This is a genomic window from Kribbella sp. NPDC054772, assembly GCF_053611945.1.
In genome coordinates this window covers 1-112,771 of the sequence record NZ_JBSHBJ010000027.1, presented here as the reverse complement: position 1 = coordinate 112,771, position 112,771 = coordinate 1, and the positions used below count along the sequence as shown (strand labels likewise).

The window sequence follows — 112,771 nt, the reverse complement described above, 5'->3', positions numbered from 1 at the left end:
GCCCGCATCAGGGCAGGCGGCCGTTGCGCTTTCTCAGGCCTGCAGGCCGAGGGCGGTCATCCGGGCCGTGTGGGCCTCGGTCAAGCGCGTGAACATCCGGCCGATCGCGGCCAGGTCGAGGCCCGGCCGATCCACGCTGCCGGCGAGGAGTGCGGTCAGCGAGTCGCGGTCGGCGGCGATCCGCTGCGCCTGGCTGAGGGCCTCGCCGACCAGCCGGCGGCCCCACAGTGCGAGCCGGCCGCCGAGTTTCGGGTCCTCGTCGATGGCGGCCCGGACCCGGTCGACGACGAACTCGGCCTGACCGGAGTCCGCGAACACCTCGAGCACGAGCGCCCGGGTCTCCGCGTCGACGAACGAGGCGATCTCCCGGTAGAAGTCGTTGGCCAGCCCGTCGCCGACGTACGCCTTGACCAGACCCTCGAGCCAGTCCGACGGGGCGGTGTGGTCGTGGAACGCGTCCAGCGGCGTGACGAACGGGCGCATGGCCTCCATCGGGTCCACGCCGAGCTGGACGAGCCGGTCCCGGAGTCGCTGGAAGTGCCCGAACTCGGTGGTCGCGAGCGCCGCCAGCTCCGCCTTGTCGTCCAGCGTCGGCGCCAGTTTGGCGTCTTCTGCCATCCGCTCGAAGGCGGTCAGCTCGCCGTACGCGAGCACACCCAGCAGATCCACCGCCGCGGCCCGGTAGGCGGGATCATCAAAGGCCGTCTGCTCCATGCCCGGCACCCTATCTGCCCCCGAGCGCGCGTGCGGCGTGCCACACTTCGTCCCTCTCCGCTTCCGCGTCATCTGTCCCGCGAGTGGCGCACACCACACGAAGCGGCGTTGACAGCTGCTGCGGTTACACTGGTGGGCGATTCGCCGGTGACGCGCCCAGATGGGCAAGCTGGTGCGAGGTGCTTGCACAGTGTCCCCGCGCCTCACGATCGGGGTCTCAAGACCCCAGGCGCCCGGCCACTGAGCATCTGTCCGTACAAGCATGTGAGAGGCGATCAGCCTGACCACCTTCCGAGAGCTCGGGGTGCTCCCCGAGATCTGCGACGCGCTCGACCGCGTCGGTATCGTCGAACCCTTCCCGATCCAAGAGATGACGCTTCCGGTCGCCCTGATGGGCACCGACCTGATCGGCCAGGCCCGGACCGGTACCGGCAAGACGCTCGGCTTCGGTATCCCGTTGCTGCAGCGCACCATCTCCCCCGGTGAGCCCGACTACGACGAACTCGCCGCCCCCGGCAAGCCGCAGGCGCTGGTCGTCACCCCGACCCGTGAGCTGACCATCCAGGTCGCCAAGGACCTGACGACGGCCTCCACGGTGCGCACCGTGCGGGTCCTGACCATCTACGGCGGTGTCGCCTACGAGCCGCAACTCGACGCGCTGAAGAGCGGCGTCGACGTCGTCGTCGGTACGCCGGGACGCCTGCTGGACCTGGCGAACCGCGGCGTACTCGATCTCGGCCACATCAAGGTGCTGGTCCTGGACGAGGCCGACGAGATGCTCGACCTGGGCTTCCTGCCCGACGTCGAGCGGATCCTCCGCAAGACGCCCGAGCTGCGCCAGACGATGTTGTTCTCGGCAACGATGCCGGCGGCCGTGATCGGGCTGGCCCGCACTCACATGCGGCACCCGCTGAACATCCGGGCCGAGTCGCACGAGGACACCGAGATGGTGCCGACCACGGCACAGTTCGTCTACCGCGCGCACGACCTGGACAAGCCCGAGGTGGTGGCCAGGATCCTGCAGGCCGACGACCGCGGCCGGGTGATGATCTTCTGCCGGACCAAGCGCGAGGCGTCCCGGCTGACCGACGACCTGCAGGACCGCGGGTTCAAGGCCGCCGCGATCCACGGTGACCTGAACCAGCAGGCCCGGGAGCGGGCGCTGACCCGGTTCCGCGGCGACAAGATCGACGTACTGATCTGCACCGACGTCGCTGCCCGCGGGATCGACGTCGAGGGCGTCACGCACGTCATCAACAACACCTGTCCCGAGGACGAGAAGGCCTACATCCACCGGATCGGCCGGACCGGGCGCGCGGGGGCCAGCGGCATCGCCGTCACCTTCGTCGACTGGCCGGACCTGACCCGGTGGAAGGTGATCAACAAGGCGCTCGACCTGCCGTACGACGAGCCGCAGGAGATCTACTCCACCTCGCCGGAGCTGTACCACGACCTCGGTATCCCGACCGACGCGAAGGGCCGGATCCGTCCGGCGCGCGCGCCGCAGGAGGTCACCGAGGCGCGGGACGAGCGCGGTGGTCGTGCTGGTCGCGGCGGTCGTGGTGATCGTGGTGATCGTGGTGATCGTGGCGACCGTGGCGACCGTGGTGGTCGGCCCGAGCGTGAGAACGAGCGGCCGGGGCGCAAGCGGAACCGGACGCGGAAGCGCACCCGGGCCGGGCAGCCGCTCGAGGAGCTCGCCGACGTCACCACCAAGACCGAGGTACCGGCCGTCACCGACGGCGGCGTCACGGGTGGGGCGGCCGTTGGGGAGGCGCCGGCGCGGAAGCCGCGCAAGCGGAACCGCAACCGGAAGTCCACGAACTCGCAGGTGACCACGACGGACACCGTCGCGACCGAGACCGGCGCGAGCCCGGCTGCCCCGACCGGGGTCGCCGAGGCTGAGGTCGTCGAGGCCCGGAGCCTCGAGACCGGCAGCGTCGAGGGCGGGAGCGTCGAGGCGCCGGCGGAGAAGCCTGCCAAGCGGACGCGGACGCGTAAGAGCGCGACGGCTGAATCTGCTGCTGCGGTCGAGTCTGCGCCCGAGGCTGAGGTCGCCGAGTCGGCGGAGAAGCCGGTCAAGCGGACCCGGACGCGTAAGGCTGCGGCGAGCACCGTGGCGGAGCCTGGCGCGGAGGCGGCTACGGCCGATGCCGTGGCCGAGGCGGGCGTCGAGGCGCCGGTGGAGAAGCCGGTGAAGCGGGCCCGGACGCGCAAGGCTGCGGCGGCTGAACCTGCCGCGGCGGTCGAGTCTGCACCTGAGGCTGAGGCGGCGGAGAAGCCGGCCAAGCGCACGCGGACCCGCAAGGCCGCGGCGAGTACGGCGGCTGAGGCGACGACGGCTGAAGCCATGGCCGAGGCGGACGTTGCGCCGGCGGGGAAGCCGGTCAAGCGGGCCCGGACGCGCAAGGCTGCGGTGAGTACGACGGCTGAGCCCGCTGCGACGGTCGAGTCTGCACCCGAGGCTGAGGCGGCTGAGAAGCCGGTCAAGCGCACTCGCGCCCGGAAGACGGCGGCGGCTGAGGCCCCGGCGGCCGAGGTCGACGCCGGCGAGGCGGCTGAGAAGCCGGTGAAGCGGGCGGCGAAGAAGGCTGCTCCGGCCAAGAAGGCGGCGGCGGCGAAGAAGGCGGCGGCGAAGAAGGCGGCGGCGAAGAAGACCGCGAAGAAGGCGCCGGCGGCGCCGATCTTCAGTGCGCCGGAGTGACCGTTTCCCAATGGTGATCTGAGGCTGCAACACCCAGCCCCGCGTGGGCCGTCCTAGGGCGGTAACCACGAGAGAGGGGCTGGGTGATGGGGCGGATCAGAGCCGTGACGGCCGTGCTGGCTGCGGTGGGGGTCGTGTTGCTGGCCGGGTGCGGTGCCGGCGGCGACGAGAGCGCGACCAGCGACAGCGCGCCGGCATCCAAGCAGGACTCCGGTGGGACGAGCGGCAAAGCTCAGCCGCAAGCCGGGCAATCAAAAGCAGGGCAGTCAGAGGCAGGGCAGTCACAGGCCGGCAAGCCCCAGGCCTCGGGCTCGGCCGGTGGCCAGAACGACCCGGAGATTACCCGCGCGATCATCAAGACCGGTTCGCTGACGGTCGAGGGCGACGACGTGTCCGGGATGCGGCAGAAGGCGGTCACGGCGATCGCCGCGCTGGACGGTCAGGTGGCGTCGGAGGACACCGGCAGCGACCCGGACGGCAAGGTCACCCGGGCGAACCTCGTCCTCAAGGTCCCTACCAAGTCGTTCGAGACCGCGATCCAGCGGCTCTCCGACCTGGGCAAACGCCTGCAGATCCACCAGGAGTCGACCGACGTCACCGAGCAGGTCGTCGATGTCGCGAGCCGGATCGAGTCGCAGCGCGCCAGCCTGGACCGGATGCGCGCCCTGATGGCGAAGGCGAACACGATCGGCGAGATCGTCTCGGTCGAGAGCGAGCTGACCCGTCGCGAGTCCGACCTGGAAGCCCTGCTGGCGAAGCAGAAGAACCTGGCTCTGCAGACCGATCTGGCCACGCTCACGCTGACGCTGACCGAGAAGAGCGAGCCGGTGATGGCCGACAAGGTGCCGGACAAGGGCTTCCTGGCCGGTCTGAAGAGCGGTTGGCACGCGTTCTCGGCTGCCTTCTCCGCGCTGGCGACGGCGGTCGGGGCGATGCTCCCGTTCCTGGTGCTGATCGCGATCATCGCCGTACCGCTGTGGCGGTTCCGGCATCGGTTGCGGCGGCCGACGAACCAGGCCGCACCGCAGGCTCCGAACAACCAGTAGCGGCTCAGTCGAGCAGCGCGCCGGCCAACGCCCGGTAAGCCTCCGCACCGGGCGAGGCCGGCGCCGTGCTCAGGATCGTCTCGCCGATCGCCGGCGCCTCCGCGAACCGGATCGACTTCGGGATCGCCGGCTGCAGGACGTCCAGCGAGTACGTGTCCGCGATCGTCTCCAGGACGGTCCGGGCATGCGTGGTGCGGCCGTCGTACAGGGTCGGGAGGACGCCGAGCACGTGCAGACCCGGGTTGGCCAGCCGCTGGACGTCGTACACCGTGTCGAGTAGTTGCCCTACGCCACGATGTGCCAACGTCTCGCACTGCAAGGGAATCAGTACGTCGGACGCCGCGGACAACCCGTTGACGGTGAGCAGCCCGAGCGTCGGCGGACAGTCCACGATGATCCAGTCGTACGACGATCGCAGCGGGCGCAACACGTTACGGAGTACCTGCTCCGGACTGCTCTCCGCGGCCAGCCGTACCTCGGCGGTCGCGAGCGCGATCGTCGACGGCAGCAGATCGGGCGCGTCCTCGAACTCGATCAGGACGTCGCGCGTGCGGACGCCGCCGAGCAGCACCTGATGGATGGACTTGTCCAGGTCCTCGGGATCGATGCCGACCGAGAAGGTCAGACAGGCCTGCGGATCCAGGTCGACCAGCAGCACCCGTTGGCCGAGCTCGACCAGGGCTGCGCCGAGGGTGGCGACGGTGGTCGTCTTGGCCACGCCGCCCTTCTGATTGGCGACGGCGAGAGTGCGAGGCACCCGGCCATTGTGCCGCACCTCGGACATCGCTGCTCCGAGGCGGCGGCACCCGGCGACCGGTACCCTTTCTACTTGTGAGTACGCCGCGTACGTTGACGCTGCCCGACGGGGTGCACCCCCAGATCCTCGAGACCGACCGTGGCGCGTTCGCCACGCTGACCGCCGTACCCGACATCGGTACGCCGCTCGGCACGGTCCTGCTCGTACCGGGGTGGACGGGGAGCAAGGAGGACTTCGCTCCGCTGGTGGACCACCTGTGCCGGTACGGCTGGCGGACCGTGGCGGTCGACCAGCGCGGCCAGTACGAGACTGCGGGTCCGGCCGACACATCGGCGTACTCGCTCGCTGAGCTCGGTGCGGACGTGGTGGCGATGAGCAAGGCGCTGGGCGGATACAGCCAGCTGGTCGGGCACTCGTTCGGCGGACTGGTCGCGCGGGAGGCGGTGCTGACCGACCCGTCGGTGTTCTCGACGATCAGCCTGCTCTGCTCGGGCCCGGCCGCGTTCACCGACGAGGCGACGGTGCAGGGCCTGCAGATGCTCGCGTTCGGGCTGGAGAACCTGCCGATCGAGCAGGTGTACGACATGAAAATCGGCCACGACAGCGAGGCCCCCGGGTACGTCGCTCCGCCGAGCGACATCGCCGCCTTTCTGCGCAAACGTTTCACCAGCAACGTGCCGGCCAGCCTGGCCCAGATCACTCGCCGGCTGACCGACGCCGAGGACAAGACCGAGCAGCTCGCCAAGACCGGCGTCCGCGCTCAGGTACTGCACGGCGCGACGGACGACGGCTGGCCGATCGCTGTGCAGGAGAAGATGGCCTCCGGCCTCGGTGTGGAGGCCGAGGTCATTCCGGACGCCGGCCACTCACCTGCTATCGACCAGCCCGCGAAGACCGCTCGCATGCTCGTCGACTTCTTCCACGACTACCCGAGCCTGCTGACCAACTGAGGCTTACTTGGCTGGGGTGACGGCCGGCATCACTTGCAGGGTGTCCAGCCCGATCGGGGTCAGCGCCGTCTTCACCTGCTGCGTGTAGGCGATCATCGAGACCTTCGCGCGACCGCCGTCCGGGTCCGAACCAGCGGCGCCCTGGACGCCGAGGTTCTTGTCCTGCATCAGCGGGGTCACGGCGTTGACGATCCGCTCGTTGTCGGAGCGGCTCAGCAGGACGGGCGCGACGCAGAGGTTCCCGCTGTACACCTTCTCGAGGGCCGCGCGGAGCACGGTGAGATCGCCGTGCGCGACCCCGACCATGGAAACGACCGGGGCGTTGCGCGCGTGACCGTTCGGGTAGTGGATGACCGGCCCGAAGATCTGATCCGCGTGCGCGGCCAGGAACGCGGTCACCGCGGGCGAGCTGACGTTGCTGGGCTTCGACACCCAGCCGCCGGCCGGCGCCGCGCACGGCAGCGGCGGGAAGGTCCACGCCGCGGGGGTGGTCGGCGCGGCCTGCTGCTGGACGTCGATCGAGCGGTCGCCCCAGATCCCGACGAGCTTGGCCCGGCCGGAGCGCACGCCGTCCGTCGTTCGCGGCTCGGTCAGGCGGTCGAGATCGACGCCCTTCAGCGTGACGGTGAACTCCGGCGCGCAGGACGGCGCCGGCTGCTTCCCCGGCTGATAGCCGATGTCGGGACCGCCCTCGGCCGAGCAGTAGACCGGCGCCTTCCCCGGCGCGGCGATCACCAGACCACTCGCCTGCACCGTGTCGCCCGGCTTCACCAGGAGCTGGTCGTTGCTCTGAGCAACCGCTCGCGAGGAGCTCTGCGCGCTGAAGCCTTCGGTGCTACCCGCGGCCCGGCTGCTCGCGGGCTGAGTCGTGTCGTGTCCCGGCAGCACCGCGACCACGCCGGCGGCGATCACCGCCACGCTGGCCGCGGCGAGCGCCGGCACCCACCGGCGGCGCTTGCGGCCACCCCTCAGCATGTACTCGAGATCGGGCTCGGGCGGCGGCGCTTGGTCGGCCCGCCACCGATGACCCGCGCGGGTCAGCAGATCGTCGACTTCGTCAACCGGGTTCATGCGCTGTCCTCCGGCCCGCCGTTCGGGCTCATTCGGTGACCTCCAGCAGCGTGCGCAGTCGGGCGCGGGCGTCGGAGAGAGTGGATTTGACGGTGCCTTCGGAGCAGCCCATGACGGCCGCGGTCTCGGCGATCGACAGGTCGGCGAAGTAGTAGCAGTCCACGGCGAGCCGCTGCCGGGCCGCGAGCGACTGGATCGCCTGGTCGACATCCATCCGGGCGTCGAGATCGGGGCGCGCGACCGGTTGGGTGTCGAACTCGTCGGCCGCCAGTTCGAGGTGCAGTCCACCCGGGCGCATCCGGCGTACCGCCTTGCGGGCCTGGTCGGCGGTGATCGCGAGCAGCCAGGCCGAGGGGGTACCGCGCTCGGCGTCGTACTGCGATCGCTTGGCCCAGGCGCGCGCGAGCGCCTCCTGGACGATGTCGTCGCGGTCCGCACCCACCGCGAGCCGCCCCGCCAACCGGGCCATCGCCGCCAGGTGTGGCCGCACCCAGGCGACGAACCCGGGCCCGTCCCGCGGAGGTCCGACCGCCTCCACCACCGGCTCACCCGTCATCGTCGGCATACCTTCTCTACCCCCGATCCACCCCGTTCGGTTGGGTCCCTACCCGGATTTCAACGACCGCCCCACGCCAAGGTCACCCACCCACCTATTCCGTAACGCAGTTGTCGACGGGCTAGGTGGTGGCGGGGGTGTAGAGCTGGGTGATGACCGATTCGATGGTGGGTTCGGCGATGGAGACGTCCATCAGGGGGTAGTTGGCGGCGATCTCGGCCAGCAACGGGGCCGCGCTGCTGGTAGCGGGGAAAGTGAGGTGCTGGCGGGGGCCGTCGACCTTGGTGACGGTGGTGCCGGGGATCTCGATCGGCGGGAGGGACGTCGCCAGGTCGACGATCAGGGTGCGGGGTGCGGACTGGCTGGACTTCAGCTGCGGCAGGGTTCCGTCGAAGATCTGGCGGCCGTGGTCGATGATCATCACGCGCGTGCAGAGCGCCTCGATGTCGTCCAGGTCGTGGGTGGTGAGGATGACCGTGGTACGGCGTTCCGCGTTGACCTCGGCGAGGAACTCGCGCAGCCGCGCCTTGCTGATCACGTCCAGCCCGATCGTCGGCTCGTCGAGGTAGACGATCTCCGGGTCGTGCAGCAACGCGGCCGCGATGTCGCCGCGCATCCGCTGCCCGAGGGACAGCTGACGGACCGGAACGTCCAGCAGGTCGCCGAGGTCGAGGAGTTCGACGAACGTCGCCAGGTTCTCCCGGTGCCGGGCGAGCGGGACGTCGTACATCTTCTGCAGGACGGCGAACGAGTCCTTCAACGGCAGGTCCCACCACAGGGTGGTGCGTTGGCCGAAGACGACACCGATCCGTTTCGCCAGCTTCAACCGGTGCCGCGACGGGTCGACGCCGGCCACCCGGATCGTTCCTCCCGAAGGAACCAGGATGCCGGTCAGCATCTTGATCGTGGTGGACTTCCCGGCACCGTTCGGCCCGATGTAGCCCACCACCTCCCCCGGCTCGACGGTGAACGACAGCCCGTCGACCGCGCGCACCTCCCGCCGGGTACGGCGTAACCCGCTCCGCGACGTCACCGTGAACGCGCGGGACACATCCGACAACTCGATAACAGGCATGAAATCTCAGCTCCCTGTACTGCGATAGCGACGAAGACCGGCCCGCCACGCGAGCGACGCCAGGGCGACCATCGCGACGGCGACCAGCGGCGACAGCAGCCCGAACCAGGACGGCAGGCCGAGCGGGGCCGGTTTCCCCAGGACGAACAGCACCGGGTAGTAGTTGACGAAGGCAAGCGGTACGACGAACGTCACGGCCCGCACGATCTCCTTGCCGAAGATCGTCAGCGGGAACTGCGTCAGCGCCTGCCCGCCGTACGTGACCGAGTTGGCCAGCTCGGCGGAGTCGACCGAGACGAACTGGAACGCGCCGCCGAGCACGAACAGCGCGCCGAAGATCACCGATCCGGCGACCAGTGAGACGCCCAGCATGATGCCGCGGGCAACTGTCCAGTCGACCTCGAGGTTGATCAGCGCGAGCACCAGCACGGTCGCGGCCTGCAGCGGGCGGCCGAGCCGGCGCAGCGCGAACCCGTCCGCCGCGGTCTGCAGGAACGCGGGCACCGGCCGGATCAGGTACGCGTCGAACGAGCCGGTCCGGATCCGTTCGCCGACCCGCTCGATCGACCCGGTGACCAGATCGGCTACCCCGAGCGCCATCGAGGCCGTTGCGTAGAGCAACGCCATCTCCGGCAGCGTGAACCCGCCGAACGACCTGATGTGACTGAACATGAACAGCACCGCGATGAAGTCCGTCACCGTGACCAGCATCGAGCTCACCAGCATCAGCACGAACGACGCCGGGTACGCCAGTGCGGACCGGATCCACAACACGATCAGCATCCAGTACTGCGCGGGCGCCCGGAGGACACGCTCAACCACCTTGGATCACCACCTTCCGGGTCGCCAGCGTGGTGGCGAACTGTCCGATCAGCAGCAGCACCAGGAGCCAGCCCACCTGGAACATCAGCGCCGCGCCCGTCCCACCCGGGTTCTGGCCGAGCCAGATGTCGATCGGCACCTGCATGGTCGCGGCCCACGGCGTCCCGCGCGCGAACGTACCGATCCAACCGGGGAAAGCGACCAGCGGCAGGATCGTCCCGGCGAAGAACAGTGACAGCACCAGCGCGAGATGCTCCATCCCGCGCGAGTCGGTGATCCAGAACCCGGACAACGCCACCAGGTACCGGATCGTGAAGCTGACCAGGATCCCGAGCACCAGCCCGAGCGCGATCACCGGCCACAGGCTCACACTCGAAGGAAACTTCAGGTCGAACACCAGCGCGCCGACCAGCAACGGGGCACCGCCGCGGACCAGCAGCTGGAACATCGCCCGCCCGAGATCGACGGACATCCACCACAGCAACAGCTGCGTCGGCCGGTACAGGTCGACGGCGATCTCGCCGCTGCGGACCCGCTCCCCCAGCTCGTTCGTGGTGGTCGCGCCGAAGATCCCGACCGGCATCAGCAAACCCTGCTGCAACCACACGAACGTCAGCGCGTCCGGAACGTCGTACCCGCCGAGCCCGGGGCGTTCGCGCCATAGGGTCAGATAGACGCCGCACAGGATGAACCCGAAGATCGTGTTGGTGAAGATGCCGGACACGCTGGCGATCCGGTACGTCGAGAATCGCCGGAAGGACCGGACGGCGATCGCCCAGTAGACACCCACTACTACCTCCTCTCGCACTCCTGGTGGTGTCCGAGAGGCACAGCGGCACGCGGAACTGCCCCGGTTCCATCAGGACCCGGGGGTTCGGACACCACTGTGAAGGCGTGGTTGGACCACGCCGATTGTCAAGGGCAGAAGAGGGACGGTACGCCGGAGCTCGGCGTACCGTCAACACGAATAACCGATCCGGGCGCGGGACCCCTCAGAACCGCGCCCGGACCGGTGTCTACAGGGTGTCGGTCTTGAGCAGGTGCGCGAGATGGGTCGCGAACGCCGCCGGGTGGCTGGAGTATCCGCCGTGTCCGCCGGGGAACATCACCACCGGCCAGCCGAGGTGGTCCGCGACGACCTCGATCGGGCGCCCCGGCAGATGCAGGTACGACTCGAGGCCGGCCGCCGGCACCACCCGGTCCGCCGCCCGCCGCAGAGCGTCCAGGTCCGGCACGTAGCGGGTGAAGGGCAGCAGTTTGTGCTCGTAGAAGTTCGCCGCGTTGGCCTGCATCCGTTCGGCGAGCTCGCGGTACTCCGGCAGCAGGTCCTCGAGCGGCGGCATCGCGTCGTCGTCCATCCCGGTGCCCATCATGAACACCACGTCGGCGGCGGTCAGCCCGTCGTCGCGGTACGTCGCGTACACGTCGTCGAAGAACGCCCGCGCGTCGGTAGCGTCCGGCAGCACCTCGGTGCACGGCGGCTCGTGCGCGACGAGCATCCGGACCCGGTCGGGGTACCGCGTGATCAGCTCGAGGCCGGTGATCGCGCCGGAACTGGTGCCGAACACGTACGCCGGTTCCGCGCCGCCGACCGCGTCGATCAACGCGAGCGCATCGGCGGCCGACTGCTCGACGCACTCGTCGGCCGCGTCACCGTCGTACCGGCTGCGGGAGTTGCCCCGCGGGTCGTAGGTCACCACCGTGTACTCGGCCGCGAGCTGCCCGACGATCCCGGAGAACACCGCGGCGTCGGTCCCACCACCGGCGATCAGCAGCAGCACCGGCCCGGACCCGGCGACCTCGTAATGCAGCGTCGCCCCCGGCACCGCCAGCTTGTTCACAGTCTTCGCACCCATCAGGCGAACCCCTTTCGTTCACCCTCACACTCCCCCGCCCCGCTGGCACCGGACGCACACGGCACTGGCACGGACAGGTCAGCGGGGAAGCTGCGTGTCCAGCATCTGCCGGATCTCCTCCTGGCCACGCGACACAACATCGACAACATCTGCTACCGAGGCGGTCGATGGCAGCGAAAGGTCTGCCAGCAGGTCCCGAACTGTGAATCTGCGCGCGACCCAGAGCCGGAGATCTTGCACATGCTGCGACTTGCTCGGCTTGCTCATGACGGCCGCCAAGCTACTGCGATAAGGAGTTGGGTCGGCCCCCAGCGCAGCCTGCATGCCGGAGCGCCTGATGAGACACGGATAGCAGTATCCACAGTTGCCGAATCCGCGTTGAACTGTGTGACTCCCGCAACTGACGGTGGCGGCAAGCGCGCCCGGAGTCAGACCTGCCTCCAATCCGGCACGACAGACTTCACCCTTCGTGTACACCTGGAAGGGATTCATCAAGGCAACATTCCCACCAATGAGAACAATCAGGTCGTTAATAAGTGATAGCACTCTCGGGTGGACCGACCGAGTTGAGCAAGCGCCTCGACGCGCTGGACTGATGGGCGGATTGATCGCGAGTTGCCCGTTCTCTGGGACAACCACCTGCCTAACGCCGTGTGCTGCCGCCGCGAAGATCGCACTCGCAATATAGCTCAATCCTCGACTTCGAGTACTACTTTCCAATCGCGCACCTTTGGTCCGAACTTCGCTTGACATCGGTCTACGACAAATTCTTTCCGATGCTCCCGCAAGCTTCCGGAGATGCCCAAGAAGACGTTCTTGAGGTACGTGCGCATTTGCCTGGCCATGTGAGACCAACAGCAGGTTCCCAGAAGATTGCGCAAGGTGAGCGGCGGCGTACGCCGACGAGTCAAGGCCTCCCGAGAACAACGCAACGCCGTCCGCCTTCCAGCTGCCGAACAGCCGAGGCTGAGCGTCGATCGGAGCAGCGCCTGAAACGGTCGACAAGTGCCAGCTGTCACCCGTGAGCGCGGACAGCACGGCCTCCAGGGCCGGCAACGCCTCGCTCCAGCGCGCCGAGTCCGAGACCTGGACCCTCAATTCGAGATGACGAGACCATCTGTCTGCCACGCTCATGCGAGGGACTAGCCGATCGACCAGATGCGCCGCCCTGAAGACCCGCAGTACATCCTCAGCCCATACCGGCGTCGCTGTCGCCAGCGCCGCATTCTCCTTGATCCGCTCTAACGACGCCTTGTAATCCGAGTCGGAGATGACTTCCCAATCTCCACGCCCGTTCCTCGCCCCCGAAGATCGAGCCGCTTGCTCGACGAAGCAGAAGCGCCGAACGGAAGTCATAGCAGCCTCAACTCGCTTCCAACCATCGATCGAAGGTATCGCTCACCATGTCCTGCGCGATCGAGGTCAGCGGATCGTGGGTACCACCTTCGTTCTTTTCCTCGCAGGGCGTCGGAATCGCCTCGACGATCTTGCTCGCCAGATACTGGGAGATCTGACCGGTCGGATCGATCACGAGCAGAAGCGGAACCGCAACATTCAGCTTTGCGGCAATCACGCTCGTGAGAAACTCGGTAATCGCGTCTGCGAAGAATTCGCGGTACAAGAAGCACAACAACTCGTCGTCGATTAGTGCCTGACCGGATCGCGCACGTCGCCTACTTGCAGGAGAATGCGTCAGCTTGCTGATCGTCAGGACGACGCCCGGCCGGATCGCCGCGTTGACATACCCTGGCTCGTCGAGACAGATCGACGCGGTCAACAACTCCAGCAATCGATCTGGCCCGCTGGGCTGATCGAGGTCAAGGTGATCGGGATGTTGTCCCCAAGACGTCTCGCGAAGCGAGGTAAGCACCTCGACGAATCTCGTCGCATGTGCATTCACCGCCTGCCGTAGCCCGTAACTGTCCTGGTCGGTCCGAAGCTGCTGTATCAGCGCAGAGCGATACAGCTCCGCGAGTTCGGCCGCGCGTTCTGGCGATAGCACCTCGGAGGAGGCGATGCCATCCAGCCGGCCGTTGACCGGGCCGACGCCATTGCCGGCCGCCCCAGCTGCGGCTTGGCCTGACGGGGCACTTGACGACCCATCGTCAGGTGGTGACGCCTGCCCGATGACCTTCTTGACTGTCTGCGTCGTCTGACGCGATGCATTGCTCCAAGGCCCGCGCGATGGCCCCGGCCATTTCGTCGATGTGCCCATGCCCGTCGCCCCCAGCCAAGGACCGATAAGAACCCTGAGTAACTCAGAGTAGGCCAGTCTGAGCAGACTGCTGCGAGTATCGCGCGTCGCGGATCACGCGCTCCCGTTGCGCAAAGCCTCAGCTCACGTCGGCGGTTGGGACTTGGGCGGGTTCGTCGAGGCCGGCCCAGGGGTCGCGGGTCGGGGACTCGCGGCGGCCCTGGGGGCAGATCTTGGCGAAGTCGCACCAGCCGCAGAGGGCCGACGGCTCCGGTGGGAACGCCTCGTCGGCCTCCGCCGGGGTCAGGCCTTCCGCCCAGCGAGCCTCGGCGGCCGCGGCGTCGTCGGCCATCGACTCGGCGCGCTTCTGGTGCCGAGCGAGCGACGCGTCGTCGTGGTCGGCGGCCGCGACGGTGTTCGTGGGGAGGTGGTGGAGCTCGACCCGCGTGCACGGCTTGTGCAGCACCCGCCGCGCGCCGAGCACGTACAGCGCCATCGCCAGCGACGACCTCGCATCCGTCGACGTCAACGGCCGCCGCCCGGTCTTGTAGTCGACGATCACCAGCGCAGTGCCGCCGCTGCCGTCGCGGGCCGGCCGCTCGTCGATCCGGTCGATCCGCCCGCGCAGCGACGCCCGCTCGGTGGTGAACCCGACCGTGCGCTCCACTCCACGCGGCTCGTAGTACGGATCGGAGTCACCGAGGTAGCCGAGCACCATTTCCGTCGACCGGTCCCGCCAGTCAAGCGACTGCTGCTCGTCGCGGAACCCCTCGCTGCGCCAGCTCGACCGCATCTTGGCGACCACCTCGTCCGGGGTACGCCGGGACGCGGGCCAGCGACCGAAGAAGTCGGCGAGCACCTCGTGCACGATCGCGCCGACCGTGTTGTGTGCCCACGGCGGGCCCTTCGGCGGCCGCGGCGACTCGAGATAGGTGTAGCGGTACTTGCGCTTGCAGTCCGCGAACGTCAGCAACTTCGTCGGCGTCGCGGTGAACAACCGGGTCGGCATTCCGGGAAGCATGTCACTCATGGCCTCAGCCCGCCTTGATGAAGTCGGCGACCGCGTCCGCGACCAGCTGGACGGCGATCGCGCTCAGCAGCAGACCCGCGATCCGGGTGACGAGCAGGACGCCGTTCTCCCCCAGCAGCCGCATGATCAGCCCGGAGAACCGCAGCGTCAGCCACATCACCAGGTGGATCAGGATGATCCCGACCGAGATCGCGACCACGTCCGGGAGCGATCCGTTCGCGCGCTGCACGAACACCATCGTCGCGACGATCGCACCTGGCCCGGCGAGCAGCGGCGTACCGAGCGGGACGAAGGCGATGTTCACGTTCTTGGTCTGGACCGGGTCCTCGGCGGTGTCGGTCAGCAACTGCAGGGCGATCAGCAGGAGCAGCAGGCCGCCGGCGCACTGCAGCGCGGGCAGCGTGATGCCGAGATGGTGCAGGATCTGCTGGCCGAAGGCCGCGAACACCACGATGACGCCGAACGCGACCAGCACCGCCTGCCACGCGGCCTTCTTCCGCACCGCGCGGGACTGCCCGGCGGTGAGCGAGATGAAAACCGGCACGGTGCCCGGCGGGTCCATGATCACGAAGAGCGTGACGACCACCTCACTGAGCAGCCCGAGGTTGATGACACTGTTCACGGAAGATAGGCCTCGGGAACCTGTGCGTCGGCGGAGGCGGCGGCGTTGGTCTTGGCGACCTCGAGCAGGCGCTCGAACTGCTCCGGCTCAGTGGTGTTCACGCCGAGGTCGTGGTCGATCTTGCCGGCCCCGTGGTGGTCGCTGGAGCCGGTGTAGATGATGCCCAGGTTGTTCGCGATCGCGCGCAGCGCGTCCCGGGACTCCGGCGAGTGGTCCTGGTGGTCGACCTCGATGCCGGCCAGGCCGTGGTCCTGGACCAACCGGGCGACGGTGTCCTCGGTCATCACCTTGTAGCTGGAGCGGCCCCACGGGTGCGCGATCACCGGGACCCCGCCGGCCTCGCGGACCAGGTCGATCGCCCGCCCGGGCTCGATGGCGTAGTGCGGGACGTGGCCGGCGCGGCCGTCGGCCAGGTACTTGTCGAAGGCCTCGCTGCGGTTCGCGACCGTCCCGTTCGCGACCAGGGCGTCGGCGACGTGCGGCCGTCCGACCGACGGCGTACCGGTCGCTTGGGCGAGCACCTCGTCGACGGTGAGCGGTACGCCGATGCTGTTCAGGCGGGCCACGATCGTCGGGATCCGGTCGGTGCGGCCCTCGCGGACCACCTGCAGGTCGGCGGCCAACGGCGGATACGCCGGGTCGGGCAGGTAACCGAGCAGGTGCACGCTGATCCCGTCGAGCTTGCAGGAGATCTCCAGGCCGGGCAGGAACCCGATCCCGAGCTCCTCCGCGGCCCGCCGGCCGTCCACCCAGCCGTCGGCGGTGTCGTGGTCGGTGAGCGCGATCACGTCCAGCCCCGCCTGCCGCGCGTGCGTCATCAGGACGTCCACCGGATCGGTGCCGTCCGAACGGTTCGAGTGGGTGTGCAGATCGATGCGCACGAGCGGTCCGAATCCCTTCGCCTGGTCAGCTTGCACCGCTGATGCTATCCGCGTTCACCCACGAGCCCTGGCACTTGTGCACAAGTCACCTATCCTTCGGGGGCATGGAGCGCGTCGACTGTGTGGGGGCCCTCGTGTACGACGAGGAGCGCCGGCTGCTCGTGGTGCGGAGAGCCCACGAGCCGGACCGCGGGCTGTGGTCGATTCCGGGTGGGCGGGTCGAGCCCGGTGAGGACGATCCCACCGCGGTCGCCCGCGAGGTGGCGGAGGAGACCGGATTGACGGTCGAGGTCGGGGAACTGGTCGGCGAGGTCGAGCGACAGGGCCCGCGCGGACAGCTGTACGTGATCCGTGACTACGAGGCGACCGCTGTCGGCGGCACTCTCACAGCGGGTGACGACGCGGCCGACGCTCGGTTCGTGACGCGGTCGGAGTTCCTGAAGCTGTCGACGACGACCCTGCTCGTTTCCACACTGGACCAGTGGAACGCGCTGCCCGGCTGACTCAGCACGTACTGAGCGGAACCCGACCGGTCGCGAACGCCTGAGGTGTGACGTGCATCAGCGCGCGGAAGTCGGCGATCAGGTGCGACTGGTCGGCGTACCCGGCGGACGCCGCGGTGTCGGACCAGGAACGGCCGGCTTGACCGATCACACTGCGTACGCGGGAGATGCGGGCGAAATGCTTGGGTGACACGCCCACCGCCTGCCGGAAGACGCGGCGCAGGTACCGCTCGCTGACCCCGAGCCGGGCAGCGGTCTCGTCCACTCTGCGTGCTGTCGAGGCCAGGTCGGCAACTGCGCTGCCGACGAGGTCGAAGCGGTTCGGCAGGCGGCGTGGCAGTTGTCCGAGGAGGAAATCGCCGAGCACCTCGACCGCCTGCTCCGGCTGAGTCCGGTACGCCGTGAGGCGATCGGCGAGGTCGCTCGGGCCGCACACGTCCTCCAGCGGGACGGTCCGGTCGACCAACTCGTCCGCGGCCGTGCCGAGCAGCGGCGTCACGCGCCCCGGCCGGATCCGGAGCCGCACGCAGACCGGCAGATCCTTCGTGACGTGGTACGCCGCCTTGGTGCGCGGTCCCGCGATCAGTACGTCACTCGCGCCCGCGGTCGTCATTCGCCAGACGACCGTCGTCGCCGGGTCCGGCGGCAGCACGGTGATCGGTGTCGTCGCGGGGCGGAGGGTGACGTCTTCTACCCACGGGTCGAGGGTGCGCACCTTTCGAGAATAGCGAGTCGGTGTGCGCGTTCCGTAGTACCGAAAGTTCCTATCTCTGGGCGGGGCGATCGGTCAGGGTGGCGAGATGATTCTGGTTACGGGTGCGACCGGCACCATCGGCAGTGAGCTCGTCCGGCAATTGGTTGCCCGCGGCATCCCGGTGCGTGGGATGACGCGGCGCGAGCCGCAGGGAGCGTTTGTCCGGGGTGACTTCGATGATCCGGATTCGTTGCGCAAGGCAATCGACGGGGTGGATGCCGTGTTCCTGCTGACCGCGCCGGGTCCGTGGGTGCCGGATCACGATCAGGCACTGGTAGCGGCCGCGGTCGATGGTGGGGTGCGGAAGATCGTGAAGCTGTCGGCGATCGGGAGCACCGGCGACGGGATGCCGGCGAACTGGCACGCGCCCGGCGAGCGCGCGGTGCGGGACAGCGGGATCGCGTGGACGATTCTGCGACCGGCCGGGTTCGCGTCGAACGCGCTGCGCTGGGCGCCGGCGGTCCGGGCGGGGCAGCCGATTCCCAATCAGACCGGGGACGGCGGGCATGCGTTCGTCGATCCCTCTGATGTCGCCGCGGTGGCTGTCGAGGCGTTGATTTCGGATGACCACGGTGCGCGGACCTACACGCTGACGGGTCCGGAGACGCTCAGTGTTCCGGAGCAGGTGGAGGTCATGTCGGAGGTGCTCGGGTTGGCGTTGCGCGTGGTCGACGTACCGCTGGAGGTGTATGCGGGGCAGTTGCGCGCGGCGGGTCTTGATGAGGCGGTGGTGTCGGTGGCAATGCGTGGTGCGGAGCTGATCCGGAGCGGTGGTGGGGAAACGGTGACCGATGACGTCGAGCGGGTGCTCGGGAGGCCGGCTGGATCGTTCCGTGGTTGGGTGGAAAGGTGTCGCGCCGCGTTCGAGTGATCGGCACACTGGGGCGGGTGGACGACGCTGAGCTGGTACGGGCGATCGAGGACAACGCGGCCGAGTTGCTGATGGCGATGGGCGCCGCGGGTGGTGGCACGCAGCGGTCCGACGAGCGGGCGGAGTGGACGATCGGTGGGTCGCCGCTCGACTACCACAACGCTGTCGTGCGCGCCTCGGACGACGCCGTGGTCGCGGAATCCCTGGTGGAGTTGAAGAAATACGGCGTACCGGGAAGCTGGCATGTCGGGCCGTCGCTGCGGATCGATCGGTCGGCGTTGACGGCGGCGGGGTTCGTGCACGGGGGCGGCGAGCCGGGGATGGCGGTGCGGATCTCGGAGTTGGTGGCCCCGCGCGTCGTCCCTGGGCTGGAGCTTCAGCGGGTGAGGGACGATGCGGGGCTCGCGGCCTGGGAGGAGACGCTCGGCCGTGGTTTCGGCGAGGGCGAGAAGGAGGCCCGGTGGGTCGCGTCGGTCTATCGCAAACTCGGGTACGGCGATCCGTGGCGGCACTACGTGGGCTGGCTGGACGGCTCGCCGGTCGGGACCGCCACGGTGTTCCTCGGCGCCGGCGTGGCCGGGGTGTACTTCGTGATGACGGTCCCCGAAGCGCGGCGGCGCGGGATCGGGGCCGCCATCACGGACGGCGCGGTGCGTGCGGCGGGTGATGTTGCGGAGTACGGCGTACTCGGATCCTCGGCGGCCGGGCGGCCGGTGTACGAGCGGCTCGGGTTCCGGAAGTACTGCACGATCGAGCTCTACGAGTGGGCCGGCTGAAGGGTCTTGCTCTCGGGGACCGTGGTGCGCTCGCGGAGCAGCAGGAACGCGTCGACGAGCATGACGGCCGCGGTGAGGCCGTGGATACCGAGCGCGGTCGCGGCCGTGCCGCCGTGACTGAGCACCATGATCATGTCCGTGACCGGGATGATCGCCGAGATCGCCATCAGGACGCCGGTCGCGCGGCGCTGACCCATCGCGAACAGAGCGAGCAGGTTCAGTCCGAGGGCGATGTCGCGGATCCCCTTCACGCCGAAGTACCCGGCCGCGACGCCGGTGGGCCATTCGGCGATGCCGAAGTTCGGAGCGGCAGTGTGTCCGGCGAGCAGGAACTGTGTGCCGAAGGTGAGCGGGAAGACGGCGAGCAGGACGGTCAGGACGGTGGTGAAGCGGCGCATGCGATTCTCCTATGAACTAGCAGTGCTAACTTTCCTAGCGACGCTAACACTGTCGTTGCTAGATTGTCTAGCAGTGCTAAGATCTGGTCCATGCCGATCCCGTCACGCCGGGAGCGGGCCCGCGAGGAGCGCCGCGACCTGATCCTTCGCACCGCCCGCGACCTCGCCGAGTCCGAGGGCTGGGAGGCCGTCACCACCCGCCGCCTCGCCGACGCCGTCGACTACAGCCAGCCGGTGCTCTACGGCCACTTCAAGAACATGGACGCGATCGCCGACGCGGTCGCCCTCGAAGGGGCCGCCGAACTGGCCGAGGTACTCCGCGACGCCCGCTCGGCCGACGGACTGAGCGGACTCGCGCACGCCTACCTCGACTACGCCGAGTCCCACCCTGCGGTCTACGAAGCGCTGTTCGTCCGCCCGACCACGCTGCGCTTCGGCGGACCGGACAGCCCGCAATCACTCATCGCGGCCTTCGAGGAGATCCAGGCCGGAGTAGCGCCGTACGCCGGCGACGACCCCGAAACCCTCACCGAGGTCTTCTGGAGCGCCCTCCACGGCCAAGCCACCCTCAACCACCGCACCCGCCTCCGCCCCACCCACCGCAACCCCCGCATCGACCTCCTGGTCGCAGCAATCACCCGACCGTGATCTGTGGAACTAAATGGCCGTGGAGCGGACATTTAGTTCCACAAACCGAGCTGGCGCCCGTCGTCCACAGGGGGTCCGGCGCGGGGCGGGGAGATGCGGCAGGCTTGGGCGGATGGACTGGTGGTGGCGAGGGCAGCTCGAGGCCGAAGGGATTGACGCCCTCATCCATGACCAGCTCCGGATCGTGTCGCGCGGGCAACTCCAGGCCGCCGGGTGGCCGGGCTCGCGGATCAAACGTGGGTTGCGCGGGCGGCGGTGGCAGGTGGTGCATCCCGGCGTCTACGCCACGCACACAGGACCTATCGGGTACTACGAACGCCTGCTCGCCGCCCTGCTGTACGCCGGTCCCGACGCGGCGTGGAGCCACTACACGGCCGCCGAACAGCTCGGTCTGCTGAAGCGCGACGCCGATCGCCCCGTCCACGTCACGATCCCGAAGCAGCGGAAGGTGCGACCGCAGCCGCAGCTCGTGATTCACCGCGACGAACACTGGGCCGCGCGGCTCGCGCGGGTGGTGCCGCCGCGGCGGACGCCCGCGGACGCCGTACTGGACATCGTGGGGATCTCTCCCACGCTGGACCGCGCGGCAGCCGTGATCGCCGAGGCTTGCCAGAGCGGGCGGGTCGATCCGTCCGCGATCCTGCGTGCCCTGGAGACACGTCCGCGGCTGCGGCATCGCGGGGAGTTGCGGCCGATCATCGCGGACGTCGCGGGTGGGACGCACTCGCTGCTAGAGCTTCGGTACTTGCGTGACGTGGAGCGACGGCACGGGTTGCCGCGTGGGACTCGGCAGCGGGCGGTGGGTGGTGAGTTCACCGACGTGTACTACGACGGGTTCGGACTGCTCGTGGAGCTCGACGGGCGGCTGCATCTTGTGCCGCGGCAGCGGTGGCGGGATCTCGATCGGGACAATCGCGCCACGCTGCGGGCCGAGGCGACCTTGCGGTACGGGTGGTTCGACGTGACGAATCGGGCGTGCGAGGCCGCCGTACAGGTGCTCGAGGTGCTGCGGCGTACCCAACCCTCCCTGCAAGCGAAACCGTGCTCGCCGGGGTGCCCGGTCGCCGGTTTGTGGAACGTTTTGGCCGTCTAGCGCGCAAAAGGTTCCACAAAGCGTCAGCTGTTCCAGTGGAGGATTGCCGGGGAGCCTCGTTCCCAACCCAGGACCGAGATGGTGGCGGTGTTGAGGACGAAGTGGCGGCCTTGGGTGACGTCTAGTTCTAGCCAGCGGGCGGTCAGGGCGCGGAGTGCGTGGGAGTGGCCGAAGACCAGTGCGTCGCCGGGGACCGCGGCGAGGCGGGCGGTGACGCGGTCGAGGCGGGTGGAGATCTCGGCGGGGGTTTCGCCGTGCGGTACCGGGTCGTCCCACACGGTCCAGCCGGGGACGGTCTCGCGGATCTCGGCGGTCGTGACGCCCTCGTAGTCGCCGTAGTTCCACTCGACCAGGTCGTCGTCGACCTGCGCGTCGGGGAAGCCCGCGAGTTCCGCCGTACGCCGGGCGCGCTGCCGGGGTGACGTGAGCACCAGGTCGAACGACTCCGCCGCCAGCCGATCCCGCAAACTCGCGGCGACCCGCTCGCCCTCAGGCGTCAGCGGCAGGTCGGTGACGGACGTGTGCCGGCCCGACTTGCTCCACTCGGTCTCCCCGTGACGGACCAGGAAGACCCGGTCCTCGCGTTCCTGTGTGGTCACGCTGTCATCCTCGCAGACCTCGCGCGGAGGGGCTCGAACCCTTGACCGTTTGAACGATCCAGGGCAGGGTATCCAAAACTGTAAGCGCTTCCACTTCCACCACCCCCGACCGCCCGAGGTGACCACGTGGCTTCCGGACCCACCGGCAGGCCGGCGACGATCTACGACGTCGCCGCCCGCGCGAAGCTGTCGATCGCGACGGTTTCCCGTGTCCTGCAAGGGACCGGGCCGGTGTCGGCGAAGGCGCGGGCGCGGGTCGACCAGGCGGCGCAGGAACTGAACTACGTACCGCTACGCGCCGCCCGGAGTCTCGCCGTCCAGCGGCACGAGGCGCACGGGCTGGTACTGCCCGATCTCGCCGGTCCGTTCTACGGCGACCTGCTCATGGGGTACGAGCGCTGGGCCGGCGAGCACGGTCAGAGCGTCGTCATCACCGTCACGCACGGCAACCCGCACCCGCGCCGCAGCGTGATGGACCTGGCCGGGCGCGTCGACGGGATCGTTGTCCACGGCAACGCTCTCGACCTTCCGACGGTGCAGGGGCTGCGGAAGGCCGGCGTACCTGTGGTGCTGATCGCGCATCCGCCGGCGACCGGGTGCGACTCGGTCCGCAGCGAGAGCGCCGCGAGTGCCGAGCAGCTCACGACGCGACTGCTCGACCACGGCCGGACCAGCCTGCATTTCGTGGGTGACCCCGCCAGTTCGTACGACGTCTCCGAGCGGTACGCCGGATTCGCGAAGGCGCACGAGCTGCGCAAGCTCGCGGTACCGAAGCCGGAACAGGTGCCGTTGACGGAGGACGCCGGACGGCAGGCGGCGGAGAAGGTGCTCAAGGCAAAGAAACGTCCCGACGGCCTGGTCTGTGCGAACGACGAACTCGCGCTCGCCGCGTTGACCACGTTCACCGCGAACGGGGTCGACGTACCGGGCGAGATCGTGGTGACGGGGTGGGACGACGTGATGGCGGCGCGGTACGTGTCGCCGGGGTTGACGACTGTGCGGCAGCCGATGGCCGAGTTGGGGCGGGTGGCCGCCGAACGGCTGCACGAACGCGTGACCGGGGCCCGGACCCGCGCGCGCAACGACGTACTGGCAACACAACTCGTGCTGCGGGACAGCTGTGGCACGTCGGGGGATGCAGCAGTAATCCAGTGAGGAGACAACACATGTTCACCCACAGCATCCGCCGCCGGCTGGTGATCGGCAGCGCTGCACTCACCGCGACAGCGCTGGCGTTGGCCGGGTGTGGACGGTCCGCGGACACGCCGAGTGGCGAGTCCAAGGCGACCACCACCGTCAGCGAGGGACCGGCCACCGGGAACCTGACCGTCTGGGCGATGGGCACCGAGGGCGAGAACCTGCCCAAGTTGATGGAGCAGTTCAAACAGGCCAACCCGGGGGTCAACGTGACCGTCACCCCGATCCCGTGGGACGCGGCGCACAACAAGTTCACCACCGCGATCACCGCCAACACGCTGCCCGACGCGGCGATGGTCGGCACCACCTGGATGGGTGAGTTCGCCGACCTCGGCGCGCTCGACCCGACGCCGCAGGGGTTCGACAACTCGGGCTTCTACGAGGGCGCGCTGGACACCACGAAGGCGGGCGGGACGCAGTACGGCGTTCCCTGGTACGTCGAGACGCGGCTCGTGTTCTACCGCAAGGACCTCGCCGCGAAGGCCGGCTTCAGCACTCCCCCGACCGACTGGGACGGGCTGAAGGCGATGGCCAAGGCGATGAAGGAGAAGGCCGGCGCGAAGTACGGGATCAACCTGCAGCCGGGTGGCGACGGGTCCTGGCAGACCGTGATGCCGTTCGCGTGGTCGGCCGGGGCGAACATCACCGGGGACGACCAGAAGGAGTTCACCTTCGACACCCCGGAGATGCAGGAGGGGCTGAAGTACTACCAGAGCTTCTTCACCGAGAAGCTGGCCGGGACCGACCTGCCGCCGAACCAGACCGAGGCGCAGTTCGTGAACGGGCAGGTGCCGATGTTCATCTCCGGGCCGTGGATGGCCGGGTCGGTCGCCAAGGCCGGCGGGGACGCGATCAAGCCGAACATCGGCGTGTTCCGGATGCCGAAGAACAAGACCTCGACGTCGTTCGTCGGTGGGTCGGACTTCGTGGTGTTCAAGTCGTCCAAGAACAAGGACAGCGCGTGGAAGCTGGTCAAGTACCTGTCCGACGCGAAGACGCAGGCGTCGTGGTTCAAGATGTCGTCGGACCTGCCGGCGGTGAAGAGCGCGTGGCAGGACCCGAGCATCTCCGCCGACCCGTTGCTGCCGGTCTTCGGTCAGCAGCTCGAGGACGCCAAGGCACCGCCGGCGATCGTGAACTGGGAGCAGGTCGCGAAGGCCTTCGACACCGAGATCGAGAAGATGGCGAAGACCGGCCAGTCCCCGGCCGACACGAGCAAAGCCATCCAAACCAAGGCCAGCCAGATCGGCACCGGCGGTAGCTGAACAGATGACTGTCGTCACTGAGAGGGAGTCCCAGGCGGTACGGCGTTCCGCGCCGCCTGGGCGTCCGCGACGGAGGATCGGCCGCGAAACGTGGGCCGCGTGGGTGTTGGTGTTGCCGTTCGTGTTGTTGTTTCTCGCGTTTACGGCGGGGCCGGTGCTCGGGTCGTTGGGGATGAGTTTCACCGACATCAAGCAGCGGGATCTGCGGGCGCCGTTCGCGGTGAACGGGGTCGGGTTCGACAACTACCTGAAGGCGCTCGGCGACGAGACGTTCCGCAAGGCGGCGTTCAACACGGCGTACTTCGTGGTGCTCGGGGTGCCGTTGACGCTGGTCGCGGCGCTGGCCGCGGCGGTGCTGCTGGATCGTGGCGTGAAGCGGTTCCAGGCGCTGTTCAAGGTCGGCTACTACCTGCCGGTGGTGACGTCGATCGTGGCCATCGCGGTGATCTGGCGGTTCGTGCTGTCGCCCGACAACGGCCTGGTGAACACCGTGCTCGGCTGGGTCGGCATCGAGGGGCCGAACTGGCTCGCCTCGAAGACCTGGGCGATGCCGTCGCTGATCGCGATGGCGGTCTGGCGGAACTTCGGCTCCGCGATGATCATCTTCCTGGCCGGTCTGCAGGGCATCCCGCAGTCCGTCGAGGAAGCCGGCCAGATCGACGGTGCGGGCGCGTGGCAACGGTTCCGGTACCTGATCCTGCCGCTGCTGCGGCCGACCGTGCTGTTCACCAGCGTGACCACCGGCATCGGGTACCTGCAGTTCTTCGAGGAGCCGTTCGTGATGACCCAGGGCGGTCCGCTGGACAGCACGATCTCGGTGTCGATGTACACCTACGACCAGTTCGGCTTCGGCAACTACGGTCTCGCGACGTCGATGGCGTACATCCTGTTCGTCGTCATCGCGGTGATCACGTTCATCCAGTTCCGGCTGCTGAGGGAGAAGTGATGCGCCGTACCTGGTGGATCTACCTGATCGGGGTGCTTGGCCTGGTCGCGGTCGCGGCGCCGTTCCTGTGGATGGTGCTCGGCAGCTTCAAGACCCAGGGCGAGCTGCTCCGGGTGCCGCCGACCTGGTGGCCGAACGAGCCGACCGGCCAGAACTACTCCGACCTGTTCAGCAAGGCGAACTTCCCGCGGTACTTCGTCAACTCGACCCTCGTCGCGCTGGCCGTGACCGCCGGGAACCTGACCTTCTGCTCGATGATCGGCTACGCGCTCGCCAAGCTCCGGTTCAAGGGCCGCAACGCCCTGTTCGTGCTGGTGATGGCGACGCTGATGATCCCGGGGATGGTCACGTTCGTCCCGCTGTTCATCCTGGTCACCAACGCCGGGCTGGCGAACAGCTACCCGGGCCTGATCCTGCCGTTCCTGGTCTCGCCGTTCGGGGTGTTCCTGATGCGGCAGTTCTTCCTCGGGCTGCCGGACGACCTGATCGACGCCGGCCGCGTCGACGGGACCGGCGAGCTGGGCATCTTCGTGCGGATCATGCTGCCGCTGACCCGGCCGGCCCTGGCCACGCTCGGGATCTTGACCTTCCTGGGTTCCTGGAACAACTTCCTCTGGCCGCTGGTGATCGCCCAGACCGAGGACAAGTACACCCTGCCCGTCGCCCTCGCCCTGTACTCGACCGGACAGAACGCGCAGAACTTCGGCCTGTTGATGGCCGGCGCGGTCGTGGTCGTCGTACCGGTGCTCGTCATGTTCCTCGCGTTCCAGCGGCACGTGACCAAGGGCATCGCCATTACCGGACTCAAATAGGAGCGTTCGATGACCGCCATCATCAGTCGCCGTACCCTGTTAGCCGCCGGAACCGCCGCCAGTGTCGTGGGGGGTGCCGTCGGGAGTGCCGCTCCCGCTTTCGGTGGAACCTCCACACCAGCAGACCTTCTGAAGGCCGGCTGGACGCCGAGCCGCGCGGACAAGGCGCTCGTGGGCCGGTGGGCTCGCGACACCTGGCGCAGCCTGGTCGCGATGACCGGCGAGAAGACCGGCCTGCCCGCCGACAACATCGGCGAGTCCGTGACGAACCCGGTTCGCAGCAACTACACCTCCCCCACCAACATCGGCGGCTACCTGTGGAGCACGGTGGTCGCCAAGCACCTCGGCATCATCTCGCCGCAGGAGTCGCTGCGCCGCGTCACGCAGACGCTGACGACGATGCAGAACGTCGTCCACCACGAGCCGAGCGGCATGTACTTCAACTGGTACGACGAGGCGACCGGCGAGGTCCGGCGCGTCGACCCCGACGGCACCCGGCCGATCACGCCGTTCGTGTCGAGCGTCGACAACGCCTGGTTCGCCTGCGCGCTGATGGTGGTGCGGAACGCCGAGCCGCGCGCCCGCGCCCTCGCGGACGCCCTGCTGAACAAGATGAACTTCGCGTTCTACTACAACCCGGCCGCCCGTCCCGGCGGACTGATGCGCGGCGGTTTCTTCGAGACCCCGCCGCCGGACGAGGAGACCGACAAGGGCAACCACGCCGGCGTCGGCCCGGACGTGTACTACCGCAAGTTCCACTACGACACCTGCAACACCGAGGCCCGGATCGCCGGGTACGTCGGCTTCGCGCTCGGTCAGGTCCCGCACACGCAGTACTTCGCGACGTACCGGACCTTCCCGGACAGCTGTGACTGGTCGTGGGTCGAGCAGAAGCCGAAGGGCGTGCACCGGACGTACCTCGGTCTGGATGTCTTCGAGGGGACGTACGAGTACCGCAGGATGCGGCTGGTCCCGTCGTGGGGCGGCGACATGTTCGAGTCGCTGATGCCGGACCTGTTCGTCCCCGAGGCGACCTGGGCGCCGCGCAGCTGGGGCCTCAACCACCCGCTCACGGTCCGCGCGCACATCGAGCACGGCCTGGACGACGCGAAGTACGGCTACTGGGGCTTCTCCCCCGCCTCGAACCCCAAGGGCGGGTACTCCGTCTACGGCGTCGAGGCGATCGGGATGGACCCGGGTGGCTACCCGTCCGACTTCGAGGGCACGAACTACGACGCCGGCTTCGAGGGTTGCCGCGAGGGCACCAACCCGAACCCGACGTACGGCGACGGTGTGGTCACCCCGCACGCGGCGTTCCTGGCGATGTCCTACGCGCCGCGGCAGGCGATCGACAACCTGGCCAAGATCGAGAACACGCTGCACGCGTACGGCGCCGGCGGGTTCTACGACTCGGTCGCGGTGAAGTCCGGCCTGATCTCCAAGCGGTACCTGTCCCTCGACCAGGCGATGGTGATGGGTGCCATCGGCAACGTGTTCGGCAACGACCTGGTCCGGCGCAACTTCGCGAGCCGCACGGTCGAGGAACGGATCCGGCCGCTGATCGCGATGGAGCAGTTCGGGTCCGGCCTCGAGTAACGGAGACATCTACATGCAACAGGACGCCAAGACCGACTGGGACGCCCGCATCGCCCGGCGCAGCGACGAGGAGCGCGAGTTCGCGTTCCCCGACCTCGATCCGCCGAAGCAGGTGACGGCGGTGGGCGGCACCGGTCAGGTCACGATCGACTGGTCACCGGTGGACGGCGCGGCCGGCTACCTGATCCTGCGCGGCGCCGGCGAGCACGGCCCGCTGGAACCGGTCGATCATCACAGCGGGGACATCCTCTCGATCCCGGCACCGCCGTACGTCGACACCACGGGCACCCCCGGCACGCCGTACCGCTATGCGGTGGTGAGCGTGCCGGAGGTGACGGTGCTGGACGGGCGGCCGAGCAGCACCGTCGGCGCCGTACCGCTGGTTGCCGACGGCACGGTTCCGCGGGTCGAGGTGACCGTCGACGTGGTCGCCGAGGGCACCGAACTGGCTACGCCCTGGGTCCCGATGGTGGGCAGCGAGCGGCTCAGTCAGCTGCTCTGCAAGGACCGCACCGGCGGCCACGAGATCGGTCCCGAGCTCGAGGACGCGCTACGCCGGATGCACGACGAGCTCGGCGTCCGGACGGTGCGGGCGCACGCGATCTTCCACGACGACACGCACGTGATCGCGGGTGACTCCTACGATTTCAGCGTCGTGGACGCGATCTACGACAAGCTGCTCGGGATCGGGCTCCGACCGGTCGTGGAGCTCGGCTTCATGCCGCGCGAGCTGGCCAGCGATCCGTCCAAGACGGTCTTCGAGTACGGCGCGATCATCTCACCGCCCGCGTCGTACCAGGCCTGGCACGACCTGGTGCAGGCGCTGGTGCTGCACCTGGTCGACCGGTACGGGCTGGACGAGGTGCTGACCTGGGACTTCGAGGTCTGGAACGAGGCGAACCTCGAGGTCTTCTGGTCCGGCACCAAGGAGGAATGGTTCCAGCTGTACGACGCGTCCGCGGCGGCCGTGAAGTCGGTCGACCCGCGGCTCGCGGTCGGCGGCCCGTCGTCGGCCGCGGCCGGCTGGGTCGACGACCTGCTCGTCCACGCCAAACGGTCCGGTACGCCGGTGGACTTCGTCTCCACGCACACCTACGGATCACCGCCACTCGACGTCCGCGCATCGCTGGAACGGCACGGGTACGGCGACGCGCGGATCCTGTGGACCGAATGGGGCGTGACGCCGACGCACTTCAACCCGATCAACGACTCGGTGTTCGCGGGGGTGTTCCTGCTCCGCGGGATGCGGTCCGCGGCCGGGCGGATCGACGCGCTCTCGTACTGGGTCGCGTCGGACCACTTCGAGGAGCTCGGCCGGCCGCCGCGGTTCCTGCACGGTGGGTTCGGGCTGCAGACGGTCGGCGGGTTGCCGAAACCGCGGTACCACGCGTTGACGCTGCTGAGCCGGCTCGGGCCGGTGGAGCTGCCGGTGACGCTCACCGGCGACGGTGGCGGCAGCCTGGTCGAGGCCTGGGCGTCACGGGATCGCGATCGCGTCGCCGTACTGGTGTGGAATCTGACGCTCGATCAGACCAAGGCCGCGGGGGAACCGGACCTGACCAGAACGGTTCAGGTCCGGCTTCCCGGCATCGATCCGTCCTGGCAGGCCACCGCGACCACCCTCGCCATCGGCACCGGTGACATCGCCGAGGCCGCGGCAGGACTCGGCGACTGGCCGACGGACGAACAACTGGCCGAGTTGCGCGAGCGTAGTCAGCTCGTCAGTACCCCACTCGAGTGGAACGGTTCAGCGGTCGAACTGACGCTGCCGATGCCGTCCGCGGTGCTAGTGGAGCTACTTCCCCATCGAGGTTGATCGCCTCGTTGATCCAGCGTTCGACGCCCGCAATGTGCACGGTCGCCCAGGCCTGGGCGACCTCGGGTTCGCGGGCGGCGATCGCGTCCATGATGGCGCGGTGTTCCGCCACCGAGCGGTTCACCGCGCCCGTCTGGGTCAGACCGCGCCAGATCCGGGCCCGGTAGGTCGGCTGCCGCAGGCTCTCGATGATCGAGGCCAGCGTCCGGTTGCCACTGCCGATCGCGAGCAACCGGTGGAACTCCACATCGCTGGCGAGCTGCTCGTCGGCTGACGGGTCCGGCCCGAGGTCGTCGAGCAGCGCCCGCATCGCGGTGATCTCCGCGTCCGGCATCCGCATGGCCGCCCGGGCCGCGGCGGCCGGCTCGAGAATCCGCCGTACCTCGAAGAACTCCAGGACCGACGCGTCCTGATGCAGGTCGAGGACGAACCCCATCGTCTCCATCAGCAGCGCCGGGTCCAGGCTGGTCACGTACGTGCCGTCACCCTGCCGGACCTCGAGCACCCGGATCAGCGCCAGCGCCTTGACCGCCTCGCGCAGCGAGTTGCGGGACAGCCCGAGCCGCGCGGCCAGGTCGGCCTCGCGCGGCAGCCGGTCGCCGGGCCGCAGTTCCCCGGCCACGATCATCTGCTTGATCCGGTCGATCGCCTCGTCGGTGACCGCCATCCGGCCCCTCCCTCCTCCGCCCCGAAACCTCCGATGTCTTTGGACCATACATCGGAGGTCTGGGTACTGCGCTAGGGCTCAGCGACTGATTTTCTCTCCTAAAATAAGGCCACGAGCTGTTGACTCTCGTCAAGATCACGGCATATTGATCGGATGAATCAGAGCTCTCCTTGGAGGTCAGGATGAGAGGAACACCAGCGAGGGCGCGCCGCTGGATCACCGCAACCTGCGCGGTGCTCGCGCTCACGGCCGTCGCCGCTTGTGGCGGCGGCAACGGCGGCAGTAGCAGCGGCGGGTCCGGTTCGGCCGACAAGGCCGATCTGACCTGGCAGTTCTGGATCGGTGGGACCGAGGACCAGGCAGCCTGGCAGAAAGTCGCCGACCAGGCGCACACCGACCACTCCGGCATCACGGTCAAACTCCAGGGCACCGACTGGAACAACTACTGGTCCAAGATCGGCACCCTGCTGGCCAGCGGCAAGGCCCCCTGCATCATCGGCATGCAGTCGCTGCGACTCGCGTCGTACGCGAACGCGCTGCTGCCGCTCGACGATCTGATGAAGAAGTACGGGCTGAAGTCGGAGGACTTCGACAAACCGATCATGGACGGCCTGAAATCGGACGGGAAACAGATCGCGATCCCGTACGACTCCGGTCCGATGGTGGTCTTCTACAACAAGGACATGTTCAAGGCCGCCGGGATCGCCGACCCGAAGCCGGGCTGGACGATGGACGAGTTCAAGGCCGCCGCGAAGAAACTCACCGCGGCCGGCAAGACCGGACTGGTGACCTCTCCTGGTGACCTCGGTGTGGCGTCCTGGGTCCGGACCCAGACCGGGGCGGAGCCGCTGGCCGACGGCAAGCTGAACCTCACCGACCCGAAGTTCGAGGAGGGGTTCAAGGGCTACACGGACTTCGTCCGCACCGACAAGATCGCGCCGCAGGTGCCGGCCGGCAACGGCGACTTCGAGACCACCCAGTTCGTCTCCGGCAAGTCGGCGATGCAGCTGAACGGTCCCTGGTCGCTGATCGACACCATGGGCAAGGTCAAGTTCAACCTCGGCATCGCGCCGATCCCGGCGGGTGCGGACGGTTCCAAGACCTTCACCGCCGGTTCGGGCTTCGGGATCTCCCGGTCCTGCAAGACGCCGGACGCCGCGTTCCAGGCGATCCAGTCGATGACGGGTGAGAAGCCGCTGACCACGCTGGCCGCCGCCGGTCGCGCGTACCCGGCCCGGACCGCCGCGCACCCGGCCTGGTTCACCGCCGCGAAGATCCCGGAGGCCAAGGAGGTCATCGACTACGCGTCGCAGAACTCGGTCGCCCTGACCACCTCGAAGAACTGGGTGCAGGTCGCCGACCTGCTCAGCCGGTTCGGCACCCAGGCGCTGAACGGCGAGATCCCACCGGATCAGGCACTGAAGACCATCCAGGACCAGGCGGGCGCTGGGTCCTGATGGCGACCGACACCACCACCGTCGCCCCGGCCGGACCACCACAGAAGGTGGCCCGGGCGGGGCGCCGGCCCGCGCTCCGCAGGGACGGCCGGTACGCCGGGATCTTCCTGGCACCGAGTCTCGGCGGCCTGCTCCTGTTCACGCTCTTCCCGACCGCGATGGCGCTCGCGATCAGCCTGTTCGACTGGCCGGTGTTCGGCACCCGCACGTTCCTCGGCCTGGACAACTACACGCATCTGCTGCACGACCCGGTGTTCCGCCGGGTGGTGCTGAACACCGTGCTGTTCGTGGTGCTGTACGTCCCGCTGAACGTGGTCGTCTCGCTCGGCCTCGCCATGTGGGTCGGCCCGAAGATCAAGGGCCGGCAGGCGTTCCGGGTGCTGTTCTTCATCCCGGTGATGACGCCGATGGTGGCCAACGTGATGGTCTGGCGGCTGATGTTCCAGCCCGGTGGCCTGATCGACAGCGGGCTGCAGAGCTGGTTCGGGATCAACGCGCCGAACTTCCTCGGCTCGTCCACCTGGGCGATGCCGGCGATCGTGGCGATGTCGGTGTGGCAGGGATTCGGGTACAACTTCCTGGTCTTCTCCGCCGCGCTCGACCAGGTGCCGCAGTCGCAGCTGGAGTCCGCGCAGATCGACGGTGCGGGTCCGCTGGCCCGGTTCAAGTACGTCGTCTGGCCGATGATCACGCCGTCGGTCTTCTTCGCCACCACGATGACGCTGATCACGTCGTTCCAGGTGTTCGCACAACCGTTCCTGCTGACCCAGGGCGGTCCGGGCGTGTCCACCCAGACGATCGTGATGTACGTGTACAACCAGGGCTGGCAGTTCCTCACCATGGGCCTGGCGTCGGCGGCCGGCTGGGTGCTGTTCGTGATCATCATGGCCATCACCGCGATCCAGTTCGTGGGTCAGCGCAAGTGGGTGAACTATGACGTCTGAGACCGTGACCGTCGTCGGCCGCCGGGTCCGCAACGGCGTGTCCCATGTCCTGTTGGTGATCGTCGCGCTGCTGTTCCTGGTGCCGCTGGTGTGGGCCGTGTCCACCTCGCTGAAGCCCGCGGACGAGGTGTTCACCGCGACCCCGCACCTGTTCGGCTCCAAGATCCAGTGGTCGAACTACAAGGACGCCTTCTCGTACGCGCCGTTCGGCCGGTACTTCCTGAACAGCGCGTTCGTCGCAGTGGCCGGAACCCTGGTGGTGGTCACTGCCTCGAGTCTGTCGGCGTACGCTTTCGCGCGACTGAAGTTCCGCGGCCGGGAGTCGCTGTTCGTGCTGTTCCTGGGCACCCTGATGGTGCCGCAGGAGGTGCTGATCGTCCCGATGTACTGGCTGATGCAGTCGCTCGGCTGGGTCGACAGCTACTGGGCGCTGATCCTGCCGTGGGCATTCACCGCGTTCGGCACCTTCCTGCTCCGGCAGTTCTTCCTGACCGTCCCGAGCGAACTGGAGGAGGCCGCCCGGGTGGACGGTTGCGGGCCGTTCGGCTCGTTCTTCCGGATCATGCTTCCGCTGGCCCGGCCGGCGATCGCCGTCCTCACCGTCTTCACCTTCATCGGCTTCTGGGGCAGCTTCCTGTGGCCGCTGATCATCGTGAACAGCGTCGAGTCCAAGGGCACCGTGCCGCTCGGCCTCGCGCAGTTCAGCGGGCAGGCCGGCACCCAGTGGAACCTGATGATGGCGGCGTCGGTGCTGGCGATGATCCCGACCGTGCTGCTCGTCGTCCTGTTGCAGAAACACCTCGTCCGTGGCCTGCTCGTCACCGGCCTCGGCGGCCGTTAACCCTAAGGAGATTCACACCATGACTGATACGCCTCCCGCGGCTTCCGTGGAGAAGTTCCGCGACTGGCGGTTCGGCCTGTTCGTCCACTGGGGCCTGTACTCGCTCCCGGCCCGGCACGAGTGGGTGAAGAACCGCGAACGGCTGACCGACGAGGACTACCAGCCGTACTTCGACCACTTCGAGCCCGACCTGTACGACCCGCGCGCGTGGGCCAAGGCGGCGCGCGAGGCCGGCATGAAGTACGCCGTACTCACGACCAAGCACCACGAGGGCTTCTGCCTGTGGGACTCCGAGGTCTCGGACTACACCGTCGCGAAGACCGCCTGGGGCAAGGACCTGGTCGGCCCGTTCGTCGAGGCCTGCCGGGCCGAGGGGCTCGGGGTCGGGTTCTACCACTCGCTGATCGACTGGCACCACCCCGAGTTCCCGATCGACCTGGTGCACCCGCAGCGCGACGACGAGGAAGCGATCGCGAAGGCGGCCGGCCGCGACGTCCAGGTGTACGCCGACTACCTGCACGCCCAGACGCGTGAGCTGCTGAGCAACTACGGCCCGATCGACATCATGTGGTTCGACTTCTCGTACCCGGGACGGAACTACGACGACGGGCGCGACGGTCACGGCAAGGGCAAGGACGACTGGCGTTCCGAGGAACTGATGGCGATGGTCCGGGAACTGCAGCCGGGCATCCTGATCAACGACCGGCTGGACATCGCGGGCGACTTCGTGACGCCGGAGCAGTACCAGCCGGACGGTCCGATGGAGCGTGACGGCGTACCCGTGCTGTGGGAGGCGTGCCAGACGCTGAACGGCAGCTGGGGCTACGACCGGGACAACCTGGACTGGAAGTCACCGGAGACGCTGGTCAAGATGCTCGTCGACTCGGTCTCCAAGGACGGCAACCTGCTGCTGAACGTGGGGCCGACCGGACGTGGTGAGTTCGACCCGCGGGCGCTGGCGACGCTGGCCTCCATCGGTGAGTGGATGCGACAGCACGAGCGCTCGATCCGCGGGGCGCGGCCGGCCGAGGGGTACGACGCCCCGGTCGACTGCCGCTTCACGCAGAAGGGCAATCGGCTGTACCTGCACCTGTTCTCGTGGCCGATGGGTCACATCCACCTGCAGGGGCTGGCGGGCAAGATCAAGTACGCGCAACTGCTGAACGACGCGTCCGAGATCAAGCGCATCGTCAACGACCCGCACCAGCAGGCCCAGAACACCACGATGGGCGGCGTCTCGACGGAGACCCTCACCCTGAAGCTACCGATCCAGCGCCCGAACGTGCTGGTCCCGGTGATCGAGCTCTTCCTTTAGAAGACCTAGGAGGCTGGGGTGGGGCGGCCAGGCTGTTCCCCGCCCCGGCTCTCCAGGTAGTTGTTCTTCGGGACCATCACCTTGCGGCGGAACAGGCAGACGACCGTACCGTCCTGCTTGTAGCCCTTGGTCTCCACGTGGACGACGCCGCGGTCGTCCTTCGACTTCGACTCCCACTTGTCGAGGACGACGGTCTCGCCGTAGATCGTGTCGCCGTGGAAGGTCGGCGCGACGTGCCGCAGCGACTCGATCTCCAGGTTCGCGATCGCCTTACCGCTGACGTCCGGTACCGACATGCCGAGCAGGATCGAGTAGATGTAATTGCCCACCACAACGTTCTTCCCGAACTGGGTGGACCCCTCCGCGTAGTGCGTGTCCAGGTGCAGCGGGTGGTGGTTCATCGTGAGCAGGCAGAACAGGTGGTCGTCGTACTCCGTCACCGTCTTGCCCGGCCAGTGCTTGTAGACCGCACCGACCTCGAACTCCTCGTAGCTGCGCCCGAACTGCATCGCGGTTCCTCCTCCGGTCCTGGATTCCCCATGCTGCCGGTCCGGGCGCATCCGGACCGTGGTCTGGCTCTCACCGGTGGGAGAGATAGGTCACCTCACCCACCGGTCAGCGTCAGTCTCAGTCCTGCGGACGCTGCAGCGGTGCCTGCTGCGTCGGCTGTTGGGCCGGCTGCTCGGGCAGGCGCGGGTGCACCTCGCCCTTCAGCGCCAGCTTGGCCAGATGGTTGCGTGCCTCCTCGGCGAACTTGAAGTCGCACAGGACGTCGTACGTCGTCGCGACGACCGAGGTCCGGGAGGTGAAGTCGCGGCGGCCTGCCGACTGCGCGTAGCTGAGGCCGCCGAACACCAGTCCGAAGAACGCGCCGAGCACCACACCGGTCAGCACGGCCGCGATCCAAGTGCCGCTGGTGAACCAGCCGAGCAGCAGACCGACGAACAGACCGAACCAGGCGCCGCTGGCCAGGCCGGCGGTGAGCGCGCGACCCCAGGTCAGCCGGCCGGTGATCTTCTCGACCTGGCGGAGGTTGTTGCCGACGATGGTCGTGTGCTCGACCGGGAACTTCTCGTCCGAGAGGTAGTCGACGGCGCGCTGTGCCTCCCGGTAGGTGTCGTACGTCCCGATCGTCAGCCCGGTCGGCCGAGGGTCCATCGAGGGCATGCCCTGGGTGGTCATGGTCGTTCCTCTCCACGTGCTTCCACCACCCATCATTGCCGACGGCTGGTTACCCGGCTTGATAGCCTCGCCGATGATGGCCGGGCGACGGTGGGACAGACGCTGGGAAGTAGCCGCGACACGCCGGATGGGCAAGGTCTTCGCCCGGCGCGCCGCCGCTGACGGACACCCTCTGGACGAGGTGGTCACCGGGAAGCTCGAGGGCGCCCTGGTCGACTGGGGGCTGTACCGCGACGGTCAGCGCGACCACCGGGTCAGCTCCTACACCGAGGCCCTGGCCCGGGCCCGCCACGGACAGGGGTTCGTTTGGATCGGTCTGTTCCAGCCCACGCCCCATCAGCTCGCCATCGTCGGCGAGGAGTTCGGTCTGCACCCGCTGGCCCTGGAGGACGCCGCGAAAGCTCACCAGCGGCCGAAACTGGAGCGGTACGGCGACACTCTGTTCGCCGTGTTCAAAACGGTCACGTACGTCCCGCACCGGGACCTGACCGCCACCAGTGAAGTCGTGGCCACCGGTGAGGTGATGGTGTTCTGCGGACCGGGGTTCGTCGTCACTGTCCGGCACGGTGAACACAGTGAGTTGACCGGACTGCGTCAGGAGCTGGAGAAGGAGCCACACCGGCTCGCCACCGGCCCAGGCGCCGTACTGCATGCCATCGCCGACCACGTGGTGGACCGGTACCTGGAGGTCGCGGACGCGGTCCAGGCCGACATCGACCTGATCGAGACGGACATGTTCTCCCCGCGGGGCTGGCGCGGGATCGACCGGGTCTACCAGCTGAAACGCGAAGTACTCGAGCTGAAACGGGCCGTGGCGCCGCTGACCGGGCCGATGCGGGCGCTGTCCACGTTGCGGCACCCGATGATCGCCGAGGAGACCCGCAACTACTTCCGGGACGTCGACGACCACTTGCAGCGGGTGAAGGAGCAGGTGATCTCGTTCGACGAGCTGCTCAGCTCGATCCTGCAGGCCGGCCTCGCCCAGGTCCAGGTCGCCGAGAACGAGGACATGCGCCGGATCTCCGCCTGGGTCGCGATCCTCGCCGTCCCGACGATGATCGCCGGGATCTACGGGATGAACTTCGACTACATGCCGGAACTGCGCCTGCGGTACGCGTACTTCGTCGTACTCGGCGTGATGTTGTCCGCCTGTGTCGTGCTGTACCGGTTGTTCAAGCGCAACCACTGGCTCTGACCCCGGTACTCCGTACCGTTGCCCCGACCTCTCCACTACCGGTAACGAGGCGACCTGGCAACCTTTTGCCATGGCCGGGAGTCCTCGCGGATTGGAATGTTCCAACAGTTGTGGACCATTCCGCTGCCTTGGTTGAATTCCGGCATCGCGTTCGGTCAGGTTTCGACCACTTTCTGCGACCGGCGCCGCTGGGGGAGATGTCGTGACGACAGCTGACGGGAGGGGTTCGCGGTGCTCCGGATTCATTTCACGCCACGCGACCTGACCCGGGTCACGGTGGCAACGCAGCCGGCCCCGCTCTGGGAGGTGCTGCTGAGTCTGCACATGCTGCAGCATTCGGACGGCCGGCTGATCTTCGAGGACTGGCGCCGCCAGGTGCGCACCAAGGTCGCTCCGGACCAGATGCGGCTGCTGCTCGAGCTGATGCCGTCCAAGGGCTACTCCCCCGACTTCCTGACCCCGGCCGAGTCCGCACCGGACTTCGACACCGCGCTGGAGCAGGCGCTGTCGACACCGCGGCAGCAGATCCGCAGCCAGCTCGACCTGCTCCAGCGGTGGCGTCCGGCGTCACCGTGGACGCGGGAGCTGGCACAAGGTGGCCGGACGTCGCTGCACAAACTCGGCCGGGCCATCCGGACATACCATGACGCGGCGATCGCGCCGTACTGGAAGTCGATCGGCACGCATGTGTCCGCGGACCACGCCCATCGTGGGGAGGCGTTGGCCCGCCACGGGGTGGACCGGCTGTTGTCGTCGCTGCATCCGCGGGTCCGGTGGGTGGCACCGGTCCTGCAGGTGCTGGACATGAACGACCGTGATCTGTATCTCGATGGCAGGGGAATCGAGTTGCAGCCTTCGGCGTTCTGCTGGCAGGTACCGACCAAGCTGCGGGACCCGGATCTGAAACCGATCCTGGTCTACCCGATTCAGCATGCGCCCGGGATCCTGCGGCAGGCGTCGATGGACGCGACTCCGTCGAGCGACCCGCTGGGTTCGCTGCTCGGATCCACCCGGGCGGCCGCGCTGGAAGCGACCGTCAGCGGCTGTACGACGACGGAGCTCGCGAAGCGCTGCAAGATCTCCCCGGCCGCCGCCAGCCACCAGGCGACGGTCCTGCGCGAAGCCGGCCTGATCACCACCCGCCGGGCCGGCGCCTCGGTACGCCACGAGATCACCCAGCTGGGCATCTGGCTGCTGTCCGGCCACGGCTCGGGACACACCCCGGGCCCTGCCTCTAGACACACCCGACCTTCGGACCGGGCGCCCGCCTAGCCCCCGCGCCCGCCTGGCCCCTGCCCCGCCACGCGCTGGGCCGACTGGCACCGCCCCGCCCGTCGACCCAGCGCGCCGGCCGGCAACACACTCAGAGTTTGTAGTCCTCCAGCAGGCGGCGGCCGATGATCATCCGCTGGATGTCGGCGGTCCCTTCACCGATCAGCAGCATCGGCGCCTCGCGGTACAGGCGTTCGATCTCGTACTCCTTGGAGTACCCGTACCCGCCGTGGATGCGGAACGAGTCCTCCACGACCTGGGCGCAGTACTCACTCGCCAGGTACTTCGCGACGCCCGCCTCGAAGTCGTTGCGGGAACCGCTGTCCTTCTTGCGCGCCGCCTTCACCATCAGCTCGTGGCCGGCCTCGACCTTGACCGCCATGTCGGCCAGCCGGAACAGCACGGCCTGGTGGTCGGCGATCTTCTTGCCGAACGTCTCGCGCTGCTGGGCGTAGCTGATCCCGAGCTCGAACGCCCGCCGCGCCACCCCGCAGCCGCGCGCGGCGACGTTCACCCGGCCGACCTCGACGCCGTCCATCATCTGGTAGAAGCCCTTGCCCGGGACGCCGCCGAGGATCTGGCCGGCGTCGATCCGGTAGCCGTCGAACACCAGCTCGGTGGTGTCGACGCCCTTGTAGCCCATCTTCTCGATCTTCCCCGGCACCGTCAGGCCCTTGTCGACCTCACCGAACCCGGGCTCCTTCTCGACCAGGAACGTGGTCATGTTCTTGTAGACCGAGTCCTGGCCCTCGTCGGTCTTCACCAGGACGGCGACCAGCGTCGACGAACCACCGTTGGTCAGCCACATCTTCTGGCCGTTGATCACATAGTCGTCACCGTCGTGAACGGCCTTGGTCTTGATCGCGGACACGTCGGACCCACAGCCCGGCTCGGACATCGAGAACGCGCCGCGGACCTCGCCGGTCGCCATCCGCGGCAGGTACTTCTGCTTCTGCTCGTCGGTGCCGTGCTGGAGCAGCATGTACGCGACGATGAAGTGCGTGTTGATGATGCCGGAGACGCTCATCCAGCCGCGGGCGATCTCCTCGACGCACAGTGCGTAGGTGAGCAGCGATTCGCCGAGGCCGCCGTACTCCTCGGGGATCATCAGCCCGAACAGGCCGAGCTCCTTGAGGCCCTCGACGATCTCGGTCGGGTACTCGTCGCGGTGCTCCAGCTCGGTGGCGACCGGGAGGATCTCCGCCTCGACGAAGGACCGGACCGTCTTCAGGATCTCCTCCTGGATGTCGGTCAGCCCGTCGGTCTGCTGCAACCTGCTCATCGTGCGCCTCCTTCGGCCGGCATACCCGCGAGTATCGCGGCTTCCAGCATCCCGGGACGAGATGACACCCGCTGTGACACCGACCACCTGGTGGAGGTCGCGTGGCTCACTCGTTGTTGTCGTGCTGCGGGCGTGGCAGCGCTTCGCCGACGGTCTTGAACAGTGCCGCGATCGGCGCGGTCGCCTGCCACCGGTGCCGCTGCTGTGCCTCGACCAGCCGCTGCCGTGCCGCGTAGAAGTGCTCGGCCGCGGACTTGGTGTCACCGTGGTCCAGCGCCTGCGCGGCCTGGTCCAGCTCGCGCGCTGCGTCACGCGGCGCCTTGCTGTGGCTGTCCTGCTGAGTCGCACGGACCTGCGCGGCCAGAGTCCGCATCTGCTGCACCAGAGCGGCCTGCGGGTTCTGCGGGGTCTCCTTGGACTTCGGCTTCTTCGTCGGCGTCGTCTTCGTGGGAGTCGGCGTCGGCTTCGGCTGCGCAGTCGTCTTCGGGGCCGCCGTCGCCTTCTGCGCCGGCGCTGACGGCGTACCGCCCGCCTGGGCCGGCGGATCGTTCGACACACCTGCCCGCAACAGCAGCACCGCCACGAGACCTGCGACCACTACGGCTGCAGCCACACCCACCTTGGCGAACGGGAACGTACTCCCCGCCTCTGCCCGATGCGTGTGGTGCGGCGCCTCGTCGTCGGACTCCTCCTCCCACTTCCCCACGCCGAGCACCTCAGCGGCCGCAAGCGGGCTGTAGGACAAGACCTGAGTCTGGTTGGCCGGTGTGAGCAGTGCGGTGACCGCAGCGGCCGACGACGGGCGGTCTGCCGGGTTCTTCGCCAGCAGGTGCGTGACGAGGTTCGCCAGCTCCTCAGGTACGTCGGTACGCACAACGGGCGGCGGCGGTGTCTCCAGGTGCTGCCGCATCACCACGTCCACGGTAGGTCCGGTGAACGGCGGCGTACCGGTGAGGAGTTCGTGCAGGACGCAGCCGAAGGAGTACCAGTCGCTCTCCGCGGTGGCCGGCTCGCCACGGACCTGCTCCGGCGACACGTACGACGCCGTACCCAGCAGGACGCCCAGTCCGGTCGTCTCGGTGCCGACGCTCTTGGCGATCCCGAAGTCGGTGATCTTGAGCGTGCCGTCGGGGGCGAGCAGCAGGTTGCCCGGCTTCACGTCGCGGTGCACGATGCCGGCCTCGTGCGCGGCGTCGAGGGCCCGCGCGCCTTGCGTGGCGATGTCCTTGACCAAGTCGGCCGTTGGGAGTCCCGACGTACGCATCAGCTGGGCGAGGTCCGGGCCTTGCACCAACTCCATCACCAGGAACACGTGGTCCCCGGCGGCGCCGACGTCGTACGTCGCGACCACGTTCGGATGCATCAGCCGGGCAGCGGCCTGCGCCTCCGCCTGGAACCGGTTGACCGCGTCCACCGGGTCGCCGTCGAGCCCACGCAGCAGTTTCACCGCCACCTGCCGAGCGAGGATCGTGTCCTCGGCCTGCCACACCTCTCCCGCGCCGCCTCTCCCCAACAGGGTCAGCAGCCGGTACCGATCTGCGAGTACCTCGCCGTTCACACACCACACCTTCCGCATTGGACCGCAACACCTTAGGCAAGTTGGGCTGACGGATCGAGTCCTGGCCAAAAGGTTCACGAAAGCTCTGCGGAGCGCGATCGAAGTACTACGGTGTGTCGCATGAAGCGATCGATCACCGCCCTGATCGCGGCCACGCTGGTCGCGACGACGCTGACCACGACCACGGCATCCGCCACCCCTGAACACCGTCCGAAGCCGGTGGTGACCTGTGAGTTCACCCCGACGCCGGAGAACCCGGCCGCCAAGCCGGTCCGGATCCCGTCCGCGCAGGCCCGCGCGAAGGGCACCGTCGACGTGTCCTTCGTGACCAACTACGGAGCGTTCGTGGTCCGGATGGACCGGGCGAACGCGCCGTGCGGCGTACACAACTTCGTACATCTGGTGAAGAGCCGGTTCTACGACGCCACCCAGTGCTTCCGGCTGACGAACTCGGCCCGCCTGGGCGTGCTGCAGTGCGGCGACATCTACCGTCAGGAGGAGGGCGGACCGGGGTACAAATTCCCCGACGAGGTGACCGGCCAGGAGACCTACCCGCGCGGCACCGTTGCCTACGGCAACCAGGGCCCGGGGACCAACGGGTCGGAGTTCTTCATCGTGCACTCGTTCGCGAACATCCCCCCGGACTACACCGTTCTCGGCCACGTCGTCGCCGGCATGTCTACCTTCGACCGCATGGTCGCCGCCGGCATCGCCGACCCCGACCAGGACGGCCCACCCGCCAAGCCCATCCGCATCTACAAGGTCTGGGCGCACTGAGGGTCGGGTAGGCCTGCTCTCCCCCGGCGGGTCAGTCCGCCGGGGGGTGCCAGATGTCGGTGCGGGTGAGGCCGGCGGCGCGGCCCTTGGCGGAGATGACGAGGGCCATCTTGCGGGAGGCCTCGTCGATCATCTCGTCGCCGAGCATCACTGCGCCGCGGGCACCGCCGGCGGCGGAGGTGAAGTGGTCGTAGGCGTCGAGGATGTTCTCGGCGTGGTCGTAGTCGTCCTGGCGCGGCGAGTAGACCTCGTTGGCGGCGGCGATCTGGTCAGGGTGCAGCACCCACTTGCCGTCGAAGCCGAGCGCGGCCGAGCGGCCCGCGACCCGGCGGAACCCGTCGACGTCCTTGATCTGCAGGTACGGGCCGTCGATGGCCTGCTTGCCATGCGCCCGTGCCGCCATCAGGATCTGCATCAGGATGTAGTGGTACGCGTCGCCGACGTCGTACCCGGGCGGCTGTTCACCGACCACCAGCGACTTCATGTTGATCGACGCCATGAAGTCCGCCGGGCCGAAGATGATCGTCTCGACCCGCGGCGACGCGGTGGCGATCGCGTTCACATTGGTCAGGCCGAGCGCGTTCTCGATCTGCGCCTCGATGCCGATCTTGCCGAGCTCGTACCCGTGCACCTTCTCCAACTGGGTGAGCAGCAGGTCGAGCGCGACCACCTGTTGGGCGGTCTGCACCTTCGGCAGCATGATGCAGTCGAGGTTCGCGCCGGCCCCGCCGACCACCTCGATGACGTCGGCGTAGGTCCACTCGGTGGTCCAGTCGTTCACCCGGACGACCCGCAGCTTGGTCCCCCAGCCGCCCTCGTTCAGTGCGGCGACGATGTTCTTCCGGGCGTCCGGCTTGGCGAGCGGCGCGACGGAGTCCTCGAGGTCCAGGAACACCTGGTCCGCGTCCAGCCCCTTGGCCTTGGTCAGGAACCGCGGGTTCGATCCCGGGGTGGCCAGACACGACCGCCGACTGCGCAAAACCTGTTCCGTCATCGGGGACCTCCACTCGGTTACTCGCCGGTCACCGGCAGCGTACGGCGTCACCCACCGCCGCACCGGTGACCCGGCTCACTTCACTGCCGAGTGTGTCCCGATTCACCGCGCCGTACGCACAACCTGACCCTGTGCCACTCTTGGTTGCGTGGACGCGGATGCCGAGATCGCCGGAGTGATGAAGAAGGCCGGGCTCGTCTGGCTGGCCTGGGACGGCCGCCGGCCGGCACCGGCGTGGTTCGCCACGGTCGACGGTCAGTACGTCGTGCTCGCGGACGCATCCGAAAGCGCCGAGCAGCCGCTGCCCGGTCTGGCCGCGGCGGCGACAGTCGACGTCGTCGTACCCGCGAAGCCGGCCACCAACCGGCTGGCGAGCTGGAAGGCCACGGTCCGGCGGCTGAAGCCCGGGACCGACGAGTGGACGCAGGCCGCTCAGGTACTGCGGACCGACCGCCTGAACGCGGCGGAACTGGACACGCAGCTCGAGCGCTGGCAGACCGAGGCCGACATCCTGGTCCTGGACCCGACCGGTGAGATCACCGAGGCGGCCGGACGCTACGACGCGACCCCACGGGCCGAGGCTCCGGTTCCGACCAGAGCCACGACCCGCGGGAAGCCGCCGACGACGTTCCACCGCTCGATCCGCCGCCGCCCGAAACTCAGCTAGCTAGCGCACTCCGAACGCCCGCTGAACGGTCTGGGTCACGCTGTTGCCCGCGCTGTCGCGCGCCGTGACTCGCAGACTCGCGTACTCGGCGGACGTCGGCGCATCGAGCTTGCCCCGCCAACCGGCTCCCGAGCGCTGCAGCTGGATCGGTCGCCAGGTCGCGCCGTCGTCGTACGACAGCTCCAGAGTCGCCGTACTGACCTTGCCGGTCCCTACAGCGCCTGGAAGATGCGAGGCGGTCACCGCGAGGTCCGTGTGGCGCTTCGCCCGTCCGGACAGGTCCGTTGCGACCGAGTAGTCGAGTTGGAGCAGCGGCAGCGTCTCCAGGTTCGCGTAGTCGGCCTGGCTGGAGGTGAAGCCCCACTCGGTGTGCGTCCGTGGCGAGTACGGCCGGCCCGGCAGATCGCGCGTGGTGTCGACCACCAGCCGGTACGGCGCAGGCTCCGAAGGCACCTCGACAGAGAGCATGTCAGCGCCCTCACCGAGCAGCGTGTCGCCTTGGTAGAGCGCAGTGGTCACCGGTGCGCCCACGTCGTACACGAAGCCCTGGTGTGGACCGGAGTCGGCCCAGCCGGGCAACGTGAAAACGCTCATGATGTCGCCGACGCGTGAGGGCGGAGTCGAGAGCGCACTGTCGCTCAGCAACCTCGGACGCTGGATACCGCCGAACCAGGTCTCCTTCGTGGTGCTGCCTGCTCGGTAGGACAACGAGGAGCCCTGCTGAGACAGATCCGGCACTGCGGCCATGCTGAGCCACTTCACCTTCGGACTGGCAGTCACCCACGCGGTGTGGTCACCCTGCGCGGGGACAGTGGTTGTTGCGGCGCCCACTGCCCAGGTGAGGTCGGCCGACAGGTCGAAACGGATGTCGATCGCGTCGCCCTGCTTGGTGTCCCGGTAGGACTCGTCGATCCGTGCCAGGTCCCGCGCACCAGGCCGGTAGCCGGGGTCACTCGGCACCGCTCCATCGTGGTGCTGGACCAGGTCGTACAAGTAGTCCGGGTACGGATGCGACACGACACTCAGCAGCTTGGGACTCCGTGCGAGCAACTGCCGCCCCTGGTCGGTCGTCAACGACGCCACTGGCAGCGCCGGCGCGTCCTCGATCGGTAGATCGGCCCATGCGTCCAGCGGACCGTAGCCGTCGTTCAGGATCAGCAGCAGCTTCGCACCGGCGCGCGCCGCGACCGCTGCCTGCTCCGTCGGCGGTACGGCGTCGTTGCGTTGGGCAACTGCGATCTTGCCGCGCACGTTGTACTTCGTGACATCCGCGCCGTCACCGACGTACACCACTGGAGAGACGCCGATGCCCTCCGGCAGCTTCGGTGAGAAGCTCTGAACGAGGGCGTCAACGGAACCGACAGTCAGCGCCGGCTGCTCCTGACGCCAGCGCGTGGCGAACGTGTAGGAGCCCTGCGTCACCTTGCGAGTCGGCGTGGCCCAGAGGGAGTCGTACAGCCACCACTCGAGCTGATACGTGTCGACAAAGCGATGCAGGGTGCCGTAGCTGCGGTACTGGTCGACGCGAACGTAGGTGTTGTCCGTCGGCCGCGGAGTGACCGCAGCGACCTTGCGCAGCCCGGCCGCGTCGAAGGTGACAGTCCGGTCCTGAGTGATCTCCAGTTCCGGCTGACTGATCACAGCACGCCCCAGCGAATGCGCACTGTCCAGACCGCGAACGTCGGCGTACATCCAGCCGGCGTAGGTACTCGGACGCACGTTGACGTCCAGACTGCCGCTCTCGTCCACCATGAACACCTGCGGTACGACGTCCCGCTTGATGTCCTTCAGTACGACGACACCGGGCAGCGGCGCACCATGCGGGTCCTTCGTGCGGATGGACAGTTTGACTCGCTGGCTCTGCTTGCTGATGCCAATAGCGGTGTGAGCGCGGACTGCTCCGGCAGCATCCGTTGCCGTGAGCATCGAGCTGTAGCCGGCGTCGTCGGCCGCCAGATCGAGGTGACTGACCACACCGACAGGCGCCGTACCGTGAGCTGGGACCGTCACCTGCGGAGTGGTCAGAGTGAACAGACCGACGGGGATGCCCTGGTTCTTGAGGGACAGGTTCAGCGTGACGGGTTCGGCGCCGTCGTTCGTGTACGTGACGTCCTTCTGCACCAGTCCGCTCGTCGGGTACGGCCACTTGACCGCAGCGAAAGCGGAACCGGACGAGAACAGCGTGCCGCGCACCGCAGCGGCCACGTCGAGCCGCCCGGCACCTGCAGAGAACGGGCTGTACTGCATCGTGGTCTTGGTCGAGCTGACCAACGCATCCTTCAGTTGCTGACCGGACCAGTCAGGGTGCGCGTGGGCCAGCAACGCAGCCGCGCCGGCGACGTGCGGAGTGGCCATCGAGGTTCCACTCATCGCGACGTACGCACCCTCACCCTCCGGCGAGTACTGCGACCGAGCCGCGAGTACGCCGACGCCCGGAGCCGTCAGGTCTGGCTTGACCGCACTGTCACCGAGTCGCGGGCCACGGCTGGAGAAGCTGGCGAGCCGATCCGCACCGTCGACCGCACCAACGGTCAGCGCCGCGTCCGCAGCACCAGGTGCGGAGACGCTGTACGGGTCCGGGCCCGAGTTGCCGGCCGCGATCACGAACAGGGCGCCGGTCTCCGCGCTCAGCGTGTTGACCGCCTGGCTCATCGGATCCGTGCCGTCCGACGGGCCGGATCCGAGGCTCATGCTGATCACCTTGGCGTGCTGGTCACGCGCGGCCCACTCCATGCCGGCGAGGATCCAGGAGTCCTGACCGCTGCCGTCGTCACCCAGGACCTTGCCGATGTGGAGCCCGGCGCCCGGCGCGACGCCCTGCTCCTTGCCGTTCGACGCTGCGCCGGTGCCGGCGATCGTCGACGCCACGTGGGTGCCGTGGCCGTTGCGATCGGTGACGTCCTGACCGGGGACGAAACTGGTCGACGCGACGATCCGGCCGCCGAAGTCGGGGTGCGCGGCATCGATGCCGGTGTCCAGGACCGCGACGTCCACGCCCTGACCGGTATCACCGCCCTGCCAGACCTCCGGTGCGCCGATCTGTGCCGTGGTGTCGGCGAGGCTCGCCTTGGCCTTGCCGTCCAGCCAGATCTTCGCGATGCCGCTGGGGACCGCTTTGGCAGAAGTAGAGCCGCCGGTGAAGGACGACCAGAAGGACGTGGCCTGGTCGTGCTCCGCGGTCACGGCGGCGCCGCGGATGCTGCTGAGGACCAGCGTCTGTCGAGCGCCCGCCAGTGGCGCCTGCTTGCGCGCCTGGGTGTACGAGACGATCAGCGGCGTGCCGTCGCTGTGCGCATCGTCGTACCCGTCGGCGAGGAGCTCGGTGACGTTGAAGAGGCGCTGGTCGAGGACGCCGGAGGCGAGGTACGGCAGGGCGGCGTCCGGGTAGACGTACAGGTCGTTGCCTACGGCCATGATGTGCGCGCCGGCCGGAGTGCCGTTCGGCTTGCGTACGGTCGCGGTCGGGCGGCCGGCGACAGTGGTCACGGAGACCTTGTCGCCGGTGATCAAGGTGATCGTGTGGGCCGCACCAACAGAACCAGTTGTTCGTGCGGGGGCAGCGCCGGCTGAGGGCACGGTGGCGGCGGTCAGCGCCAGCACAGCTGCGCCCAGGGCGGTCAGCCCACGACGAGGGAAGGACAGGGACACGACGGCTCCAAGCTGAGGGGGGAACCAGCAATCCCCGCATTACATGTGGTGCGGTCCCCGGACTGCTATCGATCCGACTGGCGCAAACGGGTCACGACCAATTGGGTCAGAGCCAACCCCGGTCCCGCGCGTGCCAACCCAACTGCAGGCGGGACCGTGAATGCGTCTGCTCCATCAACTGCTGCACTCTGCGCGCGACAGTGCGCCGGCTGATCCCGAGCCGTGCACCGGCCGCGTCGTCGGTCAGTCCGGCGACCAGCAACGACAGCAGGTGCCTGTCCTCCGCGGACATCGCAGCCTCCGACTGCAGACCGTTCGAGTCGGTCACCGACAACGGACTGGCCCGGTTCCACACTGTCTCGAACAGCGCGACGAGGGCGTCCAGCAGACTGCACGGGTGGACCAGGAGAGCCGCGTCCTGAGCCGGCGTGGCCCAGTCCAGCGGCAGCAACGCGAGCTCCCGGTCCGCGATGGCGAGTTTGGTCGGCAGAACGTCCGCGATCCGGGCCTGCTCCCCCGCACGGACATGACTGACCGCACTGGCCGCCAGCACCGGGTCGCCGAGCGCCGAGTTGTCGTAGACGACCCGATAGGTGACGCCCGCTCCCTGCCGGGCCAGCTGCGTGCTGTTCACCTCCGCGGAGGCGACGTACGGCGGAGCGACCAGTTCACGCATCTCGCTGCGGGCCGTCCGCTGCACGCGGTCGAACGCCAGCCCGACCGCGGTCTCCCCGGTGACGATCTCGATGAGCTCCTCGGTCCGCCGCGCACCGCCCTGCCGCGTCGCCTCGGCCGCCAGCCGGTACGCCGCCTTGCGGATCCGCTCGAACTCCTCCTCCTGCCGCTGGATGAGCTGCTCGACCGCCAGCTCCGGCGGCACCGGGACGATCAGCTCCCCGGGCGCCGGCGTCCGGTGCACGAACCCTTCGGCCTGCAGGACGTCGACCGCGCGCCGTACCTCCTCCACTGGCCACCCGAGCCGCACGGCCAGGTCCCCCAGCGCCGCGGCACCGCGCCGGATCAGGTCCAGGTACGCCGCCTCGTCGTCGGCACCGAGACCGGTGGTACCCAGCATGCCCACCCCCCACTTCCAAGCTCGCCCGAGGAGCAAAGTCTACGAAGCGTCCTCAGCCGAGACTCACGCTCGGCGGGTTAGCCTTCGGACATGACCGGATCACCGTCGCGGGTTTACGTCGCTCGGCTGGCGGGGCTGCCGGTGTACGACCCCAACGGGGACCAGGTCGGCAAGGTCCGGGACGTGGTCGCCATGATGCGTCAGGGCAACCAGCCGGCCCGGGTGCTCGGCCTGGTCGTCGAGGTGTTCACCCGGCGCCGCATCTTCCTCCCGATGACCCGGGTCACGTCTGTCGAGGTCGGCCACGTCATCACCACCGGTCTGCTCAATATGCGGCGCTTCGAGCAGCGAGCGACCGAAGTACTGGTGCTGGGTGAGCTGCTCGACCGGACCGTCACCATTGCTGACACCGGCGCCACCGCAGTGGTGTTCGACATGGCAATGGAGCAGTGGCGGTCCAGGGACTGGTTGCTGACCAAGGTGGCGGTCCGGGAAGGCTCCAAACGGTTCCGGCGGCGCGGGCAGACGCATGTGCTCGACTGGGCCGACGTCAGCGGACTCACCCAGGTCGAGGAGGGGCAGGGCGCGACACACATCCTGGCCGCCTTCGAATCGATGCGTGCGGCCGACCTGGCCGGCGTACTGCACGATCTGTCGGTCAAGCGCCGCAACGAGATCGCCGTCGCGCTGGACGACGAGCGACTGGCGGACGTCCTCGAGGAACTGCCGGAGGACATCCAGGTCGAGATCCTCGCCGGACTGGACACCGAGCGTGCCGCGGACGTGCTGGAGGAGATGTCCCCGGACGACGCGGCCGACCTGATCGCCGAGCTGCCGACCGACACCGCCGAGCGTCTGCTGACGCTGATGGAGCCGGAAGAGGCAGAAGACGTACGGCGACTGCTGACCTACGAGGAGCACACAGCGGGCGGTCTGATGACTTCCGAGCCGGTCATCCTGCCGGTGGACGCCACCGTGGCCGATGCGCTGGCACACGTCCGCAACGCCGACCTGAGTCCCGCACTGGCCGCCATGATCTACGTCTGCCGGCCGCCACTGGAGACGCCGAGCGGAAGGTTCATCGGGATCGGCCACATCCAGCGGCTGCTCCGCGAGCCACCGTCCGAGCTGGTGTCCGCCGCACTGGACACCGACCTGGACGGGCTGCGGCCGGACGACAGCCTGCAGACGGTCAGCAAGTACCTGGCGACGTACAACCTGGTCGCCGCGCCGGTGCTGGACGACGAGGGCCGGCTGCTGGGTGCGGTGACCGTCGACGACGTCCTCGACCACCTGCTGCCGGACGACTGGCGGGAGAACGACCACACCGAGCCCGCAGTACCTACAGCGCCTTCCACGCCTTCCACGCCTTCCACGCCTTCCACGCCGCAGGAGGTGGACCACGATGCCCCGTGACGACCGCAGCGCCGACGACCGCCGCCCGCGCAGTAGTAACCAGCGCAGTAGTAACCAGCGCGGCAGTACCACCGAGGAGCGCCGCCGGAGTTCGGACGAGCGGCGGATGTTCCGCGGTACCACGCGGCTCGACGTACCGCGGGACTGGCGCCGGACGTTCGTCCCGCGGCCGACGTACGACGCGGACGCGTTCGGGCGGTTGTCCGAGCGGATCGCCCGGTTCCTCGGCACCGGGCAGTTCCTGGTCTACATGACCGCGACCATCCTGTTCTGGGTCGGCTGGAACATCTTCGCGCCGTCGAGCCTGCGCTTCGACGAGTACCCGTTCATCTTCCTCACGCTGGCGCTCAGTCTGCAGGCGTCGTACGCCGCTCCGCTGATCCTGCTCGCCCAGAACCGGCAGGAGGCCCGCGACCGGGTCCAGTACGAGCGGGACCGCGACGTCGACTCCCGGACCCGCGCCGACATGGAGTTCCTGGCCCGCGAGATGGCGTCGCTGCGGATGGCGGTCGGGGAGGTCGCGACCCGCGACTTTCTGCGGTCCGAGCTCCGCTCGCTGCTCGCCGACCTCGATCTGCGCAGCCGCGAGGACGACCGGGTTTGACACCGAGCTACCCTCTCTATCAGGTGAGGAAGGACGTGGGATGAAGACTCGATTCGCGCCTGACCGGGGGCTGTCCAGCCGGATGATCATCACGAGCTTCCTGCTCGGGCTGCTGTACGTCGGTTTCGTGGCGCTGCTGATCGCGCTGACCAAGAGCGCGGTGCTGGCGGTACTGATCGCGGGCGGCGCGCTGTTCGCGCAGTACTGGTTCTCCGACCGGATCGCGCTGTACGCGATGCACGGCCGGATCGTCACGCCGGAGGAGGCGCCGCAACTGCACGGCGTGATCGATCGGCTGTGCGCCCTGGCCGACATGCCGAAGCCGCGGGTCGCCATTGCCGACGTCGATATGCCGAACGCCTTCGCCACCGGCCGGAACCCGAAGAACGCGGTCGTCTGCGTGACGACCGGCATCATGCGGCGGCTGGACAACGACGAACTCGAGGGCGTGCTGTCGCACGAGCTCTCCCACGTCGCGCACCGCGACGTCGCGGTGATGACGATCGCGTCGTTCCTCGGCGTCCTGGCCGGCCTGATCACCCGCTTCGGCCTGTACGGCGGCCTCGGCCGCGGCAACCGCGACCAGAACGCGGCCCTGGTCGTGCTGACGATCATCGCGGTCTCCGTCGTGGTCTACGCGATCTCGTTCCTGCTGACCCGCGCGCTCTCGCGGTACCGCGAACTGGCCGCCGACCGCGCCGGCGCGATGCTGACCGGCAGACCATCGGCACTGGCGTCCGCGTTGACGAAGATCAGCGGCGACATCGCCCGGATCCCGTCCCGCGACCTGCGTCAGGCGCAGGCGTTCAACGCGTTCTTCTTCGCCCCCGCGATCTCGGGCAAGGCCGGCGCGAGCCTGTCGTCGCTGTTCTCCACCCACCCCTCGCTCGAGACCCGCATCGACCGCCTCGGCACCCTCTCCCGCCAGCTCGGCGAGCAGGCCTAGGAACCCTGGGCCGAGCGCCGCGACGGCCGGCGTGCGGCCCGGGGACATACCCTCGACGCATGGGTCTTCTCGACATCCTTCTCGGCCGGAGCAAGGCGGTCCCGCCGAATCTCGACCAACTGTTCTCCGTCCCGTCGGCCGCGATCACGTTGGAGACCGCGGCGGGCTACCGGCCGACCGGCAGCGGATCGGTCTGCTTCAAGGCAGCCGAAGGCGGCGGCTTCAGCACGCTCCGCGACGAGGTCGACAAGCTGCTCGCCCTCGACAACGGCAAGTTCACCAGTACGACGGACTCCTACGGGTTCACCTGGCTGGTCCGGCAGACGGCCCCCGACGACCTGGAAACCCTGGTCACCGACCTGCACGCCGTCAACAGTTCCCTCGTCGACGCGGGCTTCGGCAACGCCCTCCTCTGCACCCTGGTCGCCTTCACGAACGGCACGCAGTCGCTGGGCCTCGTCTACTTGTACAAACGCGGCTCCTGGTACCCCTTCGTCCCCGCCGGCCCGGACCGCCGCGACAACGCCACCGAACTCCAGATCAAGTCCGTAGTAGGCAGCGACCTCAACTTCGAACAAGACCTCTCCCGCTGGTTCCCCGTCTACGGCGCCCCCGGCCTCTGACCGCCCCGCGGGCAAAGGCCTGCAGGTAAGGGTTGCCTTGGCGGAGGTAGGTCACACGGACCGTGGTCGGGGTTTCTCGGTGGAGCACGTAGCCTTGGTGCATGGCTCCCACTGCTGATCAGGTGACCACGGCGCTCGGTGGCGTGATGGACCCGGAGATCCGCAAACCGATCACGGATCTCGGCATGGTCGAGTCCGTCGTCGTCCGGGAGGACGGCGTGGTCGCGGTCCGGATCCTGCTGACTGTCGCCGGCTGTCCGATGAAGGACACCTTGCGTCGCGACATCACCGCCGCGGTCAGCAAGCTGGACGGGGTCGCCGGCGTCGAGATCGACCTCGGCGTGATGTCCGCCGAGCAGCGGTCGGCCCTGCAGACGCAGTTGCGGGGCGGCCAGGCCGAGAAGGAGATCCCGTTCGCGCGGCCGGACTCGCTGACCAAGGTGTTCGCGATCGCGTCCGGCAAGGGCGGCGTGGGCAAGTCCTCGGTGACGGTGAACCTGGCGGTCGCGATGGCGCGGCAGGGGCTGTCGGTCGGCGTCCTGGACGCGGACATCTACGGGCACTCGGTGCCGGCGATGTTCGGGGTCGCCGACGAGCGGCCGACCGCGGTGGACGACATGATCATGCCGGTGCCCGCGCACGGCGTGAAGGTGATCTCGATCGGCATGCTGAAGCCGAAGCGCGATCAGGTGGTCGCCTGGCGCGGCCCGATCCTGGACCGCGCGCTCGTGCAGATGCTCGCCGACGTGTACTGGGGTGACCTCGACGTACTGCTGCTCGACCTGCCGCCCGGCACCGGCGACATCGCGATCTCGGTCGGCCAGCGGCTGACCAGCGCCGAGGTGATCGTCGTGACGACCCCACAGGAGGCGGCCGCCGAGGTGGCCGAGCGGGCCGGCACGATGGCGCAGATGGTGCACCAGCGGGTGGCCGGCGTGGTCGAGAACATGTCGTACCTGCCGTGCCCGCACTGCGGTCCTGAGCACCGGATCGAGATCTTCGGCTCCGGCGGCGGTACGCGGGTCGCCGAGACCCTCTCCGCCCGCCTCGGGTACCCGATCCCGCTGCTGGGTGAGATCCCGCTCGACGAGCGCCTGCGCTCCGGCGGCGACCTCGGCCAGCCGCTCACGATGGCCGACCCGGACACCCCGGCGGCTCAGGTCCTCGACAAGATCGCCACCACCCTCGGCGGTAAGCCCCGCGGCCTCCTCGGCCGTCAGCTCGGTCTGTCCCCCGCCGGTCGCTGACGCCTGCGGTGGCAGGGTTCGAGCACCCCGTACTGGAGAGCTCGCGGCTCCGCCTGCGGCTTTGGCGTACGGACGAGATCCCACGGATCACGACCGCGCGCACCAACCAGGCGACCGCGCATTTCCTGCCGTTCATCCCGCAGCCGTTCACGGCCGAGGACGCCCGTTTCTGGCTGAAGGACATGGCCGAGCAGGCGGCCGCGAGCAAGCGGTTCAACTGGTGCGTGGCGGACCGCGAGACCGATGAAGGGCTCGGCAACGTCACCCTGTTCAACCTCGACTCCGACGTCGAGGTCGGTTACTGGTTGCACCCCGACACGCAAGGCCGTGGCGTGATGGCCGAAGCGATCCAGCGAGTCGCCGGCTGGTACTTCGAGAGCTTCGACGGCCGGCGCATCGTCATCCGTACGGCGGCCACGAACCGCGCGGCCCGCCGTACCGCGGAGACGGCCGGCTTCCGCCTCGTCGGGACCGAGACGGCTGCGTTCCCGATCGCGACGCACGTCGACGACCGGGCGGTCTACGAGCTACTCCCCTCCGACGCGCCAGATCGGGCGTAGTGGGGCGAGGCCTTCCTCGACGTACTCCGCGACGGGACGGACCCCGCCGTCGACGTACCACTGCTCCAAGGCGGCGAAGTAGCCGAAGACGAGGGCGTTCGCGGCGACCCGGGCCTGGGTCTCGGTGAAGTGCTCGCCGGCCATCAGCGGGGCGATCCGCTGGCTGGCGCGATCCAGTGACGCGCAGAACGCCGTACGGACGGAAGGTTCTTTGAAGAAGTAGCGGATCCGGCGCCACGGGACGGGCTCGGCGGCACCCTCGACCGGCGCTTCGTAGGCGCGGACGATCCGGGTCATGGTGCCGACCGGGTCGCTCGGGTCGAACAGTTCCTCGAGCGCCTCCTGGCTCATCGTGTCGAACTCGTCGGCGACGATCAGCCCTTCCTTGGTGCCGAAGTAGCGGTAGACCGAGGACGGCGAGACCTCGGCCGCGGCGGCGATCTCCTCGATCGTCACCGCGTCGAATCCGCGCTCGTCGAACAGATCGAGCGCGCGCTCCTGGATCGTCCGCCGGGCCTTGACGCGCCAGCGTTCCCGCAGTCCGGTAGCCATGCTCCGACCATAGGAGACAGCGACGCGCTTCAGCAAGTCACTGTCTAAAACTCTTGACCGCGCGAATCCGCCGTTCGTACAGTCACTTGCATGAGACAGTCACTTTCTGAAAAACGCACAGCGCTGCTCGCGGTCGGGTTCTCGGTCCTGCTCGCCGCGATCGCGGTCATCGACCAGATCGGCAGCCAGAGCCTCGGCGAGCACGCCACGTCCGCCTATGCGGCGTACGGCAAGCACGCGTCGGAGGGCGCGCTCTACGGCCTGCTGTACGGCGTTGCCGTCCTCGACGCACTGCTCTGGTTCGCGGTCGCCGCGCTGGCCCGCTCACACCGCCTCGTCGCGGGCGTGCTGGGCGCACTCGTCGTACTGCTCACGGCTTCGCTCGGCGTGACGCTGCTGCTCGTGTCCGAGTACGGCGTCCGTCCTTACCCGCCGTTGTGGGGCCTGCTCGCGCTGCTGCCCGCCGTCGCGGGTGCGATCGCGACGGTGCTGCTCTTTCGCAGAGGTCAGGTCGCCTCGGTGTCGTAGGGCGGCTTCTGGCCGGCCGGCAGCCGCTCCGGAGCGCCGTCCTTGAACTCGGAGACGAGCTTGTCCGCCTCTTCGTCCATCGGGTCGAGGAGGTGCTTGCGGACGAAGTTCTTCGGGTTCAGGTCCTGGAGCTCGAGGTCGGCGTACTCCGGACCGAGCTCGGCACGCAGGTCGTTCTGCGCGTTGTTGACCATCTGGCGGACCTGCCGCAGCAGCCGCCCGGCGGTCCGGGCGAACTCCGGCAGGCGATCCGGCCCGAAGACCAGTACGGCGACGATCGCGATCACGACCAGTTCGAGTGGTCCGATGCCGAACATGGCCTCACCTCCTGTTCATCGCCACGGACGCCGCCAAGGGTATCTCGACTCCGGGCACGATGGTTCAGCCGATCTGCTGGCCGAGAGTGAGCGTAACCGTCCGGGCCCGTCCGGCGCGCTCGTACGTGAGTCGCACGGCCTCGCCCGGCTGGTAGGTGCGGATGGCGACGATCAGTACCTCGGCGCTGTCCACCGGCTGGTTGTTGACCGCGGTGATCACGTCACCGACCCGCAGACCGGCGCGCGCGGACGGCGAGTTCGCGGTCACCGAGCTGACCCGGCCGCCACCCTCGAACGTCATGTCCACACTCGCCCCGATCACCGGGTACGACGCCCTGCCGGTGGCGATCAGCTGCTGCGCGGTCCGCCGGGCCTGGTCGATCGGGATCGCGAACCCGAGCCCGATACTCCCGCTCTGCCCGTCCGTGGAACCGCGCACGGTCGCGATCGCGGAGTTCACGCCGATCACCCGCGCGTTCATGTCGACCAGCGGACCGCCCGAGTTGCCCGGGTTGATCGCCGCGTCGGTCTGCAGCGCGCTGATGAACGAGGACGTCTGGCCGGTGTCGTCGCCGGTGGTCACCGGGCGGTTCTTCGCCGAGATGATGCCCGACGTGACGGTGCCGGCGAGTCCGAGCGGCGAGCCGATCGCGACCACGTCCTGCCCGACGACGGCGGCGTCCGAGCGGCCGAACTGCACCGACGGCGCGTCCAGGCCGGCGACCTGGACCACCGCGAGGTCGTACGCCGGGGAGCGGCCGACCAGCCGTGCCGTCGCGGTCTTGTTGTTGTTCGTCACGACCTGGATCGAGCCGCCCTTGGCGGCGGCCGCGACCACGTGGTTGTTGGTCAGGATGTGCCCGACGTTGTCGATCACGAGGCCGGAGCCGGTCGCGTCGGAGTTGTCCGATCCCTGGACCTTCAGCTGCACGACACTCGGCAGCAGCGTCGCGGCGACCGCGGACACGGAGCCGGTGCGGATCTTCGGGGCCGCGCCGGTGCCGACCGGCGGATCGGGCTGGTCAGCGATCGGGCCGCTGCCGCCACCGCCGAGCGCGACGACAGCCGTGGCCGCGCCGGCGCCGGCGATCACCCCGATGACCAGCGCGACCAGGGCCGCGATCATCACGACGCGATTCAACTTCGCCGGCTCGTTCTGGTACGAGCGGGCCTGCTGCTGGTGCCAGTCCGCCGGTGGTGGCGGCGTGAAGGCCGGCCGGTACTGCGGCTGCTCGGTCGGCCACGCCTGTCCCTGGTACACCGGGCGGAACCGGGGCTCCGGCGGCTCGGACTGGCCGAAGCTGCGCTGCGTGGTGGAGCGACCACCGTTCGTCTGCCGGTACGCCGCGTCGGAGCCGGGCGTCCGCAGCGGCATCGTCCCCGCTCCCGGAGCGGGCGGCGTCAACGCGCTCAACGGCTGACCAGGCAGACCAGGCGGCGCCGGCGGGCCGGCCGCGGGCTCGTTCGCGGGCAGGTCTGCAGCCGGACCCGCACCGAGCTCCGTAGTGGGCTCCGTAGTGGGATCCGCAGCCGCCGCGTTCGGAACTGTCGGCTCGGCGTCGTCGCTCGTCACGGTCCCCGCCTCACGTCGTCGTCGTGGTCGTCGGAAGCCCTGGCCGGGGATCACCGGAGGTACTTCCGGATTCGATTATCCCAGCTTCGGCGAAAGTGCACCCATCGGAGTGAGCCAGGTCGCGATTTTGGCCAGTCCGGTCCCCAGCCGCTGGATCGCGGTCAGCTTGGCCGGCACCTCGTGCGGGAACGCCTTGACCACCTGTCCGAGCTGGTCCGGCGGCAGGTCCCCGATCAGCGTGTAGACGATCCCTCCGGACGACCAGACGACGTACGACGGCATGCCGTAGCGCAGGTAGACGCCGGGGGTGTCGGTGGTGGTGAAGCCGGCCACGGCGGCTGGGTCGAGCGCGCCACGCTGCTCGAACAGGGAGACGTTGAACAGGCCGTCGGAGTACGAGAACTGCAGGGAGCTGTTGCTGGTGTCCTGGTGGACGTCGTACAGCGTGAGCGAGGCGGGCAGCTGCGGGGCGCAGACCCAGCCCTGGGAGCGCAGGTTGTCGACCTTGCCCATGCCGACCGCTTCGACGCCGCTGGGCAGCATCGGCGGCAGGTGGCCGAGGAACTCCGAGCTCTCGATCTCCAGCTCGGTGAACACAGTCGCCCGGACCATCGTCTTGCCGTCCTGACTGAACAGCTGGCGCTGCAGGAGCAGTCCGGTCGTCTTGTCGATCCAGAACCGGGCCGCCAGCGTCTGGTCGCCCCGCAGCGCCTCCACGAGCACCGCGCTCCGACCGATCAGGTCCGTACAGCACTTGTCGACCAGCTGGTACGTCGCCTGGAGCAGCGCCAGCGGTCCGCCGTCGATGGCCGCGTCGGTGTTCGTGGCGCGCTGTACGAACGCCTTTGCGCCCGGCGCGGACGACGAACCGAGCACGCTGACTTCGGAGCCCTGTGACGCGGCGTGCACGATGTCGAACATCGCTGAGCTCGCGCCCTGCGGTCCCCAGGCGGTGATGATCTGCGTGCCGTGGTACGAGACCTGGTTCGGCGCGGCGGCGGCGCGTTGCAGCCAGCGGACCGCGGTCGCCGAGTCCGGCTTCGAGGCCGCGGGGGCGGCCCCGGGGATCGGGACTGCGAACGCGGAGACCGGTGCTGCGGAAGCGGGCAGGCCGAAGCCGATCAGGGCGGTGCTGACCAGCACGGCGAGCCGGGTGAGGCCCACCGGTCAGCGCCCTGTCAGGGCCACCGGCCGCAGCGACGAGCTCAGCCCGGCGTACCCCGAACCGTTGTACGAGTTCAGCACGGCGACCGGGTCGGCGAACGGTGTCCCGCCGGTCGTGGTCGCGTGGTCGGACGAGAAGCTGGCGACCGGCGGCTGCAGCACCGGCGGCTGCTCCGTGCGGGACGGGTCGCCGACGACGAACGCCGTACCGAGCAGGGAGGCGACCGCGGCGGCCGAACCGGCCGCACCGACGACGCGGCGCCGGGAACGGGACGTGCGGGCGGCTCCCGGCCGGGTGCCACCTGTACGCCCGGCCGGGAACGCGGACCGCTGCGGGAACAGGCTGACCGCCGGTGTGAGCACCGGGCGGACCTCCTCCCGCGGCTCGGTCGAGAACGACGAGACGCCCATCAGGCGCTGCATCAGGTCAGTGGACGGGTCCGGCGACTCGAGCGCGGCCATCTTGGCCTTGAGCCGGCGCTGCGCGTCCACCTCGGCGCGACAGGTGTCGCAGCCGACCAGGTGGCTCAGCACCTTGTCCCGGGAGTCGTGGTCGAGCGCGCCATCGACGACGGCGCTCAGCTTGTCGAGCGGGTGCGTCATCCGAGGTCACCCCCGTCACCGAACAGACCGCCGTCGGCAGGTGGGCCGCCGACGCGGGTCTGGCCGGACCGCGGGGCCCGGTGCTCCAGGTGCTTGCGCAGCATCGACCGGCCGCGGTGGATCCGGCTGCGGACGGTGCCGAGCTTCACGTCCAGGACGTCGGCGATCTCGTCGTACGTCATGCCCTCGATGTCGCACAGCACCACGGCGGCGCGGAAGTCCTCGGGCAGCGCGTCGAGCGCGTCCTGCACGTCGTGGTCGAAGAGGTCGGAGTCCAGCTTCTCGGCCGGGCCCTCGCCCTTGGCCGGCAGCCGGTCGTGGGCGTCCTCGGGCAGGCCGTCGAAACGGATTCGCTGCTTACGGCGGGCGCCGTCCAGGAAGAGGTTCGTGGTGATCCGGTACAGCCAGCCCTCGAAGGTGCCCGGCGTGTACGACGACAGCGACCGGAAGACCCGGACGAAGACCTCCTGGGTGAGGTCCTCGGCGTCGTGCTTGTTGCCGGTCAGGCGGTACGCGAGCCGGTAGACGCGGGCCGAGTGCGTGCGGACGATCTCGTCCCACGACGGCAGCACGTCCTCGACCGGCTGGGGCGCGGGCACCGTGGGGGTGTGGTGCGGCTTCACCGCAACGCCTCCCTGAGTCCTCTCGGCAATAAGCGTGAAGGCCATGGTGCCGCGGTCACCGTCCTCTGCGCACGTCGGGAGAACCCGGGAAAGACCCTGAGATCCTGGGGTTCGCTGTACGACGGCTCAACGCGGTGCCCGGACCGGAAGTTCCCGGCCGGTGCCTTCACTGGTACAGACGCCTCGACGGCCATTTCGGTTGAATCACCTCTCGTCGATGACGGCGATCGGGTCCCCGTCCCGCACCACTTCGCCCTCGACGACCTTCAGCTCGGTAATGGTGCCGGCCACCTCGGCCAGCACCGGGATCTCCATCTTCATCGACTCCAGGATGACCAGTGTGTCGGTCGGACCCACCGCGTCCCCGGCCCTGGCAGTGACCTTCAGCACGTTGGCCACCAGCTCGGCCAGCACGGTGTGACTCAACTCGCACTCCTCCCACTCCCGGACCACTCCCGGACTCCCCACCTGATCCTAGGCATCCGGAGTGGGTTCGGCGGGAGTGGGTTCGGCGTAGGTGCCCCTCGGGCAGCGTTCCAGGGCACCTACGCCGAGTCAGTGCGGGCTACCGGGCCGCCGCCGGATCCAGCCGGATCGCGTTGAACAGGGCCGGGTTCTTGGTCTCCGCGACCCCCTTGCCCCAGGTCAGCCAGCCGCGCCGCCCGGTGCCGTCGTTCTCGTTGAGCACCACGGTGGCCGAGAGCAGTCGATCCTTCGCCGCGAACCCGAGCGTGCTCCACGGGATCGCGATCTCGTACGTCGTGGTGTGCGCCGTCTCGTCCCGGACCACCTTCGCCTGGACGCCAGGCGGCGTACCGGTCTGAGTCGTCGGAGTCCAGCGCCAGGTGTCCACCGGACCGGCATCGGTCAGGGCGGCACCGATCTCCTGGGTAGCGGTCGCCTCACCGGGCGCACCGGCCGTCATACCGAGCTGGATCCCGTCGCCGCCCCAGATGTTGCCGTTGCGGTTGGGCTGCGAGAACACGTCGTCGGTGACCTTGGCCGACAGGTACAGGTTCTGGTCGTCGTGAGTGAGCCAGAGCGAACCGGACAGGTCGCTCGGACCGCCCCAGCCCGTCACCGGCGGCGTACCGGTGCCTTCGAGTGCGATGGCGGGCTGTTTGGCGACCTCTGGGTCGATGACGCCGTCCAACGTGACCGTGTGGCGGTTCGCCACCGTAGGCGCGGCGACTGGCACCAGCTTCCCGGACGCCTTGATGTCAGCAGCCCCGGGACGCCGGACGCTCGCCGACCACGTTGACGCGGCAGTGAGCGTCAGTGCGACGTCAGCCTCGTTCGTGCCATGCGCTGGGACGACGGACCCGGCCAGGAGCGTGCCTGACGCGGTTGCAGACGCCCAGTCCAGCCCGTCCAGCGTGATGGGCCGTGACGACGCGTTGGTGACACGGAAGCGGAGCAGGTCCTTGCCACTGCCGTTGAGGACGTGTGAGGCAGTCACGGACAACGGCGGGGTCGCAGTACCTGTCGTGGAGATCAGCCCGACGGGTTGTCCGTCGACGCTGACCGTGGCGGTGTATGTGCGCGGTCCAGTCGACTCCTGTGCCGGATAGCTGACCGGTGCGGTTGCTGTGGCGCCTGCAGCGGCTGATCCGCTCGTTTCGGTACCGCCGGCGGACACGGTGAACGTGTGGGCGACCGCATCCGGGTTGCTGAACGTCAGTGTCCCGGTGGCCGGGTCGCCGGCGATCTCCGGCGTCATCGAGAGCGCGAACCGGTTGGACGGCGCCACTCCGGAAATCGCACCACGTGCATAGAACGGATCCGGTCCGGCCGACACCCACACGTGTCCTCCGGCGTCAGCGGTCAGTGTGGTCGTCACGCCGTACAGATTGGTGATCTCGACCGGAGAACCCGCCGGAGCGGCCACGTTGACCAGGCCGGGTGTCGCCGACCAGACGGCGTGGACCGACTGACCACTACCGGCGTCGAACGCGACGTCGTACCCGTTGGTGCCGAAGCGGGTCTGGCCGATCAGCGGGCGCTCGTCGATCTGGCGAGCGAGGACGGCGGTCGCGACGTACGACGGCTTGGGGACGAGCGCGCCACGCGTGTCGAGCCGGTTGCGCACCAGGCCGAACCGGTGCTCGACGTTCGACGGGTCAGTCCCCGAGTCCATGAAGTTGTACGAGCTGTAGCGCGCCACACCGTTGCCGTACGACAGCAGCTGGCCGCGGATCAGGTCCCTGGCCTGTGCCGGCTCGGAGACCGCGCTGGGGTTGGTGCCGGTCGCCCAGCCCTGCTCGGTGATGTAGATCGGTTTGGTCGAGCCGTGCGCCGCCATGATGCTGCGGATCGTGTTGACGTAGGTGACCGAGGCCTCCGGGTCCAGCGGCTGCACGTACGGGTGGATGGTCACCGCGTCGACGTAGTCCAGCCCACCGAGGTCCGCGAACTTCGTGAACCACCCCTGCCAGTCGTTGATGACCGCCAGCGACGGACCGGTCAGCTTCACGTCCGGGTGCTTCGCCCGCACCGCAGCGCTGACCATCTTCAGCAGCGCGACGTAGTTCTCCGGACTGGCCTTCGCGGCCCCGTTCGGATCCCGCAGGTTCCACTCGTTCCACAGCTCGTACGTCGTGTGCTCGGTACCGAACTCGTCGACCGCAGCAACGGCGTACCTGGTGAAGGCCGCTCGCTGCTCGTCGGTGGCGGGCGCCTCGTCCGGGTAGTACAGCGGGTTGCCGTAGTCGAGGATGTGCAGGAAGTCCACGTTGTTCGCGTCCAGCGCGGCCTTGTAGTCCTTGACCCGCTGCGGGAACTGGATGACGCCCTTGGTGGTCTCGGCGGCCGCCCAGAACGCCTCGTCGCGGTCGGTGGAGATACCGCCGTTGGCCATCAGCGGTACGGACTCAAGACCGGGATTGGACGCACTGCTGAACCCGAGCGCACCAGCGACACCGATCCGGGTGTCCGTGGACGCCGAGAAGTCGTGCGGACTCAGTACGGCGAAGTCGGTGCCGCCCAACGTGGTGGAGCCGTCGGAGCCGACCGCTGTGAGATCGGTCTGGTACCAGCCGGGCGTACTGATCGACAGCGGGAGCTGTCCGTTGAGTGAAGCGGCCGATGCGGAGCCTTTGGCGACCTCAGTGCCGCCGGCGTCGCGGACCGTCCAGTTGACGGTCGTTGCGTCGGTGGTGAAGCCCAGCTTCACCTGCTGCCCGACGGTGAACGTGTTGCCGACGGTCGTCGGCGTGATGCTCAGTGAGGGCGCGGCGGTGACTGCCGCGCGGGCGGGTGACTGGAGTACTGCGGCCAGCATCAGACCGGCCGTGAGAAGACTGACTGCGCCGGAGCGGCGACGTGCCATGGAGCGTTCTCCTCCCAGGGGAAGCGAAAGCGGTTTCGCAGATCACACCCTGATACGCCGCGCCCTCGCTGTCAACGGCTCGTGACCTCATTACGATGTGTGCATGGCCGACCAGGTGATCACGCTGTCCGATGTGGCTGCCGCGGCCGGTGTGTCGCTGTCGACGGCTTCCAAAGCCCTCAACGGCACGGACCGGATCTCGGAAGCCACCCGGGAACACGTGCGGGTGACTGCGGACCGGCTCGGCTTCCGGCACAACGCGCTGGCCCGCTCGTTCGCCCGCGGCCGCAGCCAGACGATCGGAGTCCTCACACACCGCGCGTCGAACCCGTTCACCCGCGTGGTGCTGGCCACCGTGGCCACCGAGCTGGGCGCGAAGGAGCAGGCCATCCTGCTGTACGACGCGCGGATGGACGAGCAGCACGACGTGACCGAGAGCATCCTGCAGCTACGTGCCCGCCGGATCGACGGCGTGATCGTGATCGGCACCAGTACGTCGTTCCGGACGCCGTCGCTGACCAGCCGGTTCGACGTCCCGGTGATCAACGCGTTCACGGTGCCGGCGGATCCGCAGGACACCACGATCACCGCCGACGACTACGCGATCGGGCGGCTCGCGATCAGCCACCTGCTGACCAACGGCCGGCGCAAGATCGCGCACCTGACCGCGGAGCGGCACGACATGGCCGCGCAACGCCGGGCCGAGGGCGCCGCCGAGCTGCTCCTCGAGGCCGGGCTCAAGTGGGCGGCACCGGTCCGATTCGGGCGCTGGCGCGAGGAGTGGGGCGAGCAGGCCGCGGCCGAGCTGTTGGCCGAGGTGCCCGACCTGGACGCGATCTTCTGCGGCAGCGACGCGATCGGCCGCGGTGTGGAACGGGCCGTCCGCGCCGCCGGCCGGCAGGTGCCCGGCGACATCGCGCTGATCGGCGTCGACAACTGGGAGAGCCTGATGCACGACCAGCGCGGCACCAGGCACCTGACCACGATCGACGTCGGCCTCGAGGAGATCGGCCGCCAGGTCGCCAACCGGCTCCTGGAGGGCGACCTCCAGCCCGGAGTCGAGTACGTCGAGCCTCACGTGGTCGTCGCGGACACCGCCTGATCGTGGATCGAGTACCGCGGCCGGAAGCCCAGCAACTCCTGCGCCCGCGTCGTGTCAACCAGCGAGCCACGTCCGTCCACAGGTCGCTTCAACGGCACGCCTGGCGCGTACTGGCGCAGTAGTTCGTCCGTCTTGCGGTCGATCAGGATGTCGTCGGCTGCCAGCCCGACCACGTGCGCTCCGGCAGCCGTCGACTCCAGTGCGGCGATGATCGCCCGTACACCGTCCCGCAGGTCCAGATAGGCCCAACCCTCGCGAGCCATGATCGACGGGTCGCGGTCCGCCATCGCGGCGAACTTGACCAGCTCGTCCCGATCCTTGACCAGTGGGAAGCGAAGCGCGATCACATCGGTCCCCCAGCGCCGCCACGCCATCCGCGCGCTCTGTTCGTCCACGCTTTTGGACAAGGAGTACGCGTCGGCGATGTCAGCCTCCACCTCCTCGTCCAGCGGGTAGTACGCCGGCTCGACCTCGTTCACGTTCATCGGTACGCCGAATGCGTTGATACTGCTCGCGATCACCACGCGACCGATCCCCCGCTGCCCAGCCTGCGCCAGCACGTTGAAGGTCGCCGCGACGTTGTTCTCGAACACCTCCTCCGGCGTACCCAGACTGGGATGCGGAATCGCGGCCAGATGCAGTACGGCGTCCGCGTCGGCGAGTGCGGCGGACACATCGTCGGCCGACCGCGCATCGCCGACCAGTGAGCGGTCCGCCGTACTGGCGTGGTCGTAGCGAAGGGACAGACCTGTGACGTCGTACCCGGCGGCTTGCAGACCGTCGACGGCGGCTCGGCCGATGGAACCGTCCGCACCGGTCACCAGAACGCGTTTCACGCCTTGATGCCCCCAGACAGGCCCACGCCACGCAAGAATGCTCGCTGGAAGACCAGGAACAGCAGCACCGGGATCAGCAGGGCCAGGAACAGACCCGCCAACTGGATGTTGAGTTCCGTCACCTTCGCGATCTTGGGCAACGCCACCGAGACCGGCTGGAGATCCGGATTCGTCAGCACCAGCAGGGGCCACAGGTAGTCCTTCCACGAAGAGATGATGCTGAGCAGCACGACCACACCCAGGATCGGCCGCGACAGCGGGAGCACGAGCGAGGTGAACACCCGGATCGAGCCGGCGCCGTCGATCCGGGCGGCCTCGAAGTACTCACGCGGGATGCTGTCGAAGAACCGCTTCACGATCAGCACGTTGAACGCACTGGCCGCGGGCGGCAGCCAGACCGCCCAGAACGTGTTGGTCAGGTTGGCGTGCACCACCGGCATCTTCAGCACGGTCAGATACAGCGGCACGAGCGAGACGATGTGCGGCACGAACAACGTGGCCAGGATCGCCGCGGACAACAGCGCGCCCCACCGCGGGCGCAGCACACTCAGCACGTAGCCGGACGTCGTACAGACGATCAGCGACGTGACCGCCGAACCCGCGGCGATCATGGCGGTGTTGCCCAGGTAGTAGCCGATATGGCCCTGCTGCCACGCGGTGGCGAGGTTCTGCCACTGCACCTGACCGGAGGGGAACCAGCCGAGCGGCGAGCGGATGCTGTCCTGCGTCGGCGAGATCGCTGCCTTGAGCAACCACAGCAACGGCCCCAGACCCGCGACGAGCAGTCCGATCAGTACGACGACCTGCCCGGCCACGAACGGCACTCTGACCCGCGTGAGCTTCCGGTCCGCGTCCGACAGCGCACCACGTTCTTGACTCATTCGGTACTCCAACCACGCGTCGCCAACTGGAAGACCGCGGACAGTACGGCGAGCGCGATCGCCAGCAGCACGCTCAGCGCCGTCGCGGCACCGTAGTCGCCGTTGACGAACGCGTAGTTGTAGATCAGCAACAGAATCGTCATCGTCGACCCCTGTGGTCCACCGCCGGTGAACAGCAGCGGCTCGGTAAACAGCTGCATGGTCCCGATCACCTGCAGGAGCAGCATCAGCAGCAGCACGCCCCGCAGGTGCGGCAACATCACGTGCCACACCCGCCGTACGACGCCCGCGCCGTCCAGCTCGGCCGCCTCGTAGAGGTCCGCGCGTACCGACGTCAGCGCGGCCAGGTAGATGATCACTGCGTTACCCGCACCCGCCCACGTCGCCTCCAGCACGATCGACGGCATCGCCGACGACGGACTGTCCAGCCACGGGAACGGACCGAGCCCCACCGCGCCCAGGATGGTGTTGAACATCCCACTCGCCGACGGGTCGTAGAAGAACCGCCAGAGCAGGATGGCCACCACCGGCGGCGTGATCACCGGCAGATACGCCAGCGTCGTGTACAGCCACGACCTGCCACGCAACTCGGACAGGAACATCGCCAGCAGGACCGGCAGCGGGAAGCCGAACAGCAAAGCCAGCAAGGTGAACCAGACCGTGTTCAGCGCCGCCTGACCGACGCCGGGGTCGGTCAGCACGTAGCGGAAGTTCTCCAGCCCGACCCACTTGACCGGATCGACCAGATTGGTCTGCTGCACGCTCATCACGAGGCCCTTGACGATCGGGCCCCACGAGAACACGACAAAGATCAGGAGCACCGGCAGCGCGAACAGCACTGCCGGTACTCCACCTCGCATCCGCTGCAGATACCTGCGGTTCACCCGTCGCCGCACACCGGCGCCGCGGCTGGTCGCCGGGGCACCGGTGGAACGAGTGGTGGTTGCGGTGGGCAACTCAGCGCCCGAGCTTGGCATTCACGGTGCCGGCGGCCTTGGTCAGCAGCGCACCGACGTCGGCCTTCTCGTTCCCCAGCACGGTCTGCACGACCGGGTCGAGAGCGGCGTACACCTCCTGAGCCTTCACCGGCGGCTCGGCGATGATCTTCTGGTCAGCAGCGACCTTGGTGTATGACGCGAAGTTCTCCAGCGGCACGTTGACGTACGGCTTGATCCAGCCCTGGTACGTCGACCACTGGTCCGCCGAGATCACCGGCAGGCCCGGCGTACCGACCGGAAGCTTCGCCGCCACACCGGCCTTCGCACTCGTCACCGCGGCATCCTGGTCCACGTACTTGTTCAGATAGTTGAACTTGATCCACTTGATCGCCGCGACCTTCTCGGCGTCGGTCGCGTTCGGGCTGACGATCTGGACGCTGCCACCGCTCAGGGTGCCGTGGTCACCGCCCTGCTGCGGCATCGGGCCGATCCCGAACGCCGCCGACGGCAGGCCGTTCTGCTGCACCAGCGTGCGGTAGGCGTCCGGCGCGGCCATGAACATCCCGACCTTGCCGGCCGCGAACGCTTTCGAGATCCCGTTGATGTCGTAGAGCACGGCCTGGCCCATCGACTTGTCGGTCCACTTCATGTCGTGCAGCAACTGCAGCGCGGCCTTGGACGGCGCGTCGTCGAAGGTCGCCTTACTGCCGTCCTCGTTCTCGATCGACCCGCCGAACGCGTACGTCTGGGTGGTGAACATCCAGCCGCCGGTGTTGTTCGTCGTCATCTGCGCGTAGCCGGGCTGACCGGTCTTCTGGGGGATCTGCTTCGCGTCCGCGCGCAGCTCGTCCCAGGTCGCCGGCGGCTTGTCCGGGTCCAGACCGGCCTTCTTGAACAGGTCCCGGTTGTAGACCAGACCGACCGAGTACGCCGCGGTCGGCACCGCGAACACGCTGCCGGACTTGTCCTGGGCGATCTTCAGGACGTTCGGGTTGAACTTGTCCATCAGACCCTGGTCCTTGAGCACCTGGGTCAGGTCGGCGACCTGCTTGCGGGCGATCATGCCCTGCGGCTCGGTGAACGGCACGTTCAGTACGTCGGGCAGCTGGCCGCCGGCGGCCTGCGCCTGGAACGTCGTCGCGTCCCAGATGGTCTCGACCGGGTTCAGCTTGATGTCCGGGTTGGCCTTCTGGAAGTCGGCCACCCGCTTGTCGAAGGTGGCCCGGTTGGCCGGGTCGGAACTGCTCGGACGGTCACCGACCGTGATCGCGACCTGCCCTCCGGAACTCGCTCCGCTACCGGCGGCGCCGCCCGAGGACGGCGCACTGGAGCAGGCCGCCAGCAGAAGCGGCGCGGAAAGCCCTGCAGCACAACGGATTGCAAACCTCTTCATCGGAACTCCTCTGCGGGGATGGCGATCGGCAAGCCGACCGTTCCGCAGAGTAGCGCAAGCGCTTTCGCAAATACCAGACCTCAGGCGAAACTGGTTTCGCTATTCCTGCCGAGCCCGGTCGCTACCGCCGCCGGGGCCCGGTGGTTATCGCTGTCGGGCCCGGTGCTTATCGCTGTCGAGCCCGGTACGACGCGACGCGGGTGCGGCTCGAGCAGCGCGGCGTACAGAACCTGCGCGGCCGGTTCTCCGCCGCGTTCGCGAAGACCCGCTCGCAGTCCGTCGCCGCACAGACCGCGAGGGCTTCGAACCCGTGGCCGGCCGCGAAACTCGCCAGCCCGAGCGCACTCGTCGCCGCCAGCCAGTCGGCCCACGACGCCCCCGGCTTCGCCACATGCAGGTGCCACGGCGTCCCGTCGTGATCCGACAAATAAGGCCGTACGGCGTGCCGCTCGAGTACTGCGTTGAGTACGCGGGCCGCCTGTCCCGGATCCCCGTGGAACACCGGCCGCAGCCACTCGCGGACCATCCGCACCGCGGCCAGATCGGCCGCGTCGACGGCCACCGGCTCGGGCTCGCCGTGCTCGAGCAGGAACCTCCGCAGGTCGGCCGGGGTGCTGAGCTGCTCGGGATCGAGGGTTCGCGTGTTGACCAGGTCGACGGCCAGCCGGAGCTGCCGATCCGGGGACTGATTTTCCACTGGACTCCTCCCGTAACGCCTTTGTTAGTGTAACGCGTAACAGTCAGCTTTGCGTTACAGGAGGTTCGGCGTGCCCAGTTACTACCTCGCGGCGACGCTGGCCCGGTTCGCCGACGAGATGGTCGCGTTCACGCTCGTCCTGCTGGTCCTCGACCGCACCGACAACCCGGCGCTCGCGGGCGTCACCGGTGCGGCGTACGCGTTCCCCGCGATCGTCACCGGCCCGCTCCTCGGCGCCTGGCTCGACCGGACGCCGTACCGCCGCAGCGCCCTCGCACTCAACCAGGCTGTGCTCGGCGTGGTCATGCTCTGTCTGCTGACTTTGGTCGGTCACAGCGCGCACTGGATAACACCGGCGCTGGCAGCGGTTGCCGGTGCGACGTTGCCGATGGTGAGCGGCGGGTTCACGAGCATGCTGCCGAGCCTGTTCCGCCCGGAGCGACTCGCGCGGGCCAACTCCTTCGAGTCCGTCAGCTTCAGCGCCGCCGCGATCGCCGGCCCCGCGACCGCGGCCACCATCGCCGCCGGTGTCTCGGTCGATGCAGCCGTCGCGGTGATCGTGGTCGCGGCAACGCTCAGCATCCTCGCGATCAGCCGACTCCCCGCACTCCCACCCGTCGGCACCTCCGGCGAACCGTTCCTGGCGTCCACCGTCAGCGGTCTCCGCCACCTCGCCCGGACGCCACCGCTGCGCGCCTCGACCGTGACAACCACCTTGCTGATGGGCTTCACCGGCATCCTGCTGATCGCGCTGCCACTGCACATGTCCTCGCTCGGCCTGCCGAAGTCCGCCGCCGGGTACCTATGGACGGCCGTCGAGCTCGGCAGCGTCACGACGGCGTTGCTGGTCCGAACTCGTCGACGTCCAGAACACGTGGTGATGCTGTCGGTCGCCGCTTACGGCCTCGTCCTCACCACATGGCCGCTCGCCCCGTCGTTCGCCGTACTGCTGGTGCTCGCAGTGGTTGCCGGGTTCGCGGAAGGCCCGACGCTCCCGGCGATGTTCGCGGCACGCCAGCAGTACAGCCCCAGATCACTCCAAGGCCGAGTCAGCACCACCGCAGCCAGCCTCCGAGTCGGCACTTCAGCCGTAGGCCAAGCCACCGCCGGCCTCCTGGTCCCCGCACTAGGCACCAACTCAACCCTGCTCATAGTCGGCCTCGGCCTGATGACCGCCGCCGTCACCGGCCACCTCACCACCCACCGAACCACCTAGCCCGCCCCGCCCGCCCCGCCTCGCCTCACCCAGCCTCGCCTCACCCCGCCCCGCCTCACCCCGCCCCGCCTCACCCCGCCCCGCCCCGCGTCGCCTCGCCTCGCCTCGCCTCGCACGGACGGATATCCGTTCGTGTGCAGGGTTCTCCCCTGGTGTACGAACAGAGAACCCCCACCGCGAGGGGTTATCCCCTCGCGCTGGGGGCGCGACGTGCCAGCGGAAGGTCAGTCGTCGAGGATGACCGAGCGGGAGAGGCTGCGGGGCTGATCCGGGTTCAGGCCGAGCGCGAGGGACTTGGCGACGGCGACGCGCTGTGCGACGACGAGGGACGCCATCGGGTCGAGGTCGTGGTGGACGATCGTCGCGCCGGTCGCGGTGACGTCGTCGAGCAGGCCCGCCGGCGGCTGGCCGAAGATCCAGACGCCACGGCCCGGCTGCGCGATCGCGATCGGGCCGTGCCGGTAGTCCATCGCCGGATACGCCTCGGTCCACGCGGACGCGGCCTCGCGCTGCTTGAGCGCGGCCTCGTGGGCCAGGCCGACGGTCCACCGCGTGCCGACGTACGTGACCTGCTCGAGCTTGGCGAGCTCGTCGACGTCGATGGTCAGTGCGGTCTGAGCGTCCGCAGCGGCCTGCGTGAGGTCCTCACCGAGCGACGCGCGGAGCAGCGCCAGCGTGGTGGTCGCGAACCGGGTCTGCACGACGGACTGCTCGTCGGCGAACTCGAGCAGGATGGTGTGGTCGGCCAGCTCGACGATCGGCGAGTCCGCGGTGGCGGTGATCGCGATCGTCGGCAGGTCGGTCTCGCGGATCAGGTCCAGTACTTCGGTCGTCGTACCGGAGCGGCTGATCACGACCACCGCGTCGTACGCGCGACCGGCCGGGAACTCCGAGCCGGCGAACGCGTCGGTCTCGCCCTGGCCGAGGTCCTCGCGCAACGCGGCGTACGCCATCGCCATGAACCAGGAGGTGCCGCAGCCGACGGCCGCGACCCGCTGACCGGCCTTCGGAAGTGCACCGCCGTACTGCGCGAAACCGTCCGAGACCTGGCGCCACAGCGCTGGCTGAGTGGCGATCTCACTGCTCACGAATGGCGTCTGGGTCATGTCGTCTCCGCACTTGTCATGGTCGAAACTGCTCGAACGTGATCGAATGGTGCCAACCAGCCGCCACCCGGCTGACCGATTGTGTGAAGGAGGAGCCCCGGGTGAAGCGTTATGAACGCCTCAACACCTTGCTCGAGTCGCTGGCCGAGAAGGGCGCCATCGACGTCGACGAGCTCGCCGAGCAGTTGCACGTGTCCGCGGCCACGATCAGGCGTGACCTGGACCATCTCGGCAAGCAGCAGCTCCTCACCAGGACCCGCGGCGGCGCGGTCGCCAACGCGGTGTCGTACGACCTGCCGCTGCGCTACAAGACTGCGCGTTTCGCGTCCGAGAAGCAGCGGATCGCGCAGGCCGCGGCCACGCTGGTCCGGCGCGGCATGGTGATCGGGATGAACGGCGGTACGACGATCTCGGAGGTGGCGCGCACACTCGCGACCCGCCCGGAGCTGTCCGCGGAGCACGGTGAGCCGGCGTTCACGCTCGTCACGAACGCGCTGAACATCGCCAACGAGCTGATCGTCCGCCCGCACGTGAAGATGGTGCTCACCGGTGGTGTGGCGCGGCCGCAGTCCTACGAGATGATCGGCCCGCTGTCGCACCGGATCCTGTCCGACCTGTCGCTGGACATCGCGTTCATCGGCGTCGACGGGATCGACGAGACCGGCGCCACCGCCCATCACGAGGGCGAGGCGAACATCAACCAGCTGATCGTCAGCCGGGCCGCGAAGGTGGTCGTGGTGGCCGACTCCTCGAAGCTCGGGCAGCGCGCCTTCGCCCGGATCTGCGAGCTCAGCGAGATCGACACGCTCGTCACCGACGCCCAGGCCGACGACTCCCAGCTGACGGTCTTCCGCGAAGCCGGGATCGACGTCATCCGCGCCTGACCCCCCAAATTCCCCAAAAGGCACCGCACACCTCCCTCACCAGGTGAGTCATGTCCACTGAAGACGATCATATCTGATTGCGTCAAGGTCGTTATGAGCAAGAGTGCGCAGTCTCAGCGCGTGCAGCACGGAAAGCGGACTTCCAACCGCTAGGCTTCGGATCAGCATGGGTACCGCAGCCGCAGAACACTCCGCCGACCATTGGGAGAACGCCATCGCCACCGGCATCGACCCGACGTCCTGGGCGTACGCCGAGGACTACACCGGTGAGGACGAAGTCGTCACCGGTGCGCGGGCGAGCGCCGCGGACAGCGGTGTCGCCCCGATCGGCCCGGGCACGTCCGCCGCGCTGAGCCTGCTCGCTGCCGGCGCCGGCGCCAAGGCAGTCGTCGAGATCGGCACCGGGACCGGCGTCTCCGGCCTCGCCCTGCTGCGCGGGATGCGCCCCGACGGCACGCTCACCACGGTCGACATCGACGCGGAGAACCAGCGCCTGGCCCGTAAGACGTTCCTCGACGCCGGCGTCGCGTCGAACCGGTTCCGCCTGATCGCGGGTGCCGGGCTGGACGTGGTGACCCGGCTCACCGACGGCCACTACGACCTGGTGTTCTGCGACGCCGACCGGCGCGAGAACACGGCGTACCTGCACGAGGCACTGCGGCTGCTGCGCCCCGGCGGCGTCGTCGCGTTCGCCGGCATCCTCACCGGCGGCCGTGTCGCCGACCCGGCCCGCCGCGACGCCGACACGATGGCACTGCGCGACCTGGTCCGCGCCGTCCGCGAGGACGACGACCTGGTCTCCGCCCTCCTCCCCACCTCCGAAGGCCTCCTCACCGCCGCCAAGCGCCTGCAGTAGCAGCACGGAGCGTGCCGAACCGCCACCGAGAGTGGCGGACGAGCAAGAGAAACGAACCAACAAAAGATACAAACCTACTAAGATGAGCAGCGTTTAGTACGTTTGTCGGTCTGCCCGGGATCAGCGACCAGACGATCCGTCTTGTCCTCGAGGAGCTCAAGACCGAGCAGAAGGTCAGTCCTGAGGGGACGGGACGCGGCGCCGTCTGGCGGCGCATCCCGGATGAGGATGACGCCTAGGACGTGAGGCGGGTCAGTTCGGTGGTTACTACGTGCCAGGGGTCGGTCATGGGGTCGATGAGTTCGTAGTGGCCGCAGTGGTCCACGCGGTGGAAGTGGGCCGTGGGGTGGGCGCTGAAGTAGGACTCGGTGACGCTGAGCGGGACGACGGTGTCGTTGACGCCGTGGATGAGCGTTACCGGTGCGATGGAGGCCGGGAGGTGCGCCGGGTCGAGGTCGTTGCGCACGCCGCCGCCGATGAAGGCCTGTACAGCGCCGTCGCCGAGACGCTGCTGGTCAGCCAGCAACAGGTCGGCTAAGGGGGCCAAAGCGACCACACCGCGCAGCTGGACCGGGTTGAGCGTCGACGCGGCCCACAACGCGAGTTGACCGCCTGCGGAGTGGCCCATCAGCACATAGCCCGCGTGGACGTCCACGAGATCCGGGAGTGCGTCGAGCGCCGTACGGATGTCTGTGGTGGTCGCGTCCGGGTCGCCGGGCTCGCGGCGGTACTCCAGCGACAGCACGGACCACCCCAGGTCCGACAGGGCCGCACCGAGCGACCGGGCGTGCATCCGGTCGGTCTTCGGCCGCCAGAAACCGCCGTGCAGGAACACCACGGTCGGCCGGTACTCCTTCGCGTGCCAGTGGTCGATCACCTGGTCCGCGTGGTCGCCGTACTTGAGCTCCTCATCGGGCTCACGCGCAGTGCGCGACAGTACCGACCGGTCCTCACTCATCCAGACCTCCCGAGATAGCGCAGGGCGTTCGCCGTCAGCAGCTTGTGCTGTTGCTCCGCGGTCAGGAAGCCGGCCTTCCGTACTACTTCCCCGACCGGCCGCTCACCCAGTGGATAGGGATAGTCACTGCCGACCAGAACGCGGTCTTCCCCCAAGGTATCGACAAGTAGCCGCAAAGGCGCTGATTCGAACACCACCGTGTCGACCAGGATCCGGTCCAGGTACGTCGCCGGTGGATGCTGCGAGCAACCGCGCACGATGTCTCCGCGCCGGTGCCAGGCGTTCTCGAGTCGCCCCAGCCAGAACGCGAAACTCCCGCCCCCGTGGGCGAAACAGATCCGCAGGTACGGCGGCAACTGGTCGAACGCCCCGCCGAGGATCATCGCCAGCAACGACAGATGCGTCTCGGCCGGCATCCCGGTCAGCCAGCGCGCCATCCACCGGTCCAGCCGCGGACCGCCCGGCATGTCCCACGGATGCACCAGCACCGGTGTCCCGGTCTCCGCGCAATGCTTGAGGAAGGCAACGATCCCGGCGTCGTCGAGGTCCTTGTCGCCGACGTGGTTGCCGATCTCGACGCCGGCGTGACCGGCGGCGCGGCAGCGGTCCAGCTCGGCGCAGGCGAGGTCCGGATCCTGCAGCGGCACCTGGCAGAACGGCACGAACCGGTCGTCGCCGGCGAGTGTCTCCAGGGTCAGGTCGTTGAAGATCCGCGCAAGCTTGACGGCCTGGTCGGCGGGCCGCTCGTACCCGAAGAACACCGGGGTCGGCGACACCACCTGCAGATCGATGCCGTCGGCATCCATGTCCGCGCGCCGGACGGCCGGATCCCAGGCCTGCGGTCCGATCGGGCGGAACTCCGTCGAGCCGATCATGATCATCGCGGCCCGCTCGGAGTCGATCCGCAGCCACGGCCAGCCGTCGCCGCCGCAGGCCGCCGCGAGATCCGGCCAGCCCTTCGGCACCAGGTGGGTATGGACGTCGACGGTCATTTACCCGGATGCACCGTGCCGCAGTTCGGGCAGGTACGCGCGTCCTCGCTCTCGTAGAACGCGGTGAACACCGGTGGCAGGTCGGCGACGATATCGGTCACCTGCAGCTCGACCTCGTGGACGATCCCGTTGCAGTTGGCGCAGTACCAGCGGAACTTCTCCAGGACGCCGGGTTCGCGGACGCGTTCGATCACCAGGCCGATCGACTCCGGTCCGCGTTGCGGGGAGTGCGGCATGTTTCGCGGCAGGACCCACATCTCGCCGGCATTCACCGCGACGGTCGCGGGACCGTCGTCGGTCATCACGTTGACCCGGAGCTCACCCGAGATCTGGTAGAAGAACTCCTCGTACGGGTCGACGTGGAAGTCGGTGCGCTGGTTCGGCCCGCCGACCACCATCGTGATGAAGTCGTCCCCGGTCGGGAACATCTGCTTGTTGCCGACCGGCGGCTTCAGCAGGTGCTTGTTCTCCTCGATCCACTCCGGGAAGTTCGTCGACTCCAGATTCGCCATCACTAGCTCCTTTGCGGGATCGCCGCTACGGCAGATATTTCGATCAGCAGCTGGGGATGCGGCAGCTGATGTACTGCGACAGTCGTTCGCGCCGGCCCGTTCTCGTCGAAGAACTCGCCGTACACCTCGTTGTACCCGCCGAAGTCGTTCATCGACACCAGGTACGTCGTGACGCTGACCAGATCCTCGAGCCCGGCACCGACCGCGGCGAGGACGTCCCGGATGTTCTCCAGCACCGCCCGCGTCTGCACCCGGATGTCCAGCTCCACCGTCCCGAGCGGATCCACCGAGGCCCCCGCGATCGAGTTGTCCGCCCGCCGGCTCGACGTCCCCGACACGAACGCGAACCCACCGGCCACCTTCACATGCGGATACCGCCCCCGCGGGCTCGCCTTCCCTGGCACCACCTTCGCGTCAGCCACGCAATCACCTTGCCGCACGGGCCGCGACCCGCCAAGTACCTACCGCGCGCCGCGCCCGGCTCGCTATCATCGAACGCTCGCGAATCGGAGACGGAAGGCCGGGGCTGAGGGTGACCGACAAGGGCGTGTCTCTGCAGGACATGATTCGCAAGAGGCAGGCTGGAGCGTTCGTCGGGCGCACCGAGCCGCTCCGCCAGTTCGAGCAGAACCTGGCTCTCCCGCCGGACGATCCACGCCGTCGCTTCATCTTCACCCTGTACGGCGACGCCGGCATCGGCAAGACAACCCTGGTGCGACAGTGGCAACGGGTCGCCGTACGCCAGGGACACGCCACCGGGTACGTCGACGAGGCCGCGCTGGACATCCCGTCCGCGATCGAGATGCTCGCGCGCAGCCTGGCCGCGGAGGGAGCCGAGTGCGAGGCGTTCACCGGCAAGCTGACGCAGTACCGCAAGCACCGGCACACGGTGGACTCCGACCCTGGAGCGCCTTCGGGCATCTCGTCGCTGCTGACCAGGTCGGCGGTCCGGATCGGTCTGCGGGCGGCCGAAGGGATCCCGGTGGTCGGTGCCTTCACGGGTGAGATCGACAAGAACGAGGCCGCGCTGCAGGCCGACCAGGCGCGCGCGTTCCTGGCTCGCCGGTTCGCCAGGCACCAGGACATCGAGCTGCTGCTGGCACCGGTCGACGTCCTCACCGCGGCCTTCGCCGAGGACCTGCAGTCGATCGGCCGGCAGCGCCCGATCGCCTTGTTCGTCGACACGTTCGAGCGGACCGGCCAGTTCCTGAACGACTGGCTGCTGGAGTTGCTGGAGGGCCGGCACGGCGGCCTGCCACCGAACCTGGTGATCTCGATCGCCGGCCAGCGGCCGCTGGACGCCAACCTGTGGGCCGACTACCTGGGCATCCGGACCGACGTCGAGCTCGAGGTGTTCACCGCGACCGAGTCGCGCCACCTGCTGGCGACCCGCGGTATCGACGACACCCCCACCGTGGACGTGATCCTCAAGCTGTCCGGCGGATTGCCGGTCCTCGTCGCCACCCTGGCCGAGTCGTCGGCCGCCCGGGGCACGACCGAGCTGGGCGACCCGAGCGAGACCGCGGTCGATCGCTTCCTGAAGTGGGAACCGGATCGGGACCGGCGAGCGGCCGCGGTGTCCGGCGCGCTGCCCCGGCGCCTGGATCGCGAGGTCCTCACCGTGGCCGGCGGTACAGCTGATGACTTCGACTGGCTTCGCCGGCTGCCGTTCGTGGTCAATCACACCGACGGCTACCGGTACCACGACGTCGTCCGTGGTCCCATGCTGCGCTCGCTCCGCCGGGAAGCGCCGAACGAGTGGACCACCCGGCAGCACGCGCTGGCCGCGCACTACGAGACCCGGCGCGGCGAGCTCGGCGTACCGACTGCCGAGGAGTGGAACGACAGCCGCTGGCGGGAACTGAAGCTGGAGGAGTCGTACCACTACCTGTGCGCGACGGGCACGCCGGCGCTGCCGTCCGCGCTGTCGACCTTGATCGAGGGGTACGGGCGAACCTCGGACACCGCGGCGAAATGGGCGCGGATGATCGAGCAGGCGGGCCGGGACACCGACCTGCCAGAGATCCAAGCTCGCGGCGAACAGCTCGCGACCTGGCTGCAAAGCGGCGCAGACGAGGAGATGCTGCTGCTGTCCAGCCTCGCCGCGGACGCCTCGCTGGACGAGGCGCACCGGGGCTTGGCCCTGGCCGAACGCAGCCAGGTCCACGAACGTCTCGGAGACTTCGAGAGCTCGCTCCGGGATCTCGACAAAGCGGCGTCGATGGCTCCGGACCGGCACTGGATCATCGGCTGGCGTGGCTTCGCGCACTTCCAGTTGGGCAACCACGAGCAAGCTCTGGCCGACCTGACCCGGGCCATCGAGCTCCGCCCGCGCTACGAGTGGGCGTTCAGCACCCGCAGCGACGTCCACCAGACCCTCGGGCAGTACGAGGCTGCCCTCGCCGACATCGATCGGGCCCTGGAGATCGATCCGGCCGACGCCCTGTACTTCGCGACCCGCGCGTCGATCAAGCAAGCGATGGGCCGCTTCGCCGACGCGGTCGCGGACTACGACCAGGCGCTGGTCCTGGCCCCGGACGACGCAGCGTACTTCGCCTACCGAGGCGACGCCTGGTACGCGCAGGACCGCCATCCGGAGGCCCTGGCCGATCTCGACCGCTCCCTCGAACTCGAGCCGCAGTACACCTGGGCCCTGACCGCCCGCGCATCCGTCCTACGATCGCTGAATCGGACTTCTGACGCGCTGGCCGACGTGAACCGAGCGCTGGCCATCGAGCCGGACTCCGCCTGGGCGCTGTTCGTCCGGGCCCTGATCCACCTCGACGACGACGCACTCGCCGAAGCGCAGGCAGACCTCTCCGCCGTGCTCTCGATCAATCCGCAGAACGCCTACGTGCTGGCCCGGCGTGGCGACCTCCTGTGGCGGGAAGGCCGGCTGACCGAGGCATTGCGCGATCTCGACCAGGCCATCGAGCTCGAGCCGGCCTTGGAGTACGCGTACGGGCGCCGCGCTGAGGTCCATCGGCTGAACGACAACGTCTCCGCCACCCTCGCGGACCTGGACCGGGCCGTCGAGCTCGATCCTGAGGACGACTGGGCGCTGGCGGAGCGCGGCGACGTACAACTCGAGCAGGGCAGGTACCGGCGCGCGCTCGATGACCTGAGCCGTGCGGTGGCGATCGATCCCGACTACGCCTGGGCAATCTCCCGGCGTGCGGAAGTACAGGAACATCTGGGCGACCTATCGGCCGCACGCCTCGACCACGACCGCGCGGTCGACCTGGCACCGGAGGAGGCCGACTTCCGGATCGAGCGGGGCCGGTTCCTGCACCGCATCGGCGACCACGCGGAAGCTCTGTCCGACTTCACCCGCGTCATCGACGGGGAGCCGGACAACACCTGGGCCTGGAACTCCAAGGGTGAGGTGCATCAGGCTCTCGGCGACGATACGGCGGCGCTGGCGGCCTTCGAGCGGGTCTTACAGCTCGACCCGACGCGCAGCTGGTCGCTGTACCGGCGCGCGCTCATCTACCGCCGGCAGGGTCGGGAGGCCGAAGCCCAGGAGCTGCTGCGGTCCGCGATCCAGGTCCAGGATTCCGAGCTTCCCGGCGTACTCAACCGCGTGGTGTACCTGATCGCGCTCGGGGATCAGACGGGTGCGCGGGAGCTGCTCGTGGAGTTGCTCCGGGCCAAGCCGTTCGGCGATGACGTCCGGGAGACGGCCGACGACCTGACCGAGCTCGGGACGATCATCGGTGCGGACGCGGTGGCCGAGTGTTCGGGTCTGCTGGCCGAGTACCGGGCCACGATCGACCCGATGGGTTGATCAGGTCAGCTCTACGCAGACGTTGGTGGATTCGGTGTAGAAGTCGAGGGAGTGGCGGCCGCCTTCGCGGCCTATTCCGGAGAGTTTGACGCCGCCGAACGGGGTGCGGAGGTCGCGGAGGAACCAGGTGTTGACCCAGCAGAGGCCGACGTCGAGGGCGGCGCCGGCTCGGTGGGCGCGGCCGACGTCGCGGGTCCACACCGTCGCCGCGAGGCCGTAGTCGCTGTCGTTGGCGAGCGCGTACGCCTCGTCCTCGGTGTCGAACGGGGCGATGTGGCAGATCGGGCCAAAGATCTCCTCGCGGTTGGTGCGGGCGTCGGCGGGCAGCCCGGTGACCACCGTTGGTTGCACGTAGCAACCGCCGTCGCGGGCATCACCGAAGGCCGGTACGCCGCCACCGGTCAGCACCTCGGCACCTTCGGAGCGCGCGAGATCGTAGTACGACAGGACTTTGTCGCGGTGTTGTTTGGAGATCAGCGGCATGTTCATCGTGGCCTCGTCGGACGGCCAGCCGTACGTGAGCTCGGAAGCGCGTTGCGCCAAGCGTGTGCAGAACTCGTCGAACACCGGCCGTTGCACGTAAAGGCGTTCGGTGCACAAGCACACCTGGCCGCCGTTGGTGAAGACGGACCGCACCGAGCCCTCGACCGCGTCGTCCAGTGAGGCGTCGGCGAAGATCAGGCCCGCGTTCTTCCCACCCAGCTCGAAGGACACCGCCTTCACCCGATCGGCGGCCACCTTCGCGATCGCCGTACCGGTGGCGGACTCGCCGGTGAACGTGATCGCGTCGACTCCGGGATGCCGGGTCAGGTACTCCCCCGCCGACGACGGCCCGAAACCGTGCACCAGGTTGAAGACACCGTCCGGTACGCCGGCCTCTGCCATCACCTCGGCGAGTACGGTCGCCGACGACGGCGTCTCCTCGGACGGCTTCACGACCACCGTGTTGCCACAGGCAAGCGCCGGCGCCACCTTCCAGGTCAGCAGCAGTAACGGCAGGTTCCACGGGACGACGATCGCGACCACACCGACCGGTTTCCGTACGGCGTAGTTCAGCGCCCGCCGCCCGTCGGGAAGGACAGTTGTGTAGGACTCGGTCGGCACCGTGGTGGCGAAGTCCGCGAACGCCCGGAAGTTCGCCGCGCCGCGCGGGATGTCCAGCGTCCGCGCCTGGCTGATCGACTTCCCGGTGTCACCGACCTCGGCCGCCACCAGGTCCTCGAACCGTCGCTCGAGCCCGTCCGCGACCCGGCGCAGTACCGCGGCCCGGTCTTGCTCGCTCATCCGTCCCCACGGCCCGCGCAACGCCGCCCGAGCGGCCGCCACCGCCGCGTCCACGGTCGCCTCGTCGGCCTCACAGACGTCGAAGATCTGCTCCCCGGTCACCGGCGACACCTTCGCGAACCGCGCCGTACTCTCCACGAACGCACCGCCGACAAAGTGCCGCAACACCCCGACCGACCGAGGCTGTCCAGTCAGCAACTCAGGCGACCACAGGCCGGTCATCCGCGTGTCCGTCGACGGGCTATGCCTAGCAGGCTCGCAGCCACTGCGACCACGCCCGCGCCCAGGAGCTGGTGCTGGCGGCGGACTCGGCGTTGGACCTCGGCGTACGGCGTGGTGGAGAACGACACCAGCTCGTACCGGGACACGTAGCGCCCCGGAAGCGCCCGCTCGAGCGCGTGCTCCACCTGTTTCTGCAGCCGGAAGACGGGCGACGCGACCTTGTCCCGCATCTCGACGAAGTTCGCCAGCGCCATCTCGGCGATCGCCTCGGTGTTCTCGCGGCGGCGCGTCTCGAACAGCGGCAGCGCCCGCGCCCAGGAGCCGCCGGTGTCGTCCAGGCAGCGATCCAGCTCGACGACGTCCTCGAACGCACAGTTCGCACCCTGGCCGTAGAACGGCACGATCGCGTGCGCCGCGTCGCCGACCAACGCGGTCCGCCCGTGGGCCTGCCAGGGCAGGGTGTGCACGGTCCCGAGCACGCCGACGGGATTGTTCAGGTAGTCGTCGACCAGGTTCGGTGCCAGCGGCAACAGATCGGGGTAGTTCACCCGGAAGTGGTCCTCGATCCCGGCGGCCGAGGTCAGCGCGTCGAACGAGCCGGCCGGCCAGAACAGCGTGCAGGTGAACGAGTGGTCCGGATTCGGGAGGGCGATCATCATCGACGTACCGCGCGGCCAGATGTGCAGCGCGCCGGGGTCGAGCGCGAAGTCACCGTCGGCGGCGGCCGGGATCGACAGTTCCTTGTAGCCGTAGTCGAGGAAGTCGACGTGTTCCGCGACGATGCCCTCGGCAAGCAATTGCTCGCGGACCGCGGACCCGGCACCGTCGGCGCCGAGGACGATGTCCGCGCTGACCGACACCTTGCCGGACGGCGTCGCGAACACCATCCGACCGGCCTGCGAGTCCAGCTCCACCAGGCGATGCTCGAACTCCACCGTCACGCCGGGCGCGGCCGACGCCGCCGACAGCAGCGCGTTGTTCAGTGCGCCGCGGCTGATCGAGTTGATCGCGCGCTCCCCCGACGCGGAGTACGCCTGGAAGTCCAGCGGTCCCGTCACCGGGTGGATCATCCGGCCCTTCATCGGCAGCGCGTCCGCCATCACCTGGTCGACCAGTTCGATCCGCCGTAGCGCGTCCAGCCCACGCTCGGAGATCGCCAGGTTGATCGACCGGCCGCGTTCGGCCTCGCCGAGCCGCGGATCGGCGCGCCGTTCGTACAACGTGACCGACAGACCGCGCCGCGCGAGGAAACACGCGAGCAGCGAACCGGTCAGTCCGGCCCCGACGATCGCGACTCTCATGCCATCACCTCGGTCAACGCAGCCGCGGCCCGCCAACAGTCGTGGTACGACGAGTACAACGGCACCGGCGCCAATCGCAGTACGTCGGGCTCCCGCGCGTCCGCGATCACGCCGTACTCGAACCGCAGGCGCCGCGACAGCTCACCGGCGCGCAGGCCGTGAACACGCAGGGAGAGCTGGGCGCCACGTCGCGCCGGATCCGTCGGCGTGATCACCGGGGACGGCCCGGTCGCCAACAGTTTCTCCAAGTACGCCGTCAACCGCACGCTCCGCTCCCGCAGTACCTCGATGCCGATCTTGTCGAAGATGTCCAGCGACGTGCGGACCGGGCTCATCGCGAAGATCGGCGGGTTCGACACCTGCCACGCGTCCGCGGTCGCCGGCGGCCGCGCCTCGGGCTTCATCTCGAACCGGGTCGCCGCCTCGGTGCTCCACCAGCCCTCGAACCGCGGCAGGTCACCGCCGAGGTGCCGCTCGTGTACGAAGGCGCCGGCGATCGCTCCCGGTCCGGAGTTCAGGTACTTGTACGAGCACCATGCGGCGAAGTCCACGTCCCAATCGTGCAACGCCAGCGGCACGTTTCCGGCCGCATGCGCGAGGTCCCACCCGACGACCGCACCGGCCGCGTGACCGGCCCTGGTGATCATCGGGATGTCCAACAACTCACCGGTCAGGTAGTTCACCCCGCCGAGCAGGACGAGCGCCACATCACCACCGAGCTGCTCCACGACATCCGCCGTCCGCAGACTGTCCTCACCCGGTCGTGGACGCAATCGGATCACCGCATCCTCCGCGTCGTACCCGTGGAACCGGACCTGCGACCGTACGGCGTAACTGTCCGACGGGAACGCCGAGTCCTCGATGACGATCCGGTGCCGGGACCGCGTCGGCCGGTAGAACGACACCATCAGCAGATGCAGGTTGACCGTCAGCGTGTTCATCACGACGGTCTCGCTCGGCAGCGCCCCGACCAGGCGGGACGCGGCGCCGGTCAACAGCTCGTGGTACGGCAGCCACGGCCGGTCCGCGTCGAGATGGCCCTCGACGCCGAGCGCCGCCCACGCGTCCAGGTCCGCGAGCAGCTCGTCGCGGGTCGCCTTCGGGCGCAGACCGAGCGAGTTGCCGGCGAAGTACGCCACCTCGGGATAGCTCCCACCCTGCGCCGGCGGTACGTCGAACAGCTCGCGGTGCCCCGGGTCGGCGATGTCGAGTTCCAGGGCTCCTTGCTCGGACAGAGCCTCCGTCATCACGCCCCGGCGACCTCGTCGGAGTCCTTGGGCTGTACCGTCTCGGCCGGCTTGGCGGAATCGGCGGGCTTGGCGGGATCGATGGGCTGCCCCTTCCCGAGCACCGTCACGCCGCCCTTGGACACGGTGAACCCGCGTTCCCGGTCGTGGTCGGCGTCAACCCCGATCTCGACGCCGTCCGGGACCACGATGTTCTTGTCCAGGATGACGTTCTTCAGCACCGCGTTCTTGCCGATCTTGCAGTTGTCCATGATCACCGAGTACTCGATCCGGGCGCCGGCGCTGACGATCACGTTCGACCCGATCACCGAGTGGTCGACGGTCGCGCCGGACACGATCGAGCCCTGGCAGACGATCGACTCGCCGACGGTCGCGTTGTCGGTGAACTTCGCGCCGGGCAGCTGCGGGTGCGAGGTGAAGATCGGCCAGTCCGAGTTGTACAGGTTGAACACCGGCTGGATCGAGACCAGGTCCATGTGCGCCTCGTGGTACGAGTCCAGCGATCCGACGTCGCGCCAGTACGAGCGGTCTCGGTCCAGGGCGCCGGGCAGGTCGTTGTCCTTGAAGTCGTAGACGCCGGCCTTGCCGTCGGCAACGAGCATCGGGACGATGTCGCCGCCCATGTCGTGCCGGGAGGCCGGGTTCGCGGCGTCCCGGCGGAGCGCGTCGACCAGGACGTCGCGGGAGAACACGTAGTTGCCCATCGAGGCGAACGTCTCGTCCGGGGAGTCCGGCAGCCCCGGCGGGTCGGCCGGCTTCTCCAGGAACTCCTCGATGGTGTGCCCGTCGGCGGCGGTCTTGATCACGCCGAACTCGGTCGCCTCCACCCGCGGCACCCGGATGCCCGCCACGGTCACGCCGCTGCCGCGCTCGATGTGCGCGGCCACCATCTGCGACGCGTCCATCCGGTACACGTGATCGGCGCCGAAGACCACGATGTACTCCGGGTCGGCATCGTTGATCAGGTTCATCGACTGGTAGATCGCGTCCGCGCTGCCCTGGTACCACTGCGGGCCGAGCCGCTGCTGGGCCGGCACACAGGTCACGTAGTTGCCGAGGAACGTCGACATCCGCCAGGTCAGCGTGACGTGTCTGTCAAGGGAGTGCGACTTGTACTGCGTGAGCACGCAGAGGTTCCGGTATCCGGCGTTGACCAGGTTGGACAGCACGAAGTCGATCAGGCGATAACTGCCGCCGAACGGCACGGCCGGTTTGGCCCGGTCCGCCGTCAGCGGCATCAACCGCTTGCCCTCGCCACCGGCCAGCACAATTCCGAGAACTCTGGGCGCCTTTGCCATGTCCGCACCTTAGCTCCGACAACCCCCAGGCATAAGCGCTTGCGAGTGTCGCGACACTGGAAAGATGCCGATGCTCGTCGTTCCGACCACTGCCGTTCACCGGTCGTTCCTCGCCGCCTGGGACGAGCTGGGTCCGCATTTCGAGCGCTGGATGGGTGCCCGCACGATCACCGCCGACGAGGAGGAGTGGAGCCGGCGGCAGGCCGCGGACCCGGCCGAGTTCGCCCGGCTGGTGGCGGCGATCCGGACCGAGGCGGAGCCGGAGACCGAGCTGCTGCCCGGCGTCGTGCACCAGACCGTGCTGTGGTTCGTGGACGGCGTCGAGTTCCTGGGCCGACTGTCGATCCGCCACGACCTCACGCCGGCGCTCCACGAGGTCGGCGGCCACATCGGGTACTGCGTCCGTCCGTCGGCGCGCCGCCGCGGGTACGCGACGCAGATGCTCGTCCAGTCACTTCCGATCACCGCCGTTCTCGGAATCGACCTCGCACTGGTCACCTGCGACGTCGACAACGTCGCATCGCGCAAGGTGATCGAAGCGGCCGGCGGCGAATTGGAAGACGAAAGACACGGAAAGCTCCGCTTCTGGGTGCCGACAGCCGTCGATTGATGACCTATCGTCGGGCGGTATGAAGGTCGCCATTCTGACGCGTGAGTTTCCTCCGGACGTGTACGGCGGCGCGGGGGTGCACGTGGACTTCCTGGTCCGCGAGCTGCGCCGGCTGCTCGACGTGGACGTGCACTGCATGGGCGAGCCCCGGCAGGGCGCGACCGCGCACTCCGAGGACGACCCACGGATGCCGGCCGCGAACGCGGCGCTGCGCATCCTGTCCACCGACCTGACGATGACCGCCGCGGTGGGCGACGCGAAGCTCGTGCACTCGCACACCTGGTACGCGAACATGGCCGGCCACTGGGCCAAGCTGCTGTACGACGTCCCGCACGTGGTGACCGCGCACTCACTCGAGCCGCGCCGGCCGTGGAAGGCCGAGCAGCTCGGCGGTGGCTACCGACTGTCGAGCTGGGCCGAGCAGACGGCGTACGAGGCGGCCGACGCGGTGGTGGCGGTGAGTCGCGGGATGCGTACCGACGTACTCGAGTGCTACCCGTCGATCGACCCGGCCAAGGTGCACGTGATCTCGAACGGGATCGACGCGGACTTCTACCACCCGGACCCGTCGACGCACGTGCTCGAGCGGCTCGGGGTGGACCTGAGTCGCCCGTACGTGACGTTCGTCGGCCGGATCACGCGGCAGAAGGGCGTCCCGCACCTGCTGCGTGCCGGGCTGCGGCTGGACCCGTCGGTGCAGCTCGTGCTGCTCGCCGGTGCCGCCGACACGGTCGAGCTGAAGGCCGAGACGGACGCGCTGATCGACGATCTCCGGCAGGCTCGGGACGGCGTGTTCGTGGTCTCCGAGATGCTGCCGCGCCAGGAGGTCCGGCAGGTGCTGACGCACGCGCTGGCGTTCTGCTGCCCGTCGGTCTACGAGCCGCTCGGCATCGTGAACCTGGAGGCGATGGCCTGCGAGACCGCCGTCGTGGCGAGCGCGGTCGGCGGCATCCCTGAGGTCGTCGACGACGGCGTGACCGGCACCCTGGTCCCGTACGACGAGAACGACACCGAGACGTTCGAGCGCGGCCTGGCCGACGGCATCAACGCGTTGGTCGACGACCCGGCGAAGGCCGCGGCGATGGGCAAGGCCGGCCGCGAGCGCGCCGTCTCCCAGTTCGGCTGGGACGCGGTCGCGAACCGCACCGTCGAGCTGTACAACAGCCTGCTGGGGTAGGGAAAACCCCACTCGGGTTCGGGGGTTCGCACCATTCTGTGCGGGCCTCGGCGGAGGTTGGGTTGGGGTATGACTTCTCGCCTGACGAAAACCGTCGCCGCCACCCTCGCGACCGCTGCGCTGCTCACGTTCCCGGTGTCCGCGGTCGCGGCCGTGCACCACCCGACACTGTCCGAGTCCGCCGTGTCGAGCGTGCGTGCGCCGCGTGGTGCGCTGGTCTCAGCGGTGCCGGTCGCACACCTGACCGCGGCCCAACTGGATGCGGCCGCCGCTGACTTCCCGGGTGTGCCACAGTCGTCGTACGGCGTCACGGCGTACCGCTTGATCTATCGGACGGTTGATCACGACGGGCGGCCGACGACCGCCAGCGGGATCGTGGTGCTGCCGGACGGGCGGCGCGGCGCGCTCACCGTCGCGGAGTACCTGCACGGGACGAGCGCGACCAAGGCGGATGCCGCGTCCGTCGACCCCACGTCGACGGACCGGCTGGTCACCGCGCTGTTCGCCGGGCAGGGTCTGGTCGGTGTCGCGCCGGACTACCTCGGGCTGGGGTTCGGGACGGGGCAGCATCCGTACATCGACACGAAGACCGAGACCACGGCGTCGGCCGACCTGCTGCTCGCGGCGCGGACGTTCGCGGCCCAACACGGCGTCGCGTTGAAGCGGGACGTGCTGGTCACCGGGTTCTCCCAAGGCGGTCGCGCGTCGATCGCGTTCGGCCGCGCGCTCAGCCGTGGCGAGGTCGGCTCGTTCCGGCTCGGTGAGATCCGCGCCGTCGCGGGACCGTACGACCTGCTCGGCGAGGAGTTCCCGGCGGCCTTCGACGGCGGGGTGCTGCCCGCCACCGCGACCTTCTACCTCGGGTACTTCGTGACCGCGTGGAACCGCACGGTCGGGTTGTACGGCGATCCGCGCGAGGCGTTCCGGGCGCCGTACGCGGCGACCGTGGAGGGGCTTTTCGACGGCTCGCACAGCTACGAGGAGATCGTGGCCGGGCTGCCGGACTCGCCGGAGAAGCTGTTCACGCCCGAGTTCGTCGCGAAGCTGCAGCATCCGACCGGGCGGTTTCTCCGGGCGCTGCAGGCGGCCGACCAGGTCTGCCAGGACTGGACGCCGCGCGTCCCAGTGCACCTCTACAGCGGGACCAAGGACACCGACGTGGTGGCTTCGAACACCGACTCGTGCGCCGCCGGTCTCCGGGCTCGCGGGGCGGACGTCACCGTTCACTCGATGGGGGCTGTCGATCACACCGGGACGGCGTTCGCGGCGTACCCGCAGATCATTCGGGCTTACGCTCGGTGGGCCTGATGTGCAGCTCGGACGCGTCGTCGGGCGCCGCGACTTCGGGACCTGTGACTTCGCGTGCTGCGGCTTCGGGGGCTGCGACGAGGCTCCCGAGCAGGGCGAGCGACTCCGCGGCACGCGTACCGGGGACGGCGTGGAAGACGACCAGCGTCATGTTGTCGGTGTCACCAATCGTCAGCTTGTCCGACCGGAGGTCGAGCTCACCGACCTCCGGGTGGGTCAACTGGCTCAGCCGGCCGCGTCGCGGACGCACCTCGTGCCGGGCCCACAACTGCCGGAAGCGCTCGCTGCGGACCGAGAGATCGCCGACCAGTTCCTTCAGCCGCGGGTCGTCGACGTTCGGGCCGAGCTCGCTGCGCAGGATCGCGACGCCTTCCTCGGTGAGGTCGTCCCAGTCCCGGCGCAGATCGCGCTCCCGCGGGTCGAGCAGCAGGGCGGTCAGCATGTTCACCCCGACCGCGTAGTTCGGCGACAGCGCGGAGCACAGTGGATTGGCCGCGAGGACGTCGGTGTACTTGTTCTGCACGTACGCCGGGTTGTTCGGCCAGCCGCTGATCAACTCGACGATGCTGTCCGGCGCCTGTTCAGTGCGCGCTCGCGACCGCACCGGCACGTGGGCGCGTTCCTGCGCCAGCGTCAGGAGGTACTCGGTGGCGTCCGCGTCCAACCGCAGTACCTCGGCGAGCGCCTCGAGGACCTGCACCGACGGGTTCCGGTCCCGCCCCTGTTCGAGGCGGAGGTAGTAGTCGGAGCTGATGCCGGCCAGCATCGCCACCTCTTCACGCCGCAGCCCGGGCACGCGGCGCAGCCCGCTGCTCCGAATCCCGACCTCCTCCGGCCGGACCTGCTCCCGCCGGGCCCGGAGGTAGTCGCCGAGCGCGTTCGTACTCTCCACGACTCCCACGGTAGACCGAGACTAGGTGAGTTCGCGTTGGAGCATGTGGATCAGGGTCTTCACGTCGGACTCGACCATCGGCTCGCCGGTCATGCCCATTCGATGCAGGAGGGTGCCGATCACGACGTCGATGACGAACAGGATGCGGTGCTCGGGTTCGCCGAGGGACTGCTGGAGGACCTGGCGGTAGGGGTCCTGGAGCTGGGTCGCGAGGATCTCGCGCAGGGCAGGGTCGCCGATGGCGTCGGTGAAGACGCCGGCGAAGGCCGCGGCCACGCCGGGTTCGGCGATCCGGGCTGCGCCGAAGCGGATCGCAGCGTCGACGTCCGCCGCGCGGTCGCCGCCGGTGAGCGGAAGGGGGCCGAAGGCATCGACCAGGACCGCGGTGACCAGTGCGCCCTTGGACGGCCAGCGCCGGTAGATCGTCGTCTTCGCGATCCCCGCGGCCGCGGCGATCCGGTCGACGGTGGCGCGGGTGTACCCGAGCTCGTGGATCGTCCGCAGCGTCGCCGAGAACACCTCCGCGTCGACGCTGGACCGGGGCCGGCCGGGCGGCCGTGCTGTCGAAGCCATGGTCACACCTTATCCAGTTATGCTACCGTCGGTATCGATACCACTGGTAGCGAAACCCTGGATGGGCCCGATGACCAACTCCGCCACCACCCGCAAGACCGCCCAACGCCTGCACACACAGCAGCCGCCCCTCGGCGTCCGCCTGTTCTACGGCCTGCGCAAGGAGCCGGATCTCGCGTCGATGACCCCCGCCGACCTGACGGCGTACGCCGAAGCCCGCAACCGGACAGTGGCCTCGCCGCTGGCTCGCCTCGTCACCGGATTCCCGCATCGAGCAGCGACCATCAGCTGGCAACAGATCGAGCTTCCCGACCGCATCATCAAGGTGCGCGTCTACCGCCCGAAGGCTGGAACGACTCTGCCGCTCGTGCTCCACGTTCACGGCGGCGGCTACACCGGCACCGCGATGCAGTGCGACTGGATCAACAGCCACGTCGCCGCGCGCCTACCCGCAGTCGTCGTATCGGTCGACCACCGCCTGCTCAGCGAAGACATCGCGCTGTCAGACGCGGTCGACGACGGCTGGGACGTCTGGCGTCACGTCCTGCGGCACGCCGACGACTGGGGAGTCGACCGGTCCCGTACGGCGCTCGTCGGTGAGAGCGCCGGCTCGATGGTCGCGGCGCTGTCCACGCTCCGCGCGACGGACACCGGACTGCTGGTCAGCGCCCAGGTCCTGGTCAACCCGTGCACCGACGTGACCGAGACCGCGCTCGACTACACCTCGATGTGGGAGTACGCCGACACTCCCACCCTCACCACCGAGGTCATCGCGCTCTTCCGCCGTCTCGCTGTCCCGGCAGGGACCGACGCTCGCGCGCTCTCCCCCGTGTACGCCGACGATCTGAGCGGCCTGCCGCCCACGCTGATCGTCGTACCGGCGCTCGATCCGGTCGCGGACCACGGTCGCGCGTACGCCGACCGGCTGCGTGCTGCGGGAACGCCGGTCGACGTGGCGGAGTACGACCGGGCCGGGCACGCGTTCATCAGCCTGCCCGGACTCGTCCCGCAGGCGAAGCCGGCCCGCGAACGGATCGTGGAGTTCCTCCGCGAGCAGCTCGGGCAGGCCCGATAAACGGGCGGCTCGGGCAGGGCCGGTGAACTAGTTGCCGGAGGCCCGGATCAGCCGATCCCGGCGGTCGGCGTCTCGGAGGCGAGCCAGGTGGAGAGCAGGCGCGCGCCGGCTCCGGTCGCGCCGACGGAGTACTCGAACCGGTCGGCGGGCGATTCCGCGATCGACGACAGGTCGAGGTGCGCCCACGGGATGTCGCCGGCGAACGCCTTCAGGAACAGCGCGGCGGTGATCGACCCGGGGCCCTTCGAGCTGTTCACCGAGTCGGCGACCGGCGTCGCGATCAGCTCCTCGTACTCGGCCGGCAGCGGCATCCGCCACAGTTCCTCGCCCGAGACCCGGCCGGCGTCGGCGAGGTTGTCCGCCAGCGCGTCGTCGGTCGCGAACATCCCGCCGTACAGCATCGCGCCGAGCGAGACCTTGATCGCGCCGGTCAGCGTGGCGATGTCGACCAGCACGTCCGGCTTCAGTTCGCGCACCGCGTACGCGAGGCCGTCGGCCATCACCAGCCGGCCCTCGGCGTCGGTGTTCTTCACCTCGGTGGTCCGCCCGCCGTAGTGCCGGATCACGTCGTCCGGGCGGTACGCCGAACCGGACGGCATGTTCTCGGCCGAGCAGACCAGGCCGGTCACCCGAACGTTCGCGCCGAGCTCGCGCAGCGCCGACATCGTGGCGATCACCGAACCGCCGCCGGTCATGTCGCGCTTCATCGACACCATGCCCTCGCGCGGCTTCAGCGACAGACCGCCGGTGTCGTAGGTGATGCCCTTCCCGACCAGGACGACGTACGGCGTGTTCTTGGTGGCACCGTCCGGCACGTAGTCCAGCCGGATGAACCGCGGCGGCCGGGTGGAGCCCTGGCCGACTGCGAGGATGCCGCCGAAGCCCTCGGCGGCGAGCTTCTTCTCGTCCCAGACCGTCACCTCGAGCCCGGTCGCGGCGGCCACCTCGGTCGCCCGCGCGGCCATCCAGGACGGGTCTTTCTCGTTCGACGGAGTGATCGCGAACTGCCGGGCCAGCCAGCCGGTCCGCCCGATCACCACGCCGCGATCGAGCACCGACTGCCGGACCGCGTCCGACCCGTCGGTCAGCGTCACCCGGCCGACCGCCGGCTTGCCCGCGTCGACGGTCTTCAGCGTGTACGAGAACGAGCCGAGCACGACGCCCTCGGCGAACGCCTGCAGCGCCGCGTCCTCGATGCCCTCGGCAACGAGGGTGGTCAGCTCGTCCTTGCCACGACCGAAGCGCGCGATCGCCGCCCCGGCGTGCCGCAGGTCCTTGGCGCTGCCGTCCCCGGCGCCGACGAGCAGGACCTCGGCCACCTCACCGGACAGCAACGGGTACGCCGCGCTGGCACCGGCCGACGGGCTGAAACCGGTCGCCCGCTGCACCTCGAGCAGCCGGTCGAGGTCGACGCCGAGCCGCTCCCCGGCCTCCTTCGCGGCGGCCGGCAAGCCACTGTCGTCGCCGACGACGAGCACCCAGGTCGAGGCCCCGTGCACCGGCAGGCCAGGCTGCCAGGCAACGACCGGAAGACTGGGGAAGGGAGACGAACCACTGCGGCGTGCCACCAGGACAACCTCACTGTTTGATCAAAGAGAGCTCGGGCTGGACAACCGTAACGACCCCGGCCGGTGCCGGAAAGAGCACCCACCGGGGTCGAGGTGTTGAGCAGGGGGGCACAAGACACCCCTGGAGGATGTGATCAGCCGACGACGGCCTTCAACGCGTTGCCGAGTTCGGTCGCTTCGTCGGCGTTCAGCTCGACGACGAGCCGGCCGCCGCCCTCGAGCGGGACCCGCATTACGATCCCCCGACCCTCCTTGGTGACCTCGAGCGGACCATCGCCCGTCCGCGGCTTCATCGCCGCCATGCGCGCACCCCTTCCCAGTGTCGGTGTTGAGCGACGACACCGCGCGGGGTACCGTCGCCGGCGCCGTTGCGGTGATGCGCCGTCGGCGCGTATCGCAGTGTGTATCAGACCCCATTATTCCCGATCACAGGCCAGAGCCGCGCACCATACGGCAGACTCAAGTCTTGTGCACGCCCGTTCAGCCCTCTTCGACCTGTACGGCGACCACCTGCGCGCGCGTGGCGCGCGGGCTCCGGTCGCGGCCCTGGTCCAGCTGTTGGCCCCGCTCGGCGTCCATCCACCGGCGGTTCGGACCGCCGTGTCCCGGATGGTCCGGCAGGGCTGGCTGGAGCCTGTCCGGATCGAAGGGCAACCCGGTTACGCGCTGACGTCCCGGGCGCGTCGCCGCCTCGACGACGCGGCCGCGCGGATCTATCGGACCGCGCCCGACGGGACCCCGATCGTGACCGGTTCCGAGGGTCCCGGCGACTGGGACCGGCACTGGCACCTGGGCATTCTCCGTGAGGTACCGAACGCGCGCCGCCGCGAACAGCTCGCGAGTCAACTCTCCTTCCTGGGTTGGGCTCCGCTGTCCGACGGTGCGTGGGTGGGGCTGCGCAACGACCTCGAGGTGGACCAGATTCTCGGCGTCGAGGGCATCGCCGCGGACCGGTTCCGCGCACCGATCGACGAGGGTGCCGTCGAGTTCGCCCGGCGGGTCTGGAAACTGGACGAACTGGGCGCGTCGTACGACACCTGGCTGGTCGACGCGAAGGCCCTGGTGGACGGCCCCGACGAGGACACCACCGGTGTGGTCAGCGACGAGCAAGCGTTCGCCGTGCGGTCCGAACTCGTGCACGAATGGCGCAAGTTCCTGTTCCGGGATCCGGGGTTGCCACCCGAGCTGCTGCCGTCCGATTGGGCGGGGGCGCGGGCCGCCGAATTCTTCGATTTCCACGCCGAACGATTGAGCCCCGCGGCCGGGCGTTTCGTCGACAACTGCCTGACACTGCACTGAAAATCTCACCGAAAGTCGAGGAGCTGACCACGATGAGTGACTCCGTCACGTACGCCGTCGCCGACGGCGTCGCCACCATCACGCTGAACCGGCCGGACGCGATGAACGCGCTCGACACGCCGACCAAGGTCCTGCTCCGCGACACCGTCCAGGCCGCCGCCGACGATCCGGCCGTCCGGGTCGTCGTACTGACCGGGACCGGCCGGGCGTTCTGTGTCGGTCAGGACCTGAAGGAGCACATCGGGCTGCTCGAGGCCAACGACCAGGCCGCGCTCTGGAGCACGGTGCCGGACCACTACGCCCCGATCGCGCTGGCACTCGCCGAGATGCCGAAGCCGGTGATTGCGGCGGTCAACGGCGTGGCGGCCGGCGCCGGCGCGTCGATGGCGTTCGCCTGCGACTTCCGGGTCGTCGCCGACACCGCCGGTTTCAACCTCGCCTTCACCGGGATCGCGCTGTCCTGCGACACCGGCATCTCCTGGACACTGCCCCGGCTGATCGGTCACGCGAAGGCGCTCGAACTGCTTTACTTCCCGCGGACGGTCCCCGCCGCCCAGGCGCTCGACCTCGGCCTGGCGAGTTCCGTCGTACCAGCCGGTGAGTTGGAAGGCACCGTCGCCGAGTTGGCCGGGAAGCTGGCGGCGGGGCCGACGGTCGCGTACGGCGCGGTGCGGCAGTCGCTCGCGTACTCGGCGAGTCACCCGCTGGCCGAGGCGCTCGCGTTCGAGGCCGGGAAGATGCAGCTCACGGGTGGGACCGAAGATCACCGCAACGCCGTCGCGTCGTTCGTCGCGAAGCAGAAGCCCACCTTCACCGGTCGCTGACGCTCGCCTGTCCCGTCCCCCGGGGAACTCCTGGTGCGCGCACTCTTGTAATCGTTTACGTAAGCGATTACAAACTGCCGTGTGAGGAAGCTTCTGCTACCTGTCCTGACCGCCGCCACGCTGGTCGGGAGTCTTGTCGTCCCCGGGTCCAGTGCCGCGCCGGCCGCCGAACCCGGCGTGATCAGGACCGCCGCCGCGCGGTCCGCGACCCTCGGCGAGAACATCAACTACAACGTCTACCTACCGGCCGGGTACGACACCTCGGACCGGCGATACCCGGTCGTCTACCTGCTGCACGGGCGCGGGGACTCGATGAGTGCCTGGACGCAGGTGAAAAGCCGCCTGGACGAGCTGATCGGGACCGGCGAGATCCCGCCGACGATCGCGATCATGCCGGACGCACCGTGGAGCAGCCGGGCGAGCTGGTACGTCGACTCGGCGTACAAGGGAGCCGTCCCGGGGCGGCCGGTGGAGACCGCGTTCTTCAAGGATCTCGTGCCGCAGGTCGACGCGACGTACCGGACGATCGCGGATCGCAGCGGGCGGGCGATCGCCGGGTACTCGATGGGTGGTGCCGGCGCGTTGCGGTACTCGCTGGCGCATCCGGACGTCTTCGGTGCGGCGATCGCGCTCAGCCCGGCGGTCTACTTCCCGCTGCCGCCGAGCGACTCGAGCACCCGGGAGTTCGGTGCCTTCGGCAAGGGAAACGATCCGTTCTCCGAGGCGGCGTACCTGAGGCTGAACTGGCCGGCGGCGCTGAAGTCGTTCGCGGCGACCGGACTGCAGTCGCACCTGTACATCGCGGTCGGCGACGACGAGTACAAGAACCCGAAGGCGATCGACGCCACTCACGACCTCGACTTCGAGGCGCATGTGGTGTTCAACCAGGCGGCCCGGGTGCCGACACTGACGTCCGAGTTCCGGGTCGTTGACGGTGGGCACGACTGGGATGTCTGGGGGCCGACGTTCGCCGAGGGCGCGAAGTACATCTTCCGGTTCCTCGGGAAGCCGCCGGCGACGCCGATGCGGGCCGCGATCACGGGTACTGCGGGCGACGACCGGGCCGGCGGGATCGCTACCGATGCCTCAGGCAACGTTTATCAGGCTGTCGCGGCGGCTGGGGCCTTGGACGGGCAGCCGTACGTCGGCGGGACGGATGTCGCGCTGACGAAGTACGCGGCGGACGGTACTCGGGAGTGGACGCGATCGCTGGGGACGAGCGGGACGGAGCGCGCGTACGGCGTCGCCGTGGATGCCGACGGGCGAGTTGTGGTCACGGGCTACACGAACGGCGATCTGGATGGTGCGCATCCGGGGAACGCGACGGACGATGCCTTCGTGGCGCAGTACGACGCCGCTGGGAATCGGCGGTGGGTGCGGCAGTTCGGCGTACCGGGGGTGGCGGATCGGAGCTACTCGGTGGCTGTCGACGGGACGGCTGTGTACGTCGGCGGCTACACCAAGGGTGCGTTGGGTGGCGCGAACCAGGGCGACAAGGACGTGTTCGTCGCGCGGCTCGACGCGGACGGGAACCAGGTGTGGTTGCGCCAGACCGGGAGCGCGGGCGAGGACAAGGGCATGGCGGTCGCCGTGTCCGGCGGCGCGGTGTACGTCGGCGGCATGACGGCCGGCGAGCTCGGTACGTCGTCCGGCGGGATCGACGGGTTCCTCGCGCGGTACTCGTCTGGTGGTGATGCCGTGTGGACGAAACAGTTCGGTACGGCGGCATCCGACGAGGTGTGGAGTCTCGCGGCCGACCCGGCGGGCGGCGTCTACCTGACCGGCTACACCGCGGGCGACTTCGCCGGGACTCTGGCTGGTGACAAGGACCTCCTGGTCGCGAGAGCCGATGGCGACGGCGTTCTGACCTGGCGGGACCAGTTCGGTACAGCGGCCAACGACAAGGGCGCCGCGATCGCCGCGGACGCGTCCGGCACCGTCTACGTCGGTGGGTTCACGGACGGGGCGCTGGAGACACCGCTCGGCAAGTTCGACGGCGTACTAGCGAAGTACTCCCCCGACCACGTCCGCAGCTGGACACGTCAGTTCGGCACGGCGGACGACGACGCGGCAGACGCTTACGCCGAAGCGAATCTGTACATCACGACCACCACAACAGGTGTCCAACTGAGTGGCCTGACCGGAACCGATGTGTTCCGGACGGCCTATACCTCAGACGGCGCAAACAACCTGCCGTAGAACGTTTGGTGGGCTCCGCGACTACGTTCCGGCCGGGCGAGTCACGGCCGGACAACCACCTGACAGTCGGGGAGCCCGCTGAACACCACATCACGTTCCGTGCCCAAAGCACAACTCGTTCAGGCGTTTGCGTTGGGCTGTCGCCAAAATACTTTTTGCATATGCACAAAGCGCCTGCACGTGCACGGGAACCAGTGTCCTGAGTCGGAAATTCGGCGAGTGATTTCGGTGGTCAGGTGCGTGCATCGCGGTGCTTGGTCAGTGGCCTCGATGCGGAGCATCGTGGGCGCTGGCCAAGTGCCGTGAGGTGCGTGCCTGGGCGCCGAAAGCGCCGTCGAATCTCCGACTCAGGACACTCAGCGCGCGATGCAGGTTTTCAAGTGGTCGTTTACGATGCCGGTGGCCTGCATCAAGGCGTACGCCGTGGTGGGTCCGACGAAGACGAAACCCTTCTTCTTCAAGGACTTCGACATCGCCACGGACTCCGGTGTCGTGGCCGGCACGTCGGCCAGCGTCCGCGGCGCCTTGTGCTTCACCGGCCGGAACGACCACAGCAGCTCGGTGAACTCGCCGTCGTCCAGCTCGAGCAGCGCGCGGGCGTTGGAGATCGTCGCGTTGATCTTCAGCCGGTTACGGACGATGCCCGGGTCGGCCATCAAACGCTCGAAATCCGCGCCGTCGTACTTCGCGATCGTCTCCGGATCGAACCGCCCGAACGCGGCCCGGAAGTTCTCCCGTTTGCGCAGGATCGTGATCCACGACAGGCCGGACTGAAAACCCTCGAGGGTCATCCGCTCGAACAGCCCGACGTCGTCGCGGATCTCCTTGCCCCACTCGGTGTCGTGATACGCGACGTACTCCGGGGCCGAGGTCGCCCACCCGCAACGTGGCTGCCCGTCCGGACCGATCACCGTCATGCGCGGGGATCCCAGTGTGTGATGGCCATGGCGTCAGTCAACCCGACGCCACCGACAGAACCCGCGTCGGGGGATCAGCTGGGGCGCTGATACGCCCCGGGACCGTCCTGGTCAGCCGGCGGCCAGAACTGCCACCCCTCGCCCTCCCCCTTCGCCTCACCGTTCTGCTCCTGAGGCTGAGATTGAGGTTGGGGTTGCGCCGGCGCTTGGGCCTGGGACTGCTGCCGGGGATCGGCCTGAGGCTGCGACTGCTCGGCTGGCTGCTGCTCGGCCTGAGGTTGGGCCTGTTCGGCGGGTTGCTGCTGTGGCTGCTGCGGGGCCGGTTGCTCGTGCTGGGGCGGCTGCGCGGTCCAGTGCTCGGCGGGGTCCTGCTGTTGTGCTTGCTGTTGTGCTTGCTGTTGTGCTTGCTGTGGTGCTTGCTGTGCGGCCTGCTGAGGAGGAGCGGGAGTACGGCGGGGTGTGACGGGCTGGGACTGTGCTTCGAGCACAGCCCGTGCCTCAGCCTGCAACCGCTCGTACTCATCCGCAGCCGCCGCCCGCGGCAACTCGGTCGTCTCCGGCTCGTCGTCATCCCTCACCGCCGCAGCCTCCGCAGCCTCCGCACCCTCGGCGGCCGCGTCGTCCGCATGCCCAGCACTCGACGGCGCGGCACCCGCCTGCGCGGCACCCGCCTGCCCGCCGAGCGCCGGCCCCGCGACCGGCGTGACGTCTGCGCTCTGCTGCTGCTCAGCCGACTCCGGGAACTGAGCTGCCGCGCCCGGGGACTGCGCTGCCGCATCTGCGGAGTGAGCTGACGTGTCGGCGGAGTGAGCAGACGCGTCCGGCGACTGAAGTGCGGCGTCCGGGGACTGAGGTGCGCCCTCCGCGGACTGCGCCGGGGGCTGCTGTGGTTCAGTCCCGGACTGCGGCGGGGTGGCGGCGGTGGTGTCTGCGACGGGCGTTGCCTCGCCGGGCTGCTCCGGCTCGGGCTCGGTGGTCGGGAAGTCGCCGCCGACGAGGATCGGCTTGTGCGCCCCGGTGTCCTCGAACTCCGCGGGGTCGTGTGTCGCCCGCGAGCTGAAACCGGCGCCGTCAGGGGCGTCGACGATCGGGGCGACGGCGCGTTCGAGGTCGGCGATCCGGCGGTCGCGCTCGGCGACCTCCTTCGCGACCCGTTCGAGCAGCGTGTCGACCTCGTCCATCCGGTAGCCGCGGACCCCGACCCCGAACCGCGCGGTCTCGATGTCCGTCGCCGTCAGCGCCTGCCGCGCCGGCACGGTCATGTCGGGCCGGTCGTCGTACGCGGTGTTCATGGCACCCCAACGACCCGAGGCCACGACTGCGACAGCCCCGATCAACAGCACCACGATCAGCCCGAAGAACCACATCACGGGACCGATCGTGCCATGCCGGGCGAGTCAACCGCGAAGACACCCAGAATTTCAGCTCCCGTCGGAGCCGAGGCGGTGGGCTCGGGAGGTGGCGTCGTTGAGTTCGTCGACCTCGCGGGCGGCGGCTTCGGCGGCCTCCTCGGCGGCGGCGTCGGCGAGTTCACCGGCCTTCACGATGTAGCTGATCGCCTCGTCGACGTCGTCGGTGACCACGAACATGTCCAGGTCCGCCGGGGAGATCTTCCCGTCCTCGAGCATCGTGGAACGCAGCCAGTCGACCAGCCCGCCCCAGTACGACGTACCGAACAGCACGACCGGGAACGACGTGACCTTGCGGGTCTGCGCCAGCGTGAGCGCCTCGAACAGCTCGTCCAGCGTGCCGAACCCGCCCGGCATCACCACGAACCCCTGGGCGTACTTCACGAACATCGTCTTGCGAGTGAAGAAGTACCGGAAGTTCATCCCGATGTCGACCCACTCGTTCAGGCCGTTCTCGAAGGGCAGTTCGATCCCGAGCCCGACCGACACCCCGCCGGCCTCGGACGCGCCCTTGTTCGCCGCCTCCATCACGCCCGGTCCGCCGCCGGTGATCACGGCGTACCCGGCGCTGACCAGCTTCCGCCCGAACTCCTCGGCGGCCACGTACATCGGGTCGTCCGGCTTGGTCCGCGCCGAGCCGAACACGCTGATCGCGGACCCGAGCTCGGCCAGCATGCCGAACCCCTCGATGAACTCCGACTGGATCCGCAGCACCCGCCAGGGGTCGGTGTGCACCCAGTCCGACGGCCCGCGACTGTCCAGCAGCCGCTGCTCGGAAGTGGAGTGCTGCACCTGCTTGCGGCGCATCACGATCGGCCCGCGCTGCTGCTGGCCCACCGGACGGTCGGGGTGGATCGATGGTTCTGACATGCGTCCAGGTTATGGCCTGGGCGGTAACGCGGCCGGTCTAGGCGCGGCCTGTCAACCAAGTCCTCAGCCGCTGTTCACACAGCTCGATCTCGGCCTCCGGCACGAACTCGTCCTGTTTGTGCGCGTACAGCGGGTCACCGGGCCCGTAGTTCACCGCGGGTACGCCGAGCAGCGTGAACCGCGCCACGTCCGTCCACCCGAACTTCGGCTGCGGCTCCCCACCCACCACCTGCAGGAAGGCCGCCGCGGCGGGTCGCTCGAGCCCCGGCAGCCCGCCCGGAGCGGAGTCGGTGACAACGACGTCGTACCCCTCGAACACCTCGCGCAGATGCGCCTCGGCCTCGGCCTCGGACCGGCTCGGCGCGAACCGGTAGTTGATCGTCACCGTGCACAGATCCGGTACGACGTTGCCCGCGACGCCACCCGTGATCGCGACCGCGTTCAGCCCTTCGCGGTACTCGAGCCCGTCGATCGGCACCCGGCGCGGCTCGTACGCCGCCAGTCGCGCGAGCACCGCACCCGCGGCGTGGATCGCGTTCGACCCCATCCAGGAGCGGGCCGAGTGCGCGCGTTCGCCGCGGGTGGTGACCTCGATCCGCATCGTCCCTTGGCAGCCGGCCTCGACGACCGCGTTCGACGGCTCCATCACGACCGCGAACACGCCTTCGAGCAGCTCCGGGTTGGACCGGGTCAGCTTGAAGAGCCCGTTCCGCTCGGCCTCGATCTCCTCGCAGTCGTAAAAGACGTAGGTGATGTCCCGGTTCGGTTCGTCGAGGGTCGCGGCGAGCCGGAGCGCGACCGCGACACCGCCCTTCATGTCGCACGCGCCGAGCCCGTGGATCAGGCCGTCGGCGCGGCGCGCGGGGAGGTTGTCGTTCAGCGGGACGGTGTCGAGGTGACCGGCGAGCACGACCCGCTCGTCCCGCCCGAGGTCGGTGCGCGCCACGACCGTGTTGCCGTGCCGGAACACCTTCAGATGCGGGTACGCCGAGAGCGCCTTCTCCACCTTGTCGGCGAGCTTCTCCTCGGTACCGCTCACCGAGGACACGTTCACCAGCGCCTCGGTCAGATCAGGCCCGGAGACGGTCAGGTCCAGCTTGGTCATGCCGCACAGATTATCCGGCGGTGCGTTTGCGGTAGGCGCGGTTCACCCGTTCGCGGTTTCCGCAGGACGGGGAGCACCAGGTTTGGCGGGGGTCGTCCTGCAGGAAGTACTTCACGCAGCGCGCGGCGGGACAGGCTCTCAATCTGGTCCGGTCCGGGCTCACCAGGAAGTCGATCGCGGACCGCCCGACGGCGCCGATCAACAGCTTCGTCGGATCGTCGGTGCGCGGCGCCCAGCGCGCGACCGGCTCGTCCGTCCACAGGAGATGCGTCGTCCCCAGCCGGTCGGCCGCCCGATTGATCATCCGGAGCGCGTCCTCGACCTTCATCAGCCGATCGGCATCCGCCTTACTGGGCGGCTCCGGTTCGACTGCCCGCGCGAAGAGCGCCCGCACCGCCCGCCGAACCCGCAACAACTCTTCTTGCACGCCCCCGCCCCACTCCGAACCCCGCCCCTCACGAAGAACAGAGGAGGGGTCGAGCAGCCCATCCCCCGGCGCCCCCTCGCCCCGCGCCTTCACCAGCGCCGCGCGCGGGGCGCCGAGGACGTCCGCGATCAAGTGGTCGTGTTCGGTGAGCCAGGTGGCTGTTTGTTGTGGGGTTTCGAGGAGGTCTGCTACGCCGCCGTGGCCGTCGTGTTTGATGGTGGCGGCGAGGGCGAAGGCGAGCGTGGGCATGGGGTGAGTCTAATGGAATATCGGGTTGATGCCATGTGAACACGTGACTTATGGTCGAGCCGTGACCGACCTCCGTACGCGACTGCGCGCCGTGCCGACGCTGACCGGGAGCCCGCCGTCCTGGGATCCCACGCGGACTCCCGCGACCCCGCACCCGCTGTTTGTCGACTGGCTGCTGACGGCCGTTGACCAGCAAGTGCCCGAGCCGTGTGCGGCGACGCTGTCGACCGTCCGCGCCGACGGTCGCCCGAACGGCCGCGTCCTGATCCTGAAGAACGTGACCGACGACGGCTGGCAGTTCGCGTCGTCCTCGACCAGCCGCAAGGGCGAGGAGCTGGCAACCTCGCCGTACGCCGCCCTGACGTTCTACTGGATCCCGCTCGGGCGCCAGGTCCGCGTCCTGGGACGTGTCGAGCCCGCGGCCCCGGAGGATTCCGCGCGGGACTTCCTGCTGCGGTCACCGGGTGCTCGAGCCGAGGCGCTGGTCGGCCGGCAGAGCGCCGTACTCGAGGACCGCGCGGAGGTCGAGGTCGCGGCGAAGGAGCAGGCCGAGCGCATCGCGCGCGAGCCGGACCTGGTCGCGCCGAACTGGACCCTGTACACGTTGCGCGCCGAGGAGGTCGAGTTCTGGCAGGCCGACCCGGACCGCCGGCACGTGCGACTCCGTTACCGCTTGGAAGACGATTGGACGAAGGAGCTCTTGTGGCCCTGACCGACGTACGCGCCGCCGCCGACCAACTGCTGGCTCTGACAGCCGACCTCGACGAACCCACCGCCCGCGCCGCCTCCGCCCTCCCCGGGTGGTCCCGCGGCCACGTGATCACGCACATCGCGTACTTCTCCGAGGCCATGACCCGTCAGGTCGACGAAGCGCTCCAGGGCCGCCTCATCGAGGTGTACGACGGCGGTCGCCCCGCCCGTGACGCGGCGATCGAAGCCGGCGCCGACCGCCCCGCGGCGGAACTAAAAGCCCACCTGAAAGAAGCCGTCACCACACTGATGGCCTCCTGGGACAAGGTCAGCCCCACCGACTGGCCGCTGCCGATCCAGCACCGCGACAGCAACCTGGCCGCCGGTCTGAACGCCACCTGGCGAGAGCTCACCATCCACACCTCGGACCTCGACCTGGGCATCACCCCAGCCAACTGGTCCACCCCGTTCTGCGAACACCTCCTGGACTTCCTCCGCCCGCGCACCCCCGAAGGCGTCCACCTGGTGCTCGACTCCCCCGACCTCACCTGGGACAACGGCACCGGCGACGAGGTCCACCTGACCGGCACCCTCACCGACCTCACCGCCTGGTACGCCGGCCGCTCCCCCATCGGCCCGATCACCGGCGACCAGCCCGAACTCCTCCCCTGGCCGTGAACCGCCACCACTCACCAACCTCAGCCCGCGGCGCCGAGCCAGGCGTACCCCGGCCTCGCGATCCGGCGAATCGGGTGGTTGGTGAGTGGTGGCGGTCCGCCAGGCCATCACAATCGCCAGTCCGGCCCGGGTGTGAGCCTGGGCACCCGGGTCGGCGAGCGATTGTGATGGCCTGCAGGTCCGCCTCTCTCAGCTGACCGTGAAGTCGTCGACCTGGATCCACGTGTCCTTGTTCGGACCGGTGAAGCCGGCGTAGACCGTGAGTTCGTGAGTGTCGGCCGGGACCTTCACCGTGACCTCGTGGTGGACGTAGCCGGTGCCGGCGCCGAACGTGGTGCTCCCGAGATCCGTCGTACCGGCGCGGACACCGAAGCGACCCTGGTCCGCGGGCAGGTTGGCCGAGGCGTTGACCCACGCGCCGAAGGTGTACGTCGCCCCGGGCGTGACGGGAACGGTTTGGTACAGGTCGCTGAATCCCGTGCAGGTGCAGCGGATCCACCCGTTGTTCGCGCCGGAGTGGGCGAATCCGAGACCACGGTCCACACCGTTGGCCGCCGTACCCTCGAACTGCCACGCGGGCTTCCCGCCGCCCGTACCTTCGAAGCCGCCGTCCGCGAGCTGCGAGACGAAGCGGACGCCGAGCTCGGAGATCGTCGTATAGGACCGCGTCCCACCCGGCAACCCGATCACTCGCACGCCGTCGGTCTCCTGCGTCGGGAACGTGATCGTGTACGTCGTGTTCGCCCCGGCCGACGCATCACCCGGATAAGCGGGCGAGACCGTCTGCGAACCCACCTCGACCCACGAACCGTTCTGCTTCACCTGCACCCGAGGACGCCCCGTGAAGTAGCCGCCCTCGGCCGACACCGCGCCGGACGTGAACTCGACGTTGTTGACCTTGTGGCGAGCGGGCCACTCGTACCCCCACCACGACGCGCCCTTCACCTCGTCGTCGAAGTCCGACTCACTGCCCGTCTTAGCGCCGTCGTTCATCAGCGCGAGACTGCCCGAGTTCGTCGACTTGGAGATCGCGACCGCACCGGTCGCCGGCGCAGCGAGGTTGTCCGACCCCGGCAGGTTGGATGCCGGAGCGTCCGACGAGGGGGTGATGACGAGCTTGCGCAGGTTGAAGTTGTAGACCGACGTACCGATCCCGCCGCCGCCACACGGGCAGACGTTGGCCTGGATGTACATCGTCTTGCCGTCCGGCTGGATGAACTTCGACGGGATCGTGACGCCGTACCCGCCGTACTTCGAGGTCGACCACGGGTACCCGCCGAAGTCCTTGCTCATGAAGTGCTTCCAGGGACCCCACGGCGTCGCCGACTCGTAGAACTCGAAGGTGTACTCCGTCCAGGACGTGTACACGTATCGCTTCTGCTGCGGCAGGTACGTCACGCCACCCTGGCTGATCACGCTCAGGTTCGACGCGTTCGTCCCGTACGTCTGCGCGTACAGCCGCCGCGTGTCGGTGAGCACCGGCTTCTTGTCCGCGACCTTCGCCGACCACCCGGATCCGGTGTAGAACGTCCACGAGCCCCGGTCCTGCACCTTGTTCTTCGGTACCCGCGCCAGGAACACACTCTGCGGATCCGCCACCGTGTCGTCGAACGAGTCCCGCCAGTTCCCATCCAGCCCGTACGCGTACACGTACCCGTCCGGCGCCAGCGCCCCGCCCTTGCCGAAGTCCGCGAACCAGATCGTGGTGAACACATGGTCCGAGAACATCGGCTTCTTCTTGTCCCACGTCCACGTCTTCCCGTGGTCCGTCGACTTCAGGATCGTCGCCGCCGGTACGTCGTTGAAGTCCAGCGCGAGGTCCTGCACGGCGAGGTACAGCGTGTCGCCGACGCACACCATCCCGGTGGGTTTGCGGTTGTAGCCGGCGCCGCTCCAGACCGACCCGACCTGGTCGCCCTTCGAGATCGTTGCCCCGGACAAGTTTCCGGGGGTGCCGTTGATCTCGCTGACCGCGATGTCGGCGAAGTCGCCGGACGTGGAGAATCCCTTGCCGTCGCCGTTCGCGGCGTACAGCTTGTCGTTGCCGGCCCAGCAGGACGGCCAGAGGTCGCCGTCGCTCGAGCTGGGTGTTCCCTTGGACTCTACTTGGGCGGTACCTACAGAGGAGGTGGACACAGGTGGTGCGGCATGCGATTGGGTGAGGAGCGTCGCCGATCCGAAGACCAGCGGGAGGACAGCAAGTAAGGCCCCACGCTTCATGAGCGCTATCCCTTCAAGGTCTGGTACCAGTACGCGACCGACGACCAGTCGTCGCTGCGCTTGTTGGCGTGCCCGTGCTCGATGGTCACGCGGATGGAGCGGAAGAACGTGATCGGGTCTTCGATGTGGAAGCGGTACAGCGAGATCTCGCCGCTCCAGTTGGCCCCGCCCGGCAACGTGATCCCGTGGTACGGCGCGGAGTACGCCTCGCTCGGGCACCACGCGGTGTTGAAGTAGTCCTCGGTCCCGGTGCCGTGCAATGACGGCGGGAACGGTTCGCCGTCGATGAAGATCATGTCGTCACCTTCGCCGTACCAGTTCCACTCGTCCGACTCGCGGAGGTTGCGGATGCTGACGACGCAGCCGACGTAATGCCCCTTGCCCTCGGTGTCGAGGACGACGTAGTTCCCGTCACCGGTGAGGTTCGTCCCCTCGACCTGGTACTGGCGCAGCGTCTCGTTCCCCTGCTCCACACCATCGGTCGGATGCTGCCGGTTGTACGACGCATGGAAGTACCCGAGCCCGTCCTGCGCACCGTCGAACAGCTCGTAGTCCACGTAGTAGTAGAAGAAGACAGGCGCCGTGCTGAGCTCAGAGATGATCTCCACGCGAGCACGCGACGCGAAGGGCATGTGGAACCAGCTGTTGAAACCCTTCCCGTCCTGCGGGCTCATCTGCAGCGGTGCAGATACGAAGTTCACAGTCTTCCCGTGCCCGACCCCGAAGAAGTCCCCGAGCGGGACGAGCACACTGGGTTGCGCCGAGTCCTCCCAGGTGATGCGGAGGATCAGCTTCCGCAGGTAGTCACCGTCCACCTCGTCCGGTCCCCACGCGCTGTCGCGTGCGACGGTGCACCAGATGTGGTTGATCGATCCCGGTCCCTCGATGTCCGCCAGTACGGCGGTCTCACCCGGGCGGATCGTCAGTCGGTCGTCGTTGCCACCGGTCCGGTCCCAGCTGGACGCGCGGCGGCGTTTCGAGTCCCGCAGCCTGGGCAGATCACGCAGGCTGCTGCCATAGTCGCCGTACATAGAAGCCTTTCGACTACTTGAGTCCGGTCGTCTTCATCGCGTCGACCAGGCGCTTCTGGCCCGCGACGAACACCACGACCGTGGGGATGGCCGCGATCACGGCGGCCGCGAGAATGAGGTTCCACGCGGAGGCGTACTGCCCCTGCATGCCGGACACACCGAGCTGGATCACCCGCAGGTCAGGGTTCCGGGTGATGGTCAGCGGCCAGAGGAACGCGTTCCAGTTGGCCAGGAAGAACAGCACCGACAGCGACGCGAGCACCGGACGGCTGAGCGGCAGGATGACGCTCCAGTACCGCCGCCAGTACCCACACCCGTCGAGGTCGGCCGCTTCCTCCAGCTCCCGCGGGATGTTCAGGTAGTACTGCCGGAGCAGGAAGATCCCGAACGCGTGGAAGATGCTCGGCACGATCAGGCCGGCGTAACTGTCCAGCAGACCTAGTTGCTTTGCCACTAGAAACAACGGAACTAGTATCACCGGCAGCGAGACCAGCAGCGTCGACATAATGCCGGAGAAGATGATCCCGCGCCCCGGAAACCGCAACCGGGCCAGCGCGTACGCCGCCATCGAGTGGAAGAACAGTGCGATCACGGTGACCGTGACGGCCACGATCGCCGAGTTCAGCATGAACCGCGGCATCGGGATCTTCAGCAACACGTACCGCAGGTTGTCCAGCGTCCAGTGCGACGGCCACCCGAAGTTGAACACGTCCTCGGCCGGCTTCAGCGCACTGATCAGGATCCAGAGCAACGGCGCGACCGCGATGATCGCCAGGACATGGGCAAGGATCGGAAGGACCTTAATCCTCGTCAAAGCGACCTCCTCGGGTGAAGCCGAACATCAGGCCGGTGCAGATGACGAGGATCGCCACCACCACGGTGGTCAGCGCGGCGGCGTACCCCATGTTGTTGAACGTGAAGGCCTGTTCGTAGATGTAGAGGACGACCGTGCTGGTCGCGCGGGCAGGGCCGCCCTTGGTGAGTACGAAGACCAGGTCGAACGCCTGCAGACCGGTGACCGCGCCGATCGTCGAGTTCACCACGACGAAGAAGCTGGTCGGGCGCAGCAGCGGCCAGATCACGAAGCGGAACCGTTGCCAAGGGCCCGCACCGTCGATCGCGGCGGCGTCCTCGAGCTCCTTCGGTACGTCCTTCAGGCCGGCCAGGAAGACCAGCATCTGGTAGCCCATCAGGAACCAGACACTGATCACCACGTACGTGCCGAGCGCGAGGGACGGCGTACCGAGGAAGGAGACGTCGCCGAGGCCGAGCGGGGCGAGCAGCTTGGACAGCGCGCCGCGCTTGTCGACCAGCAGGAACTGCCAGATCAGGCCGACCACGACCAGGCTCACCACGTTCGGCAGGAAGAACGCCGAGCGGACCCAGCCGATGCCCTTGAAGTGGTTGCGGACCAGCATCGCCAGCGCGAAGCTCACCACGAACGCGATCGGTACGAACGTGACGACGTACGTCGCGGTGACCTTCAGCGAGGCCCAGAGCTGGTCGTCGCCGGCCATCAGCTTGTAGTTGGCGAGACCGACGTACTGGTAGTTGCCGAAGCCGTCGACCTTGAAGAACGCGACGCCGAAGGCGAGCACCATCGGGATCGCGACGAAGATCAGCAGGCCGAGGGTGTCCGGCGCGAGGAAGGCGTACGCCGCCAACGCCTCGCGCCGTTTCCTCGTCAGGCCCGCCTTCGGTGTGGCGCGCGCACGGGCCACCGACTTGGACGGAGGGGCTGTCGTGGTCACCATCAGCTGATCGGCGCGCCCTGGTAGGTCTTCAGGAACGTGTCGATCTTCTGCGCGGCGTCAGCGGCCGCCTTGGCCGGGTCGGCCGCGTTCAGCTGGCAGGCCTGGATCGCGTCCGCGATCGGCTGGTACACCTCCGGTGGGAACCGCGGCTCGGGCTTGCCGGTCGGGGCGATCTCGCTGACGAACTTCTTCAGCGCCCCCTCGCTGAACGCGCCTTTCGCGTCCGCGGCCGTCTGCACCGACTTGCGCGGCGGCACGTTCGTCTTCACGACGGTGTTCCATTGCCGCTGCCGCTCGACACCGGCCTCGTCGGTCGACCCGAGTGCCCAGGCGATGAACTTCGCCGCGGCCTCGGGGTTCGCACCCTTCGAGTTCGCGACGAACGCCCAGCCGCCGAGGTCCGTGGCCGCCTTGCCGCCGTCCGGCGTGGGCAGCGGAATGATGCCGTACTTGAAGTTCTTCGCCTTGGCGCGCAGGTCGGCGACGGCCCAGATCCCGCTCTGCTGCATCGCGGCCGCGCCGGATCCGAGGTTCGACACCACGTCACCGCCACCGTCGCCGAGGGCCTTGCGCGGCGCGACCTTGTTCTTGACGGTGTCGCCCCAGAACTTCAGCGCCTGCACGGCGGCCGGCGAGTCGAACGCGGTCTTGCCGTCCTTGATCGCGTTGCCGTCGCCCTGCCACAGGAACGGGTACCAGGTGAAATTCTGGTAGTAGCCCGGGGTGGTCTCGAACATCACGCCGTACCGGTCCTTGCCGGTCAGCTTCTGCGCGACCGCGAGGGTCTGGTCCCAGGTCTTCGGCAGATCGGCCTCGGACAGGCCGGCCTTCTCGAACGCGGCCTCGCTGTAGTACATCGCGAGCGGCTCGATCTCCATCGGCAGGCCGTAGACCTTGCCGTCGACACTGCGAGCCTCGAGCAGGCCGGGCAGGTAGTCCTTCTTGGACTCGTCCGACAATGCGGACCCGAGATCCTGCAGTACGCCGCCGTTGTAGTAGCGGAGGAAGTCGCCGGGACTGATCAGGAAGATGTCCGGACCCTGGCCGGACTGGAACGCGGTCTGCAGCGTGGTCCCGTTCAGGTAGTCCTTGCCGGGGATGTAGCGCAGCTTGACCTTCACGTCGTTGTTCTTGTTCCACTCCGCGACCGTGTCGACGAACCACTTGCTCTGCGGTCCTTGGTCGTCGGACGGACCGTAGAAATTCCAGAACGACATCTCCTTGGCGTTGCCGCCCGAGGAGTTGCCGCCACAGGCGGACAGCAGCGGCACGCCCGCGGCGCTCGCCGCGAGGGCGCCCAGTCCGCCCCGCAGGACGGAGCGGCGGCTAGGTCCTGGCTGCCTGGCAGGGGAAGGTGTTGCGGCCATCAGGTGCTCCAGAGGTCTCTCGAACGGCCGAGCCGTGTGCTTCGAGGGGCAATCGATTTCTCGCAATCTACGAGCGGCGGCCTGAGCGGTCAAGGGCCGAGCCGGTGACGATGTGGTCAATTCGAGCGATTCCCCCGGCAGGCAAGGGTTTCGACCTGAGTGCAGGCGTTGACACCACGCGGCCCGGCTGCCTAATCTGCGGAAATCGATTTCTGAGATGAGAGGCGCTGGGATGCCAGTTGTGCCGAACCGTGCGTCCGCCCACCGCACGGCCGACGAGCTGTCCAGAGACCTGGTGGCACGGGGACTGCAAGCGGCGCGGGACGCCATCGAGACCGAGGCCGCGGCCGTGTCGGCGCTCGCCGACCGACTCGACGGGGTCTTCCTGGAGGTACTGACCGCGGTCGCGGCGTGCGAGGGTCACCTGGTGGTGACCGGCCTCGGGAAATCCGGTCTGGTCGGCCGGAAGATCGCGGCCACGCTGGCGAGCACCGGTACGCCGGCCACGTTCATCCACTCCGGTGACGCGTTGCACGGCGACTCCGGCGCGGTGACTTCACGCGACATCGTGCTGGCGTTGTCGGCATCGGGCGAGACCGCCGAGGTGTGTGCGTTCGCTCGGATGCTGCACGAGCGCGAGATCCCGGTGATCGCGATGACCGGGCGCGAGGAGTCGACGCTGGCGCGACTGTCGACGTACACGCTGGACACGATGGTGCTGCGCGAGGCGGATCCGTTGAATCTGGCCCCTACCGCGTCGACGACGGCCTCGCTGGCGATGGGTGACGCGCTGGCGTGCGCACTCGTCGTACTGCGGGAGTTCAGTCATCACGACTTCGCCCGGTTCCACCCATCCGGTGCCTTGGGCAAGCGTCTTGCGGAGGACCAGGCATGAGCGGGTACGACGTTTGTGTACTCGGCTCGTTCATGAAGGATCTCGTCGCCTCGGCGGAGCGGCGGCCGTTGCCGGGTGAGACCTTGCACGGGACCGGATTCGCGGAGTTCCTCGGCGGCAAGGGCGTGAACCAGGCGATCGCGGCGTCCCGGATGGGTGCGCGGACCGCGATCGTCGGCACCATCGGCGAGGACCGGTACGGCGAGGAGTTCCTCGAACTGCTGTCCTCGAACGGGGTCGACACGTCGTGGGTCGTCCAGCATCCTTCGCTGGGGACCGGCGTCGGACTGCCGCTGGTGCTGCCCGACGGCGGGAACTCGATCATCATCGTGTCCCGCGCGAACGCCGCGATCACGACCGCGGACATCGAGGCCGCCGCTGAGGTGCTGGCCGCTAGCAAAGTGCTGAGCGTCCAGCTCGAGCTCCCGGTCGAGGCGAGTCACACCGCGCTGCGGCTCGCCGCCGCCGCGGGCGTCACCACTATCCTCACTCCGGCCCCCGTCGGACCGGTCGATCCCGCGCTGGCGGCGTACGTCGACATCCTGGTACCGAACGAGGTCGAGGCCGCCGCCCTGACGGGCCTGAACTGTGACGACGAGAAGCAAGTACCGATGATCGCGCGCAAGCTCGCCGAGGACTGGGATCTGCGGGCCTGCGTCGTCACACTCGGGTCCCGCGGCGCGTACGTACTGGACCGGGTCGGTGGCTTCGAGGAACGGGTCGTGCCACACCAGGTCGACACCGTCGACACGGTCGGCGCCGGCGATGCGTTCTGCGGTTCACTGGCCGCTTCCCTCGCGGACGGGGCCGGGCTGGTTGACGCCGTACGACTGGCGAACGCGGCCGGAGCTCTGTCGACAACCGTTAACGGCGCCGCCGACTCCGCCCCCGACCGCGCCGCCGCACTCGCGCTCTTGGAGGACGTACCCCTCGGTTCACAGCCCACATGAGATCCTTTGGCGTGGATCGGAGTTAGAGTGCGATCCAGACGACCATCGGATCTCCAGCGGGGAGCGGGTATGACGACGATCTACGACGTCGCGCGTAGGTCGGGGGTGTCGCCGGCCACGGTCTCCCGGGTGCTGAGCGGCCGGCGGAACGTGGACCCGGAGCTGTCCGAGAAGGTCCGCGCCGCGGTCGCCGAGCTCGGGTACCGGCCGAACGGCGTCGCCCGGAACCTGCGCAAGTCCTCCACGAACCTGTGGGCGGTCGTCATCTCGGACATCGAGAACCCGTTCTTCACCTCGCTGGTCCGCGGCCTCGAGGACGTCGCGCAGACCGAGGGGTACCACGTCGTCCTCTGCAACTCCGACGAGGATCCGGCGAAGGAATCGGCGTACGCCTCGGCCGTCCTGACCGACCAGATGGCCGGCGTGGTGATCTCGCCGACGTCGACCGCCGAGGGCGTGCACCTGCTCGCCGACGCGAAGATCCCGATGGTGATGATCGACCGCCGCGTCGAGGGCGTCGAGGCCGACACCGTGCTGGTCGACAACGAGCACGGTGCGTTCGAAGGCGTCAAGCACCTGATCGACGGCGGGTACCGGCGGATCGCGTGCATCACCGGTCCGCGCAAGGTGTCGACGGCGATGGATCGCCTCGGCGGGTACCGGTCCGCGCTGCGAGCCGGCGGGATCCGGTACGACAAGGACTTGGTCCGGCACGCCGACTTCCGCGAGGCCGGTGGGTACGCCGCGATGGAAAGCCTCCTGGAACTCGCCGACCCGCCCGAGGCGCTCTTCGCCACCAACAACCTGATGACCGTCGGCGCCCTCGAATGCCTGGCCAAGAAGAGCCTCCGCGCCCCCGACGACATCGCCCTGGTCGGCTTCGACGACATCCCGTGGGCCGACCTCGTCATCCCCAGCCTCACCACGGTCGCCCAACCGACGTACGAACTGGGCCGCACCGCCGGCCTCCTCCTCAAAGACCGCACCGCCTCCCCCGGCCGCCCGCCCTCCACAGTCACCCTCCGCACCGAACTCCACATCAGAGCCACCTCAGCCCCGAAGAAGAGCTGACTTTCCACCCCGCCGCCCTTCCCGCCGGCCAGCGGTTGGCCCTCCCCGCCTTCCGCGCCGAGTCGTGGCATTCGGTTCGTCCCGCAAACGCCGAGTCGTGGCGTTCGGTTCGCGACCCCAAACCCGACTCGTGAATTGGGGCTGCGTTCCCGCAACCGGACTCCACGACTCGACGCACGGGACAGCTGCTCGCGCCGATTGACCGGTGCGGGAGGAGAGGTCGTGCGGGCTGGCGACGGGGGTCGGGCGCGCTGCCGGCAGCGCGCAACACCTCCCCGGCGTACCCGGCCTGAGTGGTCGGGGTGGTTCATGACTCGGGGAAGGAGGTGGGCGCGGGGTGATCGGGGGCCGGAGGATGTCGGCGTAGGGTTTGGGTTGGCGGGAAGAAGTGGTTTGGAGCTGGGGATGTCAACGTTGACATTACACTGGGGAACATGAGCGAACCTGCGCGGCGGCCGCGGCTCGAGGATGTGGCGGCGACCACCGGTGTGAGTATCAAGACCGTGTCGCGGGCCTTGCGGGGCGACCCGAAGGTCCGGGAGTCGACGCGGCAGCGAATCGTCGCGGAGGCCGACCGGCTCGGCGTACAGCTGAACGACGTCGCCGCGGGGCTGCGGCGGAAGAACCAGGCGATGACGTCGATCGGGGTCACGCTCGGCGACTGCACCAACCCGTTCTTCGCGCCGATGCTGCGCGGGATCCACTCGGTGGCGTCCGAGCGCGGGTACCTGGTGCTGACCGCCGACGCGCAGAACGACCCGGACCTCGAGCACCGCGCGATCCGGTCGTTCTTCGCGCACCGGGTGGCCGGGCTGATCATCGCGCCGGTCGGCGACGACCTCGGGTACCTGGCGAACGAGGCCCGCTTCGGCTCCGCGATCGTGTTCGTCGACTCCCCTCCCCCGGGCCTCGGCGAGTCGATGGACTCGGTCACCACCACGAACGCGGCCAGCACCACGTCCGGGATCGAGCACCTGCTCGCAAAGGGCCGCCGGCGAATCGCGTACCTCGGGCACCCGCGCAGCGGCAGCGGCGCCGAGGAACGCTGGGCCGGGTACGTCGCCGCGCTCGAAGCCGCAGGTATCGCCGTCGACCCGGCGCTGGTTCGCGACAACCTCGTCAGCGAGGACGACGCCCGCCGCGCCGCCGACGAACTGCTGCCGACCGCCGCGCCCGACGCCGTCTTCGTCGACAACAACCGCCTCTGCACCGGACTGCTGCAGTCCAAGGCGTTCGCGAGCCGACGGATCGACGTCGTCTGCTTCGACCGCTTCGAACTCGCCGCCGCGTTCGGCGTCTCGGTCATCGACAGCGACCCGTACGACGTCGGCCGCGCCGGCGCCCAACTCCTCTTCGAACGCCTCGCCGACCCCTCCCGAGCCCCCCACCGCCTAGAAGTCCCCGCCCGCCTCGTCGTCAACAACAACCCCACCTACTGACCCACACCAACAACCCGCGCGCCCCTCAGCCCCGGGCAGCACGCCGTTTGAGGGGCCAGCCCCTCAAAGTGTGGGTTGGCCCCCGAAGTTTTGGGTGCGCAACACGCGCGGGGGTGGGTGGGGTGGGCGGCGCAGGGCGAGAGCGGGGGTGCGT

At 68.7% G+C, this 112,771-nt stretch carries 106 protein-coding genes and 1 pseudogene; 47 read left to right on the top strand and 60 right to left on the bottom strand.

From position 1 onward, the window contains the following. Window positions 1-33: 33 nt before the first annotated feature. On the bottom strand, window positions 34-714 hold the full coding sequence (locus ACWGID_RS31495) for a ferritin-like fold-containing protein (protein ID WP_452202751.1): 681 nt from the start codon (window positions 712-714) through the stop codon (window positions 34-36). Between the two features lie 304 nt (window positions 715-1,018). Between ACWGID_RS31495 and ACWGID_RS31490 the strand changes: the two genes are divergently transcribed. Further along, the gene (locus ACWGID_RS31490; protein ID WP_452202749.1) at window positions 1,019-3,418 is read left to right on the top strand and encodes a DEAD/DEAH box helicase; all 2,400 of its coding nucleotides are present in this window, start codon (window positions 1,019-1,021) and stop codon (window positions 3,416-3,418) included. 86 nt (window positions 3,419-3,504) lie between these two features. Further along, window positions 3,505-4,464, top strand: coding sequence for a DUF4349 domain-containing protein (locus ACWGID_RS31485; protein WP_452202747.1), 960 nt, complete (start codon window positions 3,505-3,507; stop codon window positions 4,462-4,464). 4 nt (window positions 4,465-4,468) lie between these two features. Here the strand turns inward: ACWGID_RS31485 and ACWGID_RS31480 are convergent, their stop codons facing one another. Then, window positions 4,469-5,221, bottom strand: coding sequence for a ParA family protein (locus ACWGID_RS31480; protein WP_452202745.1), 753 nt, complete (start codon window positions 5,219-5,221; stop codon window positions 4,469-4,471). Window positions 5,222-5,295: 74 nt separating this feature from the next. On the opposite strand from ACWGID_RS31480, the gene ACWGID_RS31475 reads away from it, so the two are divergent. Further along, complete coding sequence (locus ACWGID_RS31475; RefSeq protein WP_452202744.1) at window positions 5,296-6,171, top strand: alpha/beta fold hydrolase; 876 nt, start codon at window positions 5,296-5,298, stop codon at window positions 6,169-6,171. A gap of 3 nt (window positions 6,172-6,174) precedes the next feature. Here the strand turns inward: ACWGID_RS31475 and ACWGID_RS31470 are convergent, their stop codons facing one another. The 11 genes from ACWGID_RS31470 to ACWGID_RS31420 form a co-directional block, all read right to left on the bottom strand. After that, a complete protein-coding gene (locus ACWGID_RS31470; RefSeq protein WP_452202742.1) occupies window positions 6,175-7,242 on the bottom strand; it encodes a hypothetical protein in 1,068 nt (355 codons plus the stop codon). Between the two features lie 28 nt (window positions 7,243-7,270). Beyond that, window positions 7,271-7,807, bottom strand: coding sequence for an RNA polymerase sigma factor (locus ACWGID_RS31465; protein ID WP_452202740.1), 537 nt, complete (start codon window positions 7,805-7,807; stop codon window positions 7,271-7,273). A 112-nt stretch (window positions 7,808-7,919) separates the two neighbouring features. Then, window positions 7,920-8,873 carry an ABC transporter ATP-binding protein gene (locus tag ACWGID_RS31460; protein ID WP_452202738.1) on the bottom strand — a complete coding sequence of 318 codons (954 nt, stop codon included), beginning with the start codon at window positions 8,871-8,873 and terminating at the stop codon, window positions 7,920-7,922. Between the two features lie 6 nt (window positions 8,874-8,879). Continuing rightward, window positions 8,880-9,695, bottom strand: coding sequence for an ABC transporter permease (locus tag ACWGID_RS31455; protein WP_452202736.1), 816 nt, complete (start codon window positions 9,693-9,695; stop codon window positions 8,880-8,882). Then, window positions 9,688-10,485 carry an ABC transporter permease gene (locus ACWGID_RS31450; protein ID WP_452202734.1) on the bottom strand — a complete coding sequence of 266 codons (798 nt, stop codon included), beginning with the start codon at window positions 10,483-10,485 and terminating at the stop codon, window positions 9,688-9,690. The genes ACWGID_RS31455 and ACWGID_RS31450 overlap by 8 nt, the downstream gene beginning before the upstream one ends. 226 nt (window positions 10,486-10,711) lie before the next feature. Further along, window positions 10,712-11,551: an alpha/beta fold hydrolase gene (locus tag ACWGID_RS31445; RefSeq protein ID WP_452202733.1), complete on the bottom strand. Its 840-nt coding sequence runs from the start codon at window positions 11,549-11,551 to the stop codon at window positions 10,712-10,714. 78 nt (window positions 11,552-11,629) lie between these two features. After that, the gene (locus ACWGID_RS31440) at window positions 11,630-11,818 is read right to left on the bottom strand and encodes a hypothetical protein (RefSeq protein WP_452202731.1); all 189 of its coding nucleotides are present in this window, start codon (window positions 11,816-11,818) and stop codon (window positions 11,630-11,632) included. Between the two features lie 1,096 nt (window positions 11,819-12,914). Next, window positions 12,915-13,766 carry a hypothetical protein gene (locus ACWGID_RS31435; RefSeq protein ID WP_452202729.1) on the bottom strand — a complete coding sequence of 284 codons (852 nt, stop codon included), beginning with the start codon at window positions 13,764-13,766 and terminating at the stop codon, window positions 12,915-12,917. A 118-nt stretch (window positions 13,767-13,884) separates the two neighbouring features. Then, window positions 13,885-14,775 (bottom strand): RecB family exonuclease, encoded by an 891-nt coding sequence (locus ACWGID_RS31430; RefSeq protein ID WP_452202727.1) that lies wholly within the window; start codon window positions 14,773-14,775, stop codon window positions 13,885-13,887. Window positions 14,776-14,779: 4 nt separating this feature from the next. Next, window positions 14,780-15,397 (bottom strand): MarC family protein, encoded by a 618-nt coding sequence (locus tag ACWGID_RS31425; protein WP_452202725.1) that lies wholly within the window; start codon window positions 15,395-15,397, stop codon window positions 14,780-14,782. Further along, complete coding sequence (locus tag ACWGID_RS31420; RefSeq protein WP_452202723.1) at window positions 15,394-16,278, bottom strand: PHP domain-containing protein; 885 nt, start codon at window positions 16,276-16,278, stop codon at window positions 15,394-15,396. Before ACWGID_RS31420 ends, ACWGID_RS31425 begins: the two co-directional genes overlap by 4 nt. Window positions 16,279-16,382: 104 nt before the next feature. On the opposite strand from ACWGID_RS31420, the gene ACWGID_RS31415 reads away from it, so the two are divergent. Beyond that, window positions 16,383-16,781: an NUDIX hydrolase gene (locus ACWGID_RS31415; RefSeq protein WP_452202721.1), complete on the top strand. Its 399-nt coding sequence runs from the start codon at window positions 16,383-16,385 to the stop codon at window positions 16,779-16,781. Between the two features lies 1 nt (window position 16,782). On the opposite strand, the gene ACWGID_RS31410 is transcribed toward ACWGID_RS31415, so the two are convergent. Beyond that, window positions 16,783-17,496 (bottom strand): helix-turn-helix domain-containing protein, encoded by a 714-nt coding sequence (locus ACWGID_RS31410; protein WP_452202719.1) that lies wholly within the window; start codon window positions 17,494-17,496, stop codon window positions 16,783-16,785. Window positions 17,497-17,581: 85 nt separating this feature from the next. Here ACWGID_RS31410 and ACWGID_RS31405 point away from each other — a divergent pair, with 85 nt between their 5' ends. Together ACWGID_RS31405 and ACWGID_RS31400 are read left to right on the top strand one after the other, a co-directional pair. Then, window positions 17,582-18,406 (top strand): NAD(P)H-binding protein, encoded by an 825-nt coding sequence (locus ACWGID_RS31405; RefSeq protein WP_452202717.1) that lies wholly within the window; start codon window positions 17,582-17,584, stop codon window positions 18,404-18,406. A gap of 17 nt (window positions 18,407-18,423) precedes the next feature. Further along, on the top strand, window positions 18,424-19,182 hold the full coding sequence (locus tag ACWGID_RS31400; RefSeq protein ID WP_452202715.1) for a GNAT family N-acetyltransferase: 759 nt from the start codon (window positions 18,424-18,426) through the stop codon (window positions 19,180-19,182). On the opposite strand, the gene ACWGID_RS31395 is transcribed toward ACWGID_RS31400, so the two are convergent. After that, window positions 19,164-19,580 carry a DUF4267 domain-containing protein gene (locus ACWGID_RS31395; protein ID WP_452202713.1) on the bottom strand — a complete coding sequence of 139 codons (417 nt, stop codon included), beginning with the start codon at window positions 19,578-19,580 and terminating at the stop codon, window positions 19,164-19,166. The genes ACWGID_RS31400 and ACWGID_RS31395 overlap by 19 nt on opposite strands. A 90-nt stretch (window positions 19,581-19,670) precedes the next feature. Here ACWGID_RS31395 and ACWGID_RS31390 point away from each other — a divergent pair, with 90 nt between their 5' ends. Continuing rightward, the gene (locus ACWGID_RS31390; protein ID WP_452202711.1) at window positions 19,671-20,228 is read left to right on the top strand and encodes a TetR/AcrR family transcriptional regulator; all 558 of its coding nucleotides are present in this window, start codon (window positions 19,671-19,673) and stop codon (window positions 20,226-20,228) included. A gap of 112 nt (window positions 20,229-20,340) precedes the next feature. Then, complete coding sequence (locus tag ACWGID_RS31385; RefSeq protein WP_452202709.1) at window positions 20,341-21,321, top strand: hypothetical protein; 981 nt, start codon at window positions 20,341-20,343, stop codon at window positions 21,319-21,321. A gap of 23 nt (window positions 21,322-21,344) precedes the next feature. Here the strand turns inward: ACWGID_RS31385 and ACWGID_RS31380 are convergent, their stop codons facing one another. Beyond that, window positions 21,345-21,920, bottom strand: coding sequence for a histidine phosphatase family protein (locus ACWGID_RS31380; protein ID WP_452202707.1), 576 nt, complete (start codon window positions 21,918-21,920; stop codon window positions 21,345-21,347). Window positions 21,921-22,046: 126 nt separating this feature from the next. On the opposite strand from ACWGID_RS31380, the gene ACWGID_RS31375 reads away from it, so the two are divergent. The 6 genes from ACWGID_RS31375 (at window position 22,047) to ACWGID_RS31350 (ending at window position 29,552) form a co-directional block, all read left to right on the top strand. After that, the gene (locus ACWGID_RS31375) at window positions 22,047-23,075 is read left to right on the top strand and encodes a LacI family DNA-binding transcriptional regulator (RefSeq protein WP_452202705.1); all 1,029 of its coding nucleotides are present in this window, start codon (window positions 22,047-22,049) and stop codon (window positions 23,073-23,075) included. 11 nt (window positions 23,076-23,086) lie between these two features. Beyond that, window positions 23,087-24,382, top strand: a complete 1,296-nt coding sequence (locus ACWGID_RS31370) for a sugar ABC transporter substrate-binding protein (RefSeq protein WP_452202703.1) — start codon at window positions 23,087-23,089, stop codon at window positions 24,380-24,382. A gap of 172 nt (window positions 24,383-24,554) precedes the next feature. Beyond that, the gene (locus tag ACWGID_RS31365) at window positions 24,555-25,328 is read left to right on the top strand and encodes a carbohydrate ABC transporter permease (RefSeq protein ID WP_452202701.1); all 774 of its coding nucleotides are present in this window, start codon (window positions 24,555-24,557) and stop codon (window positions 25,326-25,328) included. Beyond that, entirely contained in the window at window positions 25,328-26,140 is an 813-nt protein-coding gene (locus ACWGID_RS31360) for a carbohydrate ABC transporter permease (RefSeq protein ID WP_452202699.1), read from the top strand. Before ACWGID_RS31365 ends, ACWGID_RS31360 begins: the two co-directional genes overlap by 1 nt. A 9-nt stretch (window positions 26,141-26,149) precedes the next feature. Continuing rightward, window positions 26,150-27,736, top strand: a complete 1,587-nt coding sequence (locus tag ACWGID_RS31355) for a glucoamylase family protein (RefSeq protein ID WP_452202697.1) — start codon at window positions 26,150-26,152, stop codon at window positions 27,734-27,736. Between the two features lie 13 nt (window positions 27,737-27,749). Beyond that, window positions 27,750-29,552, top strand: coding sequence for a GH39 family glycosyl hydrolase (locus ACWGID_RS31350; RefSeq protein WP_452202695.1), 1,803 nt, complete (start codon window positions 27,750-27,752; stop codon window positions 29,550-29,552). Here ACWGID_RS31350 and ACWGID_RS31345 read toward each other — a convergent pair. Further along, entirely contained in the window at window positions 29,458-30,219 is a 762-nt protein-coding gene (locus ACWGID_RS31345) for a FadR/GntR family transcriptional regulator (protein WP_452202693.1), read from the bottom strand. The two genes, ACWGID_RS31350 and ACWGID_RS31345, sit on opposite strands and share 95 nt — an antisense overlap. A 182-nt stretch (window positions 30,220-30,401) precedes the next feature. On the opposite strand from ACWGID_RS31345, the gene ACWGID_RS31340 reads away from it, so the two are divergent. From ACWGID_RS31340 to ACWGID_RS31325, 4 genes are read left to right on the top strand one after another with little or no spacing between them, the layout of a single operon-like run. Further along, window positions 30,402-31,676 carry an ABC transporter substrate-binding protein gene (locus ACWGID_RS31340; protein ID WP_452202691.1) on the top strand — a complete coding sequence of 425 codons (1,275 nt, stop codon included), beginning with the start codon at window positions 30,402-30,404 and terminating at the stop codon, window positions 31,674-31,676. Further along, on the top strand, window positions 31,676-32,620 hold the full coding sequence (locus ACWGID_RS31335) for a carbohydrate ABC transporter permease (protein WP_452202690.1): 945 nt from the start codon (window positions 31,676-31,678) through the stop codon (window positions 32,618-32,620). The genes ACWGID_RS31340 and ACWGID_RS31335 overlap by 1 nt, the downstream gene beginning before the upstream one ends. Further along, entirely contained in the window at window positions 32,610-33,461 is an 852-nt protein-coding gene (locus ACWGID_RS31330; RefSeq protein ID WP_452202688.1) for a carbohydrate ABC transporter permease, read from the top strand. Before ACWGID_RS31335 ends, ACWGID_RS31330 begins: the two co-directional genes overlap by 11 nt. Window positions 33,462-33,480: 19 nt before the next feature. Then, complete coding sequence (locus tag ACWGID_RS31325) at window positions 33,481-34,776, top strand: alpha-L-fucosidase (protein WP_452202686.1); 1,296 nt, start codon at window positions 33,481-33,483, stop codon at window positions 34,774-34,776. A 5-nt stretch (window positions 34,777-34,781) separates the two neighbouring features. On the opposite strand, the gene ACWGID_RS31320 is transcribed toward ACWGID_RS31325, so the two are convergent. Continuing rightward, window positions 34,782-35,285 (bottom strand): MaoC family dehydratase, encoded by a 504-nt coding sequence (locus tag ACWGID_RS31320; RefSeq protein WP_452202684.1) that lies wholly within the window; start codon window positions 35,283-35,285, stop codon window positions 34,782-34,784. A 118-nt stretch (window positions 35,286-35,403) separates the two neighbouring features. Continuing rightward, window positions 35,404-35,958 (bottom strand): general stress protein, encoded by a 555-nt coding sequence (locus tag ACWGID_RS31315; protein WP_452202682.1) that lies wholly within the window; start codon window positions 35,956-35,958, stop codon window positions 35,404-35,406. Window positions 35,959-36,034: 76 nt separating this feature from the next. Here ACWGID_RS31315 and ACWGID_RS31310 point away from each other — a divergent pair, with 76 nt between their 5' ends. Together ACWGID_RS31310 and ACWGID_RS31305 are read left to right on the top strand one after the other, a co-directional pair. Continuing rightward, a complete protein-coding gene (locus ACWGID_RS31310; protein WP_452202680.1) occupies window positions 36,035-37,153 on the top strand; it encodes a magnesium and cobalt transport protein CorA in 1,119 nt (372 codons plus the stop codon). Between the two features lie 231 nt (window positions 37,154-37,384). Beyond that, a complete protein-coding gene (locus ACWGID_RS31305) occupies window positions 37,385-38,425 on the top strand; it encodes an ArsR/SmtB family transcription factor (RefSeq protein ID WP_452202678.1) in 1,041 nt (346 codons plus the stop codon). A 91-nt stretch (window positions 38,426-38,516) separates the two neighbouring features. Here ACWGID_RS31305 and ACWGID_RS31300 read toward each other — a convergent pair whose 3' ends face one another. Both ACWGID_RS31300 and ACWGID_RS31295 read right to left on the bottom strand, forming a co-directional pair. Next, window positions 38,517-39,707, bottom strand: coding sequence for an acyl-CoA dehydrogenase family protein (locus ACWGID_RS31300; protein WP_452202676.1), 1,191 nt, complete (start codon window positions 39,705-39,707; stop codon window positions 38,517-38,519). 106 nt (window positions 39,708-39,813) lie between these two features. Next, complete coding sequence (locus tag ACWGID_RS31295) at window positions 39,814-41,283, bottom strand: serine/threonine-protein kinase (protein WP_452202674.1); 1,470 nt, start codon at window positions 41,281-41,283, stop codon at window positions 39,814-39,816. Window positions 41,284-41,385: 102 nt separating this feature from the next. On the opposite strand from ACWGID_RS31295, the gene ACWGID_RS31290 reads away from it, so the two are divergent. Continuing rightward, entirely contained in the window at window positions 41,386-42,042 is a 657-nt protein-coding gene (locus ACWGID_RS31290; RefSeq protein ID WP_452202672.1) for a peptidylprolyl isomerase, read from the top strand. 31 nt (window positions 42,043-42,073) lie between these two features. On the opposite strand, the gene ACWGID_RS31285 is transcribed toward ACWGID_RS31290, so the two are convergent. Beyond that, window positions 42,074-43,036: an HpcH/HpaI aldolase/citrate lyase family protein gene (locus tag ACWGID_RS31285; RefSeq protein WP_452202670.1), complete on the bottom strand. Its 963-nt coding sequence runs from the start codon at window positions 43,034-43,036 to the stop codon at window positions 42,074-42,076. A gap of 148 nt (window positions 43,037-43,184) precedes the next feature. On the opposite strand from ACWGID_RS31285, the gene ACWGID_RS31280 reads away from it, so the two are divergent. Further along, window positions 43,185-43,703 (top strand): hypothetical protein, encoded by a 519-nt coding sequence (locus ACWGID_RS31280; protein WP_452202668.1) that lies wholly within the window; start codon window positions 43,185-43,187, stop codon window positions 43,701-43,703. Here ACWGID_RS31280 and ACWGID_RS31275 read toward each other — a convergent pair whose 3' ends face one another. Further along, window positions 43,704-47,351: a S8 family serine peptidase gene (locus tag ACWGID_RS31275; RefSeq protein WP_452202666.1), complete on the bottom strand. Its 3,648-nt coding sequence runs from the start codon at window positions 47,349-47,351 to the stop codon at window positions 43,704-43,706. A gap of 106 nt (window positions 47,352-47,457) precedes the next feature. Beyond that, a complete protein-coding gene (locus ACWGID_RS31270; RefSeq protein ID WP_452202665.1) occupies window positions 47,458-48,426 on the bottom strand; it encodes a helix-turn-helix domain-containing protein in 969 nt (322 codons plus the stop codon). Window positions 48,427-48,516: 90 nt separating this feature from the next. Here ACWGID_RS31270 and ACWGID_RS31265 point away from each other — a divergent pair, with 90 nt between their 5' ends. The 6 genes from ACWGID_RS31265 (at window position 48,517) to ACWGID_RS31240 (ending at window position 53,822) form a co-directional block, all read left to right on the top strand. Beyond that, complete coding sequence (locus ACWGID_RS31265; RefSeq protein ID WP_452202663.1) at window positions 48,517-49,842, top strand: magnesium transporter MgtE N-terminal domain-containing protein; 1,326 nt, start codon at window positions 48,517-48,519, stop codon at window positions 49,840-49,842. 106 nt (window positions 49,843-49,948) lie between these two features. Then, window positions 49,949-50,446 carry a DUF1003 domain-containing protein gene (locus tag ACWGID_RS31260; protein ID WP_452202755.1) on the top strand — a complete coding sequence of 166 codons (498 nt, stop codon included), beginning with the start codon at window positions 49,949-49,951 and terminating at the stop codon, window positions 50,444-50,446. A 40-nt stretch (window positions 50,447-50,486) separates the two neighbouring features. Beyond that, a complete protein-coding gene (htpX, locus tag ACWGID_RS31255; RefSeq protein WP_452202661.1) occupies window positions 50,487-51,392 on the top strand; it encodes a zinc metalloprotease HtpX in 906 nt (301 codons plus the stop codon). A 59-nt stretch (window positions 51,393-51,451) separates the two neighbouring features. Beyond that, window positions 51,452-52,015, top strand: a complete 564-nt coding sequence (gene pspAB / locus ACWGID_RS31250; protein WP_452202659.1) for a PspA-associated protein PspAB — start codon at window positions 51,452-51,454, stop codon at window positions 52,013-52,015. A gap of 101 nt (window positions 52,016-52,116) precedes the next feature. Beyond that, window positions 52,117-53,262, top strand: a complete 1,146-nt coding sequence (locus tag ACWGID_RS31245) for an Mrp/NBP35 family ATP-binding protein (protein ID WP_452202657.1) — start codon at window positions 52,117-52,119, stop codon at window positions 53,260-53,262. 8 nt (window positions 53,263-53,270) lie between these two features. After that, the gene (locus ACWGID_RS31240) at window positions 53,271-53,822 is read left to right on the top strand and encodes a GNAT family N-acetyltransferase (RefSeq protein ID WP_452202655.1); all 552 of its coding nucleotides are present in this window, start codon (window positions 53,271-53,273) and stop codon (window positions 53,820-53,822) included. Here ACWGID_RS31240 and ACWGID_RS31235 read toward each other — a convergent pair. After that, the gene (locus ACWGID_RS31235; protein ID WP_452202653.1) at window positions 53,790-54,374 is read right to left on the bottom strand and encodes a TetR/AcrR family transcriptional regulator; all 585 of its coding nucleotides are present in this window, start codon (window positions 54,372-54,374) and stop codon (window positions 53,790-53,792) included. The two genes, ACWGID_RS31240 and ACWGID_RS31235, sit on opposite strands and share 33 nt — an antisense overlap. Window positions 54,375-54,464: 90 nt before the next feature. Here ACWGID_RS31235 and ACWGID_RS31230 point away from each other — a divergent pair, with 90 nt between their 5' ends. Next, a complete protein-coding gene (locus ACWGID_RS31230) occupies window positions 54,465-54,902 on the top strand; it encodes a hypothetical protein (protein ID WP_452202651.1) in 438 nt (145 codons plus the stop codon). Here ACWGID_RS31230 and ACWGID_RS31225 read toward each other — a convergent pair. The 7 genes from ACWGID_RS31225 to ACWGID_RS31195 form a co-directional block, all read right to left on the bottom strand. Then, window positions 54,881-55,219 carry a sec-independent translocase gene (locus ACWGID_RS31225; protein WP_452202649.1) on the bottom strand — a complete coding sequence of 113 codons (339 nt, stop codon included), beginning with the start codon at window positions 55,217-55,219 and terminating at the stop codon, window positions 54,881-54,883. The two genes, ACWGID_RS31230 and ACWGID_RS31225, sit on opposite strands and share 22 nt — an antisense overlap. Window positions 55,220-55,283: 64 nt before the next feature. Further along, window positions 55,284-56,792 carry a S1C family serine protease gene (locus ACWGID_RS31220; protein ID WP_452202647.1) on the bottom strand — a complete coding sequence of 503 codons (1,509 nt, stop codon included), beginning with the start codon at window positions 56,790-56,792 and terminating at the stop codon, window positions 55,284-55,286. A 75-nt stretch (window positions 56,793-56,867) separates the two neighbouring features. Then, entirely contained in the window at window positions 56,868-57,956 is a 1,089-nt protein-coding gene (locus ACWGID_RS31215) for a sigma-E factor regulatory protein RseB domain-containing protein (RefSeq protein WP_452202645.1), read from the bottom strand. A 3-nt stretch (window positions 57,957-57,959) separates the two neighbouring features. Then, window positions 57,960-58,559, bottom strand: a complete 600-nt coding sequence (locus ACWGID_RS31210) for an anti-sigma factor family protein (protein WP_452202643.1) — start codon at window positions 58,557-58,559, stop codon at window positions 57,960-57,962. Then, window positions 58,556-59,227: an RNA polymerase sigma factor SigE gene (sigE, locus tag ACWGID_RS31205; protein WP_452202641.1), complete on the bottom strand. Its 672-nt coding sequence runs from the start codon at window positions 59,225-59,227 to the stop codon at window positions 58,556-58,558. The genes ACWGID_RS31210 and sigE overlap by 4 nt, the downstream gene beginning before the upstream one ends. A gap of 159 nt (window positions 59,228-59,386) precedes the next feature. Further along, window positions 59,387-59,608, bottom strand: coding sequence for a biotin/lipoyl-binding carrier protein (locus ACWGID_RS31200; protein WP_452202639.1), 222 nt, complete (start codon window positions 59,606-59,608; stop codon window positions 59,387-59,389). A gap of 139 nt (window positions 59,609-59,747) precedes the next feature. Continuing rightward, window positions 59,748-62,510 (bottom strand): sugar-binding protein, encoded by a 2,763-nt coding sequence (locus ACWGID_RS31195; RefSeq protein ID WP_452202637.1) that lies wholly within the window; start codon window positions 62,508-62,510, stop codon window positions 59,748-59,750. A 103-nt stretch (window positions 62,511-62,613) separates the two neighbouring features. Between ACWGID_RS31195 and ACWGID_RS31190 the strand changes: the two genes are divergently transcribed. Continuing rightward, on the top strand, window positions 62,614-63,612 hold the full coding sequence (locus ACWGID_RS31190; RefSeq protein WP_452202635.1) for a LacI family DNA-binding transcriptional regulator: 999 nt from the start codon (window positions 62,614-62,616) through the stop codon (window positions 63,610-63,612). Here ACWGID_RS31190 and ACWGID_RS31185 read toward each other — a convergent pair. The 5 genes from ACWGID_RS31185 to ACWGID_RS31165 form a co-directional block, all read right to left on the bottom strand. After that, window positions 63,585-64,448 (bottom strand): NAD-dependent epimerase/dehydratase family protein, encoded by an 864-nt coding sequence (locus tag ACWGID_RS31185; protein WP_452202633.1) that lies wholly within the window; start codon window positions 64,446-64,448, stop codon window positions 63,585-63,587. The genes ACWGID_RS31190 and ACWGID_RS31185 overlap by 28 nt on opposite strands. Next, window positions 64,445-65,329, bottom strand: coding sequence for a carbohydrate ABC transporter permease (locus ACWGID_RS31180; RefSeq protein ID WP_452202631.1), 885 nt, complete (start codon window positions 65,327-65,329; stop codon window positions 64,445-64,447). Before ACWGID_RS31180 ends, ACWGID_RS31185 begins: the two co-directional genes overlap by 4 nt. Beyond that, window positions 65,326-66,189 carry a carbohydrate ABC transporter permease gene (locus ACWGID_RS31175; RefSeq protein WP_452202629.1) on the bottom strand — a complete coding sequence of 288 codons (864 nt, stop codon included), beginning with the start codon at window positions 66,187-66,189 and terminating at the stop codon, window positions 65,326-65,328. The genes ACWGID_RS31180 and ACWGID_RS31175 overlap by 4 nt, the downstream gene beginning before the upstream one ends. Before the next feature lie 97 nt (window positions 66,190-66,286). Beyond that, on the bottom strand, window positions 66,287-67,660 hold the full coding sequence (locus ACWGID_RS31170; RefSeq protein WP_452202627.1) for an extracellular solute-binding protein: 1,374 nt from the start codon (window positions 67,658-67,660) through the stop codon (window positions 66,287-66,289). Between the two features lie 166 nt (window positions 67,661-67,826). Then, window positions 67,827-68,357 (bottom strand): CGNR zinc finger domain-containing protein, encoded by a 531-nt coding sequence (locus tag ACWGID_RS31165; RefSeq protein ID WP_452202625.1) that lies wholly within the window; start codon window positions 68,355-68,357, stop codon window positions 67,827-67,829. A gap of 70 nt (window positions 68,358-68,427) precedes the next feature. Between ACWGID_RS31165 and ACWGID_RS31160 the strand changes: the two genes are divergently transcribed. Beyond that, window positions 68,428-69,573 (top strand): MFS transporter, encoded by a 1,146-nt coding sequence (locus ACWGID_RS31160; RefSeq protein WP_452202623.1) that lies wholly within the window; start codon window positions 68,428-68,430, stop codon window positions 69,571-69,573. 224 nt (window positions 69,574-69,797) lie between these two features. On the opposite strand, the gene ACWGID_RS31155 is transcribed toward ACWGID_RS31160, so the two are convergent. Beyond that, window positions 69,798-70,679: an SIS domain-containing protein gene (locus tag ACWGID_RS31155; RefSeq protein ID WP_452202621.1), complete on the bottom strand. Its 882-nt coding sequence runs from the start codon at window positions 70,677-70,679 to the stop codon at window positions 69,798-69,800. A 101-nt stretch (window positions 70,680-70,780) separates the two neighbouring features. On the opposite strand from ACWGID_RS31155, the gene ACWGID_RS31150 reads away from it, so the two are divergent. Together ACWGID_RS31150 and ACWGID_RS31145 are read left to right on the top strand one after the other, a co-directional pair. Beyond that, complete coding sequence (locus ACWGID_RS31150) at window positions 70,781-71,563, top strand: DeoR/GlpR family DNA-binding transcription regulator (protein ID WP_452202619.1); 783 nt, start codon at window positions 70,781-70,783, stop codon at window positions 71,561-71,563. A gap of 166 nt (window positions 71,564-71,729) precedes the next feature. Next, window positions 71,730-72,419, top strand: coding sequence for an O-methyltransferase (locus tag ACWGID_RS31145; protein ID WP_452202617.1), 690 nt, complete (start codon window positions 71,730-71,732; stop codon window positions 72,417-72,419). A gap of 235 nt (window positions 72,420-72,654) precedes the next feature. On the opposite strand, the gene ACWGID_RS31140 is transcribed toward ACWGID_RS31145, so the two are convergent. Genes ACWGID_RS31140 through ACWGID_RS31125 form a run of 4 tightly spaced genes read right to left on the bottom strand, consistent with a single transcriptional unit; the run spans window position 72,655 to window position 75,303 of the window. Next, window positions 72,655-73,377, bottom strand: a complete 723-nt coding sequence (locus tag ACWGID_RS31140; RefSeq protein WP_452202615.1) for an alpha/beta fold hydrolase — start codon at window positions 73,375-73,377, stop codon at window positions 72,655-72,657. Next, window positions 73,374-74,369: an amidohydrolase family protein gene (locus ACWGID_RS31135; RefSeq protein WP_452202613.1), complete on the bottom strand. Its 996-nt coding sequence runs from the start codon at window positions 74,367-74,369 to the stop codon at window positions 73,374-73,376. Before ACWGID_RS31135 ends, ACWGID_RS31140 begins: the two co-directional genes overlap by 4 nt. After that, a complete protein-coding gene (locus ACWGID_RS31130) occupies window positions 74,366-74,881 on the bottom strand; it encodes a 3-hydroxyanthranilate 3,4-dioxygenase (protein WP_452202611.1) in 516 nt (171 codons plus the stop codon). Before ACWGID_RS31130 ends, ACWGID_RS31135 begins: the two co-directional genes overlap by 4 nt. A gap of 2 nt (window positions 74,882-74,883) precedes the next feature. Next, window positions 74,884-75,303 (bottom strand): RidA family protein, encoded by a 420-nt coding sequence (locus ACWGID_RS31125; protein WP_452202609.1) that lies wholly within the window; start codon window positions 75,301-75,303, stop codon window positions 74,884-74,886. 140 nt (window positions 75,304-75,443) lie between these two features. Between ACWGID_RS31125 and ACWGID_RS31120 the strand changes: the two genes are divergently transcribed. Beyond that, complete coding sequence (locus ACWGID_RS31120) at window positions 75,444-78,668, top strand: tetratricopeptide repeat protein (RefSeq protein WP_452202607.1); 3,225 nt, start codon at window positions 75,444-75,446, stop codon at window positions 78,666-78,668. Here the strand turns inward: ACWGID_RS31120 and ACWGID_RS31115 are convergent, their stop codons facing one another. The 4 genes and pseudogenes from ACWGID_RS31115 to glgC form a co-directional block, all read right to left on the bottom strand. Then, a complete protein-coding gene (locus tag ACWGID_RS31115) occupies window positions 78,669-80,174 on the bottom strand; it encodes a 2-hydroxymuconic semialdehyde dehydrogenase (RefSeq protein ID WP_452202605.1) in 1,506 nt (501 codons plus the stop codon). Then, window positions 80,171-81,475, bottom strand: a complete 1,305-nt coding sequence (locus ACWGID_RS31110) for an FAD-dependent oxidoreductase (RefSeq protein WP_452202602.1) — start codon at window positions 81,473-81,475, stop codon at window positions 80,171-80,173. Before ACWGID_RS31110 ends, ACWGID_RS31115 begins: the two co-directional genes overlap by 4 nt. Further along, a complete protein-coding gene (gene kynU, locus ACWGID_RS31105) occupies window positions 81,472-82,722 on the bottom strand; it encodes a kynureninase (protein ID WP_452202600.1) in 1,251 nt (416 codons plus the stop codon). Before kynU ends, ACWGID_RS31110 begins: the two co-directional genes overlap by 4 nt. A gap of 89 nt (window positions 82,723-82,811) precedes the next feature. Further along, window positions 82,812-84,020 (bottom strand): annotated as a pseudogene (glgC, locus tag ACWGID_RS31100) (glucose-1-phosphate adenylyltransferase); the annotation flags it as partial. 64 nt (window positions 84,021-84,084) lie between these two features. Between glgC and ACWGID_RS31095 the strand changes: the two are divergent. The 3 genes from ACWGID_RS31095 (at window position 84,085) to ACWGID_RS31085 (ending at window position 87,115) form a co-directional block, all read left to right on the top strand. After that, a complete protein-coding gene (locus ACWGID_RS31095) occupies window positions 84,085-84,630 on the top strand; it encodes a GNAT family N-acetyltransferase (protein WP_452202598.1) in 546 nt (181 codons plus the stop codon). Between the two features lie 19 nt (window positions 84,631-84,649). After that, window positions 84,650-85,807, top strand: coding sequence for a glycogen synthase (glgA, locus tag ACWGID_RS31090; RefSeq protein ID WP_452202596.1), 1,158 nt, complete (start codon window positions 84,650-84,652; stop codon window positions 85,805-85,807). A 69-nt stretch (window positions 85,808-85,876) separates the two neighbouring features. Further along, a complete protein-coding gene (locus ACWGID_RS31085; protein ID WP_452202594.1) occupies window positions 85,877-87,115 on the top strand; it encodes a hypothetical protein in 1,239 nt (412 codons plus the stop codon). On the opposite strand, the gene ACWGID_RS31080 is transcribed toward ACWGID_RS31085, so the two are convergent. Both ACWGID_RS31080 and ACWGID_RS31075 read right to left on the bottom strand, forming a co-directional pair. Further along, complete coding sequence (locus ACWGID_RS31080; RefSeq protein WP_452202592.1) at window positions 87,087-88,007, bottom strand: helix-turn-helix domain-containing protein; 921 nt, start codon at window positions 88,005-88,007, stop codon at window positions 87,087-87,089. The two genes, ACWGID_RS31085 and ACWGID_RS31080, sit on opposite strands and share 29 nt — an antisense overlap. Before the next feature lie 21 nt (window positions 88,008-88,028). After that, window positions 88,029-88,580 (bottom strand): TetR/AcrR family transcriptional regulator, encoded by a 552-nt coding sequence (locus ACWGID_RS31075; RefSeq protein ID WP_452202590.1) that lies wholly within the window; start codon window positions 88,578-88,580, stop codon window positions 88,029-88,031. 70 nt (window positions 88,581-88,650) lie between these two features. On the opposite strand from ACWGID_RS31075, the gene ACWGID_RS31070 reads away from it, so the two are divergent. Continuing rightward, the gene (locus tag ACWGID_RS31070) at window positions 88,651-89,655 is read left to right on the top strand and encodes an alpha/beta hydrolase (protein ID WP_452202588.1); all 1,005 of its coding nucleotides are present in this window, start codon (window positions 88,651-88,653) and stop codon (window positions 89,653-89,655) included. 47 nt (window positions 89,656-89,702) lie between these two features. Here the strand turns inward: ACWGID_RS31070 and ACWGID_RS31065 are convergent, their stop codons facing one another. Beyond that, on the bottom strand, window positions 89,703-91,223 hold the full coding sequence (locus ACWGID_RS31065; protein ID WP_452202586.1) for a leucyl aminopeptidase family protein: 1,521 nt from the start codon (window positions 91,221-91,223) through the stop codon (window positions 89,703-89,705). A 134-nt stretch (window positions 91,224-91,357) separates the two neighbouring features. Further along, window positions 91,358-91,525: a DUF3117 domain-containing protein gene (locus ACWGID_RS31060; RefSeq protein WP_012923066.1), complete on the bottom strand. Its 168-nt coding sequence runs from the start codon at window positions 91,523-91,525 to the stop codon at window positions 91,358-91,360. Between the two features lie 166 nt (window positions 91,526-91,691). Between ACWGID_RS31060 and ACWGID_RS31055 the strand changes: the two genes are divergently transcribed. The 3 genes from ACWGID_RS31055 to ACWGID_RS31045 all read left to right on the top strand — a co-directional run bounded on the left by ACWGID_RS31055 (window position 91,692) and on the right by ACWGID_RS31045 (window position 95,545). Further along, the gene (locus tag ACWGID_RS31055; protein WP_452202583.1) at window positions 91,692-92,522 is read left to right on the top strand and encodes a PaaX family transcriptional regulator; all 831 of its coding nucleotides are present in this window, start codon (window positions 91,692-91,694) and stop codon (window positions 92,520-92,522) included. A gap of 32 nt (window positions 92,523-92,554) precedes the next feature. Further along, the gene (locus ACWGID_RS31050; RefSeq protein WP_452202581.1) at window positions 92,555-93,346 is read left to right on the top strand and encodes an enoyl-CoA hydratase/isomerase family protein; all 792 of its coding nucleotides are present in this window, start codon (window positions 92,555-92,557) and stop codon (window positions 93,344-93,346) included. 81 nt (window positions 93,347-93,427) lie between these two features. Next, on the top strand, window positions 93,428-95,545 hold the full coding sequence (locus ACWGID_RS31045) for an alpha/beta hydrolase-fold protein (protein ID WP_452202579.1): 2,118 nt from the start codon (window positions 93,428-93,430) through the stop codon (window positions 95,543-95,545). A gap of 356 nt (window positions 95,546-95,901) precedes the next feature. Here ACWGID_RS31045 and ACWGID_RS31040 read toward each other — a convergent pair whose 3' ends face one another. The 5 genes from ACWGID_RS31040 to ACWGID_RS31020 form a co-directional block, all read right to left on the bottom strand. Further along, a complete protein-coding gene (locus ACWGID_RS31040) occupies window positions 95,902-96,462 on the bottom strand; it encodes a DNA-3-methyladenine glycosylase I (protein WP_452202577.1) in 561 nt (186 codons plus the stop codon). Between the two features lie 74 nt (window positions 96,463-96,536). Further along, complete coding sequence (locus ACWGID_RS31035; protein ID WP_452202753.1) at window positions 96,537-97,829, bottom strand: DivIVA domain-containing protein; 1,293 nt, start codon at window positions 97,827-97,829, stop codon at window positions 96,537-96,539. Window positions 97,830-97,883: 54 nt separating this feature from the next. Continuing rightward, window positions 97,884-98,741 carry an LOG family protein gene (locus ACWGID_RS31030; RefSeq protein ID WP_452202575.1) on the bottom strand — a complete coding sequence of 286 codons (858 nt, stop codon included), beginning with the start codon at window positions 98,739-98,741 and terminating at the stop codon, window positions 97,884-97,886. A gap of 37 nt (window positions 98,742-98,778) precedes the next feature. After that, entirely contained in the window at window positions 98,779-99,846 is a 1,068-nt protein-coding gene (gene dapE / locus ACWGID_RS31025; RefSeq protein WP_452202573.1) for a succinyl-diaminopimelate desuccinylase, read from the bottom strand. Between the two features lie 10 nt (window positions 99,847-99,856). After that, window positions 99,857-100,522 carry an ABATE domain-containing protein gene (locus ACWGID_RS31020; protein WP_452202571.1) on the bottom strand — a complete coding sequence of 222 codons (666 nt, stop codon included), beginning with the start codon at window positions 100,520-100,522 and terminating at the stop codon, window positions 99,857-99,859. A gap of 61 nt (window positions 100,523-100,583) precedes the next feature. Between ACWGID_RS31020 and ACWGID_RS31015 the strand changes: the two genes are divergently transcribed. Together ACWGID_RS31015 and ACWGID_RS31010 are read left to right on the top strand one after the other, a co-directional pair. Next, window positions 100,584-101,234 (top strand): pyridoxine/pyridoxamine 5'-phosphate oxidase, encoded by a 651-nt coding sequence (locus ACWGID_RS31015; RefSeq protein WP_452202569.1) that lies wholly within the window; start codon window positions 100,584-100,586, stop codon window positions 101,232-101,234. Continuing rightward, complete coding sequence (locus ACWGID_RS31010; RefSeq protein WP_452202567.1) at window positions 101,225-101,890, top strand: maleylpyruvate isomerase family mycothiol-dependent enzyme; 666 nt, start codon at window positions 101,225-101,227, stop codon at window positions 101,888-101,890. The genes ACWGID_RS31015 and ACWGID_RS31010 overlap by 10 nt, the downstream gene beginning before the upstream one ends. 189 nt (window positions 101,891-102,079) lie before the next feature. Here the strand turns inward: ACWGID_RS31010 and ACWGID_RS31005 are convergent, their stop codons facing one another. From ACWGID_RS31005 to ACWGID_RS30985, 5 genes are read right to left on the bottom strand one after another with little or no spacing between them, the layout of a single operon-like run. After that, window positions 102,080-104,110 (bottom strand): DUF4185 domain-containing protein, encoded by a 2,031-nt coding sequence (locus ACWGID_RS31005; RefSeq protein WP_452202565.1) that lies wholly within the window; start codon window positions 104,108-104,110, stop codon window positions 102,080-102,082. 5 nt (window positions 104,111-104,115) lie between these two features. After that, window positions 104,116-105,141 carry a glycoside hydrolase family 172 protein gene (locus tag ACWGID_RS31000; RefSeq protein ID WP_452202563.1) on the bottom strand — a complete coding sequence of 342 codons (1,026 nt, stop codon included), beginning with the start codon at window positions 105,139-105,141 and terminating at the stop codon, window positions 104,116-104,118. 13 nt (window positions 105,142-105,154) lie between these two features. Beyond that, on the bottom strand, window positions 105,155-105,955 hold the full coding sequence (locus tag ACWGID_RS30995; protein ID WP_452202561.1) for a carbohydrate ABC transporter permease: 801 nt from the start codon (window positions 105,953-105,955) through the stop codon (window positions 105,155-105,157). Then, window positions 105,942-106,895, bottom strand: a complete 954-nt coding sequence (locus tag ACWGID_RS30990) for a carbohydrate ABC transporter permease (protein WP_452202559.1) — start codon at window positions 106,893-106,895, stop codon at window positions 105,942-105,944. Before ACWGID_RS30990 ends, ACWGID_RS30995 begins: the two co-directional genes overlap by 14 nt. After that, window positions 106,895-108,262 carry an ABC transporter substrate-binding protein gene (locus ACWGID_RS30985; protein WP_452202557.1) on the bottom strand — a complete coding sequence of 456 codons (1,368 nt, stop codon included), beginning with the start codon at window positions 108,260-108,262 and terminating at the stop codon, window positions 106,895-106,897. The genes ACWGID_RS30990 and ACWGID_RS30985 overlap by 1 nt, the downstream gene beginning before the upstream one ends. A gap of 232 nt (window positions 108,263-108,494) precedes the next feature. On the opposite strand from ACWGID_RS30985, the gene ACWGID_RS30980 reads away from it, so the two are divergent. The 4 genes from ACWGID_RS30980 (at window position 108,495) to ACWGID_RS30965 (ending at window position 112,617) form a co-directional block, all read left to right on the top strand. Further along, window positions 108,495-109,157 (top strand): KpsF/GutQ family sugar-phosphate isomerase, encoded by a 663-nt coding sequence (locus tag ACWGID_RS30980; RefSeq protein ID WP_452202555.1) that lies wholly within the window; start codon window positions 108,495-108,497, stop codon window positions 109,155-109,157. After that, window positions 109,154-110,107: a ribokinase gene (locus ACWGID_RS30975; RefSeq protein WP_452202553.1), complete on the top strand. Its 954-nt coding sequence runs from the start codon at window positions 109,154-109,156 to the stop codon at window positions 110,105-110,107. The genes ACWGID_RS30980 and ACWGID_RS30975 overlap by 4 nt, the downstream gene beginning before the upstream one ends. A 69-nt stretch (window positions 110,108-110,176) precedes the next feature. Next, entirely contained in the window at window positions 110,177-111,178 is a 1,002-nt protein-coding gene (locus tag ACWGID_RS30970) for a LacI family DNA-binding transcriptional regulator (RefSeq protein ID WP_452202551.1), read from the top strand. A gap of 434 nt (window positions 111,179-111,612) precedes the next feature. Next, window positions 111,613-112,617 (top strand): LacI family DNA-binding transcriptional regulator, encoded by a 1,005-nt coding sequence (locus ACWGID_RS30965; RefSeq protein ID WP_452202549.1) that lies wholly within the window; start codon window positions 111,613-111,615, stop codon window positions 112,615-112,617. The last annotated feature ends 154 nt before the right edge of the window (window positions 112,618-112,771 follow it).

Coding starts and splice junctions, on each gene's coding strand:
- ACWGID_RS31495 (WP_452202751.1), bottom strand. CDS start 714: ATGGAGCAGACGGCCTTTGATGATCCCGCCTACCGGGCCGCGGCGGTG.
- ACWGID_RS31485 (WP_452202747.1), top strand. CDS start 3,505: ATGGGGCGGATCAGAGCCGTGACGGCCGTGCTGGCTGCGGTGGGGGTC.
- ACWGID_RS31470 (WP_452202742.1), bottom strand. CDS start 7,242: ATGAACCCGGTTGACGAAGTCGACGATCTGCTGACCCGCGCGGGTCAT.
- ACWGID_RS31465 (WP_452202740.1), bottom strand. CDS start 7,807: ATGCCGACGATGACGGGTGAGCCGGTGGTGGAGGCGGTCGGACCTCCG.
- ACWGID_RS31460 (WP_452202738.1), bottom strand. CDS start 8,873: ATGCCTGTTATCGAGTTGTCGGATGTGTCCCGCGCGTTCACGGTGACG.
- ACWGID_RS31445 (WP_452202733.1), bottom strand. CDS start 11,551: ATGGGTGCGAAGACTGTGAACAAGCTGGCGGTGCCGGGGGCGACGCTG.
- ACWGID_RS31440 (WP_452202731.1), bottom strand. CDS start 11,818: ATGAGCAAGCCGAGCAAGTCGCAGCATGTGCAAGATCTCCGGCTCTGG.
- ACWGID_RS31435 (WP_452202729.1), bottom strand. CDS start 13,766: ATGGGCACATCGACGAAATGGCCGGGGCCATCGCGCGGGCCTTGGAGC.
- ACWGID_RS31430 (WP_452202727.1), bottom strand. CDS start 14,775: ATGAGTGACATGCTTCCCGGAATGCCGACCCGGTTGTTCACCGCGACG.
- ACWGID_RS31415 (WP_452202721.1), top strand. CDS start 16,383: ATGGAGCGCGTCGACTGTGTGGGGGCCCTCGTGTACGACGAGGAGCGC.
- ACWGID_RS31405 (WP_452202717.1), top strand. CDS start 17,582: ATGATTCTGGTTACGGGTGCGACCGGCACCATCGGCAGTGAGCTCGTC.
- ACWGID_RS31395 (WP_452202713.1), bottom strand. CDS start 19,580: ATGCGCCGCTTCACCACCGTCCTGACCGTCCTGCTCGCCGTCTTCCCG.
- ACWGID_RS31390 (WP_452202711.1), top strand. CDS start 19,671: ATGCCGATCCCGTCACGCCGGGAGCGGGCCCGCGAGGAGCGCCGCGAC.
- ACWGID_RS31385 (WP_452202709.1), top strand. CDS start 20,341: ATGGACTGGTGGTGGCGAGGGCAGCTCGAGGCCGAAGGGATTGACGCC.
- ACWGID_RS31370 (WP_452202703.1), top strand. CDS start 23,087: ATGTTCACCCACAGCATCCGCCGCCGGCTGGTGATCGGCAGCGCTGCA.
- ACWGID_RS31365 (WP_452202701.1), top strand. CDS start 24,555: ATGAGTTTCACCGACATCAAGCAGCGGGATCTGCGGGCGCCGTTCGCG.
- ACWGID_RS31360 (WP_452202699.1), top strand. CDS start 25,328: ATGCGCCGTACCTGGTGGATCTACCTGATCGGGGTGCTTGGCCTGGTC.
- ACWGID_RS31355 (WP_452202697.1), top strand. CDS start 26,150: ATGACCGCCATCATCAGTCGCCGTACCCTGTTAGCCGCCGGAACCGCC.
- ACWGID_RS31350 (WP_452202695.1), top strand. CDS start 27,750: ATGCAACAGGACGCCAAGACCGACTGGGACGCCCGCATCGCCCGGCGC.
- ACWGID_RS31345 (WP_452202693.1), bottom strand. CDS start 30,219: ATGGCGGTCACCGACGAGGCGATCGACCGGATCAAGCAGATGATCGTG.
- ACWGID_RS31340 (WP_452202691.1), top strand. CDS start 30,402: ATGAGAGGAACACCAGCGAGGGCGCGCCGCTGGATCACCGCAACCTGC.
- ACWGID_RS31335 (WP_452202690.1), top strand. CDS start 31,676: ATGGCGACCGACACCACCACCGTCGCCCCGGCCGGACCACCACAGAAG.
- ACWGID_RS31330 (WP_452202688.1), top strand. CDS start 32,610: ATGACGTCTGAGACCGTGACCGTCGTCGGCCGCCGGGTCCGCAACGGC.
- ACWGID_RS31325 (WP_452202686.1), top strand. CDS start 33,481: ATGACTGATACGCCTCCCGCGGCTTCCGTGGAGAAGTTCCGCGACTGG.
- ACWGID_RS31320 (WP_452202684.1), bottom strand. CDS start 35,285: ATGCAGTTCGGGCGCAGCTACGAGGAGTTCGAGGTCGGTGCGGTCTAC.
- ACWGID_RS31315 (WP_452202682.1), bottom strand. CDS start 35,958: ATGACCACCCAGGGCATGCCCTCGATGGACCCTCGGCCGACCGGGCTG.
- ACWGID_RS31310 (WP_452202680.1), top strand. CDS start 36,035: ATGGCCGGGCGACGGTGGGACAGACGCTGGGAAGTAGCCGCGACACGC.
- ACWGID_RS31300 (WP_452202676.1), bottom strand. CDS start 39,707: ATGAGCAGGTTGCAGCAGACCGACGGGCTGACCGACATCCAGGAGGAG.
- ACWGID_RS31295 (WP_452202674.1), bottom strand. CDS start 41,283: ATGCGGAAGGTGTGGTGTGTGAACGGCGAGGTACTCGCAGATCGGTAC.
- ACWGID_RS31290 (WP_452202672.1), top strand. CDS start 41,386: ATGAAGCGATCGATCACCGCCCTGATCGCGGCCACGCTGGTCGCGACG.
- ACWGID_RS31285 (WP_452202670.1), bottom strand. CDS start 43,036: ATGACGGAACAGGTTTTGCGCAGTCGGCGGTCGTGTCTGGCCACCCCG.
- ACWGID_RS31270 (WP_452202665.1), bottom strand. CDS start 48,426: ATGCTGGGTACCACCGGTCTCGGTGCCGACGACGAGGCGGCGTACCTG.
- ACWGID_RS31265 (WP_452202663.1), top strand. CDS start 48,517: ATGACCGGATCACCGTCGCGGGTTTACGTCGCTCGGCTGGCGGGGCTG.
- ACWGID_RS31260 (WP_452202755.1), top strand. CDS start 49,949: ATGTTCCGCGGTACCACGCGGCTCGACGTACCGCGGGACTGGCGCCGG.
- htpX (WP_452202661.1), top strand. CDS start 50,487: ATGAAGACTCGATTCGCGCCTGACCGGGGGCTGTCCAGCCGGATGATC.
- pspAB (WP_452202659.1), top strand. CDS start 51,452: ATGGGTCTTCTCGACATCCTTCTCGGCCGGAGCAAGGCGGTCCCGCCG.
- ACWGID_RS31245 (WP_452202657.1), top strand. CDS start 52,117: ATGGCTCCCACTGCTGATCAGGTGACCACGGCGCTCGGTGGCGTGATG.
- ACWGID_RS31235 (WP_452202653.1), bottom strand. CDS start 54,374: ATGGCTACCGGACTGCGGGAACGCTGGCGCGTCAAGGCCCGGCGGACG.
- ACWGID_RS31230 (WP_452202651.1), top strand. CDS start 54,465: ATGAGACAGTCACTTTCTGAAAAACGCACAGCGCTGCTCGCGGTCGGG.
- ACWGID_RS31225 (WP_452202649.1), bottom strand. CDS start 55,219: ATGTTCGGCATCGGACCACTCGAACTGGTCGTGATCGCGATCGTCGCC.
- ACWGID_RS31210 (WP_452202643.1), bottom strand. CDS start 58,559: ATGACGCACCCGCTCGACAAGCTGAGCGCCGTCGTCGATGGCGCGCTC.
- sigE (WP_452202641.1), bottom strand. CDS start 59,227: ATGGCCTTCACGCTTATTGCCGAGAGGACTCAGGGAGGCGTTGCGGTG.
- ACWGID_RS31195 (WP_452202637.1), bottom strand. CDS start 62,510: ATGGCACGTCGCCGCTCCGGCGCAGTCAGTCTTCTCACGGCCGGTCTG.
- ACWGID_RS31190 (WP_452202635.1), top strand. CDS start 62,614: ATGGCCGACCAGGTGATCACGCTGTCCGATGTGGCTGCCGCGGCCGGT.
- ACWGID_RS31180 (WP_452202631.1), bottom strand. CDS start 65,329: ATGAGTCAAGAACGTGGTGCGCTGTCGGACGCGGACCGGAAGCTCACG.
- ACWGID_RS31175 (WP_452202629.1), bottom strand. CDS start 66,189: ATGCGAGGTGGAGTACCGGCAGTGCTGTTCGCGCTGCCGGTGCTCCTG.
- ACWGID_RS31170 (WP_452202627.1), bottom strand. CDS start 67,660: ATGAAGAGGTTTGCAATCCGTTGTGCTGCAGGGCTTTCCGCGCCGCTT.
- ACWGID_RS31155 (WP_452202621.1), bottom strand. CDS start 70,679: ATGACCCAGACGCCATTCGTGAGCAGTGAGATCGCCACTCAGCCAGCG.
- ACWGID_RS31145 (WP_452202617.1), top strand. CDS start 71,730: ATGGGTACCGCAGCCGCAGAACACTCCGCCGACCATTGGGAGAACGCC.
- ACWGID_RS31140 (WP_452202615.1), bottom strand. CDS start 73,377: ATGAGTGAGGACCGGTCGGTACTGTCGCGCACTGCGCGTGAGCCCGAT.
- ACWGID_RS31135 (WP_452202613.1), bottom strand. CDS start 74,369: ATGACCGTCGACGTCCATACCCACCTGGTGCCGAAGGGCTGGCCGGAT.
- ACWGID_RS31130 (WP_452202611.1), bottom strand. CDS start 74,881: ATGGCGAATCTGGAGTCGACGAACTTCCCGGAGTGGATCGAGGAGAAC.
- ACWGID_RS31120 (WP_452202607.1), top strand. CDS start 75,444: ATGATTCGCAAGAGGCAGGCTGGAGCGTTCGTCGGGCGCACCGAGCCG.
- ACWGID_RS31115 (WP_452202605.1), bottom strand. CDS start 80,174: ATGACCGGCCTGTGGTCGCCTGAGTTGCTGACTGGACAGCCTCGGTCG.
- ACWGID_RS31110 (WP_452202602.1), bottom strand. CDS start 81,475: ATGAGAGTCGCGATCGTCGGGGCCGGACTGACCGGTTCGCTGCTCGCG.
- kynU (WP_452202600.1), bottom strand. CDS start 82,722: ATGACGGAGGCTCTGTCCGAGCAAGGAGCCCTGGAACTCGACATCGCC.
- ACWGID_RS31095 (WP_452202598.1), top strand. CDS start 84,085: ATGCCGATGCTCGTCGTTCCGACCACTGCCGTTCACCGGTCGTTCCTC.
- glgA (WP_452202596.1), top strand. CDS start 84,650: ATGAAGGTCGCCATTCTGACGCGTGAGTTTCCTCCGGACGTGTACGGC.
- ACWGID_RS31085 (WP_452202594.1), top strand. CDS start 85,877: ATGACTTCTCGCCTGACGAAAACCGTCGCCGCCACCCTCGCGACCGCT.
- ACWGID_RS31075 (WP_452202590.1), bottom strand. CDS start 88,580: ATGGCTTCGACAGCACGGCCGCCCGGCCGGCCCCGGTCCAGCGTCGAC.
- ACWGID_RS31070 (WP_452202588.1), top strand. CDS start 88,651: ATGACCAACTCCGCCACCACCCGCAAGACCGCCCAACGCCTGCACACA.
- ACWGID_RS31060 (WP_012923066.1), bottom strand. CDS start 91,525: ATGGCGGCGATGAAGCCGCGGACGGGCGATGGTCCGCTCGAGGTCACC.
- ACWGID_RS31050 (WP_452202581.1), top strand. CDS start 92,555: ATGAGTGACTCCGTCACGTACGCCGTCGCCGACGGCGTCGCCACCATC.
- ACWGID_RS31040 (WP_452202577.1), bottom strand. CDS start 96,462: ATGACGGTGATCGGTCCGGACGGGCAGCCACGTTGCGGGTGGGCGACC.
- ACWGID_RS31035 (WP_452202753.1), bottom strand. CDS start 97,829: ATGTGGTTCTTCGGGCTGATCGTGGTGCTGTTGATCGGGGCTGTCGCA.
- ACWGID_RS31030 (WP_452202575.1), bottom strand. CDS start 98,741: ATGTCAGAACCATCGATCCACCCCGACCGTCCGGTGGGCCAGCAGCAG.
- dapE (WP_452202573.1), bottom strand. CDS start 99,846: ATGACCAAGCTGGACCTGACCGTCTCCGGGCCTGATCTGACCGAGGCG.
- ACWGID_RS31020 (WP_452202571.1), bottom strand. CDS start 100,522: ATGCCCACGCTCGCCTTCGCCCTCGCCGCCACCATCAAACACGACGGC.
- ACWGID_RS31005 (WP_452202565.1), bottom strand. CDS start 104,110: ATGAAGCGTGGGGCCTTACTTGCTGTCCTCCCGCTGGTCTTCGGATCG.
- ACWGID_RS31000 (WP_452202563.1), bottom strand. CDS start 105,141: ATGTACGGCGACTATGGCAGCAGCCTGCGTGATCTGCCCAGGCTGCGG.
- ACWGID_RS30990 (WP_452202559.1), bottom strand. CDS start 106,895: ATGGTGACCACGACAGCCCCTCCGTCCAAGTCGGTGGCCCGTGCGCGC.
- ACWGID_RS30985 (WP_452202557.1), bottom strand. CDS start 108,262: ATGGCCGCAACACCTTCCCCTGCCAGGCAGCCAGGACCTAGCCGCCGC.
- ACWGID_RS30980 (WP_452202555.1), top strand. CDS start 108,495: ATGCCAGTTGTGCCGAACCGTGCGTCCGCCCACCGCACGGCCGACGAG.
- ACWGID_RS30975 (WP_452202553.1), top strand. CDS start 109,154: ATGAGCGGGTACGACGTTTGTGTACTCGGCTCGTTCATGAAGGATCTC.
- ACWGID_RS30970 (WP_452202551.1), top strand. CDS start 110,177: ATGACGACGATCTACGACGTCGCGCGTAGGTCGGGGGTGTCGCCGGCC.
- ACWGID_RS30965 (WP_452202549.1), top strand. CDS start 111,613: ATGAGCGAACCTGCGCGGCGGCCGCGGCTCGAGGATGTGGCGGCGACC.